This is a genomic window from Rhodococcus sp. AB351 (assembly GCF_049538275.1).
In the GTDB taxonomy this organism is placed as follows: Bacteria; Actinomycetota; Actinomycetes; order Mycobacteriales; family Mycobacteriaceae; genus Rhodococcus.
On sequence record NZ_JBMVFW010000005.1, the window covers coordinates 226,632 to 339,410 of the forward strand.

At 68.3% G+C, this 112,779-nt stretch carries 110 protein-coding genes, 2 pseudogenes and 1 riboswitch; of the genes and pseudogenes, 46 read left to right on the forward strand and 66 right to left on the reverse strand.

Features of this window, described 5'->3' with window-relative positions:
• Positions 1–65: 65 nt before the first annotated feature.
• From ACPCXD_RS13460 to ACPCXD_RS13475, 4 genes are read right to left on the reverse strand one after another with little or no spacing between them, the layout of a single operon-like run.
• Positions 66–1,088 carry a DUF8320 family protein gene (locus ACPCXD_RS13460; protein ID WP_229567334.1) on the reverse strand — a complete coding sequence of 341 codons (1,023 nt, stop codon included), beginning with the start codon at positions 1,086–1,088 and terminating at the stop codon, positions 66–68.
• Positions 1,085–2,308 (reverse strand): sensor histidine kinase, encoded by a 1,224-nt coding sequence (locus tag ACPCXD_RS13465; protein WP_423659909.1) that lies wholly within the window; start codon positions 2,306–2,308, stop codon positions 1,085–1,087. The genes ACPCXD_RS13460 and ACPCXD_RS13465 overlap by 4 nt, the downstream gene beginning before the upstream one ends.
• Positions 2,292–2,969 (reverse strand): response regulator transcription factor, encoded by a 678-nt coding sequence (locus ACPCXD_RS13470; protein ID WP_085469313.1) that lies wholly within the window; start codon positions 2,967–2,969, stop codon positions 2,292–2,294. The genes ACPCXD_RS13465 and ACPCXD_RS13470 overlap by 17 nt, the downstream gene beginning before the upstream one ends.
• Positions 2,970–3,012: 43 nt before the next feature.
• The gene (locus tag ACPCXD_RS13475) at positions 3,013–5,400 is read right to left on the reverse strand and encodes an ATP-dependent DNA ligase (protein WP_423659911.1); all 2,388 of its coding nucleotides are present in this window, start codon (positions 5,398–5,400) and stop codon (positions 3,013–3,015) included.
• 177 nt (positions 5,401–5,577) lie between these two features.
• Here ACPCXD_RS13475 and ACPCXD_RS13480 point away from each other — a divergent pair.
• From ACPCXD_RS13480 to ACPCXD_RS13490, 3 genes and pseudogenes are all read left to right on the forward strand, one after another.
• Positions 5,578–5,733, forward strand: a pseudogene (locus tag ACPCXD_RS13480) (GAF domain-containing protein); the annotation flags it as partial.
• 18 nt (positions 5,734–5,751) lie between these two features.
• Positions 5,752–5,973 carry an ANTAR domain-containing protein gene (locus ACPCXD_RS13485; RefSeq protein WP_261380119.1) on the forward strand — a complete coding sequence of 74 codons (222 nt, stop codon included), beginning with the start codon at positions 5,752–5,754 and terminating at the stop codon, positions 5,971–5,973.
• A gap of 7 nt (positions 5,974–5,980) precedes the next feature.
• On the forward strand, positions 5,981–6,310 hold the full coding sequence (locus tag ACPCXD_RS13490) for a hypothetical protein (protein ID WP_160873827.1): 330 nt from the start codon (positions 5,981–5,983) through the stop codon (positions 6,308–6,310).
• A 318-nt stretch (positions 6,311–6,628) separates the two neighbouring features.
• On the opposite strand, the gene ACPCXD_RS13495 is transcribed toward ACPCXD_RS13490, so the two are convergent.
• From ACPCXD_RS13495 to ACPCXD_RS13505, 3 genes are all read right to left on the reverse strand, one after another.
• A complete protein-coding gene (locus ACPCXD_RS13495) occupies positions 6,629–7,270 on the reverse strand; it encodes a helix-turn-helix domain-containing protein (protein ID WP_160873826.1) in 642 nt (213 codons plus the stop codon).
• Between the two features lie 32 nt (positions 7,271–7,302).
• Positions 7,303–7,503, reverse strand: coding sequence for a cold shock domain-containing protein (locus tag ACPCXD_RS13500; protein WP_160873825.1), 201 nt, complete (start codon positions 7,501–7,503; stop codon positions 7,303–7,305).
• Positions 7,504–7,816: 313 nt separating this feature from the next.
• The gene (locus ACPCXD_RS13505) at positions 7,817–9,619 is read right to left on the reverse strand and encodes a glycoside hydrolase family 15 protein (protein WP_423659914.1); all 1,803 of its coding nucleotides are present in this window, start codon (positions 9,617–9,619) and stop codon (positions 7,817–7,819) included.
• Between the two features lie 208 nt (positions 9,620–9,827).
• On the opposite strand from ACPCXD_RS13505, the gene ACPCXD_RS13510 reads away from it, so the two are divergent.
• A complete protein-coding gene (locus tag ACPCXD_RS13510) occupies positions 9,828–11,192 on the forward strand; it encodes an MFS transporter (protein WP_258259715.1) in 1,365 nt (454 codons plus the stop codon).
• A gap of 395 nt (positions 11,193–11,587) precedes the next feature.
• Here the strand turns inward: ACPCXD_RS13510 and ACPCXD_RS13515 are convergent, their stop codons facing one another.
• A complete protein-coding gene (locus ACPCXD_RS13515; protein ID WP_037217018.1) occupies positions 11,588–11,890 on the reverse strand; it encodes an SHOCT domain-containing protein in 303 nt (100 codons plus the stop codon).
• A gap of 32 nt (positions 11,891–11,922) precedes the next feature.
• Entirely contained in the window at positions 11,923–12,372 is a 450-nt protein-coding gene (locus ACPCXD_RS13520; protein WP_033096760.1) for a DUF6325 family protein, read from the reverse strand.
• 197 nt (positions 12,373–12,569) lie between these two features.
• Here ACPCXD_RS13520 and ACPCXD_RS13525 point away from each other — a divergent pair, with 197 nt between their 5' ends.
• Complete coding sequence (locus ACPCXD_RS13525; RefSeq protein WP_423659917.1) at positions 12,570–13,979, forward strand: hypothetical protein; 1,410 nt, start codon at positions 12,570–12,572, stop codon at positions 13,977–13,979.
• On the opposite strand, the gene ACPCXD_RS13530 is transcribed toward ACPCXD_RS13525, so the two are convergent.
• From ACPCXD_RS13530 to ppk2, 3 genes are read right to left on the reverse strand one after another with little or no spacing between them, the layout of a single operon-like run.
• Positions 13,964–15,679 (reverse strand): SulP family inorganic anion transporter, encoded by a 1,716-nt coding sequence (locus ACPCXD_RS13530; RefSeq protein ID WP_423659919.1) that lies wholly within the window; start codon positions 15,677–15,679, stop codon positions 13,964–13,966. The genes ACPCXD_RS13525 and ACPCXD_RS13530 overlap by 16 nt on opposite strands.
• Positions 15,680–15,688: 9 nt before the next feature.
• Positions 15,689–18,469 (reverse strand): cation-translocating P-type ATPase, encoded by a 2,781-nt coding sequence (locus tag ACPCXD_RS13535; RefSeq protein ID WP_423659921.1) that lies wholly within the window; start codon positions 18,467–18,469, stop codon positions 15,689–15,691.
• 30 nt (positions 18,470–18,499) lie between these two features.
• Positions 18,500–19,399, reverse strand: coding sequence for a polyphosphate kinase 2 (gene ppk2, locus ACPCXD_RS13540; RefSeq protein ID WP_088897774.1), 900 nt, complete (start codon positions 19,397–19,399; stop codon positions 18,500–18,502).
• Positions 19,400–19,588: 189 nt separating this feature from the next.
• Here ppk2 and ACPCXD_RS13545 point away from each other — a divergent pair, with 189 nt between their 5' ends.
• Both ACPCXD_RS13545 and ACPCXD_RS13550 read left to right on the forward strand, forming a co-directional pair.
• A complete protein-coding gene (locus ACPCXD_RS13545) occupies positions 19,589–19,831 on the forward strand; it encodes a three-helix bundle dimerization domain-containing protein (RefSeq protein ID WP_145693435.1) in 243 nt (80 codons plus the stop codon).
• Between the two features lie 3 nt (positions 19,832–19,834).
• Complete coding sequence (locus ACPCXD_RS13550) at positions 19,835–20,359, forward strand: hypothetical protein (RefSeq protein ID WP_423659924.1); 525 nt, start codon at positions 19,835–19,837, stop codon at positions 20,357–20,359.
• A gap of 35 nt (positions 20,360–20,394) precedes the next feature.
• Here the strand turns inward: ACPCXD_RS13550 and ACPCXD_RS13555 are convergent, their stop codons facing one another.
• Positions 20,395–22,452, reverse strand: coding sequence for an alkaline phosphatase family protein (locus ACPCXD_RS13555; protein ID WP_423659926.1), 2,058 nt, complete (start codon positions 22,450–22,452; stop codon positions 20,395–20,397).
• Between the two features lie 35 nt (positions 22,453–22,487).
• Between ACPCXD_RS13555 and ACPCXD_RS13560 the strand changes: the two genes are divergently transcribed.
• Entirely contained in the window at positions 22,488–23,294 is an 807-nt protein-coding gene (locus ACPCXD_RS13560; protein ID WP_423659928.1) for an MBL fold metallo-hydrolase, read from the forward strand.
• Between the two features lie 32 nt (positions 23,295–23,326).
• Here ACPCXD_RS13560 and ACPCXD_RS13565 read toward each other — a convergent pair whose 3' ends face one another.
• The 8 genes from ACPCXD_RS13565 to ACPCXD_RS13600 form a co-directional block, all read right to left on the reverse strand.
• Positions 23,327–24,157, reverse strand: a complete 831-nt coding sequence (locus ACPCXD_RS13565) for a class II glutamine amidotransferase (protein ID WP_120281602.1) — start codon at positions 24,155–24,157, stop codon at positions 23,327–23,329.
• Positions 24,158–24,217: 60 nt separating this feature from the next.
• A complete protein-coding gene (locus ACPCXD_RS13570) occupies positions 24,218–25,540 on the reverse strand; it encodes a diacylglycerol/lipid kinase family protein (RefSeq protein ID WP_423659930.1) in 1,323 nt (440 codons plus the stop codon).
• A 194-nt stretch (positions 25,541–25,734) separates the two neighbouring features.
• Positions 25,735–26,799 carry a YeiH family protein gene (locus tag ACPCXD_RS13575; protein WP_423659932.1) on the reverse strand — a complete coding sequence of 355 codons (1,065 nt, stop codon included), beginning with the start codon at positions 26,797–26,799 and terminating at the stop codon, positions 25,735–25,737.
• Positions 26,789–28,387 (reverse strand): long-chain-fatty-acid--CoA ligase, encoded by a 1,599-nt coding sequence (locus ACPCXD_RS13580; protein WP_423659934.1) that lies wholly within the window; start codon positions 28,385–28,387, stop codon positions 26,789–26,791. Before ACPCXD_RS13580 ends, ACPCXD_RS13575 begins: the two co-directional genes overlap by 11 nt.
• Positions 28,388–28,400: 13 nt before the next feature.
• Entirely contained in the window at positions 28,401–29,012 is a 612-nt protein-coding gene (locus ACPCXD_RS13585) for an RBBP9/YdeN family alpha/beta hydrolase (protein WP_145693442.1), read from the reverse strand.
• Between the two features lie 57 nt (positions 29,013–29,069).
• Positions 29,070–30,122 carry a beta-keto acid cleavage family enzyme gene (locus tag ACPCXD_RS13590; protein WP_039587506.1) on the reverse strand — a complete coding sequence of 351 codons (1,053 nt, stop codon included), beginning with the start codon at positions 30,120–30,122 and terminating at the stop codon, positions 29,070–29,072.
• A gap of 54 nt (positions 30,123–30,176) precedes the next feature.
• Positions 30,177–31,025, reverse strand: a complete 849-nt coding sequence (locus ACPCXD_RS13595) for a TauD/TfdA dioxygenase family protein (RefSeq protein ID WP_423659998.1) — start codon at positions 31,023–31,025, stop codon at positions 30,177–30,179.
• Between the two features lie 94 nt (positions 31,026–31,119).
• Positions 31,120–32,094, reverse strand: coding sequence for a quinone oxidoreductase family protein (locus ACPCXD_RS13600; protein WP_229567312.1), 975 nt, complete (start codon positions 32,092–32,094; stop codon positions 31,120–31,122).
• Positions 32,095–32,261: 167 nt separating this feature from the next.
• On the opposite strand from ACPCXD_RS13600, the gene ACPCXD_RS13605 reads away from it, so the two are divergent.
• Positions 32,262–33,272: an AraC family transcriptional regulator gene (locus tag ACPCXD_RS13605; RefSeq protein ID WP_423659937.1), complete on the forward strand. Its 1,011-nt coding sequence runs from the start codon at positions 32,262–32,264 to the stop codon at positions 33,270–33,272.
• A 184-nt stretch (positions 33,273–33,456) separates the two neighbouring features.
• Entirely contained in the window at positions 33,457–34,854 is a 1,398-nt protein-coding gene (locus tag ACPCXD_RS13610; RefSeq protein WP_229567309.1) for an MFS transporter, read from the forward strand.
• 31 nt (positions 34,855–34,885) lie between these two features.
• Here the strand turns inward: ACPCXD_RS13610 and ACPCXD_RS13615 are convergent, their stop codons facing one another.
• From ACPCXD_RS13615 to ACPCXD_RS13655, 9 genes are all read right to left on the reverse strand, one after another.
• Complete coding sequence (locus tag ACPCXD_RS13615; RefSeq protein WP_016695006.1) at positions 34,886–35,323, reverse strand: type II toxin-antitoxin system Rv0910 family toxin; 438 nt, start codon at positions 35,321–35,323, stop codon at positions 34,886–34,888.
• Positions 35,324–35,420: 97 nt separating this feature from the next.
• Positions 35,421–37,055: a monocarboxylic acid transporter gene (locus tag ACPCXD_RS13620; RefSeq protein WP_088897783.1), complete on the reverse strand. Its 1,635-nt coding sequence runs from the start codon at positions 37,053–37,055 to the stop codon at positions 35,421–35,423.
• Entirely contained in the window at positions 37,052–37,417 is a 366-nt protein-coding gene (locus tag ACPCXD_RS13625) for a DUF485 domain-containing protein (RefSeq protein ID WP_019289889.1), read from the reverse strand. The genes ACPCXD_RS13620 and ACPCXD_RS13625 overlap by 4 nt, the downstream gene beginning before the upstream one ends.
• Before the next feature lie 124 nt (positions 37,418–37,541).
• Positions 37,542–39,338, reverse strand: a complete 1,797-nt coding sequence (locus tag ACPCXD_RS13630) for a sodium/solute symporter (protein WP_423659941.1) — start codon at positions 39,336–39,338, stop codon at positions 37,542–37,544.
• Between the two features lie 7 nt (positions 39,339–39,345).
• Entirely contained in the window at positions 39,346–39,720 is a 375-nt protein-coding gene (locus ACPCXD_RS13635; RefSeq protein WP_037191816.1) for a membrane protein, read from the reverse strand.
• Entirely contained in the window at positions 39,717–40,499 is a 783-nt protein-coding gene (locus tag ACPCXD_RS13640; protein WP_016695001.1) for a LytR/AlgR family response regulator transcription factor, read from the reverse strand. Before ACPCXD_RS13640 ends, ACPCXD_RS13635 begins: the two co-directional genes overlap by 4 nt.
• 31 nt (positions 40,500–40,530) lie before the next feature.
• Positions 40,531–41,745, reverse strand: coding sequence for a sensor histidine kinase (locus ACPCXD_RS13645; protein ID WP_016695000.1), 1,215 nt, complete (start codon positions 41,743–41,745; stop codon positions 40,531–40,533).
• Between the two features lie 75 nt (positions 41,746–41,820).
• Positions 41,821–43,335 carry a SulP family inorganic anion transporter gene (locus ACPCXD_RS13650; RefSeq protein WP_060652032.1) on the reverse strand — a complete coding sequence of 505 codons (1,515 nt, stop codon included), beginning with the start codon at positions 43,333–43,335 and terminating at the stop codon, positions 41,821–41,823.
• 116 nt (positions 43,336–43,451) lie between these two features.
• Positions 43,452–45,095: a Na+/H+ antiporter gene (locus tag ACPCXD_RS13655; protein WP_160873812.1), complete on the reverse strand. Its 1,644-nt coding sequence runs from the start codon at positions 45,093–45,095 to the stop codon at positions 43,452–43,454.
• Between the two features lie 150 nt (positions 45,096–45,245).
• Here ACPCXD_RS13655 and ACPCXD_RS13660 point away from each other — a divergent pair, with 150 nt between their 5' ends.
• A complete protein-coding gene (locus tag ACPCXD_RS13660; RefSeq protein WP_423659945.1) occupies positions 45,246–47,015 on the forward strand; it encodes a glycoside hydrolase family 15 protein in 1,770 nt (589 codons plus the stop codon).
• A 29-nt stretch (positions 47,016–47,044) separates the two neighbouring features.
• Complete coding sequence (locus ACPCXD_RS13665) at positions 47,045–48,001, forward strand: TIGR03885 family FMN-dependent LLM class oxidoreductase (RefSeq protein ID WP_229567301.1); 957 nt, start codon at positions 47,045–47,047, stop codon at positions 47,999–48,001.
• 48 nt (positions 48,002–48,049) lie between these two features.
• Here the strand turns inward: ACPCXD_RS13665 and ACPCXD_RS13670 are convergent, their stop codons facing one another.
• The 5 genes from ACPCXD_RS13670 to ACPCXD_RS13690 all read right to left on the reverse strand — a co-directional run bounded on the left by ACPCXD_RS13670 (position 48,050) and on the right by ACPCXD_RS13690 (position 53,257).
• Complete coding sequence (locus ACPCXD_RS13670) at positions 48,050–48,334, reverse strand: antitoxin (protein WP_016694995.1); 285 nt, start codon at positions 48,332–48,334, stop codon at positions 48,050–48,052.
• 63 nt (positions 48,335–48,397) lie between these two features.
• Positions 48,398–50,875: an HAD-IC family P-type ATPase gene (locus ACPCXD_RS13675; protein ID WP_229567298.1), complete on the reverse strand. Its 2,478-nt coding sequence runs from the start codon at positions 50,873–50,875 to the stop codon at positions 48,398–48,400.
• A gap of 52 nt (positions 50,876–50,927) precedes the next feature.
• The gene (locus tag ACPCXD_RS13680; protein WP_160873809.1) at positions 50,928–52,061 is read right to left on the reverse strand and encodes an MBL fold metallo-hydrolase; all 1,134 of its coding nucleotides are present in this window, start codon (positions 52,059–52,061) and stop codon (positions 50,928–50,930) included.
• Positions 52,058–52,789: an enoyl-CoA hydratase gene (locus tag ACPCXD_RS13685; protein ID WP_160873808.1), complete on the reverse strand. Its 732-nt coding sequence runs from the start codon at positions 52,787–52,789 to the stop codon at positions 52,058–52,060. The genes ACPCXD_RS13680 and ACPCXD_RS13685 overlap by 4 nt, the downstream gene beginning before the upstream one ends.
• 78 nt (positions 52,790–52,867) lie before the next feature.
• A complete protein-coding gene (locus ACPCXD_RS13690; protein WP_160873807.1) occupies positions 52,868–53,257 on the reverse strand; it encodes an SPW repeat domain-containing protein in 390 nt (129 codons plus the stop codon).
• Between the two features lie 76 nt (positions 53,258–53,333).
• Here ACPCXD_RS13690 and ACPCXD_RS13695 point away from each other — a divergent pair, with 76 nt between their 5' ends.
• Together ACPCXD_RS13695 and ACPCXD_RS13700 are read left to right on the forward strand one after the other, a co-directional pair.
• Positions 53,334–53,936, forward strand: coding sequence for a TetR/AcrR family transcriptional regulator (locus tag ACPCXD_RS13695; protein WP_423659949.1), 603 nt, complete (start codon positions 53,334–53,336; stop codon positions 53,934–53,936).
• Positions 53,937–53,950: 14 nt separating this feature from the next.
• The gene (locus tag ACPCXD_RS13700; protein ID WP_229567296.1) at positions 53,951–54,538 is read left to right on the forward strand and encodes a hypothetical protein; all 588 of its coding nucleotides are present in this window, start codon (positions 53,951–53,953) and stop codon (positions 54,536–54,538) included.
• On the opposite strand, the gene ACPCXD_RS13705 is transcribed toward ACPCXD_RS13700, so the two are convergent.
• The 3 genes from ACPCXD_RS13705 to ACPCXD_RS13715 are packed head-to-tail and all read right to left on the reverse strand — an operon-like array spanning position 54,539 to position 56,341.
• Positions 54,539–55,222: a DUF2332 family protein gene (locus tag ACPCXD_RS13705; protein ID WP_229567294.1), complete on the reverse strand. Its 684-nt coding sequence runs from the start codon at positions 55,220–55,222 to the stop codon at positions 54,539–54,541.
• 6 nt (positions 55,223–55,228) lie between these two features.
• The gene (locus ACPCXD_RS13710; RefSeq protein WP_060652022.1) at positions 55,229–55,438 is read right to left on the reverse strand and encodes a type II toxin-antitoxin system antitoxin; all 210 of its coding nucleotides are present in this window, start codon (positions 55,436–55,438) and stop codon (positions 55,229–55,231) included.
• Positions 55,439–55,450: 12 nt separating this feature from the next.
• Positions 55,451–56,341 carry an SPFH domain-containing protein gene (locus tag ACPCXD_RS13715; protein ID WP_160873804.1) on the reverse strand — a complete coding sequence of 297 codons (891 nt, stop codon included), beginning with the start codon at positions 56,339–56,341 and terminating at the stop codon, positions 55,451–55,453.
• A 131-nt stretch (positions 56,342–56,472) separates the two neighbouring features.
• Between ACPCXD_RS13715 and ACPCXD_RS13720 the strand changes: the two genes are divergently transcribed.
• The 10 genes from ACPCXD_RS13720 to ACPCXD_RS13765 all read left to right on the forward strand — a co-directional run bounded on the left by ACPCXD_RS13720 (position 56,473) and on the right by ACPCXD_RS13765 (position 66,798).
• A complete protein-coding gene (locus tag ACPCXD_RS13720; protein ID WP_160873920.1) occupies positions 56,473–57,603 on the forward strand; it encodes an NAD(P)-binding domain-containing protein in 1,131 nt (376 codons plus the stop codon).
• Positions 57,600–58,673 carry a S1C family serine protease gene (locus tag ACPCXD_RS13725; protein WP_145693450.1) on the forward strand — a complete coding sequence of 358 codons (1,074 nt, stop codon included), beginning with the start codon at positions 57,600–57,602 and terminating at the stop codon, positions 58,671–58,673. The genes ACPCXD_RS13720 and ACPCXD_RS13725 overlap by 4 nt, the downstream gene beginning before the upstream one ends.
• A 116-nt stretch (positions 58,674–58,789) precedes the next feature.
• The gene (locus ACPCXD_RS13730; protein WP_229567292.1) at positions 58,790–60,133 is read left to right on the forward strand and encodes an MFS transporter; all 1,344 of its coding nucleotides are present in this window, start codon (positions 58,790–58,792) and stop codon (positions 60,131–60,133) included.
• Positions 60,134–60,201: 68 nt separating this feature from the next.
• On the forward strand, positions 60,202–61,839 hold the full coding sequence (locus ACPCXD_RS13735) for an ABC-F family ATP-binding cassette domain-containing protein (RefSeq protein ID WP_423659953.1): 1,638 nt from the start codon (positions 60,202–60,204) through the stop codon (positions 61,837–61,839).
• Positions 61,840–62,217 carry an Hsp15 family ribosome-associated heat shock protein gene (hslR, locus tag ACPCXD_RS13740; RefSeq protein WP_006551630.1) on the forward strand — a complete coding sequence of 126 codons (378 nt, stop codon included), beginning with the start codon at positions 61,840–61,842 and terminating at the stop codon, positions 62,215–62,217.
• Between the two features lie 69 nt (positions 62,218–62,286).
• The gene (locus ACPCXD_RS13745; protein WP_145693452.1) at positions 62,287–62,559 is read left to right on the forward strand and encodes a helix-turn-helix transcriptional regulator; all 273 of its coding nucleotides are present in this window, start codon (positions 62,287–62,289) and stop codon (positions 62,557–62,559) included.
• A 1-nt stretch (position 62,560) separates the two neighbouring features.
• Entirely contained in the window at positions 62,561–63,097 is a 537-nt protein-coding gene (locus ACPCXD_RS13750; RefSeq protein WP_088897795.1) for a hypothetical protein, read from the forward strand.
• Entirely contained in the window at positions 63,094–63,984 is an 891-nt protein-coding gene (locus ACPCXD_RS13755; protein WP_423659957.1) for an ABC transporter ATP-binding protein, read from the forward strand. The genes ACPCXD_RS13750 and ACPCXD_RS13755 overlap by 4 nt, the downstream gene beginning before the upstream one ends.
• Positions 63,981–65,174 (forward strand): ABC transporter permease, encoded by a 1,194-nt coding sequence (locus tag ACPCXD_RS13760; RefSeq protein ID WP_088897797.1) that lies wholly within the window; start codon positions 63,981–63,983, stop codon positions 65,172–65,174. The genes ACPCXD_RS13755 and ACPCXD_RS13760 overlap by 4 nt, the downstream gene beginning before the upstream one ends.
• 118 nt (positions 65,175–65,292) lie before the next feature.
• Positions 65,293–66,798 carry a carboxyl transferase domain-containing protein gene (locus ACPCXD_RS13765; protein ID WP_145693454.1) on the forward strand — a complete coding sequence of 502 codons (1,506 nt, stop codon included), beginning with the start codon at positions 65,293–65,295 and terminating at the stop codon, positions 66,796–66,798.
• Positions 66,799–66,819: 21 nt separating this feature from the next.
• Here ACPCXD_RS13765 and ACPCXD_RS13770 read toward each other — a convergent pair whose 3' ends face one another.
• A complete protein-coding gene (locus ACPCXD_RS13770; protein ID WP_145693455.1) occupies positions 66,820–67,494 on the reverse strand; it encodes a GOLPH3/VPS74 family protein in 675 nt (224 codons plus the stop codon).
• Between the two features lie 130 nt (positions 67,495–67,624).
• Here ACPCXD_RS13770 and ACPCXD_RS13775 point away from each other — a divergent pair, with 130 nt between their 5' ends.
• Positions 67,625–69,517 (forward strand): propionyl-CoA synthetase, encoded by a 1,893-nt coding sequence (locus tag ACPCXD_RS13775; protein ID WP_229567287.1) that lies wholly within the window; start codon positions 67,625–67,627, stop codon positions 69,515–69,517.
• Positions 69,518–69,586: 69 nt separating this feature from the next.
• Here ACPCXD_RS13775 and ACPCXD_RS13780 read toward each other — a convergent pair whose 3' ends face one another.
• The 3 genes from ACPCXD_RS13780 to ACPCXD_RS13790 are packed head-to-tail and all read right to left on the reverse strand — an operon-like array spanning position 69,587 to position 71,378.
• On the reverse strand, positions 69,587–69,829 hold the full coding sequence (locus ACPCXD_RS13780; RefSeq protein ID WP_120281568.1) for a DUF3618 domain-containing protein: 243 nt from the start codon (positions 69,827–69,829) through the stop codon (positions 69,587–69,589).
• Complete coding sequence (locus ACPCXD_RS13785; RefSeq protein WP_060652009.1) at positions 69,826–70,251, reverse strand: phage holin family protein; 426 nt, start codon at positions 70,249–70,251, stop codon at positions 69,826–69,828. The genes ACPCXD_RS13780 and ACPCXD_RS13785 overlap by 4 nt, the downstream gene beginning before the upstream one ends.
• Positions 70,248–71,378, reverse strand: coding sequence for a YihY/virulence factor BrkB family protein (locus ACPCXD_RS13790; protein ID WP_106200555.1), 1,131 nt, complete (start codon positions 71,376–71,378; stop codon positions 70,248–70,250). Before ACPCXD_RS13790 ends, ACPCXD_RS13785 begins: the two co-directional genes overlap by 4 nt.
• 98 nt (positions 71,379–71,476) lie before the next feature.
• On the opposite strand from ACPCXD_RS13790, the gene ACPCXD_RS13795 reads away from it, so the two are divergent.
• From ACPCXD_RS13795 to ACPCXD_RS13810, 4 genes are read left to right on the forward strand one after another with little or no spacing between them, the layout of a single operon-like run.
• Entirely contained in the window at positions 71,477–71,986 is a 510-nt protein-coding gene (locus tag ACPCXD_RS13795) for a flavin reductase family protein (protein WP_106200556.1), read from the forward strand.
• 37 nt (positions 71,987–72,023) lie between these two features.
• Positions 72,024–72,800 (forward strand): pyrimidine reductase family protein, encoded by a 777-nt coding sequence (locus tag ACPCXD_RS13800; RefSeq protein ID WP_186455327.1) that lies wholly within the window; start codon positions 72,024–72,026, stop codon positions 72,798–72,800.
• On the forward strand, positions 72,790–73,281 hold the full coding sequence (locus ACPCXD_RS13805) for a CinA family protein (RefSeq protein ID WP_106200558.1): 492 nt from the start codon (positions 72,790–72,792) through the stop codon (positions 73,279–73,281). Before ACPCXD_RS13800 ends, ACPCXD_RS13805 begins: the two co-directional genes overlap by 11 nt.
• Before the next feature lie 44 nt (positions 73,282–73,325).
• Entirely contained in the window at positions 73,326–73,838 is a 513-nt protein-coding gene (locus tag ACPCXD_RS13810) for a hypothetical protein (RefSeq protein WP_186455328.1), read from the forward strand.
• Here ACPCXD_RS13810 and ACPCXD_RS13815 read toward each other — a convergent pair.
• On the reverse strand, positions 73,821–75,620 hold the full coding sequence (locus tag ACPCXD_RS13815; protein WP_016694485.1) for an acyl-CoA dehydrogenase: 1,800 nt from the start codon (positions 75,618–75,620) through the stop codon (positions 73,821–73,823). The genes ACPCXD_RS13810 and ACPCXD_RS13815 overlap by 18 nt on opposite strands.
• 139 nt (positions 75,621–75,759) lie before the next feature.
• Between ACPCXD_RS13815 and ACPCXD_RS13820 the strand changes: the two genes are divergently transcribed.
• Positions 75,760–76,392, forward strand: coding sequence for a TetR/AcrR family transcriptional regulator (locus ACPCXD_RS13820; protein WP_390889807.1), 633 nt, complete (start codon positions 75,760–75,762; stop codon positions 76,390–76,392).
• Between the two features lie 86 nt (positions 76,393–76,478).
• Here the strand turns inward: ACPCXD_RS13820 and ACPCXD_RS13825 are convergent, their stop codons facing one another.
• From ACPCXD_RS13825 to bla, 4 genes and pseudogenes are all read right to left on the reverse strand, one after another.
• The gene (locus ACPCXD_RS13825) at positions 76,479–76,844 is read right to left on the reverse strand and encodes an FKBP-type peptidyl-prolyl cis-trans isomerase (protein WP_039958015.1); all 366 of its coding nucleotides are present in this window, start codon (positions 76,842–76,844) and stop codon (positions 76,479–76,481) included.
• A gap of 6 nt (positions 76,845–76,850) precedes the next feature.
• Positions 76,851–77,201, reverse strand: a pseudogene (locus ACPCXD_RS13830) (FKBP-type peptidyl-prolyl cis-trans isomerase); the annotation flags it as partial.
• A gap of 49 nt (positions 77,202–77,250) precedes the next feature.
• A complete protein-coding gene (locus tag ACPCXD_RS13835; RefSeq protein WP_016694482.1) occupies positions 77,251–78,549 on the reverse strand; it encodes a citrate synthase in 1,299 nt (432 codons plus the stop codon).
• A 271-nt stretch (positions 78,550–78,820) separates the two neighbouring features.
• Positions 78,821–79,798 carry a class A beta-lactamase gene (gene bla / locus ACPCXD_RS13840; RefSeq protein ID WP_229567284.1) on the reverse strand — a complete coding sequence of 326 codons (978 nt, stop codon included), beginning with the start codon at positions 79,796–79,798 and terminating at the stop codon, positions 78,821–78,823.
• Positions 79,799–79,965: 167 nt separating this feature from the next.
• Here bla and ACPCXD_RS13845 point away from each other — a divergent pair, with 167 nt between their 5' ends.
• Positions 79,966–80,841, forward strand: coding sequence for a LysR family transcriptional regulator (locus ACPCXD_RS13845; RefSeq protein WP_106200561.1), 876 nt, complete (start codon positions 79,966–79,968; stop codon positions 80,839–80,841).
• The gene (locus ACPCXD_RS13850) at positions 80,838–81,785 is read left to right on the forward strand and encodes a serine hydrolase (protein WP_423659965.1); all 948 of its coding nucleotides are present in this window, start codon (positions 80,838–80,840) and stop codon (positions 81,783–81,785) included. Before ACPCXD_RS13845 ends, ACPCXD_RS13850 begins: the two co-directional genes overlap by 4 nt.
• Here the strand turns inward: ACPCXD_RS13850 and ACPCXD_RS13855 are convergent.
• Positions 81,768–83,036, reverse strand: coding sequence for an MFS transporter (locus tag ACPCXD_RS13855; protein ID WP_088897806.1), 1,269 nt, complete (start codon positions 83,034–83,036; stop codon positions 81,768–81,770). The genes ACPCXD_RS13850 and ACPCXD_RS13855 overlap by 18 nt on opposite strands.
• The gene (pdxH, locus tag ACPCXD_RS13860; protein WP_202399395.1) at positions 83,033–83,719 is read right to left on the reverse strand and encodes a pyridoxamine 5'-phosphate oxidase; all 687 of its coding nucleotides are present in this window, start codon (positions 83,717–83,719) and stop codon (positions 83,033–83,035) included. Before pdxH ends, ACPCXD_RS13855 begins: the two co-directional genes overlap by 4 nt.
• A gap of 184 nt (positions 83,720–83,903) precedes the next feature.
• Here pdxH and ACPCXD_RS13865 point away from each other — a divergent pair, with 184 nt between their 5' ends.
• From ACPCXD_RS13865 to ACPCXD_RS13880, 4 genes are all read left to right on the forward strand, one after another.
• Positions 83,904–85,031 carry a citrate synthase 2 gene (locus ACPCXD_RS13865; RefSeq protein WP_059381794.1) on the forward strand — a complete coding sequence of 376 codons (1,128 nt, stop codon included), beginning with the start codon at positions 83,904–83,906 and terminating at the stop codon, positions 85,029–85,031.
• A 104-nt stretch (positions 85,032–85,135) separates the two neighbouring features.
• Complete coding sequence (gene serC, locus ACPCXD_RS13870) at positions 85,136–86,257, forward strand: phosphoserine transaminase (RefSeq protein ID WP_060651998.1); 1,122 nt, start codon at positions 85,136–85,138, stop codon at positions 86,255–86,257.
• A gap of 220 nt (positions 86,258–86,477) precedes the next feature.
• Positions 86,478–87,347 carry a septation protein SepH gene (sepH, locus tag ACPCXD_RS13875; RefSeq protein WP_186455329.1) on the forward strand — a complete coding sequence of 290 codons (870 nt, stop codon included), beginning with the start codon at positions 86,478–86,480 and terminating at the stop codon, positions 87,345–87,347.
• Positions 87,348–87,361: 14 nt separating this feature from the next.
• Complete coding sequence (locus ACPCXD_RS13880) at positions 87,362–88,063, forward strand: DUF6928 family protein (protein WP_160873797.1); 702 nt, start codon at positions 87,362–87,364, stop codon at positions 88,061–88,063.
• Positions 88,064–88,096: 33 nt separating this feature from the next.
• Here ACPCXD_RS13880 and ACPCXD_RS13885 read toward each other — a convergent pair whose 3' ends face one another.
• The 8 genes from ACPCXD_RS13885 to ACPCXD_RS13920 form a co-directional block, all read right to left on the reverse strand.
• Complete coding sequence (locus ACPCXD_RS13885) at positions 88,097–89,680, reverse strand: alpha/beta hydrolase (RefSeq protein ID WP_160873796.1); 1,584 nt, start codon at positions 89,678–89,680, stop codon at positions 88,097–88,099.
• Between the two features lie 127 nt (positions 89,681–89,807).
• On the reverse strand, positions 89,808–90,233 hold the full coding sequence (locus tag ACPCXD_RS13890; protein ID WP_059381851.1) for a DUF7144 family membrane protein: 426 nt from the start codon (positions 90,231–90,233) through the stop codon (positions 89,808–89,810).
• Between the two features lie 208 nt (positions 90,234–90,441).
• A complete protein-coding gene (locus ACPCXD_RS13895; protein ID WP_059381798.1) occupies positions 90,442–90,858 on the reverse strand; it encodes an SHOCT domain-containing protein in 417 nt (138 codons plus the stop codon).
• Positions 90,859–91,166: 308 nt separating this feature from the next.
• The gene (locus ACPCXD_RS13900) at positions 91,167–91,592 is read right to left on the reverse strand and encodes a DUF7144 family membrane protein (RefSeq protein WP_059381799.1); all 426 of its coding nucleotides are present in this window, start codon (positions 91,590–91,592) and stop codon (positions 91,167–91,169) included.
• Between the two features lie 94 nt (positions 91,593–91,686).
• Positions 91,687–91,959 (reverse strand): DUF2537 domain-containing protein, encoded by a 273-nt coding sequence (locus tag ACPCXD_RS13905; protein WP_059381800.1) that lies wholly within the window; start codon positions 91,957–91,959, stop codon positions 91,687–91,689.
• Positions 91,956–92,762, reverse strand: a complete 807-nt coding sequence (locus ACPCXD_RS13910) for a TrmH family RNA methyltransferase (protein ID WP_160873795.1) — start codon at positions 92,760–92,762, stop codon at positions 91,956–91,958. The genes ACPCXD_RS13905 and ACPCXD_RS13910 overlap by 4 nt, the downstream gene beginning before the upstream one ends.
• Positions 92,763–92,901: 139 nt before the next feature.
• Positions 92,902–93,333, reverse strand: coding sequence for an Rv0880 family HTH-type transcriptional regulator (locus ACPCXD_RS13915; protein WP_085469263.1), 432 nt, complete (start codon positions 93,331–93,333; stop codon positions 92,902–92,904).
• A 44-nt stretch (positions 93,334–93,377) separates the two neighbouring features.
• Complete coding sequence (locus ACPCXD_RS13920) at positions 93,378–94,847, reverse strand: NCS2 family permease (RefSeq protein ID WP_016691320.1); 1,470 nt, start codon at positions 94,845–94,847, stop codon at positions 93,378–93,380.
• Between the two features lie 80 nt (positions 94,848–94,927).
• Here ACPCXD_RS13920 and ACPCXD_RS13925 point away from each other — a divergent pair, with 80 nt between their 5' ends.
• Positions 94,928–95,179 carry a DUF2530 domain-containing protein gene (locus ACPCXD_RS13925; protein ID WP_016691319.1) on the forward strand — a complete coding sequence of 84 codons (252 nt, stop codon included), beginning with the start codon at positions 94,928–94,930 and terminating at the stop codon, positions 95,177–95,179.
• A gap of 39 nt (positions 95,180–95,218) precedes the next feature.
• On the opposite strand, the gene ACPCXD_RS13930 is transcribed toward ACPCXD_RS13925, so the two are convergent.
• From ACPCXD_RS13930 to ACPCXD_RS13940, 3 genes are read right to left on the reverse strand one after another with little or no spacing between them, the layout of a single operon-like run.
• Positions 95,219–95,758 (reverse strand): phosphatase PAP2 family protein, encoded by a 540-nt coding sequence (locus ACPCXD_RS13930; RefSeq protein ID WP_088897811.1) that lies wholly within the window; start codon positions 95,756–95,758, stop codon positions 95,219–95,221.
• A complete protein-coding gene (locus tag ACPCXD_RS13935; RefSeq protein WP_088897812.1) occupies positions 95,755–98,565 on the reverse strand; it encodes a sacsin N-terminal ATP-binding-like domain-containing protein in 2,811 nt (936 codons plus the stop codon). The genes ACPCXD_RS13930 and ACPCXD_RS13935 overlap by 4 nt, the downstream gene beginning before the upstream one ends.
• A gap of 1 nt (position 98,566) precedes the next feature.
• Positions 98,567–99,394, reverse strand: coding sequence for a DUF3027 domain-containing protein (locus ACPCXD_RS13940; RefSeq protein ID WP_088897813.1), 828 nt, complete (start codon positions 99,392–99,394; stop codon positions 98,567–98,569).
• A gap of 135 nt (positions 99,395–99,529) precedes the next feature.
• On the opposite strand from ACPCXD_RS13940, the gene ACPCXD_RS13945 reads away from it, so the two are divergent.
• From ACPCXD_RS13945 to ACPCXD_RS13955, 3 genes are all read left to right on the forward strand, one after another.
• A complete protein-coding gene (locus ACPCXD_RS13945; RefSeq protein ID WP_423659974.1) occupies positions 99,530–100,345 on the forward strand; it encodes a glutaminyl-peptide cyclotransferase in 816 nt (271 codons plus the stop codon).
• Positions 100,346–100,436: 91 nt separating this feature from the next.
• A complete protein-coding gene (locus tag ACPCXD_RS13950; protein WP_423659976.1) occupies positions 100,437–102,113 on the forward strand; it encodes an MFS transporter in 1,677 nt (558 codons plus the stop codon).
• 1 nt (position 102,114) lies between these two features.
• A complete protein-coding gene (locus ACPCXD_RS13955) occupies positions 102,115–102,603 on the forward strand; it encodes a DUF2771 domain-containing protein (protein ID WP_088897816.1) in 489 nt (162 codons plus the stop codon).
• Between the two features lie 79 nt (positions 102,604–102,682).
• Here the strand turns inward: ACPCXD_RS13955 and ACPCXD_RS13960 are convergent, their stop codons facing one another.
• Positions 102,683–103,090: a cold-shock protein gene (locus ACPCXD_RS13960; protein WP_229568255.1), complete on the reverse strand. Its 408-nt coding sequence runs from the start codon at positions 103,088–103,090 to the stop codon at positions 102,683–102,685.
• Between the two features lie 193 nt (positions 103,091–103,283).
• On the opposite strand from ACPCXD_RS13960, the gene ACPCXD_RS13965 reads away from it, so the two are divergent.
• The 3 genes from ACPCXD_RS13965 to ACPCXD_RS13975 all read left to right on the forward strand — a co-directional run bounded on the left by ACPCXD_RS13965 (position 103,284) and on the right by ACPCXD_RS13975 (position 104,978).
• Entirely contained in the window at positions 103,284–103,526 is a 243-nt protein-coding gene (locus tag ACPCXD_RS13965) for a hypothetical protein (protein WP_051032935.1), read from the forward strand.
• Positions 103,523–103,915 carry a YccF domain-containing protein gene (locus ACPCXD_RS13970; protein WP_016691310.1) on the forward strand — a complete coding sequence of 131 codons (393 nt, stop codon included), beginning with the start codon at positions 103,523–103,525 and terminating at the stop codon, positions 103,913–103,915. The genes ACPCXD_RS13965 and ACPCXD_RS13970 overlap by 4 nt, the downstream gene beginning before the upstream one ends.
• A 287-nt stretch (positions 103,916–104,202) precedes the next feature.
• A riboswitch (cyclic di-AMP (ydaO/yuaA leader) is annotated at positions 104,203–104,377 on the forward strand.
• A 10-nt stretch (positions 104,378–104,387) separates the two neighbouring features.
• Positions 104,388–104,978, forward strand: coding sequence for a resuscitation-promoting factor Rpf1 domain-containing protein (locus tag ACPCXD_RS13975; RefSeq protein ID WP_016691309.1), 591 nt, complete (start codon positions 104,388–104,390; stop codon positions 104,976–104,978).
• Between the two features lie 155 nt (positions 104,979–105,133).
• On the opposite strand, the gene ACPCXD_RS13980 is transcribed toward ACPCXD_RS13975, so the two are convergent.
• Positions 105,134–105,322 carry a hypothetical protein gene (locus ACPCXD_RS13980; protein ID WP_006551681.1) on the reverse strand — a complete coding sequence of 63 codons (189 nt, stop codon included), beginning with the start codon at positions 105,320–105,322 and terminating at the stop codon, positions 105,134–105,136.
• Positions 105,323–105,381: 59 nt separating this feature from the next.
• Here ACPCXD_RS13980 and ACPCXD_RS13985 point away from each other — a divergent pair, with 59 nt between their 5' ends.
• A complete protein-coding gene (locus tag ACPCXD_RS13985) occupies positions 105,382–107,661 on the forward strand; it encodes a helicase-associated domain-containing protein (protein WP_088897818.1) in 2,280 nt (759 codons plus the stop codon).
• Between the two features lie 70 nt (positions 107,662–107,731).
• Here ACPCXD_RS13985 and ACPCXD_RS13990 read toward each other — a convergent pair whose 3' ends face one another.
• From ACPCXD_RS13990 to ACPCXD_RS14005, 4 genes are read right to left on the reverse strand one after another with little or no spacing between them, the layout of a single operon-like run.
• Entirely contained in the window at positions 107,732–109,087 is a 1,356-nt protein-coding gene (locus tag ACPCXD_RS13990) for an LLM class flavin-dependent oxidoreductase (protein ID WP_423659980.1), read from the reverse strand.
• Positions 109,088–109,115: 28 nt separating this feature from the next.
• Positions 109,116–109,841: an ABC transporter ATP-binding protein gene (locus ACPCXD_RS13995; RefSeq protein WP_423660002.1), complete on the reverse strand. Its 726-nt coding sequence runs from the start codon at positions 109,839–109,841 to the stop codon at positions 109,116–109,118.
• Positions 109,817–110,680, reverse strand: a complete 864-nt coding sequence (locus tag ACPCXD_RS14000) for an ABC transporter permease (RefSeq protein WP_160873790.1) — start codon at positions 110,678–110,680, stop codon at positions 109,817–109,819. The genes ACPCXD_RS13995 and ACPCXD_RS14000 overlap by 25 nt, the downstream gene beginning before the upstream one ends.
• The gene (locus tag ACPCXD_RS14005) at positions 110,677–111,741 is read right to left on the reverse strand and encodes a PhnD/SsuA/transferrin family substrate-binding protein (protein WP_423659982.1); all 1,065 of its coding nucleotides are present in this window, start codon (positions 111,739–111,741) and stop codon (positions 110,677–110,679) included. Before ACPCXD_RS14005 ends, ACPCXD_RS14000 begins: the two co-directional genes overlap by 4 nt.
• A gap of 626 nt (positions 111,742–112,367) precedes the next feature.
• On the opposite strand from ACPCXD_RS14005, the gene ACPCXD_RS14010 reads away from it, so the two are divergent.
• Positions 112,368–112,535 (forward strand): hypothetical protein, encoded by a 168-nt coding sequence (locus tag ACPCXD_RS14010; RefSeq protein WP_016691300.1) that lies wholly within the window; start codon positions 112,368–112,370, stop codon positions 112,533–112,535.
• Between the two features lie 21 nt (positions 112,536–112,556).
• Positions 112,557–112,715, forward strand: a complete 159-nt coding sequence (locus ACPCXD_RS14015; RefSeq protein ID WP_016691299.1) for a hypothetical protein — start codon at positions 112,557–112,559, stop codon at positions 112,713–112,715.
• Positions 112,716–112,779: the final 64 nt, after the last annotated feature.

A 112,779-nucleotide genomic window follows, 5' to 3' on the forward strand; every position in this document is an offset into this window, starting at 1 on the left:
TGAAACCGACAACTACCCAGACAGATTTTTCTCTGCCCAAGAAAATATGGGCATCGGTGTGTCGACTAATTACCGGTTCGGCAGCCGTCGTGCCCGATCTCGATCCGGCGCACGCCCTCGCCCTTCACGAGCATCGTCACCATCGCCGCGCGGGCCGGCGGCAGCACCCGCACGGTCACCGATCCCTCGCTCACCGAATCGAGCACGTCCACCACCTCCCGGTAGACGGCGCGCCGGACCTCGGGGGACGCCGAGTCCATGGCGTGGTCGTCGAGCATGACGATCTCGACGCCGCGCCGGCGGGCCGCAGCGGCGGCCCGGTCGACCTCGGGCACCTGGAGCACGGGCGCACGCAGACCGTCGCGCAGTCGTGCCTCGACCAGTCCGCACTCGATCCGTTCGTTCTCGTCGAGAGGTTCGCCCGAGACGATCCGCTTGAGCAACGGGCGCGCCGACGCGTCGAGGCTGCTCAGCCGGGCATCACGTTCCTCCAGGGCCGCGGCGGCCGCGGACTCCGCCGCGATCCGCTGCATCGACCGGGCGCGCAGCAGGTAGATCGACCGCGCGAGCGGGCGGATCGTGTAGGCGCAGACGGTGCCCATGAGGACAGGTCCCGCGCTTGTGATCGTCAGCCCCAGTCCGTAGCCGAACCCGGGGCCCGTGAGATACGACCACAGCGCGGCGACGACGAGCATGAGGAGCATCCCGCACCAGGCGAACGCCGTGCGTCCCCGCACGCACATGAACACGAGGATCGTCGTGGACATCCCGAACGGCCACAGCTCGATGGGGTGCGGTGCCGGATCGGCGGGCACCACCCACAGCACCGACGCCGACGCGATCGCGCCCGAGAACGTCATCGCCAGTGCGGGTCGCACCGGTAGTGGATCCCCCTCCACCGCGACGAGCGCGTAGGCGGCGGCCACACACACGATCACGGCGATCGCGAGGGGCCAGCGGACCTCCGCATGGGGCGCGGTGTTCAGGGCGAGCACCACGCAGGTCACCGCATACAGGACGGCAAAGGCCCGCGCGGGCCGGCTGTGCATCCGCAGCAGATCGGAGACGGTCGAGTTCGCCGTGTTCATGCGGCCGGATCCCGCCAGTACAACAACACCCGGGTCCCGGCCCCGGGAGCGGACTGCACGACCGCCCGTCCACCGGACAGTCGGCGCATGCGCCCGCGGATGCTCACTTCGAGACCGAGCCGGTGCGGGTCGACGGCCTCGGGTTCGAAACCTCTGCCGTCGTCGACGACCTGCACGGAGATCCATCTCGGTGCCACATCCACCTCGACCGTGCGGGAGGCGTCCTTACCGGCGTGCCGCACGCTGTTGCGCACCGCCTCGGCGAGGGCGGCGGCGGTCGCGCGCGCGGGTTCGGGCGGGAACGAGACGTCGCCGGATCCCGGGGCGACACGGCCGGTGAAGACGACGTCCTCGTCGGCCTCGGTCGCCGCCGAGCGGAGTCGCGCCACGACTGCGGCGGCGTCGAGCGCCGAGTCCCGATCGGTGCCGCGCCGCAACTCGTCGAGTTCGGCGACGGCGCGTTCGGCCTGCTCGACGAGCGACTCCCGGGGGGCGTTGCGCGACGCCGCCAGCAGGGTGGACATCACCCGGTCGTGGACCAGGGCGTCGAACCGTGCGCGTTCGGCGTTCCGCGCTTCCGCCGCCGCGGCGGCGGCCGCCGTGGCCTGGGTGGCGGCGATGGTTTCGTCGAGGGTGCGGCCGGTGCCGAGTCCCACCACTGCGGCCGCGAGGAAGACCGTGCAGAAGACGAACGCGAACGCCAGGTCGGGCGCCAGGAAGTATCCGAAGGGGGCGTCGCGGACGAGGTGGTTCGCGCCCTGCGCGAGCAGGACCGCGACGAGCATGTGGACGAACGCCCGCCGGGGTCGCCACGCGACCGCCGCCGCGAGCGAGGCGAGGCCGGGGAAGGCGGTGAACCACAACGAGTGGTCCTGCGGGATCTGTGTCCCGTTCCACGCCACGAACCACAACCCGACCATCACGACGTAGGCGAGCGCATTGACGGTTGCGGTCCGCTGCATCCATACCGAGCCGCGGAACGACGCGACGCCGAGCGCGACTCCGGAGCCGAACATGAGGACGGTCGCGGTGGGGGTCCACCACCACGCGACGAGTGCCGACGCCTCGAGGATCTGTGGCACGAGCAACGCGAAGTAGCAGAGGTATCCGATCGCGACGAATCGCGTGAACATCCGGAGAAGCCGGTCGGCGGCTGCGGTGCTGCGATCGTGCGACTTCTCCCCGGCGTCCCCGGCCGGTTCGTCAGCGACGGCGGACATCCGACCGTTCGGGCATCGGCAGCCATCCGTCCTCGACGGCGCGCTTGTACAGATCCGTCTTCGTGGGCGCGGGACGACCTGCCTCCGCGTACTTCTGGCGGATTCGCTGCAGGTAGTCGTTGACGGTCTGCGGAGCGAGGCCTGTCAGCCGGGCGACCCGGTCGAGCTTCTCCCCCGACGCATACAGTTCGAGCACTTCGAGCTGCCGTGGACTCAGACCGACGTCGTCGAGTTCGGGATCACCGTCGATCGCCGCGGCCCATTCGGTGCTGGCGACCTGCCCTCCCGCGGCGGCCACGCGGATCGCCTCGATCACCACGGCCGCGGGCTCGGATTTCCGCACCACCCCGAGCACACCGGCGCGGGCGGCCGAACGCAGCAGATACGGATTCTCGGCGCCGGTGAAGACCAGGGTCTCGAGGCCCGCCGCGCGCAGCTGCTCGACGTTGCTCTTCGGGGAGGATCCGTCGGACAGGCGCAGGTCGAGAACGGCGAGGTCGAGGTCGGTGACCTGCTCGAGCAGACCCGAGACGGTGGGGGCGGTACCCACGAGCTCGAGATCGGGTTGATCGGCGAGCATCGCTGCGAACCCGAGCGCGACCGACTCGTGATCCTCGACCAAACCGATCCGACGGACGACGCCACGCGAGCCCTCGGCCATTGATGCCTCCCCTAATGCCCGATCACCCGACTTCGGACGAACGTTAGCAGTCAGTGCCTGTTTCCTCTTCTCGCACCACGCTCGACGCGTCCATGTCGTCGCGCAGACCACGCCAGCTCGCGTGCCGCACCCGGTCTCCTTCCGTCCATCCCCCGAACCGCACCTCCCCCACGAGTTCGGGCCGCAACCACACCGCATCGCGGCGTTCGGCGGCCGGCACCTCGTTCGCGAACGGGTTCGTGCGGCTCGTGTGCCCTTTCATAGCCTTCGCCACCGACAGGAGTGTCTCGTCGTCGAAACCGGTGCCGACCTTGCCGACGTACACGAACTCACCGTCGTCGTAGACGCCGAGCAGCAGGGAGCCGAAGGTCGAGGCACGGTTGCCCTTGCCGCGGCGGTATCCGCCGAGCACGACGGTCTGGGTGAGCCAGTTCTTCGACTTGATCCATCCGGCTCCGCGCTTGCCCGGCAGATACACGGAGTCCCGGCGCTTCGCGACCACGCCCTCCCAGTTCTTCGCTCTACTGCGTTCGAGGGCCTTCGAACCGTCACCCGGGAGCAGATCCGGGACGATCAGTCCGTCCGTCGCAGCGGCGAGCGCCTCGAGGACGCGTCGGCGATCGTCGTAGGTCTTGCGCAGCAGTGACACCCCGTCGAGATACAGCACGTCGAACACGCGGTACTCGTAGTTCACGCCGCGCTGCAGCATCGAGAAGCTCGTCACTCCGGAGCGGTCGACGGCGACGATCTCCCCGTCGAGCACCGCCGAGTGACCGTCGAGGATCGTCGCGAGTTCGACGAGCTTCCGGTAGTCGCCGGTGACATCGCGTCCGGATCTGCTGCGGAGCCTGACGGTGCCGTCCTCGATCTCCGCGACGGCGCGGTATCCGTCCCACTTGCCTTCGAAGGCCCAGTATTCGGCATCGAGACCCGAGACGTCACCCGGGGTCGCGAGCATGGGCGCGAGATCTCGCGGGAAGGCCTTGGACCCCGACGACCCGACGAGGGAGGCCGGATCGACATCGGACGCCGACTCGGTGCTCGGCGTCGACTGGTCCTTCATGCGGTGCGCCAGCCACTGGTTCTTCTCGGTGCGGATCAGCGCGTACCGTCCCTCGACCCTCTCGCCGTGGAACCGCACGATCACCTCGTCGTCCCGCCACTTCTCGGTGTCGTAGGTGCCGGTGTCCCACACGGTCATGCTGCCGGCGCCGTATTCGCCCTTCGGGATCGTCCCGTGGAAGGTCAGGTACTCGATCGGGTGGTCCTCGGTCCGGACCGCGAGATTGTTGCGCCCGGAGGTGTCCGGCAGGTTCTTCGGTACGGCCCACGAGGCCAGTACACCGTCGCGTTCGAGCCGCAGGTCGTAGTGCAGGCGACGCGCGTGGTGTTCCTGGATGACGAACCTGTTGCCGGGACCGTTCTCGGGGACACGGTCGGGTACCGGCTCCGGGGTGCGCGACGCGTCGCGCTTGCCGCGGTAGGTGTCCAGGGCGTCTCCCGACCCGGCCTTACCGCCGGACACGGCCTTGTCTCCGGACACCGCCTTGTCTCCGGATACGGCCTCGCCGAGGGGCGGGTCGAGACCGGCGAGCAGGTCCCCGAACTCGTCGATGCGGGCGAGGACGTCCCGGAACTGCAGTTGCCCGAGGTCGGGGTCGTCGAGTTCGTCCCAGCTGCGCGGCGCCGCCACCCACGGCTCGTCGCGACCGCGCAGCGAGTACGGCGCGACCGTCGTCTTGGAACTGTTGTTCTGGCTCCAGTCGACGAAGACCTTCCCCTCGCGCGCCGATTTCGCCATCGTCGCGGTCACCAGGTCGGGAAGGGTGGTCTCGAGATTGCGCGCGACCTGCTTCGCGACCTTCGACGCCCCCGACGACGACAGCATCCGATCGAGCGGGACGTACAGGTGGATGCCCTTGCTGCCGCTGGTGACCGGGTAGGCCGACCACCCGAGTTCGGCGACGGTGTCGCGCACGTGGCGGGCGACCTCCGCGCACTCGGCCAGGCCCACGCCGGGCCCCGGGTCGAGGTCGAAGACGATGCGGGTCGCGGGTCCTGCCTTCTCTCCGTCGAAACGCCACTGGTGCACGTGGAGTTCGAGGGCGGCCTGTTGCCCGAGCCAGACGAGCCCGGCGGCGGAATCGAACAGCGGGTAGGTGACCCGCCGGTCCTTGTGGTGCAGGGTGCGACGGTCGAGCCAGGCCGGTGCGTGGTCGGGAAGGTTCTTCTCGAAGAAGGACTGTTCGCCGACACCGTTCGGCCACCGATTACGGGTCGCTGCCCGGCCGACGATGTGGGGAAGCATCGCCTCGGCGACGGCTTCGTAGTACTCGACGACCTCACCCTTCGTCGTCCCGGTACTCGGATACAGCACCTTGTCGAGGTTGGTCAGGGTGATGCGGTGACCGTCGATCGTCCGGGTCGGCATACTCCGGATTCTGCCAATTCGGACGCGTTCGGGTGCGGTGTCGAAGGGTGGCGATCGGGACTGCACGTCCGTGGACGCCGAAGCTTCGGAAAGAGGTAGGTTCGGGAGCATCGGTGGTGCACGACCGCGATGCGGCGGGGAGGTGGGGCATGACGGGGTCACCGCTGGCCGGAGTGGTCCGCTCGCGCGGCGGAGGCGGGGATGTGCGCGTCGCTCAGCATTCCCCTGCAGTACGCGGGACGGACCCTGGGCGCGCTGAAGGTGTATTCCACGCGCCCCCATGTCTATACAGCAGACAGTGAGGACATCCTGGGACGTTTCGCCGACCAGGCGGCGATCCTGCTGGCGAACATGCACACCCTGTCGGAAGCCGAAGCGCTCGAGGAGCGGTTGCTGCAGGCTCTACGCGACCGCGACCTGATCGCCACCGCCAAAGGAATCGTGATGCTGCGCGAGAACCTCGATGCCGATCGTGCCGTGCAGCGACTGCTGGAGTTGTCCTCGCAACGACGCATCGCCGTACGGGAGGTGGCAGCTGAGATAGTCGCGTCGACCCACACCGAGACGGTCTGACGCCGCGATGAACTACCTTCCCGACGGCGAGCATCGCCGGCAACTCCTCGCTGCACTCCGCGCTTCCGAGCTCGGTGTCGAGGAGTTGTGGCTCCGCTACTTCGCCCTCGGCGGCGAGGTGGGGAAGGTGGAGATCGAGGCGTATCTCAACGGTTTGCTTCCCCTCTCCCGTGTGCAGCACGATCTGATCGCCCACGCGATCAACGAACGCCTCGACGAGATCGCGCCACCCCGTGCGCCCTATGCAGCCGAACTCCCCGCGTCCCTCCCCGAAGTGGACGACGGCGACGACGATCCCGGCGAATCACGAGGAACGGGGCCGGATTCCGACCGCTGAAGTGATGACGCCCGCGCGCCGAACGACCTGCGGCGCGCCGAAACCCTGCCACCCGAGCAGGGGAAATGGGCGACAGGGTTCGGCATCGCCCGAGTGGCCTACCTCTGATCCACCCGGCGCCGGCAATCGTCCGTGCAGGGGGGTGACAGGCGATCACCGATGTCCTGAGCATACGCCGAAATGCCTTCACCGGGACCGATTGTGCGTACTCGAGCCACTGCCGACGGGGCAGATCGACATATCCGACCCCCTGCGTCGGAAGTCTCGCGCCCCGCCGGCAGAGTCGACAGCGAACGCATGGTTCGCTTCCGGTGCAGTCTATTCGTTTTCTGCAGGATCGGCAGTAGTTCGATCGGACCACAGCCTGCCCGACCGGGTCACACGAGGCGTCCGGCCGTAGACGGACCGGTACTGCGTCGCGAATCGTCCGGGCGAGGAGAAGCCCCACCGTGCAGCGATCGACGCGACCGTCTCGCGGTTCGGGTCGGCGGCCTGCAGATCCCGGTGAGCTCGCGCGAGCCGTACGGACCGCAGGTATTGCATGGGCGTCGTCCGGTGATGACGCACGAAGTCGTACTGCAGGGCACGGCGACCGATTCCGGCGGCAGCCGCGATGTCCGCCAGTCTGATCGGACGTGCTGCTTCGGACTCGATGAACGCGACGGCCTTCCGCAATGCCGAGGGTGTCGATGCGGTCTCCAGGGCCTCCCTGATGGAAGGTGGTTCACTCGCCCGATCGGACGTGAGCACGTCCTCTGCCAACTGCACCATCGGCACATCGGCGCGACGGGACGCCTGGACCAGTGTCTCCTTCGCCTGTTCGGCATCGAGTCCGTACCGCTCCATCAGCACGCCCGTGGCCCGCTCGATCGCGGCCCGCGAGGCCCACACCTGCTCCTCGGTCGGAACCGCGGCAGGAAGGTGGGCCCCCTCCGCCCATTCGTTCGTCCGCGTGCCCATCACCCGATCACACCATCCGAACGTCCTGCATGTCAGCACACCTGCACGTTGACCGCTTGTCGTCCGAAGATCCCGTAACCGATCTCGAATCGGACCCGTTGACCCCCGGTCAGGAAGCGGTAGCCGCTTCCATCGATCTGTGAGTAGTGCACCAGGATCTCCGTACCGTCGTCGTCACGGATGAACCCGTGCCCCAGACCGGCGTCGAACCACAGCACAACACCGTTTTCCATCTTGTTCCCCTGCCACCGTTCGCGAATGTCCCCGACGGAGCAAGCGACGCGGAAGCGTATCCCCTGCGCTCCCGACAGCCCTCTGCACCTGCCATTGAAACGTGCTCGGCGGGTCCGGGGAAGTGTCCACGCCGAATCGGTGACATTCGTACGATTTCTACCGATTTCGCGGCGTGCCAATGTAGTTCGTTCGATGGACAGACACCGACGATCGCGGGGGCGTATCCGGGCTGCGGGTACCGACAGGATACATACAGCACGCACGCTTGTGTGCGAAGAGCTTACGGACACATGACATTCGGATGACGTCGGGTCATACGGCCGGTGCTCCGTCGACCGGATCCACTGCCTGTGCCCGTTCGGCGACGGTGATCGCACAGGCCGCGCCGACGAGGGTGAGGTGACTGAATGCCTGGGGGAAGTTGCCGACCTGCCGTCCCGCCTGCACGTCGTACTCCTCGGCGAGCAGTCCGAGATCGTTGGTGAGTCCGAGCAACCGCTCGAACAATGCGCGGGCCTCGTCGACCCGGCCGTTGAGCGCCAACGCGCTCACCAACCAGAACGAGCAGGCCAGGAACTGACCTTCGTCTCCCGGAAGCCCGTCGTCGGTGTGCGTCGTGGAATACCTGGATACGAAGCCGTCGCGACCGAGTTCGTTCCGGATCGCGTCGATCGTGGAGGTGACCCGGTCGTCGGTCGGAGGCAGGAAGCCGACGAGCGGGATGAGCAGCACGCTGGCATCGAGTTCCGCGGAACCGTAGTACTGCGTGAACGTGCCGCGGACCGGGTCGTATCCACGTTCGCAGATCTCGTCGTGGATCTCGTCGCGGGTCCGCTTCCACCGTTCGAGAGGAGCGTCGAGCCCGAACCCCTCCGCGAGCCGGACGGCACGATCGAAGACGACCCAGGCCATCACCTTGGATTGTGTGAAATCCCGGCGGGGACCACGTGTTTCCCAGATCCCGTCGTCGGGTTCCCGCCAGATCCTCTCGACGTGCTCGATCACCGCCTGCCATCGGGGCCACATTCGCGCCTCGATCCTGCCGAGCGCCTCGGCCCCCTTGTACGCCACGCTGAGGACTTCGCCGTACACATCGAGTTGGAACTGTTCGGCAGCGGCGTTACCGACCCGCACAGGTGCCGACCCTTCGTAACCGGGCAGATGATCCACCTCGAACTCGGTCAGCCGGCGTTCGCCCCTGATCCCGTACATGATCTGGATATCGGCCGGATCACCCGTTCCCACCCGGAGCAGGAAGTCACGGAAGGCCAGGGCCTCGCCGGTGTATCCGCCGGCGAGCAGCGCCTCGAGTGCCAGCACCGAGTCGCGCAGCCAGCAGTATCTGTAGTCCCAATTGCGTACCCCGCCGAGAGCTTCGGGCAGGGAGGTGGTCGGGGCCGCCACGATCGCGCCGGTCGTCTCGTCGGTCATCCCTTCGAGGACGATCAGAGACCGGATCACCTCGTCGCGATACGCCCCCTTGTAGGTGCACCGACCGGTCCACTCGCGCCACCACTCCACGGTGCGCGCGAGCGCGGATTCGGCATCCTCGACGACGGGGGCCGGTTCGAAGGATGCGTACCGGTCCAGAGCGAATCGGTATCGGCCGCTCTCCACGGCGACGAACTCGGATTCGACGGTCCCGGCACGGATCTCCAACGGCACCGTCGTGCACAGATGGAAGGCATCCGGGCCGGCCGTCGCGACGGCACCGTCGGCCACCGCCTCGACCCATGGAGTGACGGCCGCATAGTCGGGACGCAAGGACAGATGCATCCGCATCGGCACCCGACCGCGCAGACCCTGGACGATGCGGACCAACCGAGGCGGACCCGACCCCCGGCGAGGCATGAAGTCGATCAGGCGGACGGCACCGTCCGCGGTCTCGAAATCGGTCTCGAGCACCAGGGTGCCGTCGACGTAGCGGCGGTTCACCGCCACGGGTTCCGCCTCGGGCGCGACGAGCCAGCGTCCGTGCTCCGGGCCGCCGAGCAGGGCCGCGAAACACGATCCGGAGTCGAAGGCGGGCATGCACAGCCAGTCGATCGAACCGTTCCGGCCGACGAGCGCGGAGGTCTGCAGGTCACCGATGAAGCCGTAGTCCTCGAGAAGCATGGCGGTACCCCCGCGAGAAGAGGAGTCGAGTCCTTCGATCCTCCTCTGGTCTCGGATGCGAGGTCAAGGTCACGGTTTCGACTCGTCGACGCCACTGTGCACCACCGCGGTGGATCATGACGTGCAGAGTTTCGGCGACGTCCTTCGCGACGGGAAGTACGAGATGACCGACAATCCGGTGGCGAGACCGTCCGCCCCCATCCGGCGAATGTTGCTTCCACTCGCCCTCGCTCAGTTCATCTGCAGTTTCGCAGGTTCGAACATGAACGTGATGATCAACGACATCAGCGTCGATCTGGACACCACGGTGCAGGGTGTCCAGACCGCGATCACCGTGTTCCTTCTGGTCATGGCGGCGTTCATGATTCCGGGTGGGAAGCTGACGGATCGATGGGGCCGCAAGCGATGCTTCGTCGCCGGGCTCGTCCTGTACGGCGTGGGAGCCCTCCTGAGTGCGGCAGCACCGGGTCTGGGAATCCTGATCCTGGGCAACTCGATCTTCGAAGGAATCGGCACCGCACTGCTGATCCCACCCGTCTACATCCTCACGACGATGCTCTTCACCGACATGAAGTCCCGGGCACGGGCCTTCGGCGTGATCACCGGTATGGGTGGGATCGGCGCCGCGGCGGGGCCGTTGATCGGTGGATTGATCACCACCGCGATCGACTGGCGGGCTGCCTTCGTCTTCCAGGCACTGATCGTCGCCGCCATCGTCGTTCTGAGCAGAGGACTCGAGGATCCCCTTCCCCCGGATCCGACCACCCCCTTCGACGGGATCGGTGCCGTCCTGTCCGCCGCAGGTCTCGTCTGCGTCGTCATGGGGATTCTCCAGGCGGACAACGCGCTTGCGGTGTCCGTCGGCCTCATCGGCATCGGAGTCCTGCTCATCGTGGGGTTCTTCCTGCACGTACGACGCTTCGAACGGTCCGGCAGAGTGCCACTGCTGTCGACCGGCCTGTTCCGCAATCGCACGTCGAATCTCGCGCTCGTCACCCAGAACATCCAGTGGCTGCTATTGATGGGTGTCGCGTTCGTCGTCTCGGCATTCCTGCAAGTGGTCCGCGGCTACAACGCGATCGAGACGGGCGTCATCTTCACCGCCGCGACCGCCGGTATCCTCGGTTCCTCGCTGCTGGCCGAACGGTTGGCCGCCCGGCATTCACAACGCTCCCTCATCATGAGCGGCTTCGTCGTCACCCTCGCCGGTATCGTGGTTCTGCTCCTGCTGGTGCGTGCATGGACCAGCGCATGGGCGTTCGCCCCGGGTCTGTTGCTCATCGGCGTCGGACTGGGTGCGATGCTCACTCCCTCCGTCAACGTCGTGCAGTCGGCGTTCCCGGAGGAACAGCAGGGTGAGATCTCGGGCCTGTCGCGCTGCGTGTCCAATCTGGGTTCGTCCCTGGGCACCGCCGTGGCAGGTACCGTCCTCGTCGTCGGCCTCGCCACCCCGGACCGTTCGTATGCGGCCGCGATGATCGTGCTGGCGTGTATCGGGCTCGTCGGACTCGTTGCGTCCGCACTCCTTCCCTCGAGCTCGAGTGCAGCGCCTTCCGCATCCGGAGCACGGTGACGACTGCATCGGAAAGGAAAGTCGGAGACGTACCGGACGAAACATGCTCTCCGTCAACCGGTGCAGTGCGTCCTCGGTACGGCATCATGTCGACGGCGGCCGAGTCGACGGTGACCGGGTCGACGGTGACCGTGGGGACGACCAGTTCTCCGGCTCGACCTCCCCGACGTCCACGTCGTGCCCGAAGAGCTCACGGGCGAGCGCACGCGCACGATCCTGTACCTCCGCCGAGGTGAGTTCGTCCGCGAGCACCAACGACAGCCTCGCCAGACGGTCGGCCGGCTCGCCGATCCGGTGTACCGTGCACCTCCAGTCGCCCACGAGCCCGGTCCCATCGCATCGATCGTCGCGCCGGAACGGTCGTAGCCATTCGCACCGGATGCCGCACTCGTATTTCAGGATCCGAGAATTCGCGCCTTCTCCCTCTCGAACTCGGCCTCGGTGAGCACGCCCTGCGCCTTCAGTTCGGCGAGGTCCTTCAGCGCGGCGATGCGATCCGTTCCACCCGGAGGTGGGGCGGCCGGAGGAGGCGTGGGCACGGGTTCGGGTTCGGGCGCGTACTGCGCCGGACGACCGTAGACGGCCTGCCCCTGCGATGCCCATCGCTCTCCCTGTCGACGGGAGACGCGATTGGAGACGGCCGTCGCCGTCCCCGCTACCACTGCGGTGCGAGCCACCCCGCGGAGTAATCCTGGCATGTCGATCTCCTCATGTATCTCGTTCGCTCGAATCACATTTCGACGTCGAGCTTCTCCAGCGAAGCCAGGATGCTCTGGACCGGGATACGCCCGGATGCGACGAGTTCGGCGCCGTTGCGACGCAGTGCCCGCGCCAGCGGAGCAGCCCAGGTGTTCTCGTAGACGAGCACGGCCGCCGAGCAGCCCGGCTCGAGCGCAGCCCCCGCTTCGTCGAAGTCGGTGTCGCCGAGCAGGCCCGAAGACGCCTCCGCGAACAACGTCACGTCGACTTCTCCCTCGAGTCCGACCTCGGAGATGTCGATCCCGGTGACCGAACCGTCGGTGTCCTTGCGGACGAACGCGAGATCGAGCACCCGGATGATGCCTCGCTCGACGAGGTCGAGCAGCAGCGGTAGCGCAGAGCCGTTCGGTGGTCGGTCGGCAGGGAATTCGATGACGAGATAGTCGACCGGGCCCATCTCGTCGATATCCGAATCGGTCACCTGGAGCCTCGTTTCGATGAAAGATCGTTCACGGAAGCCGGGAGCCGACTTCCGTCGGTGTCGTCGAGAACAGATCCCCCTCCCGTCGAGTATGACCGCCCGACGGCCACTTCTGAAGCGAATACGGTTCGAATTCCTGCCGGAGCGATCCGCGGCGGCGCATACTGGATCCGGCCCCGAAAGGGGGCGATGCAGGGATGACCACGAACATCGGCGCGGGCGGTGACGAGCCCCGACCGGGCCGGCTGGACGACGACGAACGCGCCGAACTCGATCGGTTGCGTGCGGAGGTCGCCACGCTTCGGGAGCGAGCCGCCGTCGGGGGCGAGCCCGCTCCCGAGCCGCGGCCCGCGAGACACGGATGGCGCTGGGCTGCGGTTGCGCTGCTCACCGTGCTGGTCGCGGTTCTGGCCGTCCTCTCGGTCACCGCACGGTTCGTGCGCAGCGAGATCCTCGACACCGACCGGTACGTGACCACCGTCGCCCCACTGGGCTCGAATCCCGCCATCCAGACACAGATCGCGAATTCCGTCACCGACGAGATCTTCACGCGCGTCGACGTCGAAGGACTGACGACCGATGCTCTCGTTGCTCTCACCGATGCCGTTCCGGCCACGGAGAACGCGCCGCGCGTCGACCGCGCCGTCGAGGGACTGGCACCGGTGATCACCGGGCAGGCACGGAACTTCGTCAACGAGACGGTGCTGTCGCTCGTGCAGAGCGAGCAGTTCGAGGACCTGTGGATCCAGGCCCACCGCGCCGCCCACAACGCATTGGTCGCGGTCGTGACCGGGAACGTCGGACCGTCATCGGTGACGGTCGACGATTCGGGCACGGTGAGCATCTCGCTCGGCACGGTGATCGACAACGTGAAGGGGCGTCTTCTCGACCGCGGTTTCACGTTCGCCGAGAAGATCCCGAGCGTCGACAAGCAGTTGGTCCTGTTCCGATCACCGGAACTCGTCCGGGCGCAGCGGGCCGTGAACACTCTCGACAACGTTTCGGATGTGCTGCCCTGGATCACCCTCGCCGCTGCTGCCGGCGCAGTTGCCGTCGCGCCGCCCGGCCGTCGCCTACGCGCACTCGCCTTCGTGGGCCTCGCCCTGGTGGTGGGAATGTTCGTTCTGGCGGTCGTGCTCATCATCGCTCGATCGCTGTATCTCGACGATGTCCCGCCCGACGTCCTGTCGCCGGACGCGGCGGCCGCCATCATCGACGCGGTGCTGGTGCCGTTGCGGACCAGCCTTCGGGCGGTCGCGGTGCTCGGACTGGTGATCGCTCTCGGTGCCTACCTCACCGGTGGCTCGTCCTCCGCCCTGACGGTCCGTCGCGGATTCGGCCGCGGTCTCGATGCCGTCCAGCGGCTACGTCGGCCTCGCCCGCCGAATGCGTTCGAAGAAGCGGCCTTCCGTGCCCGCGTCGCAATCCGGACGGTCGTCATCGGAGTGGCTGCACTGCTCGTGATGTTCTGGCGTTACCCCACCGGGCTGGTGGTTGCGTTCATCGTGCTGGGTGCGGTTCTGGCGCTGCTCGTCCTGGAACTGGTGATCAGGCCGGCCCGCACGCCGGAGGACCGGCCGACGACCGAGGATCAACCGACGACCTGATCGTTGCCGCGACCGGTCCTGCCGATGAAGGCGTCCACCGCGTCCTCGAGGGTGGGATGGAACCGGCTCGGGTCGAATCTGTCGCCCACCCCGAATCTGATGAGCCGGTCCTTGATCGGCCCTTTCATCTCGGCGAACACGAGGCGGATGCCGTTGCCTTCCAGATAGGTGTCGAGGTCGACGAGCTCGTCGACGGCGGTCGTGTCCAGTCCCGTGATCGGTTCGGCCGCGATGACCACCCATTCGACAGGCGCTTCGGTTCGGGCCACCACCGACCGCACGTACTGATCGAAGATCTCCCCGTTGGCGAAGAACAGCGGGGCGTCGAACCGGACGATCACCAGACCCGGGATACGACTGCCCTCGGGATGACGTTCTACGTCGTGGAATCCCGGACGATCGGCGGTCCGCACGAGCTCGGTGCGATACGGCTGCCAGGCGCGCGCGACCACCGAGACGAAGGACAGACCGATCGCGACGAGGATGCCCTGCAGCACGCCCACCAGAGCGACCCCGAGGAAGGCCGCGACGGCCAGCCCGAACTCGACCGTGCTCATCTGCCACATCCGGACCATTCCCCGGACGTCCACCAGTGCGGTGGCGGCGACGATCACCACGGCGCCGAGCGTCGCATCGGGTAGATAGGTGGTCAACCCCGGAGCGACGAGAACGAAGACGAGAACGGCGACCGCTCCCACAACGCACGCGAATTGGGTTCGCGCGCCGCTCTGCTCGGCAACCGGTGTCCGGGATCCGCTCGCCGAGATCGGGAACCCTCCGAACAGTCCCCCGGCGATGTTGGCTACGCCCACCGCTTTCATCTCCGTGCTCCCGTTCACGTTCTCGCCTCGTCGCGCGGCGAAGGTGCGGGAGAGCACTCCGGTGTCGGCGAAGGCGATCAGCGCGATGCCGGCTGCCGGTCCGACGAGCCGGGCCACGTCCGACCACTCGACACCGCCGAACGACGGGAGCGGAAGTCCGTCGGGTAGCGCACCGACCATCCCTATGTCGTCGGTGAGATCGAGTGCGGCAGAGGCGATGATGGCTGCGACGACCGCGACCAGGACTCCCGGGATCCGTGGCAACCACAAGCGGAAGCCCACGATGACCGCGAGGGAGGCGAGCCCGATAACCGCTGCGACGGGGTCGATCCCACCGTTCACGACGGTCTCTGCGATCTCCCGGATCTCTCCGAGGAGACCGGGCGCGTCGACCGAGAAGCCCAGCAGTTTCGGAAGCTGTCCGACGATGACGACGAGGGCGATGGCGTTCAGGTAACCCAGCCGGATCGGTTTGGACAGCAGTTCGGTGACGAAGCCGAGGCGCAGGAAACCTCCGACGAGCAGGATCACGCCGACGAGTACGCCGAGTACCCCGGCGAAGACCAGCGCGCTCTCCGGATCGTCCGCAACGGCGAGCGGAAGGACGGCCGCAGCGATGAGCGGAGCGAGCGAGGAATCCGGGCCCAGGACGAGGATCTTCGACGGGCCGACCACCGCATAGGCCAGGAGCGGAACGATGGTCGCATAGAGCCCGGCATAGGCGGGCAATCCGGCCGCTTCGGCGTAACCCATCCCGGCCGGAATGAGCAGCGCGGTGAGCACGAGGCCGGCAGTGATGTCCGGTCTCAACCATTCACGGCGGTAGGCACGAGCCGTGGCGATTCCGGGTAGCGCCCCCGGCCCCTCGATCCGCGGCATGACCCCGCCTCAGTGGGCCCGCGCAGGAGCAACCGCCGCAGGCGCGGGAATCGACAGGTCCGGCGAGCGTCGGCGACGTCGAACCGCCTTCTCCGCTTCCACCACGACCGGAATGATCACCGACCAGCCGATACAGACCAGCCATTGAGCACCCGTCAGCGACGTCGTCATGAGGAGGTCCTGAAGGAATCCCAACTCCACGGCGAACACCGTGACCACCACCGGAATCGCCAGGATCCGGACGGCGCCCACGATCGGCGCGGAGAATCCGGATTCCGGATCGCGTCGCATGGACAGTCCTGCGAGAACGGATCCGAACGACAATACGACGAACGCGGTCGTCATCGCCACGGTCGGCTCCGTCGTGCTCATCCCACCGGGAGCGAGGAGCATCGCCGCGAGTGCGACGGCGAACTGAAGGGTTCCGTAGAACGACCACTGCACGAAGGCTGCCCTGTTGGCGATCGGTGTGTTCGGGTCGCGAGGCGGTTTGCTCATCAGATCCGGCGAGGGCGGGTCGAGCATGATGACGGCCACCGGGAACAACGTGATGAAGAAGTGCTGGAACAGCACCATCAACGGGGTCAGGGCGACGCCGTCGTTGATGTCGAAGATGCTCGCGACGAGGAAGAGCAGGACGAGCGACAACAGCTTCGACATCTGGTACCGGATGTAGGACACGATCTTCTCGTAGATGTTGCGTCCCAGGCGTATCGCAGTGACCAGCGTCCCGAAGTTGTCGTCGGTCAGCACGATTCTTCCGGCCTGCTTCGTCACTTCGCTGCCCGACCCCATCGCAACTCCGATGTCGGCCTTCTTCAGAGCTGCGGCGTCGTTGACGGCGTCCCCGGTCATCGCGACGACCGCACCGCCCTTCTGCATGAGATCGACGAGTCGGAGTTTGTCCTGGGGAGTGACCCGACCGAACACGTGCAGGTTAGGAAGTTCTGCCGCCAGAGCCTCGTCGGGCATCGCACGAAGGTCGGGTCCGCTGACGACGCCCGGTCCGAGACCGAGCTCGGCGCCGATCGCGGAGGCGGTGATCGCATGATCGCCGGTGATCATGCGGACATCGATACCTGCCGCGTGCGCGGTGCGCACCGCCTCGATCGCTTCGGGCCGAAGCGGATCGATGATGCCGACCATCCCGACGAAGGTGAGATCGTCCACGAACGACATCGGATCGATCCGCACCGCTTCCTCCTGCCCGTCGACGAGACGGGCCGCGAACGCCAGGACCCGCAGTCCCTTCTCGGACAGGGCTCGGTTCGCCGCGAGGATGTCGTCACGAACCTCGTCGAGCGGAACCGCTCGTCGTCCAGGGCGAAAGGCGCTGCCGCACTGCGCGAGAACCACGTCCGGGGCGCCTTTGACGAGCTCGACGAACCGTGTGGCACCGTCGACCGGCAGGTGATGGAACGTCGCCATGAACTTGTACGCCGAGTCGAACGGCACTTCGGCGACGCGGGGATACGACCGGCGGGTGAGCGGGGCGTCGATGCCGAGTTTGGCGGCCAGCACGACCAGAGCCGCCTCGGTGGGATCTCCGACAACCACTCCGCTGTCGGACACCGTGGCATCGCTGTCGAGGCACAATCCGTATGCGAGAAGAGTGAAATCGGGCAGCTCGTCGCCGGCGGCACGCGTGATCCGCCCGGTCTTGCTGTATCCCTCACCGTCCACGGTGTACCACCGGGTGTGGAAGTACAACGAGCGCACGGTCATCTGGTTCATCGTGAGCGTACCGGTCTTGTCCGAGTTGACCGCGTTCGTGGCACCGAGGGTCTCGACATCGGAAAGGTTCTTGACGACGGCCTTCGCTTCGGCGAGCTGCCGGGCACCGAAAGCGAGCATCGCCTGCACGAAGGTCGGCAGTCCGGTCGGGATCGCCGACACCCCCATGGCGATGCCCAGCAACAGCACCGTGGTCAGATCCTGCCCACGGATCACGCCGATGACGACGATGACGGCAACCGCGGTCCAGGCGATGACGCCGAGCAGCCGGGTCAGCGAGTCGAGTTCGCGTTGCAACGGTGACTTGCTCGGAGCAACGGCCGAGAGCATCGACGCGATCCGGCCCATTTCGGTGTCCATGCCCGTTTCCGTCACCACCATCCTGGCGGTACCACGAGTGACGGATGTGTTCTGGAACAGCATGTCGGAGCGATCGCCCAGGGGCACGTCACCGACGGGAAGGGTCGCGGGGTCCTTCGGAACGGGTGCACTTTCTCCGGTGAGCGCTGCTTCCTGCGTCTCGAGCGTCGCCGACGTGATCACACGTCCGTCCGCGGGCACGAGGTCGCCGGCTTCGAGTTGCACGATGTCGCCGGGCACCAGGTCGGTGGCCCCGATCTCGCTCAACACTCCGTCGCGGATCGTTCGCGCCTGCGGAGTCTGCATTCTCGCGAGGGCGTCCACGCTCGCACGGGCCTTCACTTCCTGCCGCGTGCCCAGCACCACATTGAGTGCGACCAGGACGACGACGACGAGTGCGGTGGAGATCTCCCCGATCACGATGCTGACCACCGTCACGGCGATCAACATCAGGTTCATCGGATCCCGTACCTGCCGCAGTGCGATCGTCCACGTGGACGGTGCGGGTTCGGACACGATCGTATTGGGTCCGAAGCGTCGGCGACGTTCGTCCGCCTCTGCCGTGGTGAGACCGGATCGTTCGTCGGAGGACAGCGCTGCGATCACGTCGGCGGCGTCGGTGGCATACCAGGACGGTTCTTCCCGATCGGGGACGAAATGCTTCGCTCGGTCCGGTCCGGATCTCGTAGTGGCCATCGCGGTTCGTCCTTCCCTACCGGAAGAGCCTCAGTAGAGCGTGGGTATCCAGTGAAGAGGCTGGGTCGGTGCCGTGTACCCATCGGCGTCCTGCCGCTGCGGCAGAACCAGATCGGGGCGCTCGAGCGGCTCGTAGGGGATCCGGTCGAGCAGATGGGCGATGACGTTGAGACGACCACGTTTCTTGTCGTCGTTGTCGACGACATACCAGGGAGCCCAACCGGTATCGGTGAAGTGGAACATCTCGTCCCGTGCCCGGGAGTAGTCGTACCAGCGTGTGTACGACTCCAGATCCAGATTCGACAGCTTCCAGGTCTTGCGAGGATCGTCGATGCGACTCTGCAAGCGCAGCGTCTGTTGCTCCGGGCTCACTTCCAGCCAGTACTTCAGAAGGATGATGCCGGAGTCCACGATCGCGCGTTCGACCGTCGGGATCATCTGGAGGAAATGCTGTGCCTCCTCCTCCGTGCAGAAGTTCATCACTCGTTCGACGCCGGCGCGGTTGTACCAACTGCGATCGAAGATCACGACCTCACCTCCGGCCGGCAGGTGGGGTACGTAGCGCTGGATGTACATCTGAGACCGTTCACGCTCCGTGGGTGCGGGCAACGCGACGACGCGGAAGACCCTGGGACTCACTCGTTCCGTGATCGCCTTGATGACACCACCCTTACCTGCGGTGTCGCGACCCTCGAACAGGATGCAGATACGAACTCCGGACGATCTCACCCATTCCTGCACGGCGACGAGTTCGGCGTGCAACGGACGGAGCAGGCGACGGTACTCCTTGTTCTTCATGGGTTCGCGGACCGGCGATGCGCCCTGCTGCGGTGGACCGGGGGGACGAAGAGCGCCGGAATCGGAACGCGCGGTGAGCGACTTCTCCGGCGATCTCTTCCGGTGCTTCTCGTGCCCCGTCTTGTGTCCCACGGTTCTCCCTCGAACGTTCACCCATTGTCCGCCTCCGACCCCGCGTTCGTGGGAGAACGATCGGTTCGGAGCGATGAATGCGGACCGGCCACCACGTGCCGCAGGTGTTGCCGAATCGTGCCCGGAAACGGTGCATCCGATGCCGTTTCGAGCCTTGACGTATCTCGGGGCCGACGTCACGCTTGGCCGATGAGCGGTGACGACGAGTTCCGTCAGATCCAGCAGGTGATCGAACGCCTGATCGTTCGATATCCGCTCGTTCCTCCCGACGACATCGCACGTGCGGTGCACGGCGTCTATCGCCGATTCGCCACGAGCAGGGTCCGAGACTTCGTTCCGCTCCTCGTCGAGAAGGCGGTGAAACGTGAACTCTCCGAACCTACGACTCTCGATTCCGTTCTTCCGCCCGCGATTCCGGATATCGGAAGGTAGGACGTGAGCAAGCACGAGCACGACATGCTGCTTGTGAGCGCTGCAGCATACGACCGCGTCGACGATGCCGTGGCCGACTTCGATCGCCTCGAACGCCTCCACCGCGAGGTGCGTCCGTTCCACGACTTCGACGCGTCCGTCATCGTCAAGGACGAGAACGGGAAGGTCCGCGTCGTCGAGAAGCACGAGCACCACACCCGTCACGGCGCGGCGATCGGTCTCGGCTGGGGTCTGGCCGCGGGAGTGGTGGCCGCACTCTTCCCGCCGGTGGGCATCGGCCTCGTCGGCACCACGGCCGGCGGAACGGCGCTCGGTGCACTGCTCGGACATGCCGGTGACCGAATGGGACGCGCCGACGTCGACGAACTCGGCGAGACCCTCGAAGCGGGACAGGCCGGCGTCGTCGCAGTGTACGACGTCGACCTCGCCGACCGGGTCGCCGACGAGATGAGATCGGCCCGCCGGATCGTCTCCAGGACCACCGGGATCGCCATCGCCGACCTTCGCGGCACCGACCGGAATCCCTGACCGTACCGACGGAAATAACCCTGTACGAACGGCTTTCATTCCATCCGAGCCGGGTCGCCCGACCGGGTCGTCGCGTCGTGACCGGTCGCGGCCGTCGACGGTCGCGACGAGAGATCCCGCCACCCGACGAGCACCTCGTGTACGTTCTCGGCACCGTTCAGCGGCTCGGGTGGAGGGGGCAGCGTGGCCGGGTAGAGGAGGAAGGGGGTGCCCTGCGGGCCACCCATGCCGCCGTGCGAGCCGACCTGCTCCTCGAATGCCGCGACCTCGTCGGTCTCCGGCCAGTAGGCACCACCGACCATGATGTCGGCGACGTTGCCGAAGGTGTCGGTGCGCCGGATCTTCGACAGCGCGTCGGGTCCCATCACCTCGAGGGGGTTCCGGCCGGTGACCTCGCCGGTCGTCACGTCCACCCGGCCGTGGGGTCCGAGCACGACGGATCCGCCCGGAGCGGCAACGAGAAGGAAGCCGATTCCGGGATGCTCCCGGAGCCCGGCGAGCAGTCCCGGATGTGCCGCCTCGATGGCGTCGATGTCGGCGCGACCGGGCAGGTGCGGGAAGTAGATCAGGCCGAGATTGCCCGAGCCGAGAACGATCGGCTCACCGGCGGCCGGGCGTGGCTGCTCGTCGGCGGCAGCGTGCATGCTGGCTGCGGCGTAGGCGCGACCCTCCGCTCCGGGTTGAGCGGATCCCTCTCCCCTGTGCTGGTGCCTGTGACCGTCCGCCGCGACCGAACGGGACCGTGTGGCCAGCCGGACCACCAACTCCCCCAGGCTTTCCCCGTAACGCTGCAGGAAGGTCGCACCCTGACTCTGTCCGTGATCCGAGAGCACGACGACGCGATAGGACCGGTCGGACTGTTCCGCCACGGCAAGGAGCATCTCGATGATGTCGTCGACCTTCGTGAGCACGGCCAGCGTTTCGGGTCGAGAGATCCCCGAGTGGTGCGAGACTTCGTCGTAGCCGATCAGATCGAGGTAGACGACGGTACGTCCCTTGATCAGATCACCGACCACGGCAGCAGCGGTGACGTCGGTGGCGAGAACGGTCGCGAAGGCGCGGACGAACGGATAGATTCCGCCTCGCGGTACTCGTGGCCGAATGTCCTTCCGCTTCTGGCGCAGTGACTGACGAAGTTCCCGTTGCAGTTCCGCGATCATCCGGATGAAGGTGCGCAGTGCGCTCGCCGGGTCGGCGAAGTAGGCGCTGTAGCCGGCGCCTCCACCGAGTCGGGCACCACGCATACGACTGACGACCAGCACGTTGTCCTGTGCGCCACCGGTGAACAGGTTGCCCCGGCTCGCACCGTCGTGCGCGAGCAACCCGGGCCGGTCTGCTCGTTCGAGTTCGCGTTGTTCGTTGTCGGCGGGGTTGCTGAACACGGAGATGCGCCCGGTCGTCTTGTCGTACCAGCGGAATGCGGGCACGTTGTGATTGGACCCGTGCAGTACACCCAGCTGTGTCGCACCGGTCTGGCTGCTCCAATCCGTGTACCACGGCACCAGCCGGTGGGTCTCACGCACCAGTTTCGCCAGGCCGGGCGTGACACCGTCGGCGATCGCCCGCCGCAGGACGTCGTATCCGAGTCCGTCGATCTGGATGCACAACAGTCCCGGAGTCGCGTCCACGAGCGTCGCGTTGCGCCGCAGGCGGAACCGGTTCCGTCGCACCTGCATCAACCGATAGGCGGTATCGGAGCGCGAGGCGATCGCGCCCGAGACGACCGAGGTGACCAACGAGACCAGTGCGGCGAGGACGATCGCGTCGAGCGGGCGGTCCACCGTGGCGACCGGTACCAGGTACAACGTCAGCAGCATGATCGCGCCACCGGCCAGGAACACCCCGGCGAACAACAACACCGGGCCGACCCACGACATCAACCGCATCATCACCGGCCACAGGGCCGCGTTCAGCAGACCGAACACCAGCGCGAGTACCAGAGCAGCCGGGAGCGTCGGTATCGGAGCGAAGCCGGACCGATCCAGGGTGATGCCGCCGAGGACGCGGTCGAGCACGACGAGCACGAGCGCCGACGATCCCCACAACACGAGGAACTCGACGAGTATTCGCAACAAGCTGCCCACCGTACGCATCGCGGGCCCCTTCCCACGTCTGGAATCGTAAGGTCATGAGCACGCCACCGCGGGGGAATGCCCCGGCATCCGGTCTGCGCTGGCTCGGACACGCCACCACGCTGATCGAGGACCGCGGGACGGTCGTCCTGACCGATCCGGTGCTCACCGATCGCGTCGCGCACCTGCGCCGACGCCGGGGCCCCACCCCGGCCGGACCGCGCGTGCTCGACCCGGATGCGGTGCTGCTCTCGCACCTGCACACGGACCACACCCACCTGCGGTCGCTGGGAAGGCTCGATCCGGACGTTCCGATCGTGGTCCCACGGGGAGCGGTCGACGGATTACCGGCACTGCGTCGGTTCGACGACCGGTTGGTCCCGCTGCGTCCCGGCGAGGCGACACGGATCGGCACGGTCACCGTGCGTGCCGTGCCCGCCCGACACGACGGTCGCCGTTGGCGGCGCGGCCCGGAGTTCGCCCCGGCGGTCGGATACGTCGTCGAGGGAGACCGGCGCACCTATTTCGCCGGCGACACGGATCTCTATCCCCGTCTTGCCGGGCATGTCGGCCCGGTGGATCTGGCGTTGCTCCCCGTGGGAGGTTGGGGACCCACGCTCGGTGACGGTCATCTCGATCCCGCTCGGGCCGCGGTCGTCGCCCGTCTGGTGGAGGCGAGTCTGGCCGTACCGATCCACTACGGCACGCTGTGGCCGATCGGATTCGACGCCGTTCGGCCCCGGTTGTTCTTCGGTCCGGGCGCCGAGTTCGTCCGCCGGGCCCACAACGCCGGGATCGCTGCCGTGGAGCTGACTCCGGGCGATTCACTCGACACATCGGGTCCCGGCCGGAACGAGCGGTGACATGGACTCCGACAGCAAAGAATTCGTCGTGATCACATCGAGCGCACGGGTGAGATCGGCGCGAACGGCCGGAACTCCTGGTCGCTCCCCCGAACGACACCCGCGCTCGACTCGGGAACCTCCAGCCAGGCCCCTTCGAGATCCCGAAGGGGTTCGGACACCACGAAGCGGGTGTCGTCTCCCAGCTGGTACAGCACTTCCACTTCGGGATGCTGCGCCCGTATCGCCTTGATGTCGGCCGAGTAGAACAACGAGCGTGTCTTCCGCTCCGTCGAATACCGGAACACCCAGACGCTGCTGCCGTCGGTGGTGGCGATCGTTCCCTGCATGGGATTCTCGATGCCCATGCGGGCTCCGATATCCTCCACGAAACCGACGGCCTTCGCCACGCCGGTGAACGGGTCGTCGGCGAGGCCGAAGGTGAGCGCGAGGTAGAACAGCATCTCGGAATCCGTCGACCCCCGGATCGCGTCGTAGAGGCTCGCATCGACGGCCATCGCCAGGTCCCGTTTCATGAGGTGGAATCCGTGCACCGCCCCGTTGTGCATCCACAACCTGTTCTCGTAGCGGAAGGGATGGCAATTGGTGCGCTGCACCGGAGTTCCCGTCGAGGCGCGGACATGCGCGAACATCAACGGCGTACGGATCTGCGTGGCGAGCTCGCGGAGGTTGCTCTCGTTCCAGGCGGGTTCGATGCACTTGAACAATGCGGGCCTCGGGCCCTCTCCGTACCAGCCGATGCCGAAGCCGTCCCCGTTCGTGGTAGTTGCGCCCATCTTGGAATGCAGGCTCTGGTCGATCAGGGAGTGCACCGGCCGGAACAGGAGGTCGTCCATCAGGACGGGATCACCGGTGTACGCCATCCATCTGCACATCCCTCCATTGAAGTCGTAGGATGCGCCGGAATGTGAGATCCGAAGAGTTCAATTCGGCCACAATATCTTCCGCAACCGAACGGAATCGAGGTGCGGGGGCGGCACACGCGCTCCCGGACGGTTGCGGGGAACACGAACTCGTAGCGCTCCGGTGGAGATCGTGCATCGGACGGGTGTCGACAGCATCACCGACTCACCGTCGACTCCGACCGGAATCTCCGGTACGTCCGCATCGACGACCACTTCTGTGGCGGTGCGCTGCAACAGGCCTCGGTTGTGGGTGCGACGGAACAGGCCGACCGCCTGGCGTGCGTTCGAGACCGAGATCGCGACGACACCGAGCCGGCCGCTGTCCAGGCGGGGCCGTCGGCCCATTCCTGCCAGGTCGTCGAAGGCGTACGGACCGTTGCTGACCAACACCGCCTGAGGCCCGTCGACGGTCTCCGTGTCGATGTGTGCCCGCAAGCCCGGCCGGCCCTGCTCCCCGAGCAGATCGGGCAGCATCTGCAGCACCGTCGCCGTCTTGTCGGCACGATACTGCGGACTCCGCACCACCTCCGCGTAGACACCGAAGGACGCATTGTTGACGAACGGCCGCCCGTTGATCCGGCCGAGATCGACGCGCAGTTCGACCCCGTCCCGGAGGGCGTCCAGACCTGCCGCGGGATCCTCCCGGTCGAGCCCGAGGTCGAGGGCGAAATGATTCCGGGTTCCGGCGCTGATCACCACGAACGGAAGCCGGTGTTCCGCTGCGACCGCCGCGACCAGGGCCTGCGTTCCGTCGCCACCCGCGACGCCGAGCAGGTCCGCCCCTCGTTCGACGGCTTCCTCCGCCAGCTCGGTGACGTCGAGTTGCTGCGGACCGCTCAGCAGCACCACTTCGGCCCCGAGTTCCTCGGCCTTGCGCTGCAGGTCGAAACGGACGACCTTGCCGCCGCCCGAGCGTGGATTCATGACGAAGAACGGGTGCTGTACGGGAACGGCCGGGAACTCAGGCTGCGGGCTCACGCGATCGGCCCGCAGGGCACGGCGTCCGCACGCGACCGCCACAGCGACGAGCAGCACCGACACGATCGCAACCCACAGGTGACCCGACGCCGCGAAGACGACGATCACGACCACCGGCGCGAGGACGGTCACGGCCAGAGCCGCCCCGCGGATCACGCCCCGGTGGGTGAGGAACCAGTAAGCCGCGGCAACGGCCAGGGCTGCACCGGCCGCAGCGACCAGCAACAGCGCGACGACACCGCGCAGACCGGCTTCGGCGATCGGAAGCACGATGGCAACGATCAGCACCACCACGGCGGTCCACGCCCACCGGCGGGAATCGGCGGGTACCGGATCCCGATGCGATTCGTGTTCCTCGGCCATCGACTCGACCTCGCAATCGTTCCTGCGCGCCCGGGCAGCCGACCTCGCGGGCCGGACGGACTTCTCGGGTCGAGGACCGACCACTTCTTCCGAGCTTGGCACGATCGTGTGCGGGTGAGGAGTGTTTTGCCGTTGCAGAATTTTCTGCGACACCGCACGTTTCGCCGTGCCGGCAATGCCGGGCACGGACCGGTTCAGCTCAGTACGAGGACACCGACGAGGGTGATCAGCACCACCCACAGGGTGGAGGCCGCAGCGAGCACGAACGGTCGCAGCCCGATCGAGCGCAGCAGTCCGACCCTGACCCCGAGACCCAACCCGAACATGGCCGTGGTCAACAGCGCCGATTGCACGAGCGCGGCGTGCTCGAGCACGACGTCGGGAAGCAGTCCGGAGGACCGCACCGCCACCGCTGCCAGGAATCCGATCACGAACACCGGCACCAGAGGCGGCTGCCGGCCGACCGTGTCCTCGTGGACGCCCGTCTCGCGACTGCGCCGTCGGCGGACCACGCCCAGATATGCCATCACCGGGGCCAGCATCAGGACACGGGCAAGCTTGACCACGGTGGCGACCGCGAGAGCTCCGCCGCCGATCATGCCTCCGGCGGCGACCACCTGCGCGACCTCGTGGATCGATCCACCGGCGAGGATGCCGGACTGCCGGTCGTCCATCCCCAGAACTCCCACCAGCAGCGGAATCCCCGGGATCATCAGTGTGCCGAAGACGACGACCAACGCGATCGAGGTGATCACCTCCTTACGCTTCGCGTCGACGACTCCGTCTGCGGCAGCCACCGCCGCGGCGCCGCAGATCGAGAATCCGCACGAGATGAGGACCCGCTGAGTCCACGAAAGTCCGAGGACCCGCCCCAGGTACATCGTCCCGGTGATCCCGGCCGCGACGATGACCACGACGAGCGCGATGACACCCCACCCGAGGGCGAGGATGTCGTGGAAGACCAGTTGGAGGCCGAGCACGGCGATGCCGAGGCGCAGCAGCCGTTTGGTCGAGAAATCCACACCTGGGCCGATCCACGCCGGGACGGGAATCAGATTGGCCACCAGTGCTCCGAACACGATCGAGATCAGCATCGGGTTCACGGCGGGGAGCAGTCGGCCGAGCACGATCGCGATTGCAGCGCCGGCCGCGCACACCCCGATACCCGCGACGAGGGCAGCCGCGCGGGGACGCGCACCCCTCGGCGTCGACTCCGGCCGCACGACGTCCTGCGGCGCCGACGTAACCTCACTCGACATCCGGCGAACCCTGACTCGTCGACACCGTGCCCGTCGATACCGCGCCTGTCCGTACCGTGGTGACGAGTTCGCGCTTCAGGATCTTTCCCGTCGCGGTCGTCGGAAGCGTCGTGACGATCTCGATCGAGCGCGGATACTTGTATCCCGCCATCCGATCGCGGCACCAGGAGATCAATTCCTCTTCCGTGATCTGATCCCCTGCCTCGAGGACGACGAAGGCGCCGACCTCCTCGCCGTACACCTCGTGGGGAACGCCGACGACCGCTGCGAGCGACACTGCCTCGTGGGTGATCAGTACTTCCTCGATCTCGCGGGGGTAGACGTTGAAGCCTCCGCGCACGATCAGATCCTTCGCGCGATCGACGATGTAGTAGAAACCGTCCGCGTCCCTGCGAGCGAGGTCGCCGGTACGCAGCCAGCCGTCCCGCATCACTTCGGCGGTGGCATCCGGCCGGCCGAGATATCCGGACATGACGTTGTGTCCGCGCAGGGCGAGTTCCCCGATCGTGTCGGTAGCTGTGACGGTGTTCCAGTCGGCGTCGACGAGGCGGGCCTCGACTCCCCACACCGGGACTCCGATCGATCCGGGCCGCGGGTCGCGTTCCGGATCGCTGAACAACGCGAGCGGAGACGTCTCGGACAGCCCGTAGCCCTCGAGGATCCGGACGCCGAAGCGCTCGGAGAACCGGGTGAGGATCTCGACGGGCAGGGCGGCGCCACCGGAGATCGCCCGGCGCATCGTGGCGGCGATCCGTTGCACGTCGACCGCCTCGTCCACCGCATCGAGCAGAGCCCAGTACATCGTCGGGACCCCGGCGAAGACGGTGACGTCCTCCTCGATCATCAGTGTCAGTGCGGTGCGGGCATCGAAACGTGGCAGGAGAACCAGCGTGGCCCCTACCGACAGTCCCGCGTTCATGGTCACGGTCTGGCCGAAGGAGTGGAAGAGCGGCAGGGTCACCAGGTACGTGTCGGGGCACATCGGAGTGCTGTCGAACAGGCGGTTCGCGGTGAGTGCGTTGGTCACCATGTTGGAGTGGGAAAGGCAGGCTCCCTTCGGTTTTCCTGTGGTTCCGCTGGTGTAGAGGATCACCGCCGTGTCCTGCGGATCACGTACCACCGACGAGCGGACATCCGATACTTCCCCCAGCGCAGTATCGAGACTGTCCGCACCATCGAGTCCGCCGACGACGAACATGTCGCGACACTTCGGTGCTGCGGCGAAACCGGCACGACCGTATTCACCGATGGGCAGGTCGGGTCCACCTTCGGAGCAGAAGAACGCCCGGGCGCCGGAATCCTGCAGATGGTAGGTGATTTCAGGTCCCTTGAGCATGATGTTCAACGGCACCACGACGGCGCCGGCCTTGAGGATGCCGTAGTAGACGATCACGAACTCCGGCACGTTGGGGATCGACATCGCCACGGTGTCGCCCGGCGCGATTCCACGCGCGATCAACAGGTTGGCCACCCGGTTCGCTCGGGCGTCGAGTTCGCCGTAGCCGATCCGGGTGTTCCCCAGCACCAAGGCGTCCCGGTCGGGATACCGGCGGGCGGAATCCTCCAGGAGAACGGACAGGTTGAGCATCGTTGGTTCGCTTTCAGGATTCGGACGGGACGGGGGCGGTCTCGTGCGTTGTCGCTCCGGACCGCTGGAGCAGTTCCTGCAGGAACAGATCGGCGGCGGGCCAGTCGCCGAAGCCGGACGCGGGATTCAGATGCCCGACCTCACCGAGGTCGACGAATCGACTCCCCCACGCCTCCGCCAATCCTGCGACCCGGCGCCGGTCCGCGAGTGGATCGTTGCTGCTCGCCGCAAGGATGCTCGGGAAGGGAAGGCGGCGACGCGGTATCGGGAGCCAACCACCTCGATCGAGGTCGGCCGTGGTCGGATACCCTTCGGGGAGCGGCTTTTCGATATCGACCGGTGTTGCGAGCAGCGCACCGAGAACCGGTCTGGTCGATGCGTGGGCCCAGTGCACGGCGATCAGGACGCCGGCGCTGTGCGCGACCAGCACGATCGGACCGTCGACGTCGCTGACGACCGCGTCGAGCGCGGCGATTCGCGCATCCAGGCTCAGCCGGTCGTGGTCGAGCGGAGGTACGGTGCGTACCCGGTCGAGCCGATCTGCGAGCAGTGTCTGCCAGTGGTCGGCGACGTGGTCGCGCAGGCCGGGCACGATGATGACGGTCGGTTCGGTGTCGTCGTTCATCTCTCCGAAACTTCCCTTCGTACGGAGCATTCCCATGCAGGTGCGAGCCGCCGGGTGTCAGCCGTGGTGGGTGAAGCCGACCTGACCCGGGCGGCGGTTGGGGGCGTAGCCGAGCTTCGCGAGCGTCTCGTCGGCGTCACGGTAGGTCTCGCCGATCCGGTAGATCTCGCGGGCTTCCTTGCCGGTGGCGACCTCACGGCCGAGTTCGTCTGCGAGACGGACCAGTTGCCGGATCTGTTCGACCGAGGTCATCTTCTCGCCCTTGCGTCCCCAGAGGGTGTCCTCGTTGCCGCAGCGGGTGTGCAGCCCCATGGCGATGGCCATGGTGTTGACCGGCAGCACCGAACGCATGAGGGTTTCGAGTGTCAGGCAGGCACCGTCCGGGACACGCTGGATGAAGTTCATGATGTTGTACGGGTTCGGTCCGTCGAAACCGCCGCCGATCCCCACCCAGGTCAGGTTCAGCGGACCGGTGTAGATGCCGCGTCGAATCAGGCGTTCGACGGTCTCGAGCTGCGGGATCGACGACAGCTGGAAGTGCGGCTGGATGCCGGCGGCCTGCAGGCGTCGCAGGTGCTCCTCGACCCATTCCGGCCCGGCGGGCACGGTCATCTCCCGGTAGGTCACCGCGAGTTCCGGACGCTCCATCGAGGTGCCGGCGATGTCGTCCGCGGTCATGAGCTCCATGATGTTCATCTGGCTCGTGTTGATGGCGATGGTCACCTGATCCGGCTTGGGATCCAGTTCGGCGAGCATGTGCCGAACATCGTCCGACAGCCATTTGGCTTCGGCTCCTTCACCTTCCGGCGCGAAGGAGATCGAGCCGCCGACCTGCAGGATCATGTCCGGCACCGCTTCGCGCAGGCGGGAGAGCAGTTCGTTGAACTTCGACAGTCGCTTGCTGCCCTTGCCGTCGAGTTCGCGGACGTGGATGTGCAGCACCGTGGCTCCGGCCTCGTAGCAGTCCACCGCCTGCTGGACGTGCTCGTCCATCGTCAGCGGCAGGTCTTCCGGGAAATCCTCCGGTTCCCATTCGGGTCCGTACGGGGCCGCGGTGATGACCAGCTTCTCCTGGCATTCGGGGAACAAGGCATCGTCGTGGAAGTGCATCGTGGTCTCCTGTGGATCGGGTCGTGCGTGATGAGGGAAGGAAGTTCTCGAAGGTCAGAAGGGACGATCGCCGGCGATTCCGGCACGCTCCATCCTCCGGACGGCCGGCCAGTAGTCCTGGACCGCGTAGTGCTGGGTGGACCGGTTGTCCCAGATCGCCACGCTGTTCGGCGTCCATCGCCACCGGACCTGGTACTCGGGGATCGTCGCCCGGCTCTGCAGGTATCGGAGCAGCTCGCCCGCCCCGGGGGCGTAGTCGATACCGCAGCGGACGTTTTGTGCCGTATGGAAATTCGTGAAGTGTGTGGTGAAGCTGTTGACGAAGAGGACCTTCTCCCCCGTTTCGGGATGGGTGCGGACGACAGGGTGCTCCGCGTCCGGGAACCGGTCCTTCAGCGCGAGTCGTTTGTCGATCGGCAGTCGCGCACCGAAAGATGCCTCGATGCTGTGACGCGCGCGCAGCCCGGCGATCTGTTCCTTCACGTGCCCCGGGAGTTGCTCGTAGGCGAGTGCCATGTTCACCCAGATTGTGTCGCCACCGACGGCGGGACCTTCGACGCATCGGAGCACCGATCCCATGGGCGGGTTCTCCCGCCAGGTGGCGTCGCAGTGGTAGGAGTTCTCGAACGCCTCGGGTGGGCTGTCGAGGTCCTTGTAGATACGGACCAGACCGGGATGTTCCGGATCGCTGCCGAGTACCGGATGGTCCTCGAGCGAGCCGAAACGCTCGGCGAGGGCGACGTGCTCGGCCCTGCTCATCTCCTGGTTCCGGAAGAACAACACCTTGTGTTCGAGCAGCAGCGCCTTCAGTTCTGCGAATCGTTCGTCGTCGCGAGTCACCTCGGCGAGGTCTACACCGTGCAGTTCTGCGCCGATACTGCCCGTAAGCGGTCGTGCGTCCATTGGGAATCGGCGACGTGCCTCGTCCCGGACATGAGCGTGGTCGGTGGTGGTCATGACGGTCTCCTGGGCGTGAGGGGGTGGATCGGGCCGAAGGTCAGAGCGAGAACACCGACGAGCCGACGCTGATGCCGGCTTCGAGGTCGCGGTGTGCTCGTTCGGCGTCGGCGAGGGCGTATCTCTGGTTGATCTCGATATCGATGTCTCCGGCCGCGACCTGCGCGAACAGCTCGTTCGCCAGTTCGGCTCGCTCGACCGGATCGGCGATGTAGTCCGCAAGCGCGGGCCGGGTGACGAACAGCGAGCCCTTGACCGCGAGGTCCATGGCGCTGATCGGTGGGATCGGGCCGGAGGCCGTTCCGAACGCGACGAGCAGGCCTCGGCGGGCGAGGGAATCGAGCGAGGAACGATGGGTCGAGGCCCCGACGCTGTCGAACACGACCGGCACACCCGCTCCGTCGGTCAGCTCGCGCACTCGTTCTGCGATGTCCTCACGGGTGTGGACGATGACCTCGGCACAACCGTAGGACCGAGCGACCTCCGCCTTCTCGTCAGTGGACGTGGTTCCGATGACGTTGATTCCCAACCGTTTCGCCCATTGGCAGAAGATCAGGCCGACGCCCCCGGCTGCGGCGTGCAGTAGGACCGTGTCGCCGGCTTCGAGTGGGTGGATGCGGCGCAGGAGGTACGCCGCGGTCAGGCCGCGCATGGTCATCGCGGCCGCGGTGTCGAAGGGAATCGCGTCGGGCAGTGCGATGAGGTGTGCTGCGTCCATCACCCGTTCGGTGCTGTATGCACCGAGCGGGCTTCCCGTGTAGGTGACACGGTCACCCTCGCGGAAGTCGGTGACGCCGGGGCCGACCGCCTCGATCACGCCGGCGGCCTCGACGCCCATTCCCGCCGGCAACGGCGCCGGATACAGCCCGGTACGGAAGTAGGTGTCCGCGAAGTTCAGGCCGACGGCTTCGTGCCGGATCCGCACTTCGCCGGGGCCGGGATCGCCGACCTCGACGGTTTCCCATTCGAGGACGTCGGGGCCGCCCGTCTCGTGGAAGCGGATCGCGTGTGCCATCTGTGTTCTCCTTGGATGTCGGGCGTTCTGCTACCGCAGAGGGGGTGTGACGCCGATAACACGACACTAACGAGCGGACATCCGGAATACTTATCCCTGCGGGACATATTCGTTGTCATTCGGGGACAACCCCTTCATCGGTCGACGGGACATCGAGGAGACGCGCGATGACGCTGCCGAAGCCGTTGGCGCGCTACGCCACACTGACGGGATTCGTCGAACTGGCCCGCTCGCTCTCGGTCGACCCGATCGATCTGCTGCGCAGCGTCGGGCTGGACCCGTCCGGACTCGACCTGCAGGACCGGTGGGTGCCGGCGGCGTCGATCGTCCGTTTGCTGGAACTGTCCGCCGTCGTCACCGCCCGCCAGGATTTCGCACTGAGACTCGCCGAACGGCGACGCCTGTCGACCCTTGGCCCCTTGAGCGTGGCCATCCGCGACGAACCGAACGCCCGCAGCGCCCTGCGCATGCTGATCCGCTTCCAGCACACGTACAACGAGGCGCTGTTCATCGACATCACCGAACGTGACGGGCTGTCGACGATCGTCCTCCGCGTCGAACCGGGCGAACCCATGCCCGTGCGTCAGGCCACGGAACTCGCGGTCGCCGTCATCCACCAACTTCTGCAGTATCTGCTCGGCGACCGCTGGCGGCCGGTGTCGGTGTGTTTCGAACACGGTCGGCCCGACGACGACAGCACACACCGTCGGGTCTTCGACGCGCCCCTCGTCTTCGACGGCAACTATTCCGGAATCGTCGTGTACACCGGCGATCTGGACCTACCCAATCGCCTCTCCGATCCCGTCCTCCGAAGTTATTCGCAGCAGGTCCTCAATGACCTCTCGGCATCCGAAACCCCCGCGCTCGAGCGGCGGGTCCGGGAACTCGTCGAACTACTGTTACCGACCGGGCGCTGTTCGGTCGACCAGGTGGCAGCGAGCCTCGGAGTGGATCGCCGCACCGTCCACCGGCACCTGGCGAGGTCGGGACAGACCTTCACCGGGGTCGTCGACGACACCCGGGCCGAACTCGCCCAACGACTGGTGACGAGTGGGCGTCACACCTTCGCCGAGATCTCGGAAATGTTGTCGTTCTCGGCTCCGAGCGGCTTCTCGCGCTGGTTCACACGCCGTTTCGGCATGACCCCCCGAGAATGGCGCAAGCGGTCCGAAGCCTGAGTGTCCCGAAATGGACAGACCCGTGTCCCCTCGGGATAAGTGAGCGCCGCACACCCCGACTACTGTGATGTGCACCACGGCAATCGCGGATCGGCGTGCACGCCCCGCCGTCCTCCCCTCCTCCGCGTGAGAGTCGTGAAACCGCTCGGGTTCCGACCCACCCCTTTTCTATCGAGGAGCTCCTATGGGAATTCTCCCCACCCCGATCGGCACCCCTGCCGAACTCACCCTCGAATCACCGGACGAGCCAACCGATTCCGGCGGACCGGCACCCGAGAAGAATCGACGCCGACGGGTCGCATACCCCTGGTTGGTCTTCGCGCTGACATTCGCACTGCTGCTCTCGGATTACATGTCGCGCCAGGTGCTCAGCGCGGTCTTCCCGTTCCTGAAAGCGGACTGGGCACTGTCGGATTCACAACTCGCATCGCTGACGAGCATCGTCGCCCTGATGGTGGGCCTGTTGACCTTCCCGTTGTCGCTCCTCGCCGATCGGTGGGGCAGGGTACGGAGCCTCACCCTGATGGCGGTGATCTGGAGTATCGCGACGCTGTTCTGCGCTGTGGCAGCCAATTACGAACAGTTGCTCATTGCCCGCTTCCTGGTCGGGGTCGGCGAGGCCGCCTACGGCAGCGTCGGAATCGCCGTGATCCTGAGCGTCTTCGTCCCGCGGGTCCATTCCGCACTCAGCGGCGCCTTCATGGCCGGCGGCTCGTTCGGTTCGGTCATCGGCGTCGCACTCGGGGGCGTCATCGCGGTGCACCTGAGCTGGCGGTGGTCGTTCGCGGCCATGGCGGTGCTCGGCCTGATCCTCGTCGCTCTGTTCCGCGCCCTGGTCACCGAAGGTAGGTTGGCGGCGCACAGGGTCGGTCAGGACACGACGCCGACCGAACCGTCTCCTCGTCCGGATTCGTCACCCCCGATCCGGGTACCGATCTCCACACTGTTCACCAGCCCTGCCGTGTGGTGCGCCTATCTCGGTGGCGGTCTGCAGATGTTCACTGCCGCGGTGCTGCTGGCATGGACGCCCAGCTTCTTCAATCGTCAGTACGGTCTGGCCCCGGACAAGGCCGGGATGGTCGCATCGATCTTCGTCCTGCTGATCGGCACCGGCATGGTGGTGTGCGGGATGATCACCGATCGGGTGAGCCGCACGAACCCGTCGGCGAAGTGGACCAGCGCCATCGCCTACTGCGCCGTCTCCCTCGTGTCGCTCGCCATCGGATTCCAGCTGGCGCCGGGTCCGGCGCAATTGGGCCTCATCGGAATCGGAGCCTTCTTCGCCGCCGGGTCCTCCGGTCCCACCGCGGCCATGGTGGCACGACTGACCCACGAGTCGGTGCGGGCCTCCGCGCTCGGCACTCTCACCGTCGCCAACAACGTCCTCGGGCTGGCGACCGGGCCGTTCGTCGTCGGGATCCTCGCCGACCGTCTGGGTCTGCTCGCCGCGCTGCAACTGACCCCGCTGGTGTACGCACTCGCGATCGTGGCGCTGGTCTTCGGTAAGCGTTGGTACGCAAGCGGCGTGGAACGACTGCACCGTCGGAGCGCGGCCGCATCGGATCATGTCCCTGCTCGATGAGACCGAGCGTCGTGTCGCGCTGCGCCGGGCGTCAGTTCCCGCCGTAGCGGCGCGCGAAGGTGTCGAGCGACGACTGCAGGTCGCCGTGCAGGGCCCGCGCCACCCCCGAGCCGATCGGGCCGAACAGGGGCGCCCCGCCGAGGTCGATCTTCATCGACAGCGTCGAACCGTCCCCGCGGGCCGCGACGGCGAGTCGCATCGAGAACTTCGTGCCACCCTTGCCGGTGCCCTTCAGCACCACGTGGTGCGGCGCGTCCAGTTCGACGATGGTCCACGTGACGCGGTTGCGCATGCCCTTGACGGACACCACCGACTGCAGGGTGGTGCCCTCGGCGAGGGTGTCCGGCAGGTCGCTGCGCCACCCGTCGTGGATGCTCAGCCACTCCCCGAACGACTCGAGGCGGGAGGCGTGCTCCCACGCTGCGTGCGGGTCGAGCGGAAGGTCGGTGGACACTTCGAGTTTCGCCATGGTCCGCAACAGTAGACGGTCCGTTCCGCCGGCGGGGCACCCCGACACGGCGGTGGCCCGCCCCCGTATCGGGAGCGGGCCACCGCGGTGCAGAGGATCAGTGGGAGACGGCCTTCTCCACACCGACACCGGTGAGCGAGCGGACCTCCATCTCCGCCTGCTTGTACCGGTCCTCCTGCCTGCGGCGTCCGACGTAGGTGCCGATGACACCGAGCGCGAACGCGAGCGGGATGGACACGATGCCCGGGTTCGACAGCGGGAACCAGGAGAAGTCCACGTTCGGGAACATCGCCGAGGGTGCACCGGACACCGCCGGGGAGAACACGATGAGCACGAGGCAGCTGATCAGACCGCCGTAGATGCTGAACAGGGCGCCGGTCGTGTTGAACTTCCGCCAGAACAGCGAGTACAGCAGGGTCGGCAGGTTCGCCGAGGCGGCGACCGCGAAGGCCAGGGCCACCAGGAAGGCGATGTTCTGTCCCATGGCGAGGATGCCGAGGACGATCGCCACCAGACCGATCACGACGACCGTGATCCGCGAGACCCGCACCTGCTCGTCCTCGGTGGCGTTGCCACGCTTGATGACGCTGGCGTAGATGTCGTGGGCGAACGACGCCGAGGCGGTGATGGCCAGGCCGGCGACGACCGCGAGGATCGTCGCGAAGGCGACGGCCGAGATGATCGCGAGGAAGACCGTGCCGCCGAGTTCGAAGGCCAGCAGCGGGGCCGCCGCGTTCTCCTTGCCGGGAGCACCGAGGATCGCGTCGGGGCCGACCATCTTCGCGGCACCGTAACCGAGCACCAGAGTGAACAGGTAGAAGGCGCCGATGAGGGCGATGGCCCAGGTGACCGAGCGACGTGCTTCCTTGGCGGTGGGCACGGTGTAGAAGCGCATCAGCACGTGCGGCAGACCGGCGGTGCCGAGGACCAGCGCGATGCCGAGCGACAGGAAATCGATCTGCGTCATGTTGCTGATGCCGTACTTGGCGCCGGGGGCGAGCACGTCACGCTGGGCGACGGCCTCGTTCGACGAGCTCGACACCATCGCCTGTGCGTCGGCGAGCAGCTGCGAGAAGTTGCCCCGCACCGCGAACAGGACGAGCACGAACATCAGGCCCGCGCCGGCGACGAGCAGCACGGCCTTGACCATCTGCACGTAGGTCGTGCCCTTCATGCCGCCGATCAGCACGTACACGATCATGAGCACACCGACGACCGCGACGACGATGGCCTGGCCGACCTTGCCCTCGATGTCGAGCAGCAGCGCGACGAGTCCGCCGGCACCGGCCATCTGTGCGAGCAGGTAGAACAGCGACACCGCGAGGGTCGAGAGCGCCGCCGCCATGCGGACGGGGCGTTCCTTGAGCCGGAAGCTCAGCACGTCGGCCATCGTGAACCGGCCGGTGTTGCGGAGCAGTTCGGCGACGAGCAGCAGGGCGACGAGCCATGCGACGAGGAAGCCGATCGAGTACAGGAAGCCGTCGTATCCGTAGACGGCGATCGCACCGGCGATACCGAGGAACGACGCGGCCGACAGGTAGTCGCCGGCGATGGCGAAACCGTTCTGCGGGCCGGAGAACTGGCCGCCGCCGGTGTAGAAGTCGGAGGCCTTCTTCGTCGTGCGGCTGGCCTTGATGACCAGGCCCATCGTGATGACGACGAACGCGACGAAGATGGCGATGTTGAGGATCGGGTTGCCGACGTCGGCCCCACTCTGCGCGAGAACGCTCACTGCTGCGGTCCTTCCAGTTCCTCGCGGATCGCGGCGGAACGCGGATCCAGCTCACGCCCGGCGAACTTCACGTAGACGGCGGTGATCACGAAGGTCGTGACGAACTGGCCCAGACCCAGGATCAGCCCGACATTGATGTTGCCGATGACCTTCGTCGCCATGAACTCGTCCGCGTAGGTGGCCAGCAGGACGTACAGGGCGTACCAGGCCAGGAAGAACGCCGTCACCGGGAACACGAAACGGCGCAGACGGCTGCGCAGTTCCTGGAACTCCGGGCTCTCCTGCATCGTGACGAACTCCTGCGGCGTCGGTATCCGTCGCTGCTGGGGTACGCCACTCTCGCTGAGTGGTGCTGTGGTCACTGCCGACTCCTTGATAGTCGTGTGAGGTGAGGATGATCACAACGCTAATGAGACGGCTGTCACACGAACAGAGCAGACAAGAGGCGGAACGACGAGGGGTGCCCTCGTGCGACGAACGGTCGCGTCACCGCGACGAACGGCGCCTCTCGCCGGGACCACGGCCCCGCTCACCGAACGCGCCGAGTTCGCGGTCGCGGCCCATCCCGAGCCGCTCGGGTACGTGCATGCGGGAGAACGTCCTACCCACGTCCCTGGGGATCCGGCGACGCGTCAGAAGACTCACCGTGATCATCGTGAGGAACGCCAGCGGCACGCTCAACGCCGCCGGGTAGGCGGAGAGCACCGTCGGCCACCCGGCGGCCACCGACGGATCGATCGGCAGCAGCACGGTCGCCAGGGCTGCACCGCCCGCGACGAGACCACCGACGACCATCCCCGCCGCGGCACCGATCGCAGTGAGCCCGCGCCACCAGATCCCCAGCACCAGCAGCGGACACAGCGTCGACGCGGCGATGGCGAAGACCTGACCGACCGAACGGGACAGGTCGAGGGAGGTCACCGACAGGGCGAGCACGAGCGGCACCACGCCGGCGAGCACCGCGGCCACCCGGAAGTCGCGCACCCGGCCGCGCAGTACGTCCGTGGACAACACGCCGGCGACACTCACCAGCAGTCCGGACGACGTCGACAGGAAGGCCGCGATCGCACCCGAGGCGACCAGCGCCGCGAGCAACTGTCCGCCCCAGCCCGACAGCACCGATCCCGGTAGCAGCAGCACTGCCGCATCGGAGCGTCCGGTGATGAGCAGCTGCGGGACGTACAGGCGCGCGAACACCCCGAGCAGCGTGGGGAACAGATAGAACAACCCGAGCAGGCCGATGACGGCGAGCGACGTCATGCGCGCCGCCCGCCCGTCGGGATTGGTGTAGAAGCGCACGAGCACATGGGGCAGCCCCATCGTGCCCAGGAAGGTCGCGAGCATCAGCGAATACACCTGGAACAGCGGATGTTCGCTGCTCGCTCCCAGCCCCGCCCCCGGCGACGCCCAGGTGTCGTTGTCGGTCGGCGCACCGGCGACCACCGGCACCGGTGACCCGGCGTCGAGGACCAGTTCGGTCCCGGCCCCGAGGACGTGCTCTCCCGGTTCGAGTTCGAAGACGCCCGTGACCGGCCGGCCGTCGATCTCCCCTGTCGCCACGACGGGGCGCGTTTCGGCGACCTGCACGATCACGTCGATCGTCACGTCGACGGTGGTGGTCTCGGTGACGGTGGGCGGCACGGGTTCGTCGACGCCGCGGTCGTCACCGACGAAGTGCAGTGTGAGGACAAGAGCGGGTAGGGCGACCGCGGTGAGTTTGAGCCAGTACTGGAAGGCCTGCACGAAGGTGATCGAGCGCATCCCGCCACCGACCACGTTGGCGACGACGATCACCCCGACCACCGCGACGCCCACCCAGTCGGGCACTCCCAGAAGGATGTTGAGCGTGAGTCCCGCGCCCTGGAACTGCGGCACCAGGTACAGGATGCAGATGATCGCCACGACCATCATCGACAGCGTGCGCAGCCACTTCTCCCCCAGCCGGAACTCCGCGAAGTCCGGGACGGTGTAGGCACCCGAACGTCGCAGCGGCGCAGCGACGAACAGCAGCAGACCCAGATAACCGGCGGTGAAACCGACAGGATACCACAGGGCGTCGGCACCGAACTTCGCGACGAGCCCGGCCACTCCGAGAAAGGATGCCGCCGAGAGGTATTCACCGGAGATGGCCGCGGCGTTCCAGCGCGGGCCGACGCTGCGGGAGGCGACGAGGAAATCCGAGGTGGTGCGCGCCATCCGCACGCCGTACACCCCGATCGCGACGGTGGCGATCGCCGCGGCGACCAGACCGACGACGGTGACGACGGGAATCGATCCGCTCATGGGGTCGTCAATCGTCGGTGAGGTCGGTGAAATCCTGCTCGTTGCGTTCGGCGAGGCGCAGATACACCCACGCGATACCGAGCAGGATCGGATAACCGACCACACCGAGCAACACCCACGGCAGGCGGATGCCGAGGACCGTCACCGCGGCGAGACCGGGAGCGAGGTGGAACAGCACCGGGATGGCGCCCAGCAGACACACCGTGAACAGCGCGACCCGCAGCGCGAGCCCGAGCTGCGCCCGGACCAGCCCGCGGACCATCGCGTCGCCCACCTCGGTCTGCTGCTGCACCTCGACCCGGGTACGGACCATGCGCGCCCCACGCCGTTCGGCGAGGACGACCTTCTGACGCGGCGGAGGCGGGCCGCCGGTGGTGCTCATCGCGACGTCCACGACTGCATCGGACCTCGGATGAGCCGGTCCTTGAGTTCCCGTGTGTGCCGGCGGCTGACGGGCAGTTCGACGGGCGGTGAGTTGCTGTCGCTGCGCAGGCACACGACGAGACCCGAACCCACACTGCGGATACCGGTGACGAGCGGCAACGCCACGAGATAGGAGCGGTGCACCCGCAGGAAGCCGGCGTCGCCCCAGCGGTTCTCGAGCGTCGATATCGGGATACGTACCAGGTGCGAACCGGTCGCGGTGTGCAGGCGCGCGTAGTCGCCCTCGGCCTCGACCCAGTGGACCGACGAGCGCGGCACGAGGGTGGTGACACCGCCGAGCTCGACCGGGATCACGTCGTCACTCTGGCCGGTCTCGGATGTCGCCTGCGCGGCGGGCCGGTGGCGCTCGGCGATCCGCCGGACCGCTTCGGCGAGTCGTTCCTCCCGCAGCGGCTTGAGGACGTAGTCGACGGCGCCGAGGTCGAACGCCGAGACCGCGCGATCGTCGTGCGCGGTCACGAACACCACGGCCGGGGACACCGCGAAATTGCGCAGGATGCCTGCGAGTTCCAGCCCGTCGAGTCCGGGCATGTTGATGTCGAGGAAGACCGCGTCGATTCCTCCGTCGCGCAGCACGCGCAGAGCGGTCGTCGCGTCTCCTGCGGTGTGCACGACGCCGATCTCCTCCTGCGCGCGCAGCAGGTAGGCCAGCTCGTCGAGGGCGGGCGGTTCGTCGTCGACCGCCAGCACGGTCAGGTTGTCTGTGATCTCGTTCACGGCGAATCCATCGTGCCATGCCGGGTGTTCCTCACGGCCGGATACCCGCCCTGAACTTCGGCACGCGCATGCTCACCCGGGTGCCGGCCCCCGGCGCGGTCTCGACGACGAGGCCGTAGTCGTTGCCGAAGGCCGCACGCAAGCGGTCGTCGACGTTGGCGAGGCCCACGTGCGCGGACTCGCGGACGCCGCTGCCGTGCTCGCTGTCGGCGATCGCGTCGAGCGTGCCGGATCGCAGCAGTTCCGGGTCCATGCCGATGCCGTCGTCCTCGACGCTGATGACGCAGTCGGTGCCCTCGTCGGCCGCGGTGATGGTGATGGTGCCCGTGCGGGTGTCCTTGCCCGCGATCCCGTGCCGCACGGCGTTCTCGACGAGTGGCTGCAGAGCCAGGAAGGGCAGCGTCACGTTGAGTACCTCGGGAGCGATCTGCAGGCGTACCTCGAGGGCGTTGCCGAAGCGGGCGCGTTCGAGTGTCAGGTACCGGTCGATGTTGCGCAGTTCGTCGGCGAGCAGGGTGTACTCGCCGGCCGCGCGGAACGAGTAGCGGGTGAAGTCGGCGAAATCCAGCAGCAGTTCGCGGGCGCGATCGGGGTCGGTCCGGACGAACGACGCCACCGTGTTGAGCGCGTTGTAGATGAAGTGCGGACTGATCTGGGCGCGCAGCGCACGGACCTCGGCGCGGTCGAGCCGGGCGCGGGAGGCGTCCAGTTCGGCCAGCTCGATCTGGCTGCACGCGTACCGCGCCACCTCGGTGATCGCACCGAGCAGCGCCGGGCCGGGTTCGACGGTCGTCACGACGCCGAGCACCCCCGCCACACCCATGTCCTCCACGACGAGCGGCTGGGCGATCAGTGCGCGGGCCGCGAGGTCGCCGTGGGCCCGTCGCAGGTCGTGGTGCCCGACGAGCACGCGGCGCTTGTCGGCGACGGCCCGGCCCGCGGCGGTGATCATCTCGTCCGTCAGTTCCTCGAACGGGCCGTCCCAGGCGAGCAGGGCACCGTTCTCGTCCAGCAGCGCCACCGCGCGTGCTTCGGCCAGCAGCATCCGCAGGTGCGGAGCGGCCTCCTTCGCCGACGACGCGTCGAGCCCGGCGCGCAGGGGGCGCGCCGCGAGGGACGCCGTGTGCAGGGTCGCGTGGACCGCGCGTTCGGCGGGTGTGGTGACCACCCGCCGGGTCCACAGCACCACCGAGACCACGACCAACACCAGGAGCAGTACCACCGCGGCGAGCTCGATCGCGATCATGCGCTCACGTTACGTCGAATCGACCCGACGTCGAGTTGCGCCTCGACAACGGCGGCCTGCTCCCCGCCTGCGCGGTCAGTGCTCCCCACCGAGCCGACCGGACAACCGGCGGAGGCGGTCGAGGCTCGCACCGTCCAGTCCGACGATGGTGACCGTCTTGCCCTTGGCCGCGTACTTCTGCTGGATCGCATCGAAGGTGGCAACGGTGGACGCGTCCCAGATGTCGGCGTCGGTGAGGTCGACGACGACGTTCTCCGGGTCGCCGACGTAGTCGAACTGGAAGACGAGATCGTTGCTCGACGCCCAGAACAGCTCCCCCGTGACCCGGTAGGTGCACGTGTCGTCGCTCGTGAGGGTCCTCTCGACCGTGGTCATGTGCGCGACCCGGCGGGCGAACAGCACCATCGCGGTGAGCACTCCGAGCGACACCCCGATCGCGAGGTTGCCGGTGCTCACCGTGGCCACGACGGTGACGACCATGACGACGGTCTCACTGAGCGGCATCAACCGCAGCGTCCGCGGGTGCACGCTGTGCCAGTCGACCGTCGCGATCGACACCATGATCATCACGGCGACGAGGGCGGCCATCGGAACCAGACCGACGATGTCGCCGAGCGCGACCACGAGGATCAGCAGGAACACGCCGGCCGCCAGGGTGGACAGACGGGTCCGTGCCCCGGAGACCTTCACGTTCATCATGGTCTGGCCGACGACGGCGCAGCCGCCCATGCCGCCGAAGAATCCGGTGACGATGTTGGCGATGCCCTGACCCCAGCCCTCGCGGGTCTTGTCCGACCGGGTGTCGGTGATGTCGTCGACGAGCTTGGCCGTCATCAGCGATTCCATGAGCCCGACGAGGGCCATCGCGAGCGCGTACGGCGCGAGGATCCGGAGGGTCTCGAAGGTCAGCGGCACGTCCGGTAAGAAGAGCGAGGGCAGACTCTCGGGCAGTTCACCCTGGTCCGCGACATCCGGCACGTTCAGCGAGAAGGCCACCGTCACGACGGTGAGGAGCACGATCGTGACGAGCGGAGCCGGCACGGCCTCGGTGATCCTCGGGAGGAGCACCAGCACCAGCAGACCTGCCGCCACCAGCGGATAGACCATCCACGGCACGTCCACGAGATGCGGAATCTGGGCGACGAAGACGAGGATCGCGAGCGAGTTGACGAAGCCGACCATGACGCTGCGCGGCACGAAACGCATGAGCTTGGCGACGCCGAGGAAGCTGAGCAGCACCTGGAAGATGCCGCCGAGGATCACGGTCGCGATGAGATGGTCCACACCGTACTGCTCGGACACCGGAGCGATCACGAGCGCCACCGCCGCCGTCGCTGCCGAGATCATCGCAGGCCGTCCCCCGACGATCGCGATGGTGATCGCCATGGTCACCGAGGCGAACAGGCCCACCCGGGGATCGACACCCGCGATCACGGAGAACGCGATCGCCTCCGGAATCAGGGCGAGCGCCACGACCAGACCGGCCAGGAGTTCGGTCTTCAGCCGAGCAGGCGACCGGAGAGCGAAGCGGACGGAGACGTCGGCGCGGGGATCGTGCGGCACCTGTTCCGGGCCGTGCGGGGTGTTCACTTGCGGAAAGTCTACCGTTGCGCGCTGTCGTCCTGACCGTTGCGCGCTGCCGTCCTACCGTGTGCACTGCCGTCCTACTGTTGTGCACTGCCGTCCTACTGTTGTGCACTGCCGTCCTACTGTTGTGCACTGCCGTCCCGACGGCGGCGGATGCGTTCCTCGACGGCTGCCTCGTCGACATCGAGACTCTCCAGCACGTCGCGGAGAATCTCGTCGTCGAGTTCCCCACGATCACGTGCGTCGATGAGATCCTGTCGTCGCGCCCGCAGGGACGCTCGCCGGATGTCGTCGAACAGCGCGGCAAGTCGCGCGCCCGCGTCTGCAGCCGCGTCCTCGACGGTCTCTGCCTCCTGCCGCGACCGGAGCGACGTGCGTGCTTTGGCCAGCAGCCTGTCGTAAATCTCCGGATCCACACCGTCGGGCGGCTGTGCGGCGAGTTCGGTGAGCACACGGTCGCTGGACTCCGCCGAGATCCTGCGGGCCACCGCCATCTGTTCCTCGGTGCGCAGCCGCTCGTAGGGGTCGGTGACGTCGAGTCGGCGGATGAGCCACGGCATCGTCGCGCCCTGGATGAGGAGTGTGCCGATGGCGACGACCAGCGCGGAGATCTGGATCATCTCGCGGCCGGGGAAGGGAGCACCCGACGCGATCGCCACGGGCACCCCACCGGCCGCGGCGAGGGTGACGACGCCGCGCATGCCCGCCCACGACACCACGACGTGTTCCCGGAAGTTCAGCTGGTCGCGGCCGAGTCGTTCGGATCCGGCGCGTCGCACGAGCGCGCGCCGCCCCCAGTGCAGCAGACCCCACGCGGGTCGCACGATCATGACGACGAGCAGGATCATCACCGCACCGAGCAGCGCGAGGCGCAGATCGGCGCCGCTGTCGCGGACCTCGTCGAGGACGAACCGCAACTGCAGGCCCATGTAGGCGAAGACGAACGTCTCGAGCACCACGTCGACGCTCTTCCACACCGCGCGTTCCTGCAGTCGCGTGCTCACCGAGACCTCGGTGGCCCGGTGCCCGATGAACAGTCCGGCGGCGACGACGGCGAGCACTCCCGAGGCGTGGATCTCCTCGGCAGCGAGATAGGCCGCGAACGGCAACACCAGCCCGAGCACGGTCTCGAGCGGCGAGTCGTACATCCGGGCGCGGATCAGGTGGACGGCGTACGCGAGCACCAGACCCACGGCGATCCCACCCGCCACCTCGTAGAGGAAGAACAGGAACGGCGAGTCGGCGAGGATGTGCGTGCCGGTGACGGCCGAGATCGCCACGGTGAACAGGGTCAGGGCGGTGGCGTCGTTGACCAGACCTTCCCCGGTCAGCACCGCGATGACCCGTTTCGGTAGTCCGAGTCGCTGTCCCACGGCGACAGCACTGACCGCGTCCGTCGGTGCGACGACCGCGCCGAGAGCGAGCGCCGCACCGAAGGTCAGCGTCACCATCATCGCGGATGCGGTCCACGCCACGACGAACGCCGTGACGAGCACGGCGTAGATGCCGAGCCGCAGGATCGACGGCAGGTACTGCCGGAAGGTGGGAACCGAGAACCGCAGGGCCGACGAATACAGCAGCGGCGGCAGGACGACCCCGAGGATGACGTCCGGATCCAGTTCGAGCCGCGGCAGACCCGGCGCGAACGACACCAGTGCGCCGACGGTGACGAGCACGAGTGGGGCCTGCAGGTCGCGGCGCGACGCGACGGCGGTCACCGCGATCCCGGCGATGACGACCAGCAGGATCCACGCGCCGTTCATCGCGACGGCACCGTGCCACGCGTCCGGTTCACGGTGTGATGGTGACACAGCCGGCGGCCGACCGTCGCGAACGTGCAGGTCGTTTGTACGGACCCGGCACGGGTATGCAATCGATCGACCGCCGTGTACCCGGCCCAGCGAGGAGTGCGTGTGATCCCATCCCGCGACGACGACGGCTATGCGGACCTGCGCACCTATGCCGCACTGGGCGACGGCGACACCGTCGCCCTCGTCGCCGAGGACGGGTCGGTGGACTGGTATCCGGTACCGCACCTCGACTCGCATCCGGTCTTCGCACGACTGCTCGACGCATCGACGGGCGGTTCCGTCGAACTGCGTCCGGTCGACGAGTTCACCGTCGAACGCGCATACGTGCCGGGCACGAACGTTCTGAGCACCGTCTTCACCACCGCACAGGGGCGGGCACGGGTGACCGATTCGATCGACACGGGTGTCGCCGGGCGGTTGCCCTGGGGTGAGCTCGCCCGCCGCGTCGAGGGCCTGGACGGCGAGGTCGCGATGCGCTGGACGGTCGCCCCCGGCACCGGACTGGGCCGGTACCAGCCCTGGTGCGACCGGACCGAACACGGCCCCGTCCTGCGGGTGGGGACCGTGAGCATCGGGGTGCGCACGTCCGGCACGGGTGAACCGGTGGTCGAGCACCGCTCGATCGGTGGCCGCTTCACCACCTCGGCCGGATCCCGGCACCTCATCGCCGTGCTGTCGACGGAGAACGAACCCCTGCCGTTGCCCGACGCCGGCGCGATCGACGCCAACATCGACCGCACCGTCGACCGGTGGAAGCAATGGTCGTCGCTCCTGCACTACGACGGGCCGTGGGCCGACGCGGTGATCCGGAGCGCGCTCGCACTGAAACTGTTGCAGAACCGATCGGGCGCAATCGCCGCAGCGGCGACGACGTCGGTTCCGGAAAGCCCGGACGGCGAGAAGAACTGGGACTACCGTTTCGCCTGGGTGCGCGACGCCGCTTACACCCTGCACGCGCTGATCCGTCTCGGCGATCGCGAGGAGGTGCACGCCGCGATGAGCTGGTTGCTCCGCGTGGTGCGCGATCAGGGCGCCGATGCGGAGGTGTTCACCCGGCTCGACGGCGGAACGCCCGACGACGAACGGCGACTGGATGTTCCGGGTTGGCGCGGTATCGGCCCGGTGGTCGAGGGGAACAGGGCCGCAGGGCAATTGCAGCTCGGGATCTACGGCGACCTGTTCGAGATCGTGACCCTCTACAGCAGTGAGGGTTACGTGCTCGACATCGCGACCGCGCGTCTGCTCGCCCGCATCGCCGACCACACCTGCGATGTCTGGCAGCAGGCCGATCACGGCATCTGGGAACTGCTCGAACGCGAGCACTACACGAACTCGAAGATGAGCTGCTGGCACGCACTCGACCGCGCCGTCCACCTCGCCGAGGTCGGGCAGATCCCGGGGACGGCGGATCGCTGGCGCCGCGAACGCGATCTCATCCGCGACTGGATCGAGGAGAACTGCTGGTCGGACGAACTCGGTTGCTACACCGCTTATCCCGGCACCGATCGGCTCGACGCGTCCGTCCTGCTCGGAGCCGTCGGCGGATACGACCGGGGTCCGCGCATGCAGGCCACCTGCGACGCCCTGCGACGGGAACTCGGTCGCGGGCCGCTGCTCTACCGGTTCAGCGGCGCCGACAAGGAGGAAGGGACGTTCGTCGCCTGCGCGTTCTGGATGGTCGCGGCACTGGCCGAGACGGGACGGACCGACGAGGCCACCGAACTGATGGGCGAACTCGTGCCGCTCGCCAACGACGTGGGCCTGTACTCGGAGATGATCGCCGAGGACGGCACCTTCCTCGGCAATCTCCCCCAGGGTCTGAGCCATCTCGCGCTCATGACGGCTGCACTGACACTCATCGAGAAGTACTGATCGCCGATCGACCGAAGGAGCGGACAGGTATGACGCTGATAGGTTTTCACGCCTCACACGAACAGGCGTCCCCATCCCGCCTGCTCGAGGACGTCCGGCTCGCCGAAGCGGCCGGCTTCGGGGCGGCCATGTGCTCGGACCACATCGAACCGTGGTCGCACCGCCAGGGACACTCGGGGTTCGCGTGGTCGTGGCTCGGAGCGGCCCTGGCCACCACCGACCTACGTTTCGGTGTCGTCACCGCGACCGGCTTCCGCTACCACCCCGTCGTCACCGCCCAGGCCACCGCCACTCTGGCATCGATGTTCCCGCACCGCTTCTGGTTCGCACTCGGCAGCGGTGAGCACTGCAACGAACGCATGTCCGGAGTTGCCTGGCAGCCCAAGGAGGAACGGCAGCAACTGCTCGGCGAGAACCTCGACATCGTGCGACGCCTGCACGCAGGCGAAGTCGTCGACCACGACGGCGCGGTGAAGGTCGACCGCGGACAGGTCTGGGACCGGCCGGAGACTCCTCCCGAAATTCTGCTTCCCGCACTGACTCCCGAGACGGCCGGTCGTTTCGCCGACCGGGTCGACGGTCTCGTCACCGTGAACGCCCCGCTCGACGACCTGCGCCGGATCCTCGGCGCCTACCGCGACGGTGGCGGAGGCGGACGGACCGTGCTGCAGGTCCATCTGAGTTGGGCACCCACCCGGGAGCGTGCCCGCGAGATCGCGCGGGAACAGTGGGCGACGAACGCCCTACCGCCGGAACTGATGGCAGAACTGGCCACGCCCGAGGAATTCGAGTCCCACGCCGCCGAACTCGACGACGGCGACCTCGAGGGCGCGGTGATCGTGTCCGACGATCCCGCCGAACACGTCGACCGCCTGTGCGAATTCGCCGAACTCGGTTTCGACGAGATCTATCTGCACCATGTGGGGCCGGATCAGCGCCCGTTCATCGACACCTTCGGCGACACGGTGCTGCCGCACCTCCCGTGAACCGTGCTGCCGCACCTACCGTGAACCGTGCTGCCATACCTGCCGTGATCAGGGCTGACGCGGACCCGGTTGCGCTTCCGGTCCGGGACCGCCCTCGGGACCCGGCTCACCGCCCGGTCCGGGCTGCGCGCCCGGTGCGGGATTGTCGGTGGTACCCAGGTGCTGACGGGCGGCGTCCTGCGCTTTGTCGACGTGCTGGGCGTACTTCCCGCCGGTACGTCCGTCCACCTGGTCGCCGGCCTTCTCGATGAACTGGTCGGCCTTGTCGGGGTTCTTCGAGGCGTAGTCCTTGCCCTTGTTCACAAGGCCCTTCACCGAATCCATGAAACCCATCGTTCGGTCCTTCCCTCGTCGGATCGCCGTGAGGTTCGGGCGCACCCATCCGTGCGCTGCGGGTCAGTGTACGCCCGGCAGCAGATCGTCGGGGGCGGCGAACAGGCGACGGCGCTCCCCGTGCAGACGCCCCGACACCCACCACAGGGCCTCGACCAGGACGACTCCGATCAGCCCGCACGTCACCGCGATCGTCGTGTACCCGACGTTCGACGGATCGAGCGCGAAGAACTCCCGGGTGAACGGCACGGAGAACAGGATCACGTAGCCGAGCACCGAACCGGCGAGCAGCACGATCTTCCACCACTGGTACGGGCGGGCGACCACGGCGAGCACCCACAGCGCGATGATCAGCAGGGTGATCAGGGCCGAGGTCCCGGCCTGGATCTTCTGCTGCTCGGTCTGCTCCGGGCCGCCGTAGACGAGCACGTAACAGACGAAGGTCGCCACACCCACGACGACACCGGACGGAATCGCCAGTCGCATCACACGGGAGACGAAACCCGAGCGTGCCCGCTCGTTGTTCGGTGCCAGCGACAACAGGAAAGCGGGGATGCCGATGGTGAACCACGCCGCGATCGTCACGTGCCGGGGCAGGAACGGATAGGGCAACGGCTCGAAGTCGAACACCTGCGACAGCACACCCGACACGCCCACCAGGAAGGCGAGCAGCACCGAGTACACCGTCTTGGTGAGGAACAGGTTGGAGACGCGTTCGATGTTGCCGATGACCCGGCGACCCTCGGCCACCACGTAGGGCAGCGTCGCGAACTTGTTGTCGAGAAGGACGATCTGTGCGACCGCGCGGGTGGCGGGACTGCCCGACCCCATCGCGACTCCGATGTCGGCGTCCTTGAGGGCGAGCACGTCGTTGACGCCGTCGCCGGTCATCGCGACGGTGTGACCGCGCGACTGCAGCGCGCCGACCATCGCGCGCTTCTGATCGGGACGGACCCGGCCGAAGGTCGTCGAGCCTTCGACGACGTCGGCGAGTTCGTTGTCGCCTTCCGGCAGGGAGCGCGCGTCGATGGGAGACGCGCTGCCCGGCAGGCCGAGGGACGAGGCGACCGCACCGACGGCGATCGCGTTGTCGCCGGAGATGACCTTGACGTCGACCTGCTGGCCGGCGAAGTACTCGAGGGTCGGCTTCGCGTCCGGGCGCACCCGCTGTTCGAGGACGACGAGCGCGGCGGGCGTGACCGTGCCGGGTGCGAGTTCGTCGTCGACCGGGCGGTCGCTGCGCGCGAGGAGCAGCACCCGCAGGCCGCTCGAGCCGAGTTCCTCGGCGCGTCGCGCCGCCTCGGTGCCGGGGTCGAGCAGCACGTCGGGTGCGCCGAGCAGCCAGTTGCCGTGGGTGCCGTACGACTGGCCGCTCCACTTCTTCGCCGACGAGAACGGCGCGACCGCCGTGGGCTCACCCCAGCCGGGGGCGGTGGGGAACGCCTCGGCGATCGCGAGGACGCTGGCGTTCGGACGCGGGTCGTCGGCGGCGAGCGAAGCCAGGGCGGCGCGGGCCTCGTCGAGGTTGCTTCCGTCCAGGGCCTCGAGATCGGACAGGCGCATGCCGTTCTCGGTGAGCGTGCCGGTCTTGTCGGCACACACCACGTCGACGCGCGCGAGGCCTTCGATCGCCGGCAGCTCCTGCACGAGGCACTGGCGGCGTCCGAGGCGGACGACACCGACCGCGAACGCGATGGATGTCATGAGCACGAGGCCCTCGGGCACCATCGGCACGAGGGCGGCGACCATGCCGCTCAGTGCGGGGCCGAGCGACTCGCCGCTGGAGAAGAGCTGGTTGTAGATGATGAGCAGACCCGCGGGGATCATCAGGTAGGTGATGAAGCGCAGGATCTTGTTGATGCCCGCGTTCAGCTCCGACTTCACGAGCGTGAACTTGCTCGCCTCTTCCGCGAGTCGCGCCGCGTAGGCGTCGCGGCCGACCTTCGTCGCACGGTAGGAGCCGGATCCGGAGGCGACGAAGCTGCCCGACATCACCGTCGAACCGGGCACCTTGTGCACGGGATCCGACTCGCCTGTCAGCAGCGACTCGTCCAGTTCGAGACCCTGGGCCTCGACCACCTCGCCGTCGACGACCAGCTGGTCGCCGGGGCCGAGCTCGATGATGTCGTCGAGGACCACCTCGCGCGGAGCGATCGGTGCGGCGACGCCGTCCCGGCGCACGACGGGTTTCGTCTGGCTGACGATGGCCAGCTTGTCGAGGGTGCGCTTGGCACGCACCTCCTGGATGATGCCGATGCCGCTGTTCGCGATGATCAGCAGACCGAACATGCCGTCGATGATCGAGCCGGTGGCCAGCACGATCAGCAGCAGCACCCCGAGGATCGCGTTGATCCGGGTGAACACGTTGGCCCGGACGATGTCCTTGACCGATCGGGACGCGCGGTCGGGGACATCGTTGGCGAGGCCACGTGCCACACGCTCGGCGACCTGCTCGGTGGACAGCCCGGTGGCTGCGTGGTCGGGTGCGAGGACCGGAGCCTCGCCCGTTCCCACCACCGTCGTGGGCTCTTCTACTGCCATGACGAACCAGATTAGGGCACGAAAGCGAACAGCCGGTGTCGTGGCGGGTGGATCAGCTCGACGCGAGCCACCAGGGATCGAGTGCGACGGGCTTCGATGCATCGGACTTCGAGACGTCGATCCGCTGACCCGGCATCGGCACCGCCGTGATCACCTCCGACTCCCGCGCGGCGGGCAACAACCGGGTGATCGGCTCCGACCAGGCGTGGAAGGCCAGGTCGAAGGTTCCCCAGTGCACGGGGACCAGCAGACTGTCACGACGGTCGACGCCACCGAGGTCGAGATGCGTGCGGACCGCCTCCTCGGGGTTCATGTGCACGTCGGGCCATCGCCTGTCGTAGGCGCCGACGGGCAGCAACGTCAGGTCGAACGGGCCGTACGCCTCGCCGACGTCCGCGAAGCGCGGGGTGTACCCGCTGTCGCCGCCGAAGAACACCCGGCGTGTCGGGCCGGTGAACACCCACGACGCCCACAACGTGATGTTGCGCTGCAGGCCACGACCGGAGAAGTGCCGGGCCTCGGTGCACGTGATGCGCAGGCCGTCCACCTCGACGTGCTCGTCCCAGTCGAGTTCGACGATGCGTTCCTCGGCGATCCGCCAGCGGCGCAGGTGCGCGCCCACCCCGAGCGGCACGACGAACCGGACGGCCGGCTGCAGCACGGCGAGGGTCTCGACCGTGAACCGGTCGAGATGGTCGTAGTGGTCGTGCGAGATCACCACCGCGTCGAGGCGCGGCAGGGTCTGCAGTTCGACGGGCACCGGATGCAGACGCGCCGGGCCGACGGTCGGTGACGGCGACACACGCTCGCTCCACACCGGGTCGCACAGCACCCGGTAGCCGTCGACCTCCACGAGGGCGGTCGAGTGACCGAACCACGTCACGGCGAGTTCCGCCGCGTCGACCGGCGCGAGATAGGTCGACAACGGCACGTCGGCGCGAGGTCTGCCCCGCGATCCGCGGGTGATCAGGTCCTTCGCGAAACCGCCCGCTGCCTCGGGTCCGAGCACGGACGCCGGGTCGGTGTTGTGGAAACGACCGTCGCGGTAACGGGGCGACGCGGCGGCGTAGGGACGGATGTCGGAGACCGAGGCGCCGATGGAACCGGGCAGGCCGTTCACGGCGCGCGCCACCCACAGCGTGCCCGCCCCGGCGAGCACGGCCGAGACCGCGGACCGGACGTTCATCGTCCGCGGAAGATCGGGTCGCGGCGCTCGGAACGAGCGAGCCTGGCCTCCTGGGCGTCCTCACTGAGCCACGCTGCGGCGAGTGCGGCGGTCTGCTCGGGTGTGGCCTCGTCGCGGGTGCCGTCGTCGTTGAGGAACAGCTTCATCGCGTTCAGCGACAGCGGCGCGAGCTTCGCGATCTCGTGCGCCCAGGCCTGGGCGTCGGCTAGATCGCCGATGCGGTTGGCGAGCCCACGCGCGAGGGCCTCCTCGGCGTGCACGGGTTCGGCGGCGAGGAAGACCGTGCGTGCCGGACCGCCGCCGATGAGCGAGGCGAGACGGCGGACCGTCCAGCGGTCCACCGAAATACCCAGGCGCGCAGCAGGAACCGAGAAACGCGCGGTGGGCGCCACGACTCGCAGGTCCGACGCGAGCGTCAGCTGGGTGCCGGCACCGATGGCGGGGCCGTTGACGGCCGCGATCACCGGGATGGGGGCCTCGACGATGGTGCGCAACATCTCGGCGAGGCTGTCGGTGAACCCTTCGGCGTAGACGTCGCCGGACAGATCGGCACCGGCGCAGAAGCTCGAGCCCCGCCCGGTGATCACCATTGCGCGCGCGTCGTCGGCCACGGCCTTGTCCACGGCTTCGCGGATCTCCACGCACAACTGCGTGTTGAGCGCGTTCCTGCGTTCCTCGCGTTGCAGTTCCACGGTCACGACGTCGCCGTCGCGGCTGATCCCGATCATGTGTCGCCCCATCCCTTCGTCACCGAACACCCCGCATCATTCCACCTGCCCCGCGCGTGTGGGTGAGGCGCCGGACCGTCAGGCGCGGCCGGTCGGCGCGTAGCTCTCACGTTCCCACCGCTCGACCTCTTCGGTCACGTTGTCGGCCTCGTCCGAGAGATACGCGATGGCACCGAGAATCATGATCGACGCACCGGAGACCCACGCGATCCAGGCGGCGCCGTCGCCTGCGAACCGGCCGACCCACGGTGAGACGAGCATCGCCAGACCCACCACCGACAGAGCCCAGTGATCCTTCGTGGGATCGCGCGCGACCAACGACCACAGCGCGAAGATGCTCGCCAGAGCCCCCAGACCGAGGGTGGCGCCGCGCCCGGGCTCGGTGGTCTCGACCCAGAACGACGACGACACGGTGAGCAGACCGAGAAGCAACGCGATTCGTCCTGCCCAGGACGCGTGAACGGACATTCCGAAACCTCCTGACAGCGAAACGCTACATGTAGTGTAGCTACAGACACTGTATCGACGTTCCGATTCGAATGCCATGCTTCGATGGAGCGGCCGACCCGACACCCGACAGAAGAGGCCGAAGGCGATGGACGCCGCGACGACACCCTCACCCGAACAGCGGATCGCCGACACCGTGCTCCTGCTGCTGCGCACGAAAGGGCCGAAGGCCGTCACGATCGAAGCGGTCGCGAACGTCGCCGGCATGGCCCGGACGACGATCTACCGCAGGTACCGAGATCGCAGCGAGATGCTGAAGGCGGTGATGGAACCCCTCACCCGACCGGCACCCCCGGAACCGGAGGCCACGGCCGAAGAGCTCCTGCGGTGGGTGGTGGAGCAGTCCCGCCTCTCCGTCGACGAGGGCATCGGGCTCGGTGGGCTCGCGGCGCTCGTCACCGAACAGGAACCGTGGTTCACCGAGCTGATGCGATCTCTGTTGATGCGCCATCGGCAGATGCTCGCCGAGGCCATCCGACGCCACTGCGACGACGGAACCGTCTGCGCCGATCTCGATGTGGAGACCTTCCTGGACTGCGTGGTCGGAGCCTACTTCGCCGAGCAGGCGCGCCGCGGCGAGGTGGACGAGGACTGGCCCGCTCGCATCACGCGAACCCTGCTACCGACCTTCGCCGCCTGATGCCGGATCAGGTCGTGCGGGACACTCGCAGCGCAGTCGACGTCACCGCTCGCGTCCTCACGGAGGTCGGGGCGCCCTGGGTGATCAACATCGTCGGGTCGGTGGTCTTCGGCATCGGTGTCGGCGCCCCGGGCTGGGGCGTCTTCGTCGCGATGATCGCCGGGGTGATCCCGATGGGGCTCATCCTCACCGGGATGCGACGCGCCCGGATCGGCGACCATCACGTCACCCGGATCGACGAGCGGCACGCGCTGATCGTCGCCATCCTTGGCGTGGTGGTCGCCGGACTGGTGGTCCAGATCGTCGCCCGGGCTCCGATCGAGACGATCGCGTTCACCTCGGCCGGTGTCGCCGCCCTCGGTGTCGCCGGGATCATCACGAGCCTGGCGCACTGGAAGGTCAGCGTGCACACCGGCGTCGGAGCCGGTGTGAGTGCGGTTCTGGCACTGGCTCTCTCGCCGTGGTGGCTTCTGGGACTGGTGTTCACCGCCGCCGTCGGCTGGTCGCGTGTGCATCTCGGAGACCACACCCGCGGGCAGGTCGTCGTGGGGGCGGTCGCCGGTGCACTCGCCGCCGGACTCACCTACGCCCTGATCGCCTGATCAGTGAAACCAGTCGAGAATCCGGCCCCGCGACCAGCAGCGCGCCACCGCATCCACCCGATGCTCGGCGCCCTCGTACAGCGCGATGCCGACGATGCTGTGGCCGGAGGCCGGACGATCACCGAGCGTCGGGACCGACGGCGCGACACCCACACCCTCGGCCGACACCCATGCGACCGTTCGTCCCGTGGCCGCCTCGCGAAGGCGGTCGACGAACGACGGGCGCCGCGGAATCGCCAGACGCGACAGAGCCCAGGTGGTCGTCACGACCGGCAGGGCATCCTCGGGTACCGCCGCGATCGCCTCGTGCAGCAGCTCCACGACGTCACCGCAGAACCGGACGGGTGGGTCCTCGGCGAGCAGGGCGTCCTCGACGTCGGGGCGGTGGCGCGTCACAGCGACGCGCGCGACCACCGGAGGCATCGCACGGTCGGGAACCGACCCGCCGTGGACGATCGAACAGCTCTCCTGCACAAGAGAATCCGGGTCGCCCAGGAGCACCCCGTCGCTGTAGGTGATACCCACGCGGTCGACGCACAGGTTCAGCGCCGCGGGGCGTCCCACGTCGATCAGACCGATCGCGGTCGCGCCTACGCGATGGGCCGCCTCGACAATCGCGGGATAGAGCACCGCGTAGCGACCCGTCTCGTCGGTGGCGCCTCCCCGTCGTGCCGTGCCGGCCATCTCTGTTCACTCCTCGTCGTCGGCATCGGCTCGCGGACGGCCCGGTCCGCGTATGCGCCCCACCTCGCGCGGCATCCGCCCGGCCTCGGTGAGGGCCCGCCGGAGCAGGAACTCGATCTGGGCGTTGGTGCTGCGCAACTCGTCGGCAGCCCACCGCGCGAGCGCGTCGTGGACTGCCGGGTCGAGGCGCAGCAGCACCTTCTTACGTTCGGCCATGCCGCATGATCCCTACTGGTACAGCGATCCCGTGTTGAGGACGGGCTGAGCACTCTGGTCTCCACACAACACGACGAGGAGATTCGAGACCATCGCGGCCTTGCGTTCCTCGTCGAGTTCGACGGTGTGCTCGGCCTCGAGGCGGGCCAGGGCGGTGCCGACCATCGAGACGGCACCTTTGACGATCTGCTCGCGGGCGGCGATCACGGCGCCGGCCTGCTGACGTCGCAGCATCGCCTGGGCGATCTCGGGTGCGTAGGCGAGCTGGTTGATGCGGGTCTCGATGACGCGGATACCGGCGGACTGCACGCGGTCGTGGACCTCGGCCGAGAGCTTGGTGGTGATCTCGTCGGCGTTCTGACGCAGCGACATCACTTCCGGCGCAGCGTCGTACGGGTACGAACCGGCGATGTGGCGGACCGCGGCCTCGGTCTGGACGGCGACGAACTCCTCGAAGTCGTCGACGTCGAAGACGGCGCGCGCGGTGTCCTCGACCTGCCACACGATGACCGCCGAGATCTCGATGGGGTTGCCGTCGGCATCGTTGACCTTGGCTCTGCCCGTCTCGTGGTTGCGGATGCGGGTGGAGATCTTGCGGCGGGTGTTGAGCGGGTTCATCCAGCGCAGACCGGGTTCGCGCAGGGTGCCGGTGTACGAGCTGCCGAGGAGCTGGAGGACGCGGGCCTCGTTCGGTTCGACGAGGACGAGTCCGGCGAGTGCCACGAGGGCAAGCACGACGATGACGCCACCGGCGACGATCAGCGGGACGGTGACATCCACCGCTCCCCAGCCGATCAGACCGGCGCCGACGGCGATCACGACCAGGGCGGCGATCAGCACCGACCAGCCGTTGGACGAGCCGCCCGGCCGCTCGACGGTCACGGGCGATTGCACGACATCCATGTTCCTACCTCCCAGAGTCAAAGCGATATTAAAGTGATATCACATTTCTACGGCTGCGGACAGCGTTCCTTCCGCGCATCGGCCGCGATCGCGGCATGATGAAGGACAACGATCCGAGAGGGAGGCTCGCGATGCTCGCCGACGAGGCACTCGATGCGGCCGAGATACAGACCGCCGATGCGACGCCGGTCGACATCGTCGTGATCGGAGCCGGGCAGGCCGGTCTGTCGACCGCCTACTTCCTCACCCGCTTCGGAGTCGCACCCGAGACCGGATTCGTCGTCCTCGACCGCTCGTTCGGCCCCGGCGGCGCATGGCAGGACCGCTGGCCGTCATTGACACTGAGCACCGTCAACGGCGTCCACGACCTGCCCGGCCTCGCGTTCGCGGACGTCGTCGACACCTCCGCGGGTGAGGTTCCGGCGGCCTCTGCGGTACCGCAGTACTACGCCGCCTACGAGAAGGAGTTCGACCTTCCCGTCCACCGCCCCACCACCGTGCGGGTCGTGTGCGACCGCGGCGAGCGACTGCGCGTCGAGACCGAATCGGCCGTCTACGCGGCACGCGGCATCATCAACGCGACCGGCACCTGGGAGCGCCCCTTCGTCCCGTGGTATCCCGGCGCTGCACGCTTCACCGGACGCCAACTGCACACCAAGGACTATCGAACGGCCGAGGACTTCACCGGGCAGCACGTACTCGTCGTCGGTGGCGGCATCTCCGCGGTCCAACTCCTGGACGAGATCTCCCGCGTCACCGAGACCACCTGGGTGACGCGACGCGAACCTGCCTGGAGCGAGGAGCCTTTCACTGCCGAGCGCGGTCACGCTGCCGTCGCGCTCGTGGAGGATCGGGTACGACGCGGACTGCCACCCGGATCGGTCGTCTCCGTCACCGGGCTCCCGCTCACCCCGGCGCTGCGGGCAGCGCGCGAACGCGGCGTGCTGGAGCGGTCCCCGATGTTCTCCGAGATCACCGAGACCGGCGTGCGGTGGAGCGACGGCCGGACACTCGACGTCGATGTCATCCTGTGGTGCACCGGATTCCGGAGTTCCCTCGACCACCTGGCGCCGTTGTCGTTGCGCAATGCCGGTGGCGGCATCACGATGGACGGCCGGCTCGCGACCCGCGTCGCGAAGGATCCGCGCATCCATCTCGTCGGCTACGGCCCGTCGGCGTCCACGATCGGGGCGAACCGCGCCGGTCGCGCCGCGGCCCGGGAACTGCTCGACCATCTCACCGGCGAGGTGCCGCAGCAGTGAGCGGGCGGGGCGGATCGGTGCTGCTGGTCGCGCTCGCGACCACCGCCAGCCTCGTCGCATCGGCACCGGCCCTGGTCGACGTCATGCTCCCTCCCCCACCGCCGGCGCCGGTCGCTCCTCCCCCGACGCCGTTGACCGCCGACGAACTCACCGCGCGCACCCTGCCGGTCGTCGTGACGATCGACGCGAGCGCGGGATGGACGGGCATGACGGGCACCGGGATCGTGATCACCCCCGACGGCACGGTCGTCACGAACCATCATGTGGTGAGCGGAGCCACCGACATCAGCGCGGTCAGCGGTGCGGACGGCCTGATCTACGACGCGGAGGTCCTCGGCTACGACCGCGAACGCGATCTCGCCGTCCTGCGCCTCGGCACCGCGAGCGACCTCCCGGCCGCCACGATCGCCGAGGACCTGCCGCCGGTGGGGAGCCGGGTCACGGCCTTCGGCAACTCCCAGGGCGGTGGGGTCGTCGTGGCGACCCCCGGCACCATCGTCGAGTTCGACCGCAACGTGGTGGTGCGCGACGCCACGGACGGTTCACGTCACCGCCTCACCGGGATGATCCGCACCGATGCCCCGATCCGGCCGGGTGATTCCGGCGGGCCGCTCGTCGACGAGTACGGAACGGTCGTGGGGATCAACACCGCGGGCGCGGTGCAGCGGAACACCGACACCTCGCCCGACACGACCCCCGAGGCGTACGCCGTGCCCATCACCGAGGCGATCACCGTCGTCGAACAGGTGCGGACGGGAGTGAGCGAAGGGTCGGTGCACGTGGGCCCGACGCCCCGGCTGGGCGCGAGCGTCACCACCGCCCGCAAGGACGGGCAGGATCTCGGGGCCGAGGTGCTGTGGGTGTCCTACGACAGTCCCGCCTATCACGCCGGTCTCGACGCCGGCGACGTCGTGGTGTCCTTCGACGGGGAGCGCGTCTCGTCGACCGGGGAACTCGAGGAACGTCTGCTCCGTCACCGTCCCGGCGACGTCGTGTCGATCGAGTGGACCACCGAGAACGGTGAAAGGCGTTCCGCCGACATCGTTCTCGAATCCGGACCCGCACGCTGACGGCGACGCCCACGGAAAATCGGTTGATCGGTCACCCGAGGGGCGAAGACACTTGACCTCGAGTCGCCTCGAGGTCGCAAGATCTCATCGGACCGTCCGACGACCGGGGGAACGCGATGAGCAACCACACCGCATCACCGACGCACCGGCGTCCGCGCCTGGCGCGCGGACCCGTGCGGCCGTTCGCTCATCCGCAGTACCGCCTGCTGATCCTGGCGCTCGCCGCGGGACTGCTGTCCGTGGGCACCTGGCTCATCGCGGTGGTGTGGCAGGTCGTCGAGATGGGTGGCGGTCCGGCCGAACTGTCCTCGGTCGCAGTGGGGCCTGCCGTGGGCATGCTCCTCGTCGCACTTCTCGGGGGTGTGCTCGCCGATCGGATCCCGCAGCGCACCCTGCTCCTCGCGACGTACATCGTCCGGGCGGTGCTGGTCGCGGTGACGGCTGCGCTCGCCGTGAACGGATCGATCGCCTTCTGGCATCTCACCGTCGTGGGTTTCGCACTCGGGCTCGCCAACGGTGTCCAGTTCCCGGCCTATTCGGCACTGTTGCCGTCCATCGTCCCGCCGCAGGACCTGCTCGCCGCCAACGGTGTCGAGGGTGTGCTCCGGCCGACGCTCGTGCAGGCGGCTGGTCCGGCGGCGGCGAGCGCCGTCGTGGCGGCCTCGTCCCCCGCCGTCGCCATGTGCACCGTCGCGCTCCTCGAGGTGGTCGGGGCATTGTGCATCCTCGCGATGCACCCGACCGTGGTCCGCTGCGACGACACGCGGACCGGAGGGTCGAGCAGATTCCGTTCCGTGCTCGACGATCTCGCGGAGGGTGTGCGGTTCACCGTGCGCACGCGGTGGTTGCTCGGAACGCTCCTGTTCGGGTCCGTCGCGGTCTTCTGCGTGCTGGGACCGATCGAGGTGCTGATCCCGTTCGCGATCCGCGAGGCGACCGGGGGCGGGCCGTTGCAGCACGCGATGGTGATGGCCGGTTTCGGTGTCGGTGGGGCAGTCGGGTCGATGCTCGTGGCGTCGCTGCGGCTGCCGAGGCGCTATCTCACCGTCCCGCTTCTGATGTGGGGGCTGGGCTGCGTCCCCCTCGCCGTCATCGGGGTCTCCGGGTCGGTACCGATCATGATCGCCGCGGTGTTCGTCGTCGGCGCGCTGTTCAACGCCGGATCCGTCGTGTGGGGAACGCTGCTGCAACGGCGGGTGCCCGCGCACCTGCTCGGTCGGGTCTCGAGTCTCGACTTCTTCGTCTCGATCGTGTTCATGCCGCTGTCCATGGCCGTGGCCGGGCCGCTGGCCCTCACGGTCGGGCTCGCGCCGACCTTCGCGATCGCCGGGTTGGTGCCGGCCGTCGCCGCGGTGATCGTGATCGTCGCGGCCCGGACGCGGCGCGACGAGATCGACAATCCACTCGACGCCGTCCCGGTGGGCGACGATGGGATCGTGCCCGCGGAGTGCGGCGGCTGAGGGGCCGCTCGTGGCCGGTACCGACCCGCGCCGGACCTCGGATTCGTCGCACCCGGGATACTCGGAGCGTGAGCGCAACACTTCGTATCAACGGCCTGTCGGCCTCCCGCGGGGAACGTGTCCTGTTCGACGGACTCGATCTCACCGTCGCACCGGGCGACGTGATCGGCCTCGTGGGCGCCAACGGCGCCGGGAAATCGACGCTGCTCACGACCCTCGCGGGGGTGGGCGACGCCGATGTCACCGGCTCGGTGATCCTCAGCCCGCCCGACGCCACGATCGGCTATCTCGCGCAGGAACCCGAGCGGGTGCCGGGCGAGACGATCCTCGGCTTCCTCTCCCGGCGCACCGGTGTCGCCGAGGCCGAACGCGTCATGAACGACGCCGCCGAGCGACTCGGCGACTCCGACGAGGACGAGTACACCCCGGCGCTCGAACGGTGGCTGGCGCTCGGCGGGGCCGACCTCGCCGAGCGCGCCGAGAAGGTGATCGACGACCTCGGCCTGGAAGCGGGCCTCGACGCTCCGATGACGGCGCTCTCCGGTGGCCAGGCCGCCCGCGCCGGGCTGGCGGCACTGCTGCTGTCGCGCTACGACGTGCTCCTGCTCGACGAACCGACGAACGACCTGGATCTGGCCGGCCTCGAACGACTCGAACGCTTCGTGGACGAGACACGCACGGCATTGGTGGTCGTCAGCCACGACCGCGAATTCCTCGCGCGCACGGTGACGGGCATCGTCGAACTCGATCCCGTGCAGCAGCAGATCTCGGTCTACGAGGGTGGGTACGAGGCGTATCTCGTCGAGCGCGAGGTGGCGCGCCGACACGCGCGTGAGCAGTACGAGGAGTTCGCCGACACCAAAGCGCAGCTCGAGGAACGCGCCCGGATGCAACGCAACTGGCTCGAACACGGCGTCCGCAACGCGCGCCGCAAGTCCAAGGACAACGACAAGATCGGACGCAAGCATCGCGCGGAGGCCACCGAGAAGCAGGCGGCGAAGGCGCGTCAAACGCAGCGGCGCATCGAGCGGCTCGACGTCGTCGAGGAGCCGCGCAAGGAATGGGAACTGCGCATGTCCATCGCCGCCGCCCCGCGCAGCGGCACGGTGGTCGTAACCCTCGACGAGGTCGTCGTCCGGCGGGGCGACTTCGTCCTCGGGCCGATCACCACGCAGGTCGAGTGGGGCGACCGCATCGTCGTCACCGGCCCGAACGGCGCCGGGAAGTCTACGCTGCTTCGGTTGCTGCTCGGCACGATCGAACCGGATACCGGTCGCGCGTCGCTGGGGTCGGGTGTTCTCGTCGGCGAGATCGATCAGGCCCGCAGCCTGTTCGAGGGGGACGAACCGCTGGTCGAGGCGTTCGGACGCAACGTGCCCGACTGGCCGGACGCCGACGTGCGGACCCTGCTGGCGAAGTTCGCCCTCAAAGGGCACCACGTCCTGCGGACGGCGTCGTCGCTGTCGCCGGGCGAACGCACCCGCGCGGGACTCGCACTGCTGCAGGCACGCGGCGTCAATCTGCTGGTGCTCGACGAACCCACCAACCACCTGGATCTGCCGGCGATCGAGCAACTCGAGCAGGCCGTCGACAGTTTCGAGGGAACCCTACTGCTGATCACGCACGATCGCCGCATGCTGGAGACCACACGGACGACACGTCGATGGATGCTCGACGACGGGAAGCTGAGCGAGGAGTTGATGTAGATGGGTGGAAGCGTGCGCGTGGACAGCTGGACGTGGTCGGTCCGGCTGTTCAAGACCCGGTCCGCCGCGGCGAGCGCGTGCCGCGCCGGGCACGTCCGCGTCGACGGTGTGACGGCCAAGCCGTCGACGCCGGTGACGATCGGAGCCGAGGTCCGCGTACGCGCGCACGGAACGGAGAAGATCGTCGAAGTCACCCAGCTCGTGAACAAGCGCGTGGGTGCACCGATCGCCGCGACCGCCTACATCGATCACAGTCCCCCGCCTCCACCGAAGGAGATCCTCGCGGCGCTCCCCCGCCGCGACCGCGGGGCGGGCCGTCCGACGAAGAAGGAACGCCGCGAACTCGACCGTCTCCGCGGTTTCGCCGACGACGACTGACAACACTACGACATATCGATCCATCCTCTCCCATTGACAAAGCGTTGGGTTTTCACAACACTTTGTTCCATGAGTCCGGTACGTCGTGGGGAAGCTCTCCCCATCTACAACCGCATCCGCGTCCTGCGCGCGGAACGCGGACTGAGCCGCGCGCAACTGGCCGAACTCGTCGAGGTGAACCCGCAGACCGTCGGCGCCCTGGAACGAGGCGACCACTACCCGAGCCTCGATCTGGCCTTCCGTATCTGCGATGTCTTCGGACTGCCGGTCGAAGCCGTCTTCTCCCGTACCGAGTTCACGCCGTTGTCGACCGAGCTGTACAAGCCTCGAAAGGAGGCCTGACGTGTCCACCGCCTCACTGATCGACCGTTACGAGCACTACCGCACCCGCCGGTTCCTCGAGAACGAGAAGCTCACCTCCGGGTGGCTGCCGAACTGGCGCACGCAACATCGCCGTCGCATCCTCGCCGGCACAGTGGTCGCACTCATCGGCGCTATGTTCGTCACCGCCGTCGCGTCGTACTTCACGATCATGGTCTCCCTGGTGTGGCTGCCGGTCGTTCTCGCGTTCCTTCCCGCGTGGACCTGCCTGCAGATCGTGTCGGGGAGACAGTCCGACGCGCCCCGCCACGCCCTCGACGAACGCGAGATCACCGAACGCAACAGCGCTCGTTCGATCGGATTGTCGGTGGCACAGGCGCTTCTGCTGGTCCCCATCTTCGTCCTGCTCTTCGGCGCCTCGATCGACTCCCTCGACCACCAGGCCCTCGCGTACTCGATGGGTGGGTTCGCACTCGCCTCGATCCTGTTCAGCGGTTGCCTGCCCGCCGTTCTGCTCGCCTGGACCCGCCCCGACGACGATCCGGAGGACCTGCTGTGACACTGACGATCGACAATCTCTCGAAGCGCTACGGCGACACGGTCGCTCTCGACGGCGTGAGTTTCGAAGTCCGCCCCGGCGAATTGTTCGGTTTCGTCGGCAGCAACGGCGCCGGCAAGACCACCACTATGCGGATCACCCTCGGCGTCCTGGCCGCCGACTCCGGCGAGGTCCGCATCGACGGGAAGCCGGTCGACCTCGAGATGCGCCGCAACATCGGGTACATGCCCGAGGAACGCGGCCTGTATCCGAAGATGAAGGTCGGCAAGCAACTGTCCTATCTCGCTCGGCTGCACGGCCTTTCGAAGTCGGAGGCGTCGGAGGCGGTGCAGCGGTGGACCGAGCGGCTCGGCATCGCCGAACGTCTCGGCGACACCGTCGACGCCCTGTCGCTCGGCAACCAGCAGCGCGTACAGCTCGCCGCGGCCCTCGTGCACGACCCGACGGTCCTCGTCCTCGACGAGCCGTTCTCCGGCCTCGACCCGGTGGCGGTCGACGTCATGAGCGACGTCCTGCTCGAGAAGGCGAAAGAAGGTGTGCCGGTGGTGTTCTCGAGCCACCAGCTCGACCTGGTCCAGCGCCTGTGCGACCGCGTGGGCATCATCGGCGCCGGCCGGATGCGCGCCGTGGGCACCGTCGACGACCTGCGGTCCAAGGGCGACGCGCTCCTCGTCGTCCACGCGCCGCAGGCACCCCGAGGCTGGGCGCACGGTCTGCCGGGCGTCACGCACGCCGAGTACGGGGACGAGCGCACCGTGCTCACCATCACCCCCGGCGCCGACGACCAGCTGATCCTCAAGGCGGCCCTGGCCACCGGCCCGGTCCACGAGTTCTCGCTCCGACGCCCATCCCTGACCGAGCTGTTCCGAGAGGTGGTTTCCGCATGAGCGCCCCGTTGAGCAACGCCCGCGCGGTCGGTCTCGTCGCGTCTCGCGAGTTCGTCACGCAGGTCCGGAAGAAGAGCTTCCTGATCAGCAACGCGATCATCCTCGTCGCGATCGTCGTCGGCATCGTCGCCACCTCGGTCCTGTCCGGCGGCGACGACGACCGGCCCACCGTCGGAGTGGTGGGCGCACCCGCGCTGCAGACGACGATCGAATCGCTCGGCGAGACCGTCGGCACTCCGCTCGAGGTCTCCGGCGTTCCCGACGCCGCCACCGCCCGCGAGCAGGTGTCCTCCGGTGATCTCGACGTCGCGCTCGTCCCCGGCGACGGAGCGTCCGTCACGGCGATCACCGAATCGGAACTCGACACCGACGTCCGCGCGGTCGTCGAGGCCGCTGTCGTGCAGCAGGCCCAGGTCGCCGCGCTGACCGACCGTGGCGTCGATCCCGCCGCGGTCGCGGCCGACGTGTCCGCGGCGACCGTGACCGTCGAGGCCCTCGACCCGCCGGATCCCGAACAGGGACAACGCATCATCCTCTCGATCATCGCCGTGGTCCTGCTGTACATGCAGATCCTGATGTTCGGCATGTACGTCGCGATGGGTGTCGTCGAGGAGAAGTCCTCGCGGGTCGTCGAACTGCTGCTGTCCACGCTGCGTCCGCTGCAGTTGTTGTGGGGCAAGATCGTCGGCATCGGCGCGGTCGGGCTCCTGCAGCTCACCGCCTACGGTGTGGTCGGTGTCGGCACGGCGCTCGCCACCGACACCCTCACGATCACCGGTACCGCCCTCGGCGTGCTCGCCGGCACCCTCGGCTGGTTCGTGCTCGGCTTCGCGTTCTTCGCCGTCCTCTACGCGGCGGCGGGGTCGATGGTGTCGCGGCAGGAGGACGTCAACTCCACCTCGGGTCCGCTGGTGATGCTGATCCTCGCGATGTTCTTCGCGGCGTTCTCGTCGGTCGACGATCCCGAGGCGGGATGGAGCACCACGCTGAGCTGGATCCCGCCGTTCTCGGCGATCCTCATGCCGCTGCGCATCGCGGCAGGGGTGGCCACGCCGGTGCAGATCGTCGGCACCATCGCGCTGATGGTCGCTGCCATCGCGGTGCTCAGCGTGATCGCCGCGCGCATCTACCAGCGGTCGATCCTGCGCATCGGCCGGACGGTCACGTGGAAGGAAGCGCTCGGCCGATAGCCGATCCCGCAACGAGGGGGAGGATATGTGCGGTGTGTCGCAAGAACACGCACATGTCCTCCCCCTCGTTCGCGCCGTTATAGGTTGACCTCGACGGACGAGGACAGGTGGAGGCGACGTGGCCGGTGGCAGGATCTCGGCGCAGGAGTTCATCGACAAGGTGCTCGACCCGGGAAGCTTCGTCTCCTGGGACGTTCCGCCGATCGATGTCGGGGCGGGCGAGAAGTACCTCGCCGATCTGGAGCGGGCCGCCGAGAAGTCCGGGGTCGACGAATCCGTGCTCACCGGTTCGGGCACCGTCCACGGCCGCCGGGTCGCTCTGATCGTGTGCGAATTCTCCTTCCTCGCAGGCTCGATCGGTGTCGCCGCCGCCGAGCGCATCGTCACTGCCGTCGAGCGTGCGACCGCCGAGGGACTACCTCTGCTCGCGTCGCCCACCTCGGGTGGCACCCGCATGCAGGAGGGCACCCTCGCCTTCGTGCAGATGGTGAAGATCGCCGCCGCCGTCGCCGCACACAAGGCCGCCCACCTCGGCTATCTCGTGTACCTGCGCAACCCGACGACCGGTGGGGTGTTCGCGTCGTGGGGGTCGCTCGGGCACGTCACCGCCGCCGAACCCGGCGCGCTCGTCGGGTTCCTCGGCCCGCGCGTCTACAAGGCGCTCTACCAGGAGAACTTCCCCGAGGACGTCCAGACCGCGGAGAACCTGTACCGCAAAGGCGTGATCGACGGGGTCGTGCCCCTCGGCGGTGTGCGGCAGGTCGTGCACCGGTTGCTGCGCGTACTCGTCGAGGGCAACCGGCCCGAGGTGACGTCGAGTCCGGCGATCACCACCGTCGACGACGTGCCCGACATCCCGGCCTGGCAGTCGGTGATGCTCAGCCGACGGCCCGAACGGCCCGGTATCCGGCAGTTGCTGCGTCACGCCGCCTCCGCGCAGGTCCCCTTGTCCGGGACCGGTGAGGGCGAATCCGATCGCACCGTCCTGCTCTCCCTCGCCCGGTTCCGGGGCGTGTCGTGCGTGATGTTCGGCCAGGACCGCGCGGGACAGTCACCCGAACGCACGATGGGGCCGGGAGCACTGCGCGAGGCCCGCCGCGCGATGCGTCTCGCCGACGAACTGCGCCTGCCGCTCGTGCTCGTCATCGACACCCTCGGTGCCTCGTTGTCGAAGGAGGCCGAGGAGCGCGGGCTCGCACCCGAGATCGCCCGCTGCCTCGCCGATCTCGTCACCCTGCCCACCCCGACGGTGTCGGTGCTGCTCGGTCAGGGAACCGGCGGCGGCGCGCTCGCCCTTCTGCCCGCCGACCGGGTGCTGTGCGCACAGCACGGCTGGCTCGCCCCGCTCCCGCCCGAAGGTGCCAGCGCGATCGTGCACCGCGACACCACCCACGCACCGGCCATGGCGCACGATCAGGGGATCCGCTCCCGCGACCTGCTGCGCAACGGTGTCGTCGACGCGGTCGTCCCCGAGCATCCGGACGCCACCGAGGAACCGGTCTCGTTCGTCAAGCGGATCGGTGCCGCGGTGGCCCGCGAACTCGCGATCCTCACCGACGAGCCCGCGGAGGACCGCTGCCGGCGACGGATCGAGCGGTACCGGAATCTCGGCCTGCCCTCCTGACCGTCGCCGGCGCGATCCGGATCAACTCGAACCCGCCACCGCTCCGCCGGCCGCGACGGCGGCCATCATGGCCGCGTTGACGGACGCGACGGCGTCACGCACCGCCTTGGCCGCCCACTCGCCCTGCGCGATCTCCTTCGCCCGTTTCTTCACTGCCCGCTTGTCGGCGTCCGGGAACACCTTCGGCGCCGCATCCGCGGCCGACAGCAGCGCGATCAGCGCCGCGGTGCGTGGCTCCGGGGTCAGGCCGTCGATCAACGCCGCGCGGATCAGGTCGCGGACGCGCTGCTCGTGGGTGGAATCGATCGCGGGCCACTTCTTCGTCGGGAACACCCCGAGGATCTTCCCGCGCTCCTCCGAGACCCAGCCCTGCTCGACGACCCGAGCGAGAAGCTTCTCCTGCAGGCCCTTCTGCAATTTCTCGATGGCCGCCGTCGGTTTCAGCGGCCTGCCCGAGCCGAGCCGCTCGACCGCCTCGGCGAGGATCGGATCGGCGGGTCGTGCCTCGGTGCGTATCGCGATCCGCCCCTTCTTCACCTGCTTGCCCTCCGCGTCGACCGCCACCACGTCGTCGAGGGCGAGTTGGAGGAGCACCGCACCCGCGAGGACGCGGGGCAACTTCACTCCGTCGACGACAGGCTTTCCCGATTCGTCGTCGAGAAGCAGGAGCAGCAGGTCTTCCGCGATCGAGGTCATGCGGCTCAGGGTAGGCACTTCGTCCGTTCGTCGCGTGGTTGTGTCCGTCCGACGCAGACCTGCAGCCACCCCCTTGCAGGTCACATAGAGTGGTTCGGGCCACAACCGCCGTCGAGGAAGGACACGAACGATGGGCTCGTACGAGGAGGCGTTCCGCCGGAGCACCGAGGATCCGGAGGGATTCTGGCTCGAGGCCGCCCGCGCGGTCGAGTGGGAGAGCGCGCCGACGCGAGCCCTCGACGACTCGGCGGCACCGTCGTACAAGTGGTTCCCGGACGGCACCCTGAACACCAGCGTCAACGCCCTCGACCGGCACGTGGACGCCGGGAACGGCGACCGCCCGGCCCTGATCTGGGATTCGGCGATGGTCCCGGCCAAGCGCACCTACACCTACGCCGAACTGCTCGACGAGGTCGCGAAGTTCGCCGGTGTGCTGCGCGACCAGGGTGTCGCGGCCGGCGACCGCGTGATCGTCTACATGCCGATGATCCCCGAGGCCGCCATCGCGATGCTCGCCTGCGCCCGCATCGGGGCGGTGCACTCGGTGGTGTTCGGCGGGTTCGCCGCGAAGGAACTCGCGACCCGCATCGACGACGCCACGCCGGTCGTGCTCGTCACTGCTTCCGGTGGTCTCGAACCCGGCCGCACCATCGAGTACCTGCCGATCGTCGAGCAGGCGATCGGTCTGTCGCCGACCCCGCCGCACACCGTGATCGTGAAGAACCGCGAGCAGATCCCCGGCTCCGCGGCCGATTACCAGACGTCCTCGGCGGCGTGGTTCGACTGGGACGAACTGTGCGCCGACGCCGCCCCTGCCGAGCCCGTGACGGTCGCGGCGACCGACCCGCTCTACATCCTCTACACCTCCGGCACCACCGGGAAGCCGAAGGGCGTGGTCCGCGACAACGGTGGGCACGCCGTGGCCCTGACGTGGTCGATGCGCAACATCTACGACATCGACCCGGGCGACGTGTGGTGGACCGCCTCCGATGTGGGCTGGGTGGTCGGCCACTCCTACATCGTCTACGGTCCGCTGCTGGTCGGTGCGACGACGGTGATGTACGAGGGCAAGCCCGTCGGCACCCCCGATGCGGGTGCGTTCTGGCGGATCATCGCCGAGAACGGCGTCAAGGCCCTGTTCACCGCCCCCACTGCGATTCGCGCTGTGCGCAAGGCGGATCCGAACGCCGAGGAATTGAAGAAGTACCCCATCGACTCGCTGCAGACGCTCTTCGCCGCCGGTGAGCGCCTCGACCCCGACACCTACCACTGGGCGACGAAGGTGCTCGACCGCCCGGTCGTCGACCACTGGTGGCAGACCGAGACGGGCTGGGCGATCGCCGCCAACTTGCGCGGCCTCGAGGCGATGCCGCTCAAGGCCGGCTCCCCCACCGTCCCCGTCCCGGGATACCGGGTCGAGATCGTCGACGGAGAAGGCAAGCCCGTCGATCCGAACACCGAGGGCAACATCGTCATCCGCCTGCCGTTGCCGCCGGGCACGCTCGCCGGCCTGTGGCAGGACGACGACCGGTATCGCCGCTCGTACCTCGACACCTTCCCCGGCTACTACCTCACCGGCGACTCGGGCTACGTCGACGAGGACGGCTACGTCTTCGTCCTCGGCCGGTCCGACGACGTGATCAACGTGGCCGGGCACCGGCTCTCGACCGGCAGCATGGAGGCCGTGGTGGCGTCGCATCCCGCCGTCGCCGAATGCGCCGTGGTGGGCATCCGCGACGAACTGAAGGGCCAGCGTCCGTCGGGCTACGTGGTGCTCAAGGCCGGTGTGGAGATCGATCCCGAGACCCTGCGTCAGGAACTCGTCACGATGGTCCGCGACCAGATCGGTGCGGTCGCGACCTTCCGCGACGTGACGGTGGTCCAGGCCCTGCCGAAGACGCGCTCCGGCAAGATCCTCCGCAAGACCATGCGGCAGATCGCCGACCACGAGGAGTACACCGTGCCGTCGACGATCGAGGACCCCGCCGTGCTCGACGCGCTGAAGGAACAGCTCGGCGGCTGACCGACCCCGACCCGCACGGATCGGCGGACGGAGACCTCGTCTCCGTCCGCCGAGTGCATTGCATTCAGGTCACTTCCGTCGTCGGCGCCTCACGAGCACCAACACGAGCACGGCCGCGACGACTCCTCCGGCCACCGCGATCAGATCGGGCCGGTTGCGGACCTCCTCGGCGCGTTCGGCCGCGGACTGCTTGACCCGGGTGGGCACGTCGAGCCTGTCGGTGAGTTCGCCGACGGTCGCGGCGAGTTCGGCCCGTTGACGTTCGATGTCGGCCACCTCGTCCGGACGACCACCGTTGTCGGATGCGGTCACTTCGTTGCTCCCTTCGCGGCGTCGATGTCGGCGCGGACACTGGCGACCGTGCGTTCCGGCACGGGCGGTGCGGCGTTCTTCGCCTTCGAGGCCCCGACCGCGGCGAGGATGCCACCGACGGCGAGCACCACGAGCGCGACGATCAGAGCCGCGAGCCACGGTTCGACGGCCGTGGCGAGGCCGAGCACCGCCGTCGCGATCAGCGTCGCCAGACCGAGGAACAACAGGATCGCTCCCGCACCCGAGATCCCCACGCCCACACCGATGCGGGTGCCCTTGGACTTGACCTCCTCGAGCGCGTGCGAGACCTCGGTCCGAACCAGGGTCGAGACCTGTTCGGTGAGTCGCTCGGTGAGCTCTACCGTGGACAGGTTCTTCGGTTGTTCGGCCACGGGGCGTGCATTACCGGTGGGTGTCGTCATCGCGGATTCCTTTCCGTCGTGGGCACGGTAGGGCCCACGGGGTCGGCCGCCTCTCCGGGGGAGCCGTCGGGGTTGTCGGTGCTGTGGGCTTCACGCAGCCTGCGCCCGTGCTCGACGAGTTCTTCCAGCTTGGCGGCGTTCTTCTCGCTCGCGCGCGAATCACGTTCGGGCAGTTGCAGTGTCTTCTCGGCAGGCATACCGGCCTGCAGCTGACGGCCACGCTCCATCTCGGCGTCGAACTCGGCGCCGAACAACAGGGCCAGATTGGTGATCCACAACCACAGCAGGAAGATCACCGCGCCGGCGAGTGAGCCGTAGGTCTTGTTGTAGCTACCGAAATTCGAGACGTAGAAGGCGAATGCCACCGAGGCCACGATCCACACGACGATCGCGATGAGCGACCCCAGGCTGACCCAACGGAACTTCGGCTGCGACACGTTGGGCGTCGCGTAGTACAGCACCGCGACGATCATGACCACCAGTGCAAGCATCACGGGCCACTTGACGATGTTCCACACCGTCACGGCGGTGTCGCCGAGGCCGATGACGTCGCCGATCGTGCGTGCGACCGGGCCGCTGATCACGAGCATCAGGGCGGTCGCCCCGGCGGCCACCAGGGCCACAGCGGTGATCAGCAGCATCAGCGGGCGCAGCTTCCAGACGGGCCGGCCCTCTTCGATCTCGTAGATCCGGTTCATGGCGCGGCCGAAGGCGCCGACATATCCCGAGGCCGACCACAGCGCGCCGAGAATACCGACGACCAGGGCGAATCCGGCTGTCGGTGCGGACACGAGCTGTTCGATCGGGCCCCGGAGGGTGTCGACGGCGGAGGACGGGCCGAGGTCCTCGACCATGCCGAGCACGGTGTCGACCGTCGTCTGTCCCTGGCCGAACACGCCGAGCAACGAGACCACGACGAGCAGCGCGGGGAACAGCGACAGGACGGCGTAGTACGTCAGCGCGGCGGCGAGATCGGTGCACTGATCCCGGCTGAACTCCCGAATCGTCCTGCGCAGCACGTACTTCCACGACGGCTTGGACAGATCGGTCGGTGAGTCGGGTTTGCGCGGGTCGTCGGGGGCGAGGGTGGCACCCGACGATCCGTCACCTCTGTGCTCGGCGTCCATACTGCGGCGGGTACCCCACCTCACTCGTAGACCAAACTCACAGGCGCACGTGTACCGAACTCCCGCCGGGGCGGGGGCACGGCCGTACGATTCGGCTCATGGCCGACACCCCACTCGAAGGTTCCGCCGACGGTTTCGCGGACATCGCCTCGCAGCTCGACTACCCGATGTTCATCGTCACCGCATTCGACGGTGAGGAACGCAGCGGTTGCCTAATCGGCTTCGCGACCCAGTCCGCGATCGATCCGGCCCGCTTCCTGGTGGCGCTGTCGAACAAGAACCGGACCTACCGGGTGGCGTCGAAGACGAAACACCTCGCCGTGCACGTCCTGACCCCGGACGACCGCGAACTGGCAGCGCTGTTCGGTGAGCACACCGGCGACGACATCGACAAGTTCGACCGCTGCGCGTGGCGCGAGGGACCCCACGGCCTGCCAGTGCTGGACGGTCCGCGCGCGTGGTTCGTCGGCCGGATCCTCGAGACGTTCACGACCGGTGACCACGGCGGTTTCCTCCTCGAACCCGAACGCGGTGAGCTCCGCGGCGACCTGGACCGCCTCATGACCTTCAAGTCCGTGGGCGATCTCGACGCCGGGCACGGCGCGTGACGTGCATCCGGCGGGCGGGAGTGGTCTGATCGGCGACATGCGACGACTCGACGGCACCGATGCGGCGCAGCACGTGGACGACACGGCGCTGCGCGCTCTCTACGCCTACCCCGACGACCTGTCCCGGCCGTGGATGCGGATCAACTTCGTGTCCTCCCTCGACGGAGCCGTGGCGGTCGAGGGACGATCCGGCGCCCTCGGCTCGCCCGCCGACAAGAAGGTCTTCGGGCTGCTGCGCGAACTCGCCGACGTGATCCTCGTGGGCGCGGGCACCGTGCGGGCCGAGAACTACGGCGGCGCCCGGACCGGCGAGGCCCTGCGTGCGCGCCGCGAGGAGGCCGGACTCGCTCCGATACCGCCGATCGCAGTGGTGACGGCCTCGTGCGACCTGCCGACCGACCTGCGGCTGTTCACGGACACGACGATCCCGCCCGTGGTCTTGACGACCGCACGGGCCCCCGAGGCCGCCCGGCGCGCGGTCGAGGCCGCCGGAGGCGACGTCCGCGTCATCGCCGACGCGGTGATCGACGGGCCCTCTCTGCTCGCGGCGATCGGCGAGGCCGGATGGTTCCGGGTGCTGTGCGAGGGCGGACCGAATCTGTTCGGCCGCATGATCGAGGACGGCGTCGTCGACGAACTGTGCCTGACCTGGGCTCCGGTCCTGGCCGCCGGCAACGCCGCGCGTATCGCGCACTCGCCGACGGCCGCTCTGACACCCCTGCGACGTGCGCACCTCGTGTGCGACGACGACGGCACCCTGCTCACCCGCTGGGTGCGACCCGATGCTCTGGAAGGAGACACGCATGGCCGATGACGACGTGGTGGAGGGGACGGACACCTCCGACGAGTTGATCGAGCAGCTGGCTCAGCTCGCCTCCGACAAGGAGCTGACGCTCGGCTGCGCGGAGTCGCTCACCGCGGGCACGCTCGCAGCCCGCCTGGGTGCCGCGAAGGGCAGCTCCGACTGGTTCCGCGGTGGCATCGTCGCGTACTCGCGCGAGGTCAAGTACGGCCTGCTCGAGGTTCCTGAAGGTCCGGTCGTATCCGAGAGCGCGGCCCGCACGATGGCGGAGAGCACCTCTCGTCTCCTGGGCGCGGACATCGTCGTCGCCGTGAGCGGCGCCGGTGGACCGGACCCGCAGGACGGCCGCCCGCCGGGCACGGTCTGCTTCGCGACGACCGGTCCGGACGGCACCCACAGCGAGGAGCAGCGCTTCGACGGTGACCCCCAGGATGTGCTCGCGAAGACGGTGCGTCACGCCCTGTCGTTGCTCGTCGAGCGCGCGTCCGCCTGAAAATCGGATGCGATCCTCTGCCCGCGGGGCCTAACGTGACGAGCATGCGCGTCGTCTTCACGAAGGGTCCCGGCATCGGGTACGAGATCGCGGTGCACCGCGACACCGGTCCGGAGCTTGCTCCGCGCAACGGCCCGGGCGGTCACCCCTATCTCCCCCACGACCTCGTACATCTGCTGGTCGAGAAGGAGGCGGGGATCGAACTCGGCGTCTTCGGGCAGCTGGCCGCGGGCGACAACGGCCTGTTCTGGCCCGCCGACAACGCGGAACGCACCCGCGCGGGCCGACGCCGCAAGGCGAAGAAGCATGCAATGCCGCCGCGCGCGGAGGCCGACATGATCAGGTCGGAGGAATTGGCGCGCATCGCCGTTCCCGTCTGGGAGGTGCGACGCGGTCTGGCGCAGAGCCTTCCGGCATATGTGTCCGCACACGATGTCACCCCGGTGGTCGACCGGATCGTCGACACCTTCGACGACCACGCCGACCGGTGGCATGCGCTACCGGTCGGCGGGTCGTTGACGGTCACCTGGAATGTGTCGCTACAGAACCGACGGTGACACGTCGAGGGTCGTGCGGTCGAGGCTTGCGAGCAGATCGAACTGCGGTCCGGTCCTGGGCAATTCGAAACGGAAGAAATAGCGTGCGGCGGCGCGCTTCCCGTCGAAGAAGTCGCCCTCGCGGTCGCCCACGGCGAGGAGCTGTTCGAGCCACATCCACGCCACCACGACGTGCCCGACGGCTTCGAGGTAGACCGACGAGTTGGCGAGGGCCACAGCGGGATCGCCGGTGGACCACAGTGTCGCGGTGGTCTCCGCGACGCGAGCGACGGCCGCACCCAGCTGCTGGGCGTAGGCGGCGGCGTCGCCCCCGGCCTGAGTCGCCCGCGCGATCGTCTCGCCCACCGCTTCGCCGAGCAGCGCGAGAGCGGCACCGCCCTGCATGATCACCTTGCGGCCGAGCAGGTCGAGACCCTGGATACCGTGCGTGCCTTCGTGAATGGGATTGAGGCGGTTGTCGCGGTAGAACTGCTCGACGTCGAACTCGCGGGTGTAGCCGTAGCCGCCGAGCACCTGGATGGCGAGGCTGTTGGCCTCGAGGCACCACTGCGACGGCCAGGACTTCGCGATGGGGGTGAGCAGGTCCAGCAGCAGACCGGCGCGGGTCCGTTCGTCGTCGCTCTCGGCGGTGCGCTGCACGTCGACGAGCTTCGAGCAGTACAGTCCCAGCGCGAGCGCGCCTTCGACATAGGACTTCTGCGCCAACAGCATTCGGCGCACATCGGCGTGTTCGACGAGCGGCACCTGCGGCGAGGCCGGATCCTTCGCGCCGAGCGGCCGGCCCTGCGCGCGGGTACGGGCGTAGTCGAGCGACTGCAGGTACCCGGCGTAGCCGAGGGAGGTGGCGAGGAAGCCGACGCCGATCCGGGCCTCGTTCATCATGTGGAACATGTACGACAGGCCCTTGTGCGGCTCACCGAGCAGGTAGCCGACCGCCCCGGCCTCGCCGCCGGGGGTGTGGACGCCCTCGCCGAAGTTGAGCAGGGTGTTGGTGGTGCCGCGGTTGCCCATCTTGTGGTTGAGGCCGACGAGGGCGACGTCGTTGCGTTCGCCGAGCGTGCCGTCGGCCTCGACGAGGAACTTCGGGACGATGAACAGCGAGATGCCCTTCACCCCGTCCGGCCCGCCGGGGATCTTGGCGAGGACGAGGTGGACGATGTTCTCGGTGAGTTCGTGGTCGCCGCCGGAGATCCACATCTTGGTGCCGGTCAGCCGGTAGGTGCCGTCCGCGGCGGGCACGGCCCTCGTGGTGATGTCGGCGAGCGACGAACCGGCCTGCGGTTCGGACAGGCACATGGTGCCGAAGAAGCGGCCCTCGAGCATCGGCGGCACGAACGTCTCGATCTGCTCGTCGCTGCCGTGGGTGACCAGCAGGCTCGCGTTGGCGGCGGTGAGGAAGGGATAGGCCGAGGTGCCGGCGTTCGCGGCCTGGAACCATGCCATCGATGCGCGCTGCACGGTGACCGGCAGTTGCATGCCGCCGTGCTCCTCGTCGAACCCGCCGGCGAGGAGTCCCGCCTTGCAGAACAGGTCGAGCGCGTCCTTGACCTCGGGGATGATCTCGACGCGACCGTCCTCGCCGATGCGGGGTTCCTGGGCGTCGCCCTTCTTGTTGTGGGTCGCGAAGTGCTTCGTGGCGATGTCGGCGCTCAGGTCGAGCACGGCGTCGAAGGTCTCCCGGGAGTGCTCGGCGAACCGACTCCGCGCGGTGAGGGACTCGATGTCGAGCCAGTCGTACAGGAGGAAGTCCAGGTCGCGGCGGGACAGTACGGGAGAGGGCATCGAGGATCCTTTCGGGCGACTCGGATATCGGCCGCAGCAGGAACGAACTCAGCAGGAACGAACTAAGCGCTCACTCAGTAGACCAACGACGGTGCATGATGTCAACGACGCCTTCTCCGCGACCCGCAGGACGGACCCCGTGACCGACACACCCGAGCAGACCCCCGACGCCTCTCTCGCCGCAGCGCTCCCAGGCGGTGGATCCGAGGTCGCACGTCGGCTGGTCGCGTCCGCGGTGGAGTCCTTCGCACGCCGCGGCTACCACGCGACCACGACCCGCGACATCTCCGTCGGCGCAGGATTGAGTCCCGCGGCGCTCTACGTGCACTTCCCGTCCAAGGAGGCCGTGCTCTTCGAGGCCGGCCGCAACGGGCACCTCCACGTCCTCGAGGAGGTCGAGAGCGCCGCTTCGAGTTCCACCGACCCGATCGAGCGGATCCGCGCCATCGTCGATCGCTTCGTGCGGATCCACGCCGTGCACCACACCACCTGCCGGGTGGCGCAGTACGAACTGCATGCGCTCTCGGAGGAGCACTACCGCGAGATCGCGGAGATCCGCAGACGCACCGACGCCGTGGTCCGGGAGGTCATCTCCTCGGGCGTCGACAGCGGCGCGTTCCGGGTCGGCGACGTACCCACCGCAGCCCTGGCGATCCTGTCGCTGGGGATCGACGTCGCCCGCTGGTACCGGCCCGGCCGTGTGGGCGTCGACGATCTGGCCCGCAACTACGTCGACCTCGCGTTGTCGATGCTCGGGGCGTCCCGCAACTGAGCCGGCCGGGCACCGAACGACGACGAGGCCCGCAACCCCGGCGGTCTCACCGGTGTTGCGGGCCTCGAATGTCGTTGCGGGTCGGGTTATCCGACGCCGAGCAGATCGATCACGAAGACCAGCGTCTTGCCTCCGAGCGGATGCCCGGAACCGGCCGGTCCGTACGCGAGCTGCGGGGGCACCGTGAGCTTGCGACGTCCACCGACGCGCATGCCCGGAATGCCTTCCTGCCAGCCCGGGATCAGGCGTCCGAGCGGGAAGCGGACGGAGTCGCCACGAGCGAACGACGAGTCGAACACGTCGTTGGTGTCGTACTCGACCCCGTGGTAGTGCACGTCGACCACGCCGCCGGGCTGCGCTTCGTCGCCGTCACCGATGGTGATGTCCTCGATGACGAGATCGGCGGGCGCCGGGCCGGTTGCCGGCTCGACCGTCGGAACCTCCGGCGGCACCTGCACGGCGAGCAGGTCGATGATGAACACCAGCGTCTTGCCCGACAGGCGGTGGCCCGATCCGGCGGGACCGTAGGCGAGCTCCGGCGGGATGGTCAGCTGGCGACGGCCGCCGACCTTCATGCCCGGGATGCCCTCCTGCCAACCGGCGATCAGACCGGACAGCGGGAAGGTGATGGACTCACCACGGCTCCACGACGAGTCGAACTCTTCACCGGTATCGAACTCGACCCCGACGTAGTGGACTTCGACCTTCGATCCGGGCTCCGCTTCGGCACCTTCGCCGACCACCAGGTCCTTGATGACCAACTGGGTGGGGGCGGGGCCCTCCTGGAACTCGATTTCGGGCTTTGTCATGCGTGTCTCCTCGTCGGGATTCGGTCGATCTTTCCGGTCGCTACGAGGTTCAGCGCTCCTCGAGGGACGTGTACGGGCGCTCGGTGTAACCGGTGTAGATCTGACGCGGACGGCCGATCTTCAGGGTCGGGTCCGAGTGCATCTCACGCCAGTGCGCGATCCAGCCGGGCAGGCGACCCAGGGCGAACAGCACGGTGAACATGCGGTCCGGGAAGCCCATCGCACGGTAGATCAGGCCCGTGTAGAAGTCGACGTTCGGGTACAGCTTGCGCTCGATGAAGTAGTCGTCCGTGAGGGCGGCCTCTTCGAGCTTCATGGCGATCTCGAGCAGTTCGTCGCCCGCACCGAGCTTCTTGAGGATGCGGTCGGCGGTCTTCTTGACGATCGCGGCCCGCGGGTCGTAGTTGCGGTAGACGCGGTGCCCGAAGCCCATGAGCTTCACGCCGTCTTCCTTGTTCTTGACCTTGCGGACGAAGTCCTTGACGTCGCCGTCGGACTTCTGGATGCCGTCGAGCATCTCGAGCACGGCCTGGTTGGCGCCGCCGTGCAGCGGGCCCCACAGTGCGTTGATGCCGCCCGAGATGGACGTGAAGAGGTTGGCGTCGGAGGAACCGACGAGGCGCACCGTCGACGTCGAGCAGTTCTGCTCGTGATCGGCGTGCAGGATGAGCAGCATGTCGAGCGCCTGAGCGATTTCGGGATCGATCTCGTAGGGCTCGGCCGGGAAGCCGAAGGTCATGCGCAGGAAGTTCTCGACCAGCGACAGCGAGTTGTCGGGGTAGAGGAAGGGCTGGCCGACCGACTTCTTGTAGGCGTAGGCCGCGATGGTCGGCAGCTTGGCGAGCAGACGGATCGTCGACAGCTCGACCTGCTCGGAGTCGTCCGGATCGAGGGAGTCGGGGTAGTACGCCGACAGGGCGTTGACCGCGCTCGACACGACCGGCATCGGGTGCGCGTTGCGCGGGAAGCCGTCGAAGAACCGCTTGAGATCCTCGTGCAGGAGGGTGTGGCGGCGGATCTTGTCGGTGAAGACCTCGAGCTGCTCCGCGGTCGGCAGCTCACCGTAGATCAGCAGGTAGCTGACCTCGATGAACGTCGACTTCTCGGCGAGCTGCTCGATCGGGTATCCGCGGTACCGCAGAATGCCCTTCTCGCCGTCGATGTACGTGATCGCCGACTTCGTGGAGGCGGTGTTGACGAAACCCGGGTCGAGGGTGGTGTACCCGGTCGCCGCGAGGAGCTTGCCCAGCTCGATACCGTCATTGCCTTCCGTCGCCTTGGCGATCGACATCGTGTGTTCGCCACCGGGGTAGCTGAGGGTGGGGTTGGTGTCATTCTCAGCGGGCACGAAGGATCCCTCTCAAGCTCAGACCTACGAGAAACTTCCGGACATTCACGTAGAACCTAGCCGTAGCGCGGGGTATGCGCTGCGGCAGGGTCCGCCGAAAGTCCCCGATCGGTATGTCGTCCATGTGGGTTCCGAACGCTCGCCCGCACCCTCCGCGACTGCGCCGCAAGGCCGGCACACGCCGATAACCTGCGGCAATACTACCCGGGTCTCACCAAGGTCGTTACGCGGGGATCTGCGCGTATCCGGCGCCCCACGCCGGCCACTGTACTCACGGCACGGCGAAGAGCGCATCGACCAGCGCGGCGGTGGTCTCCGCGACGGGCCCGCCCTCGAGGGGAGCGTCGGGGTCACCGGTGGTCGAGTCCGACAGGATCACCAGCAACAGCGGCTGCCCGTCCGGCGACCACACCACCCCGGCGTCGTTCACCGTCCCGTGATTGCCCCCGCCCGTCTTGTCCGCCGACGTCCATCCCGACGGCAATCCCCCGCGGATCCGGGTGTCCGAAGTGGTGGTCGCCCGCATCCAGCCGAGCAGTGTCCGCTGTTGCGGAGCGGGCAGCCCCGAACCGAGCAGCACCTCGCCGAAGCCACGGGACAGTCCGGCAGCGGTGGTGGTGTCACGCTGGTCGCCCCGTGCCGCCTCGTTGAGTTCGGGTTCCCAGCGGTCGAGCCGGGTGGTCCCGTCCCCGACGGAACGGGCGAAGGCGGTGACAGCGTCGGGCCCACCGATCCGTTGCAGCATCAGGTTTCCGGCGGTGTTGTCACTGCGGGTGAGCGCGGCCTCGCACAGCCGGTCGAGCGGCAGCACGCGCCCCTGATGTTCCGAGGTCACCGGCGAATTGACGACGATGTCGTCCGGGTCGATCGGAAGGGTCTCGTCGAGCCGGAGGGTTCCCTCGGCCTCGAGGCGCAGGATCGCGGCGGCGGCGTAGACCTTGAACGGAGAACAGATCGCGAACCGCTCGTCGGCCCGGTGGGTGTGGACGCGCCCGGTCACCGGCGACTGCGCGACCACACCGAGCCTCACGGCATAGCGGTCCTCGATCTCCTTCAGGCGCTCGTCGACACCGGCGGCGAGCAGCCGGGTATCGGTGGCCGACTCGGCCGTCGTCGACGGGATCGTGTCGACCGGACCGTCCTGCGACCCACAGGCCGCCGCGGCGGTGACGGACGACAGGGCGAGAGCGGAGTGGAGAAAACCCCTGCGCGACAATCCGTTCCGGACAATGGATTCGGTGGGTGTCATGCCGACAGGACACCACCGACGGGAATCGGCCCGCCAATACCCACCTGCCGTCCGCACGAGTCGGAAAAACTATCGCCGCTGTTGGCGGCCGGGACGACGAGCGGGATCCGGCCGCGCGACACGGCGGGTCGACGAATCGTCCGCCGGTGCTGATTGAATCCCCTGCCATGGACCTGATCCGCCATCTCCGGTTCTTCGTCACCGTCGCGGAGGAAGGACACTTCGGGCGGGCCGCGGCGGCGCTCGACATGACGCAACCTCCTCTGTCACAAGGACTTCGGAAACTCGAGCAGCATCTCGGTTCCGAACTCGTGCATCGCACCAGGCAGGGAGCGGTCCTCACTCCTGCCGGAGCCGAACTGCTCCCCCGCGCTCGTCTCCTCGTCGACGACGCCGACCGTTTCCTCGCCGAGGCCGGACGCGTCGCTCGCGCCCGGGGTCTCCTGCACTGGGGCGCCACCCGCGCACTGCCCGACCGCCTGGTCACCCTGTGCGTCACCGCATTGAGCAGACGCGGTGAAGCGACCGTCTCGACACGATCCGCGAGCACCGTCGAACTCGTCGACGCCGTGCGCTCGGGCATGTGCGATCTCGCCGTCGTCGAACATCCGGCCCTGACCGAAGGACTCGACGCCGGCCCGGTGGTCAAACTCCGGCGATGGCTCGTCGTGCCGGCCGACCACCGCAGCGCCCGTTCCGACCGGCCCCGTCTGCCGATGCTCTCCGACCTGACGTTCGCCGCGGCGCCGCGGACGGGGAACCCGGCGGCCTTCGACGCGGTGCAGGATCTGTTGCGCGAACGCGGACTCGATGTCGACACCACCCCGGCGGTGGACGACCGTGCGGTACTCGCCGCCGTGGCCGCCGGTACCCACTTCGGGGTGTCGACCTCACCGCCCGGCTCGGTGCCCGGCGTGGCCTGGCTGGACTGGGCTCCGTCCGCGCTGGCGCTGCGGGTGCGCATCGTGCGACGCGCCGACGCCGACGTCGGTGCGCACGTCGACGCCCTCGACCGCGTCCTGTTCAAGGAACGGGTCCGATGACCGGCGGGGGTCGGCGAGACACGGCGGTCGACCGGATCCGGGCGGTCTTCGCGGATGCGGGGTGCACGGGATGGCTGCACGCCCGCCGATGTTCGGATCCGCGTGCGGCGATGCTGTCGGTGCGCGGGGACGAACGCGTGGTGCTCGCGTCGGTGTACAAGCTTCCGCTGTTCCTCGCGTTCTGTGCAGAGGTGGACGCCGGCCGGCTCGACGCATCCGGGCAGCTGCGGATCGTGCCGTCGGACTGCACCCCCGGACCGACGGGGATCGCGAGCTTCCGGGATCCGGTGACGATGAGCCGACGCGACGTGGCCGCGTCGATGATGACGGTGTCCGACAACGCGGCAGCCGACGTGCTGCTCGGCGAGATCGGCACGACCGCCGTCGAGGAACTCCTCGCGCGCCTCGGACTCACACGGACCCGGATCATCGGTGGCACGGCGGACGTCTATCAACGCCTCGTCGAAGAGACGGACACCCGCACCACCGTCGAGGCGTTCCGGGCGCTCACCGACATCGACGCGGCCTGGACCGTCTCGGCGTACGACCCGGCCTATACGAGCGCGACCACCCCGCAGGAGATGACCCGACTGCTCGAAGCCGTGTGGTCGGGCTCGGTGCTCTCGCCCGAGAGCACCGACTTCGCGCAGCAGGTGATGCGCGCGCAGGTCTGGCCGCATCGCATCGCGTCGGGCTTCCCGCATCGCGGGGTCGCGATCGCGGGCAAGACCGGCACGATCGGCATCATCCGCAACGAGGTGGCGGTCGTCGAGTTCCCCGGCGAGTATCCGATCGCCGTCGCGGTGTTCACCCGCGCCGCCCGCGCGGATCCCGTACTGCCCGTCGTCGACGCGGCGATCGGTGAGGCCGCGCGCATCGCCGTCACGGAGTTGCGGGCTCCCCTGCCGGACGACCCCGCAGGCCCGTCACCCGAGTGTGCGTGAGACCCGGTAGCGCACGAAGGCCGGGAAGGCGACGACGCACACGAGCGTGCCGACGATCACGAGGACGCCTCCCCCGGCAGCCGCGACGGCCGTGCCCGCAGCCGCTGCAGCGGCACCGTGGAGCACGTCGCCGATACGCGGCCCGCCCGCGACGACGACGATGAACACGCCCTGCAACCGGCCGCGCATCTCGTCGGTGGCGACGGTCTGCAGCATCGTCGAGCGGAAGGCCGCGGACACCATGTCGACCGCCCCGCCGAACGCCAGGAAGAACAGGGCGACCCACAGCAGCAGACCGCTGCCCTCGGGTTCGGCCCACCACACCGCGGCGCCGAAACCGACCATCGCCACGCCCCACAGGACGATGCACACGATCACGGCGAGACCCTGGCGCTGCACCCGCGGCAGCCATCCGGAGAAGACACCGCCGACCACCGCGCCGACCGACATCGCCGCGAACAGCAGACCGAGGGCGAAGCCGCCCTGGGCCGGATCGCCGAACGACTCGTGGGCGATCTGCGGGAACAGGGCGCGCGGCATCCCGAACACCATGGCGACGATGTCGACGACGAACGACGCCAGCAGGATCTTCTGGCCCGACAGATATCGGAAACCGTCGAAGACCGCGCGCAGTCCGGCCTTGGTGACCTCACCGAGCGGCGGGATCGCCGGGAGCCGGACCACCGCCCACAGCGTGGCGAGCAGGAAGATCGCATCGAGCAGATAGAGAGTGGACAGTCCCACGACGGGAATGAGAGCGCCGGCGAACAACGGACCGGCGATCGCCCCGAACTGCACGACCGTCATGTTCAGCGAGGTGGCCGCCGCGATCTGCCCGACCGGCAACAGCCGCGGGATCACCGCCGCACGGGTGGGCTGGTTGACGGCGAAGAACGCCTGCTGCACCGAGAAGAGACAGAGCAGCACCCACACGTTGTTCAATCCGATCGCGGCCTGCGCCCACAACAACAGCGACGTGAGACCGAGACCGGTGGAGGTGACGATCAGCAGTTTCCGGCGGTCCATCGCATCGGCCAGGGCTCCACCCCACAGGCCGAACACCACGAGCGGCACGAGCCCGAACACGCCGGTCAGCCCCACATAGGCGGAGTTGCGGGTGATCTCGTAGATCTGCTGGGGTACGGCGACGACCGCCATCTGCGCACCGATGACGGTGACGATCCCGGCCCACCACAGCCGGGCGTAGTCCTTGTTGCGCAGCGGTGTGGTGTCGGCGAGCAGACGCCTCACGGTTGCAGACGCTCGGTGATCCAGCGACCGTCCACCAGCCGGGTCCGGATCCGGTTGTGCAACCGGTTGGGCCGGCCCTGCCAGAACTCGACCGACTCGGGCACGATGCGGAATCCGCCCCAGAACGGCGGTACCGGGATGTCGTCGTCGACCTCGTAGCGCTCGGCGGCCTCGACGAGGGCGTGCTCGAGATCGGCGCGCTCCGCCACCGGACGCGACTGCTGCGACGCCCACGCGCCCAGGCGGGATCCGCGCGGCCGAGTCCGCCAGTACGCCAGGGTCTCCTCGTCGGGCACGCGCACGACCGGCCCGCGGACGGTCACCTGCCGGTAGACCGGCAGCCACAGGAAGGTCGCCGACGCGTAGGGGTGCCCGGCCAGATGACGGCCCTTGTCGGACTCGAAGTTGGTGAAGAAGGTCAGGCCGTCGGCGTCGATCTTCTTGCACAGCACGGTGCGGGTCGCGGGGTGGCCGTGCTCGTCGACGGTCGCGAGCACCATCGCATTCGGCTCGGGCACCGTGGTGGCGACCGCGTTCGCAAACCACGTGCGCACCAGCGGAAGCCAGCCCTCGGCGACATCGCCGGGGGTGAGATCGCGGTCGGCCGGGGACTCGTCGGTCGGCCCGGCCGGGCTGTAGTCGACACGCATACGCGCGAGGTCGTCACCCTCGGGGCGCGGCAACGGGAAATCGGACGGCACGAACGACGACGGTACTCCCGGCATCCGGGCGTCGACGCTCGGACCACGGGAGCTACAGTTTTGACGACGACCCGAGTGGGGCGCCGATCACACCCGACGGTGACCTCATTCCACCGGCAGCGCGGCTCGGACCGGGCCGTGCTCGAACGAGGAGAGCCCAACCGTCATGGCAGCGAGCGCGTCAGTTCCCGAGGATTTCGTCGCAGGACTCGAAGGCGTGGTCGCCTTCACGAGCGACATCGCCGAGCCCGACAAGGACGGTGGCGCACTGCGCTATCGCGGAGTCGACATCGAAGAGCTCGTCGAGAAGGGCGTCACCTTCGGCGACGTGTGGGCACTGCTCGTCGACGGCGAGTTCGGTCGCGGCCTGCACCCGGCCGAGCCGTTCCCCCTCCCGATCCACACCGGCGACGTGCGCGTCGACGTCCAAGCCGGTCTCGCGATGCTCGCACCCATCTGGGGCTTCCGTCCGCTGCTCGACATCGACGACGCGACCGCCCGCGACAATCTCGCCCGCGCCGCGGTGATGGCCCTGTCCTATGTCGCCCAGTCCGCCCGCGGCATCTACCAGCCCGCCGTGCCGCAGCAGCGCATCGACGAGGCGAGCACCGTCACCGAGCGCTTCATGGTCCGCTGGAAGGGCGACCCGGATCCCAAGCACGTCGAGGCGATCGACGCCTACTGGGTGTCGGCGGCCGAGCACGGCATGAACGCCTCGACGTTCACCGCCCGGGTCATCGCCTCGACCGGCGCGGACGCGGCCGCCTCGCTCTCCGGCGCGGTCGGCGCGATGTCCGGCCCGCTGCACGGCGGTGCCCCGGCCCGCGTGCTGCCGATGATCGAGGAGACCGAACGCACCGGCGATCCGCGCGGGCTGGTCAAGGGCATCCTCGACCGCAAGGAGAAGCTCATGGGCTTCGGTCACCGCGTCTACCGCGCCGAGGACCCCCGCGCCCGGGTGCTGCGCAGCACCGCCCAGCGGCTCGACGCTCCCCGTTTCGAGGCGGCGGCCGCGCTCGAACAGGCCGCCCTGGCCGAGCTGCGCGAGCGTCGTCCCGACCGGGCGATCGAGACCAACGTCGAGTTCTGGGCCGCGGTGATCCTCGATTTCGCGGAAGTCCCCGCGGCGATGATGCCCGCGATGTTCACCTGCGGACGGACCGCAGGCTGGTGCGCCCACATCCTCGAACAGAAGCGCCTGGGCAAGCTCGTGCGTCCCGCAGCGATCTACACCGGCCCCGATCCGCGCCCTGCCTCCGAGGTCACGGGCTGGGATTCGATCACGCATCGCTGATGCCTCTTCCCCTGCCGGGCCGACCAGCGCCCGGCGGGGGCTCCGAGGGGGCGGTCTAGACTACCTGTGCACCATGTCCCTCGACTCTTAGGACACGCATTCCGATGGCAGACGCGTCACCGATCATTCCCGCCGACCTCAAGCCCGCAGACGGCCGCTTCGGCTGCGGCCCGTCCAAGGTTCGTCCCGAGCAGCTGCAGTCGCTGGTCGACGTCGGCGCTTCGGTGTTCGGCACCAGCCACCGGCAGAAGCCGGTCAAGGACGTCGTCGCCCGTGTCCGCTCGGGTCTGCGCGACCTGTTCTCCCTGCCCGAGGGCTACGAGGTCGTCCTCGGCAACGGTGGCACCACCGCCTTCTGGGACGCCGCGGCCTTCGGTCTGATCCGGGAGCGTTCGCAGCACTTCACCTACGGCGAGTTCTCGTCGAAGTTCGCGACGGTCGCGAAGAAGAACCCGTTCATCGGCGACCCGATCGTCGTGGGTTCGGAGCCGGGCTCGGCTCCGGAGATCGTCGCCGACGCGTCGGCCGACCTCATCGGCTGGGCGCACAACGAGACCTCGACGGGTGTCGCGGTTCCCGTCCAGCGTCCTGCCGGTTCCGACAACGCTCTGATCGCGATCGACGCGACCTCGGGCGCCGGCGGCCTGCCGGTGAACATCTCCGACGTCGACGTGTACTACTTCGCCCCGCAGAAGAGCTTCGCCGCCGACGGTGGCCTGTGGATCGCGCTGATGAGCCCGGCCGCGCTCGAGCGTGTCGCCGAGATCAAGGAGTCGGGTCGCTTCACCCCCGAGTTCCTGTCGCTGCCGATCGCCGTCGACAACAGCAGCAAGGACCAGACCTACAACACCCCGGCGCTGGCCACCCTGCTGATGTTCGCCAATCAGATCGAGTGGCTCAATGGCAACGGCGGTCTCGACTGGGCCGTCGCGCGCACGAAGGATTCGTCCTCGCGCCTGTACGAGTGGGCCGAGGCCTCCGAGTACGCGACGCCGTTCGTCGCCGATCCGTCGCTGCGTTCGCAGGTCGTCGGCACCGTCGACTTCGCCGACTCCGTCGATGCGGCGCAGGTCGCGAAGATCCTGCGGGCCAACGGCATCGTCGACACCGAGCCGTACCGCAAGCTCGGCCGCAACCAGCTGCGTATCGGCATGTTCCCGGCCATCGATCCCGAGGACGTCACGCAGCTGACCAAGAGCATCGACTGGGTCGTCTCCCAGCTCTGAGCACGCCGCACAGCGGGGCCGGGTCCGATGTCGGATCCGGCCCCGCTGTCGTCATAGTCTCGACCTCGCATCGAGACATTTCGGCGAACCCTGGACGATAACGCGCCGCGTCGGATTTCTTGCGATGTCGCTCGGCGTGGCGCGGCGTGTCCGGCCACGAAAAATATCCAGGTCGGTTACAGTCGGGCGGGTCAATCGCGATCGGCGCGAGGAGGTCAAGGTGCGAGAGCTTCGAGTGGTCGGTCTCGAGCCCGATGCTAAGCATGTGGTGCTCGCCGATCCCACGACGGGGGACAAGTTCCGCATTCCCGTCGACGACACCCTGCGCGCGGCCGCTCGCGGCGATCTGGCCCGTCTCGGCCAGATCCAGATCGAGACGACCAGCCAGCTCCGTCCTCGCGAGATCCAGGCCCGCATCCGCGGCGGCGCCTCGGTCGAACAGGTGGCCGACGAGGCCGGCATCCCGGTCGCCAAGGTCGAACGGTTCGCCTATCCCGTCCTGCTCGAGCGGTCCCGGGCGGCCGACATGGCCAAGAAGGGCCATCCCGTCCGCCCCGACGGTCCCGCCGTCGAGACCCTCCACGAGATCGTCACGCAGGCCTTCCGCGCTCGCGGGCACAGCCTCGACGAGGCCGAGTGGGACGCCTGGCGCGACGACGAGGGCTTCTGGGTCGCACAGCTGCGGTGGCACGCGGGTCGTTCCACGAACCGCGCCCACTGGCGGTACCAGCCCGACGCTCACGGCGGCACGATCACCGCGCTCGACGACATCGCCGCCGATCTCGTCGATCCCGACTGCGGTCGCCCCCTGCGCTACCTGACCCCGGTCTACTCCGCGCGCGACGTCGACGATTCCACCGAGGCGGAGAACGCCGAGCGGCACGCCCCGATCGCGCTGGAGGCCCCCGCCGCCGACGAACCGGCCCCCGAGCCGGTCGCCGACGAGGAGACCGCCGTCGCCGTCACGGTGCCCGACGACACCGACGCATCGCGCACGTCGCAGGCTCCCGCGAAGGACAAGCGCGGCAAGCCGGCACTCCCCTCGTGGGACGACGTGCTGCTCGGTGTGCGCAGTAACGGACGCGTCTGAGGAAGTCGTCGACGATGTCGGCGACGATGTCGACGCTCTGGTACGTCGACGCACCCGATCCCGCAGCGGTCCTGCGCGAGTTCTCCCCGGATCGCGATGCGGCCCAGGCACTTCTGTCGCGCCTGTTCCCGGATCTCCAGGTCGATCCCGGCGGCCGGGTTCCGCTGGCCGAGGCCGGGGATGCCTGCGAGGACGACGGCGTCGAACAATTCCGGATCGGCAGTTATCCCGGTGTGACGGTGGTGTCGAGCCCCCGGTTCGCGCTGCGCCACCCCTCGGAGCTACCCGCGATGTGGTTGCGCACGCCCGCCGCCGAACGCACGTGCCTGCTGGCCTCCGATCCGGCCGGCGCGTGGGGATCGTTCGCCGTGTGGGAGTGCGGCACGCTGCGCCGCAGCTTCGGGGCGAACACCGTCGAGTTCTTCGAGGATCAGGGACTCCCGTTCGTGTGGGAGCGCCCGTTCTGGGCGGGTGAGCATCCGCTCCGCTGGCCGCCGAACGTGCCCCCTCCCCCGGAGTCCCTGCCCTTCCACCCACGCAAGCTCGTCGAGGAGGCCCACGGGGCGTGGCTCGGATTCCGCTACGTCGGCCGTCGCGACGACGAGCTCGACCCGCGGAACATCGAGACGTGGAGTTTCACGCTGCGCACCCCCGTCCCACAGATCTCCGTCCCCGCACCGAAGACCTCCTGGTGGCGGCGACTCGCCGCGCACTGACGTGCCGTCGAGCGACGCTCCCGGTCGGACTCGTCACTCCTCTGCTCCGACAATGGATTTCAGTTCTTCGATGTCGTCGGGCGTGATCTCCGGGGACTGCAGGACGACGGCCCAGGCGTCGACGTACTCGGTGCTGTACTTGTGGCCGTGCCCGGCAGGGACGCCCGTGGAGAAGGGCAGATCGGCCGTGACCTGCCAGAAGGTCACGAACGGGATCCACACCATGTCCTCGAGCACGTCATGGCCGGGGGCTTCGCCGATCCAGTCCGGCTCGCTCGTGATCAGGCGCGGACTCCACCAGACGATCGGATCCGACGGGTGCATCAGATACAGCACCCGGCTGCCCTCCCACGGCTCGTCCGCCGGCGGGATCTCCGCCTGCGGGTCGTTCGTGAACCGCACCGTGCGGCCGTCCCGGAAGACCGGTTCGATCTCGGGGCTGCCGGCCTCCCTGCGATCGCTGAACTCCCGGAAGAGGACGTTGAAATTCGGAGGTCCGGCGAAGACCGTACCCGACGTGCGATTGCGCAGGTCGTACTCGCCGCTGAAGGCGGTCTCCCCGCCGAACGAACCGAGGCTCTCCCCAGCCACGAGCAGTCGGGGGCGGGCGTCCTGGGGAAGCTTCGACCAGACGTCGTAGACCGCGTCGAACAGGTCGCGTCCGGCCTCCCGCGCCTTCGACTGATCGACGAGATACGAGATCCACGAGGGCAGATAGGAGTACTGGATCGCGACCGTCGCGACGTCGCCACCGGTGAGGTACTCGACGGAGTCCACCAGGGCCGGGTCCACCCAGCCGCTCCCCGTCGTCGTCACCACCACCAGGTTGCTCCGCTCGAATCCTCCTGCCCGGGTGAGGTCCTCGACCGCGAGGGACGCGCGATCCTCGGTGTCGTCCGCCGATGCCAGGCCGGCGTAGATCCGGATCGGTTCCAGAGCAGGACCTTCCGCGAACTCGCCGAGTTGCTCGGTGGTCGGGCCCTGCCCGACGAAGATCCGACCCTGCCACCCGAGAGAATCCCACGGAACGACCGAATCCGGTCCACCGGAGCGGAGTGCAGTCGTCGGTTGCTGCACACCTTCCTCGGTTCTCGTGTCCCGCGCCGAGAACGCCGCGTTGGCGGCGTCGATGAAGCCGGCGAGGAGCACTCCGGAGACGATCGCGTACACGAGTCCCGCGACGAGAACCCACCCCACGACGTTCGCGGCCCGCTGCCCGATCCACCGGTCGAGTGTCCGTGCCGCCCAGTGGTACAGAGCGCGGATACCGTGTCCGATCGCCAGCAGCACAGCGAACATCACGACCGCGACGAGCGGGGAGAGGACCGCAAGCGCCAGGTTGTACTCGGAAACCCCCATCAGAGTACGGATCTCGTGCTGCCAGTACTGACCGAGACCGAAGAAGACCGCGAAGAGGACCACCGCGCAGACACCGAAGGTCCACCACGACGTCGCCTTCGGAGGTCGAGGAGGACGGTCGGCGAACGCACGCCACACGAACGCGACGAGCACACCGAGACCGTATCCGATCGCAGCGGTGATCCCGCAGATCATCCCCTGCAGGAGACCGCCGCGCGGGAGCAGCGACGGCGTGAAGGACAGGCACGCGAAAAGCACTGCACCCCAACACCCGGGAAGTGTGAGGTGCAGCGCTTTCCGTCGTGTCCGCGATCGGGGGTCATCGGCCGCGACGTTCGCGACCGGATCGCCCCGGACGCTGCGGCCGTCTTCCTGCACGGTCGCGTCAGTAGTAGTCGGGGCGCGGGTTCCAGGTCGAGATCGCCCAGATCACGACCGCGTCCAGCGCGATGATCAGGATCGACCACCACGGGTAGTACGGCAACCACAGGAAGTTCGCGATGATCGACAACGCCGCGAGGACGATCGCCGTGACACGGGCCCAGGTGGCACCGCTCATCAACGCGAGACCGGCGACCAGCATCACGACACCGAGGACGATGTGGATCCATCCCCACGTGGTGAAGTCGAACTTGAACGTGTATTCCACGCCCCGGACGAACACTTCGTCCTCGGCCACCGCAGCGATGCCCTGGAAGAGCTGGACGACGCCGACCGTTGCCAGGATGATCGCGGCCCCGATCGAGGTGCCTGCGGCGATGCCCTGTTTCACACTCATCCCGTCTCTGTCGGGACGTACGTCATGCGACATGACGATCCTCTCGTGTACGAAGGAGACATCGATCGTGCACCGACCCTCGCGAGGAGCGGTCACGATCCGATTCGGAGGAACAAGGGTGCTGCGGGTTACGCTGTCACCCTTACATTTTCAACCGCCGGCTGCCCCGACGCGACACGACGATCGCACGAGCCGACCATGGGAGGGCACCGTTCTTCGATGCCCTCCCCGCACCGATGGTTCACGCGATGGGCACGCCGTCGCGTCCGGTCGTGACGTTGCCGAGCGCCTGCGCCTTGAGGTGTTCGTACTCCGTGGGTGTGATCGCACCCGAATCGAGCAGGGCCTTGGCGTCGGCGATCTGCTGGGCCGGGGATTTCCCGACCGCCACGGTCCGGATGTACTCGTCGGTGGCCTGCTTCGCCTCCGCTTGGGCCTGCTGCGCCCGCAGTGCCATCCCGCGGCCCCGAGCGATCAGATAGACCAGTGCCGTGAGGTACGGGAGGATCACCAGTCCGATGACCCACACCGCTTTGACCCAGCCGGACACGGAGTGATCACGGAAGAGGTCGACGATGATTTGGAACAGGACGATCAGGTATGCCACGAATGCGAATACGACGACTGTGTACCACACGTAGTCCCAGAATGAATCCATAGCCGAACCTCCTCGGCCGGACCGGGGGACGGAACGATGCCCGCGAAACCGCCCGGAAATTGAAGATCTCGAATCCTGTTTCCCCCTGCGGCGTGCCGCTGCCGGCACCACCACCAGTCACGGCTCATCCGCTCGTCGACACCGGATCGAATCGTGGCATCTGTCCGACTCCGGCGTCGGCGGGTGTCTCTACAAGCCATGACGACCTCCGTCCCTCCCGTCCGGAAGGAACGCATAAACCATACGCCCATCACGAGTGAAGGACACCTGTTTTCGCTGATCGTGCGCCCGGCGCACGACCGGGTCGTTCAGGAGTAGATCGCTCGGGGGTTCCACGCCGAGATCGCCCAGATCACCATCACGTCGAGCGCGATGATCAGGATCGCCCAGCCCGGATAGTTCGGTAGCCACAGGAAATTCGCCACGATCGACAGTGCGGCGATGACGATCGCCACCACGCGCGCCCAGGTCGCACCGGCGATCAATGCGATTCCCACCACCGCCATCGCGACCCCGATGACGATGTGGATCCATCCCCACGTCGTGAGGTCGAACGCGAACGTGTATTCCGGCCCGGCGACGAGCAACTCGTCGCCGGCGACCGCAGCGATCCCCTGGAGGATCTGCAGCGCGCCGATCAAGGTCAGGATGATGGCGGCTCCCACCGACATCCCGGCTGCCAGACCCTGACCGATCGTCATGTGCTCTTGTTCGGCATGCGCACCGTGGGACATGATGCTCCTTTCGGCCCACCCGACATTTCCGAGTGTGCGCTTCGGAGACGTTCTGCGGAATGCCTGCCGCGGGAGGAATGCTCCGCAGGGACGGTCAGGACACGATCAGCGCGAGCCAGCCGAACGGCACACCGGCCACGAAACCGGCGGCAAGCCAGCGCAGTACCTGCACCCGGAGCCACGACCACACGGTCGGCGCAACTCCCGCGACCGTCACGACATTGACGACGACGGCGAGGGCCGGATGGATCCGTCCGAGCGCCTGCCCGCAGGCGACGACGGTGATGACGGTGGCGACGAAGGAGAATGCCGTCAGTGTGAGCCCCGTCGCCCAGGGGGTGGGCGCGGGGCCGCGAGCCTGGCTCATCGCGGGAGCCGCACCCGCTCGTAGAACGCCATCGCAGCAGCGGTGGCCACGTTCAGCGAATCGGTGCCGGGAGCCATGGGAATGCGGGCGCGCACGTCGGTCGCCCGCATCGCATGCTCGGTCAGGCCCGGGCCCTCGGCACCGAGGAGCAGCGCGACCTTCTCCCCCGTCATCGCTTCGGCGAGCGGGATCGCCTGCGGGTCCGGGGTCAGCGAGATCAGCTGGAAGCCACTGCTGCGCAACAGATCCAGGTCGGACGGCCACCGGTCGACGTGCGCGAAGGGGACACGGAGGACGTGCCCCATCGACACACGCACCGCACGCCGGTACAGAGGGTCGGCGCATCCCTTCCCGAAGAGCACACCGTCGACACCGAGCCCGGCGGCGTTGCGGAACATCGAGCCGATGTTCTCGTGGTCGTTGACCCCTTCGAGCACTGCGACCGTGCTCGCCTTGTCGAGGACGTCGTCGAGCGACAGCGGTTCGGGCCGGTGCGCGACGGCGAGCACCCCGCGGTTGAGGTGGAAGCCGACGACCTCCGCCATGGTCGCCGCATCGGTGCGGTAGAACGGCACGTCGACGTCGCGCAGGTCGTCGGCGAGTTCGTCCAGCCGCCGACCCACTCCGAGCAGGCTCGTCGGCGCGAACCGGGAGTCGAGCATGCGTTGGACCACCAGCACACCCTCCGCGATCACCAACCCCTTGCCGCCGGGAAGGTCGGGCCGACGGTCCGCGGAGTTGAGATCGCGGAAGTCGTCCACCCGGGGGTCGGAAGGATCGTCGATGTCGATGACGTGAACCACCGGGTCATTCTCCCAGCGCCCCCACGTCCTCCCGCACCGGGTCGGTCGTCATCGACCGCAGTGCGGTCGGGCGTCACCACCGCGGTGCGGTCGGTCGTCACCACCGCGGTGCGGTCGGTCGTGATCGACCGCGGGGCGGTCAGTCGTCTTCAGCGACGAGCGCCGTGAGGATTCCGACGGCGTCGCGCAGCGTGGCGAGCGAGTCGGGATCGAGCTTCTCGAGCCGTTCGGTCAGCCACGCTTCGCGTGCCTGCGCCTCGTCGGCGAGCAGCTCGCTCCCGGCGTCGGACAGCGTCACGATGATCTGTCGTCCGTCGGTCGGGTGCGGTGTCCGTTCGACGAGACCGAGTTCGTGCAGAGACGCGATGACCCTGGTCATCGAGGGTGGTTGGACGCGTTCGCGCGCTGCCAGTGCCCCCGGGGTCATCGCACCCTCCTGCGCGAGGGTGGCCATCGCCGAGATCTGGGTCAGGGAAACTCGGGAATCGCTGCGTCTCCCCCGCAAATGACGCGTCAGACGCACTACGGCGAGTGAGAGGTCACCGGCGAGTGCGCGTGTATCCGAGATCATGGCGTGCAGAATACGTCACATCGCCCGAAACACGCGTCGGCCGTCTAGGTGAGCAGTTCCGTGAGGGGATCGACCGAGAAGTACAGGGCGAACAGCACTGCGACGATCCACATCAGCGGGTGGATGGTGCGGATCTTGCCGCTGGCGGCGTGCAGGATCACCCAGGTGATGAAGCCGACGCCGATGCCGTTGGCGATCGAGTAGGTGAACGGCATGACCATGATGGTCAGGAAGGCCGGCAGGGCGATCTCGAACTTGGTGAAGTCGATGTCGCGGACCTGACCGATCATCAGGGCGCCGACGACCACGAGTGCCGGGGAGGCCGCCTCGATGGGGACCACCTCGTACAGCGGGGTCAGGAACATCGCGAGCAGGAACAGCACGCCGGTGACCACGTTGGCCAGGCCGGTGCGGGCTCCTTCCGCGATACCCGAGGCCGATTCGACGAACACCGTGTTCGACGAGGCGGAGGCGCCGCCACCGACGATGGCGCCGGTGCCCTCGACGACGAGGGCCTTGCCGATACCGGGCAGGGTGCCGTTCTTGTCGGCCAGGCCGGCTTCCTTGCCGAGGCCGGTCATGGTGCCCATGGCGTCGAAGAAGTTCGCAAGGACGAGGGTGAACACGAGCAGGGTCGCGGCGATCACGCCGATGCGGGTGAACGCGCCGAACAGGTCGACGTTGCCGACGAGGCTCAGGTTCGGGATGCCGAAGAAGGAGTCGGGGGCCTCGGGGGTGCTGAGGTTCCAGCCCTTGGGGTTGGTGCCCAGCGAGGGGCCGACGTCGGCGATGGCCTCGATGATCATCGACAGGATCGTGGTGGCGACGATGCCGATCAGCAGTCCGCCGCGCACCTTGCGGGCGACGAGCACACCCATCAGCAGCACGCCGATGACGAAGACGAAGGTCGGCCACGACGCGATCGATCCGTCGATGCCCAGGCCGACGGGCACGGTGGTGCCGGCGGCGTCGGGGATGCGGCGGACGAAGCCGGCGTCGACGAGGCCGATCATGGCGATGAAGGCGCCGATACCGGCGGCGATGGCGGCCTTGAGTTCTGCCGGGATCGCGTTGAAGACCGCGGTGCGGAAACCGGTCAGGGCCAGCACGACGATGATGATGCCGTCGATGACGACCAGGCCCATCGCTTCGGGCCAGGTGACCTGCGGCGCGATGGTCACCGCGAGCAGGCTGTTGATGCCGAGGCCGGCGGCGATGGCGAACGGATAGTTGGCGACCACACCGAAGACGATGCTCATGAAGCCGGCGACCAGCGCGGTGACGGCGGCGACCTGGTTGATGGGCAGGATGTTGCCCATCACGTCGACCTTCGCGCTCGCGTCGTCGGCGGAGAAGCTACCGAGGATCAGCGGGTTGAGGACCACGATGTACGACATCGCGAAGAACGTGACGATGCCGCCACGCACCTCCCGGGACACGGTGGAACCGCGTTCCGTGATCTTGAAATAGGTGTCCAGAAAGGACGTTCGCTTGGAGTCGGTGCCTACGGCCATGTCCACAAATCCGCTCGTCGAGTACGGGGCGTCGCAACGGGAACCGATTATTGCAGCGCGAAGGAACTAATCTGCAAACCGTGGAACCCGCCCAGCTCGTCGCAGCCCGCATCCGACGCCTCGCCGACCCTCGCCCCGCGCTCGCCGTGGGAACCGGTCTGTGGGTGGTGGCGACCGTCGTCGTGGCGGTGGTGGGCGGCGAGCTCCGGGACGATGTGCTCCCGGTCTGCGTGGCGGGAATCGTGGTGGGGCTGCTGGGAACTGCGCTCTTCCTGCTGCAGCGCCGGGCCGCCCGGCGCGGCGACCGGGGTGCCCAGGTGGGGCTGGACTGACCCTCGCCCACAGCCGTCCGCGACACGCCCGCAGCGGTGTCAGCGACGGATCCGCACCCGAGTGATCAACCACACCCACAGCAGTGCCCATGTGATCCCGAAGATCCAGCCCGCGACGACATCGGTGAACCAGTGCGCCGCGAGGTAGACGCGGGAGAGCCCGATCACGACGGTGTAGGCGGCGAGCGCGATCGTCGCGGCGGTCCGGCGGCGATCGCCCCGCGGCCATGTGCGCACGACGACCGCGATGAGCACCGTGGCCAGAACGGCGCTGGTCATCGCATGTCCGGACGGGAACGATTCGGTGTGCAGGGCCAGCAGCCGTTCGGGTTCCGGTGGCCGGACGCGGCCGAACAGATTCTTGAGCAGGACCATCACCGGCCAGCCCGTGAGGACCGCTCCGGCGACGAGGACGGCGTCGGACAGACGATCGGCCCGCACCAGCAGCAGCGTCGTCACCGCGGCGATCAGGGTCGTGGCGACTCCCCCGCCCGTGTGGGTGAGTGCGGTCACGGCGGTGGTCAGCCCCGGCTCACGGATCGACACCATCCAGTCGAGCACCGCGGCATCGAGCGTCACGGTTCGGTTCTCACGTCCGGAGCCGCGAACGCGGTGAGTGCCGCCGCCAGACCGGCCGGTGTGCTGTGGACGGTGCCGGCCGCGTCGACCCACCACGGGACCTCGACCTCACCGGTCAGCGCTCCGGAGCAGCGGACGACGAGTCGGTCGTGCAGCGCGAGCACCCCGCGCGGAAGCGGCACACCCGCGACGATCCCGGCCAGGACCGCGGCCGGTTCGCGCTCCCACGTCGAACTCCGGCCCTGCTCGACAGGTTCGGCGTCGATCACCGCGGATGCCACGGCGATGTCGAGCACGTCCGCGAGCGCGTGGGCGGTTCCCCGGCCCCCGGTGACGAGCCGGTCGTGCGGGATCGCGGCCGCGAACCACGGACGGTCGGGCACGAGAGCGTCGGCTGCATCGACGACGACACCCACCAGGCTGCGCACCCCGTCGGGCAGGGTCACCGACTCCGGGTCGAGACCACCCGACGAGAAGGCCGCTGCGAGCGCGTCGTGGGCGGCGACGATCGCGGCCGGTCCCGGCGACCTGCTGTCGTCCGCGAGCCGGTCGAGCAGTGTTTGTGCCAGATCGGTGTCGTCGATCCGCGTACCGGCGAGGGCGCTGCGGAAGGCCGATGCGTCGGGGTGGGTGCAGGGGTCGAGCAGACCCTCGAAGAGGGTGTCGTCGGCGAATCGGTAGTGCCCCAGAGGCCGGCCGTCGAGCGACGCGCGGGTGCGCAGGTACCACGCCGTGTATCCGGCGGGGTCGGTGATCGCCTCGGCCGTCGCAGGTTCGGCGGCCAGCAGGGTCAATGCCCGCGACCAGCGGCGATCGTCGACGAGATCGAGGTCGCGCACGGCGACGAGCACCTCGGGATCGTCGTCGAGCCGCTCCCACCACAGGTGCTCGTCGGGCAGGTCGTGGTCGGGTCCGGTCGGCAGTTCCGCGCGCAGGACCGTGAAACCCCAGCCCACACCGATCGCGCGCAGGGCGTCGGCGCCGTACCGGTCGGGGACGGACGGGTCGACGGTGCCGAAGGGCGCGTCCGCGACCAGCACTTCTGCGAGCGGTGCACCGGGAAGCAGCAGTTCGTCGGCGGGGACGAGGTCGCCGTGGGCGTCGGGCAACAGCAGCGCCCCGAGTTCGCGGGGCACGGCCGTGGGCGACACGAGCGGCACCAGCCGCAGCACGACGTCGGCGAGCTCACCGGCCGGGAAGTCGCCGTCCGGGTCGATGTCGTCGGGATCGGTGTCCTCGACGGCCGCGACGAGCGCCGGGTCGGCGAGCAGGTCCTCGACCGTCACGGTGCCGGCTCCGAGCCGGGCGAGCAGCGGATGCGCGGCGTCGGGATGGACGAGACGCACCCACGGCATCGACACCGGGCCGAGATCCTGCAGTTGCGTCGCGAGCACGGCCGTGCGCGGGCCGGTCACGGTCCGGCCGTCCGACAGCGGAACGGGAAGGGACGCGAGTTCCTCGGCTGCGACCGCGTCGACAACGAGCGGAGTGAGCGCCTCGTACAGGCGGTTCCACCACTTCGGATCGCGTTCGTGCCCGGAGAGCAGTTCGGCCAGTCGCGCGAGACCGAGCCGATGCACGCCGACGGCGGTCAGCGCGGAGGCATGTCGCGGCCCGCACAACTCGGGGATCACGAGTCCCGGGACGACCTCGCCGAGGACGTCGGCGAGCTCGTCGGTGAGACCGGGGAGTGCGACGGCCCGGTCGGGCACCAGATCGGCGCTGCCGTCGGCGGCGGGAAGCCACGCGCCGGCAGCCAGCTCGTCGAGGATCGCCTCGCGGATCCGTCCGTCGACCTCGCTGCGCGCGAAACCCGGCAGGGGCACCAGGTCGAGTCGCTGCTCGGCGGGCAGAGCCGCGACGAACCGCGCGTATCCGCGGGCGACGTTCTCGACATGGGCGCCGGGAAGCACACGCCGCCGGTCGGGTTGCATGGCGACGTCGGCGACGACGATCGCAGGGAGCGACAGCTCCTCGTCGGAGCGGGTGGGGGCCCGCAGGACGTCGTTGCGGACCGGGTCGATCCGCCCGTCGACGACGGGCACCAGCCATCGCGCCGACGCTCCGGTGAACTCCCACCAGGTGCGATCGCCGATCCGCACCTCCCATAGGCCGCTGTCGAGTTCGCGCCGGTGACGGGTGAATTCGTCGTCTGCGACGACGAGGGTGTGCAGGCCCGGGAGTTCGAGCAGGATGTCGTGGGCCTCGGAACGGAAGGCGTCGAGCAACGCGACCGCGTCGACTCCCGGGCGTAGGACGAGCACGACTTCGGTGTCGCTGCCGGTCGCCGGCGGTGTCTCCGTCGGCCACACGAGGCGCAGCGCCGGGACACCGGATTCCGGCTCGGGCAGGTTCCGCTCGGCGAGCACCGCGCGGGTGCGGTCGGCCGAGAAGTGGAGCGAACCGGTGCGCGAACGCACCTCGATGTCGTCGGAGACCGACAGCACCGCCGTGAAGCCGACACCGAACCGCCCCACGGTGGATCCCGCGCCGGTCTTGTTCGACGAGCGCAGCGCGGTCAGCGCGTGGACACCGCCCTCGTCGAGCGGCTCACCGATGTTCGCGACGTGGAGACGGCCTTCGGCGAACCACACCCGCAACTCACCCGGCACACCGGCACGTGCCGCGGCGTCGGCGGCGTTCTGGGCGAGCTCGGTCAGGACGCGGTCGCGGTACCCCGCACGGACGTGATCGGCCTCGGTGGCCGCGTCCTCGCGCAGACGGGTGGGCGACGACGACCAGGCCGCGATGATCCCTTCGCGTAACGCCGCGGTCCCGAACGGATCCGCGGGGTCCGGCCGGGTCACGTCAGTCGGTCTGTTCCGACTCGGGCGGGGACGGCTCGGACGACTCGGCGGTGGAATCGGTCGGCGCGGAATCGGTCGGCGCGGACTCGGTGGCCGGCCCGAGCTCGACGACCTCCACTGCCGAATCGTCGAACGCCTCGTAGATCGGCGAACCGGCGCCGGTGGGCAGGGTCGTGTCGGAATGCGCGCCGCACCCGTACTCGGCATGCACGACGTGACCGTCGGCGGCGAACTCGTTCCCGCAGACGCCGAAGGCCGCGCGCAGCGATCCGGCGAGCGGAAGGTAGAAACCGCACAGGCGGCACGAGGACGGAGCGGCCTTCGCCATCTCCGAGCCGGGGCCGTACTCTCCGTCGAACCAGCGCTGCGCTGCCTCGAGGCGACCCTCCAGGCTCATGACCTGCTTGCGGCCCAGCCCGATCTCGAGAGCGGTCTCGTCGACCTCGGGGTCGCCGGACTGCATGTAACCGGGGACCAGGCGCACGTCGTCGGGAGCGGGAGCCAGCAGGTCGCCGGGGCCCAGATCGCCGGGACGGATCCGCTCGCTCCACGGCACCCACTCGGGCGCGACGAGCGCGTCGGGACCGGGCAGGAGCACGAGTTCGCTCACCGTCACCCGATCCGAGTCCGGGGCGGCGGCCACGACGACGGCCCACTGCCACCCGCGGTAGCCCGGCAACTCCGAGGCGAAACGATGGGTGGCCGAGCACTCGTCCTCGCGCGTCACGCCCAGATAGGCGCCGACTCCACCGTCCCCGAGTTCGTCGAGTGCGGCCCGGGCGAGGTCGACGGCGTCGGCGAGCACGGAACGCACCGCCGGATCGACCACGGGGTTCGTTCCTCGGGAAGTGGAAGCAGAGGCAACACTCACGGCCCCCATTCTGCCTGACCTGTCTGCTCCGGCGCCTGCGGGTCGCGGAAGGTCGTACAGGCACCGCTCACGCGCGAGGTGCAGGATGGGCGCGTGCCCCGTCTTCTCCTCTCGGCCGCGGTCGCGACGGTCGTCTGCGTCACCACCGCCGGATGTGGCGACGATCTCGTCGCCGAACCCGGTCCACCCGCCACCGAACTCGGTGTGGAGGTCGTCGCCACGCACCCCCACGATCCGGAAGCGTTCACCCAGGGCCTCGAGATCGACGAAGGCGAACTGCTCGAAGGCACCGGCCGGGCCGGGCGCTCGTGGGTGTCGGCCCGGGAGGTCGACCTCGACAGCGGGACCGTCACCCTCGCCGAGACCGAGCGCACCCGCGAACCCGTCCTCGACGATCTTTTCGGTGAGGGCATCACCGTGGTCGGCGACGAGCTGTGGCAACTGACCTGGAAGGACGGCACGGCCGTCGTCCGCGATCGCGACACCCTCCTCGAGAAGCGCCGGGTCGACTACGACGGCGAGGGCTGGGGGCTGTGCGCGCAACCCGACCGCCTGGTGATGAGCGACGGCTCGGCCGAGCTGATCTTCCGCGACCCGGCCACCTTCGACGAACTCGGGCGCGTCACCGTGCACCGGGACGGGCGTGCCGTGTCGGAGCTCAACGAACTCGAGTGCACCGAGGACGGCAGGGTCTGGGCGAACGTGTGGCAGACGGACGAGATCGTGCTGATCGATCCGGCGTCGGGCCGCGTGGAGGCCCGGGTCGATGCGGCTCCGCTGCGCGATCGGCTGCCCGAGGACGCCGATGTGGACGTCCTCAACGGCATCGCGCAGATCCCCGGGACCGATCGGTTCCTGGTGACGGGCAAGTACTGGCCGACGCTGTTCGAAGTGCGTTTCGTGGAGTGATCCGGGTGGCATACCGATCGCGACACGCGTCACTCGGGCCACGTGCCGCCCTTGTGTTACAGCCGCTATCGCGTGGGGAAGAATCGAAGACGTGACCGAACCGGACGAGCGACCCGCCCCCGAGGGAGCGGACGGCCGTGCCCCGGGTTCGCAGCATCCGGGGTACAGCAACTATCCGCCTCCGCGCCGCGTCTCGGGCCGTCGCACTCCCCTACCGCCCCTGCATCCCGTCGACCATCCGCGCCGACCGCCGGGTGCGTCGGCCGCCGGTCGGGCGGAGTCCTCGTCCGAGACCGACTCGCCGCGCGCCCCGCGCATGCCGCGGAAGTTGACGGTGACGCGGGTCGCGGCCCTGCGCAGCCGCGAACTCACCTCGAAGGGCATCGCGACCTTCCGTCGAGCGGCCACGGCCGACGGCGCCGACAAGTCGGGCCTGACCGCGCTCACCTACGCGACGATGGCGAACTTCGCCTCCGACGCGGCCATCGCCGTCGCGCTCGCGAACACCCTGTTCTTCTCGGCGGCCACCGGTGAGGACAGGACGAAGGTCGCGCTGTATCTGCTCATCACGATCGCGCCGTTCGCGATCATCGCCCCGCTCATCGGGCCGTTGCTCGACAGGTTGCAACACGGTCGTCGCGTCGCTCTGGCGACGTCGTTCGCGCTGCGCACGGTGCTCGCAGTGGTGCTGGTGTTCAACTTCGACAGCTGGCTGTTGTATCCGGCGGCCCTCGGCATGATGGTGCTGAGCAAATCGTTCGCGGTGCTCAAATCCGCGGTGACACCCAGAGTCCTGCCACCGGAGATCGACCTGGTGCGGGTGAACTCCCGGTTGACAGTCTTCGGCCTGGTCGGCGGCACGATCGGCGCCGGCGCGATCGCGGCGGCCGCAGCGTGGGCGTTCGGTTCGTCGGGCGCGCTGTGGCTGTGCGCCGGGATCACCGCATTCGGCGCCTACCTGAGCATGCGTATCCCTGCCTGGGTCGAGGTCACCGAGGGCGAGGTGCCGGCGACGCTGTCGTACCACCGCTCCGACGCGCGCACCGAGGTGCTGAACGCCGACACCGTGACCGAGGTGATCGTCACCAAGTCCGGCAAACGCAAGCAACCGCTGGGACGGGCGGTGGTGACCGGGCTGTGGGGCAACGGCACGATCCGCATCCTCACCGGCTTCCTGACCTTGTTCATGGCGTTCGTCGCGAAGAACACCACCGGGCAGGATCCGCTCATGCAGGCCGCGATGCTCGGTGGTGTCGGTGCCGCCGCTGCGGTCGGCAACTTCGCGGGCAACGCCACCGGGGCGCGACTCGCGCTCGGACGGCCCGCTCTGATCGTCGTGCGATGCACCGCCGCGGTCGTCGTCGTGGCCGCCGTCGTCGCCGCGACCGGCAACGTCCTGGCCGCTGCGCTCGCGGCGCTCGTCGCGGCGTGCGCCAGCGCGCTGGCCAAGGTCTCGCTCGACGCATCGCTCCAGCAGGACCTTCCCGAGGAGTCGATCGCGTCCGGTTTCGGCAGGTCCGAGACGGTCCTCCAGCTCAGTTGGGTGTTCGGTGGGGCGATGGGTGTGCTGCTGCCGACCGAGCTGTGGCTCGGATTCGCTGTGGTCTCGGTCGTGCTGGTTCTCGGATTCGCGCAGACGGTGCTGACATACCGTGGGGGGACATTGCTGCCGGGATTCGGCGGCCGTCGACCCGAACGCGTCTCCACCGAGACGGCTGCCGGGCGAAGGCGCGCCGGTGGATCCCCCACCGAAGATTGGAACAGTTGAGTTGCAGGCCCGGACGAAGAAGACTCTCGCGCTGCTGCTGGTAGCCCTGGTGGTCGTGGTAGCGGGAGTCGCCGCCACGGTGTGGAAACTGGTCGATTCGGCCGAGCCCACGCTCCCCACGATCACCGCGTACGCACGGGGAGAGACCGTGACGGTCGACCCCGCGCAGCACTGCAATCTCTATCTCGAGGACTGCGTGGAGAACCCGATCGGTCAGCTCGACGTGCCGGCCGGTTACCCGCTGCAGCTGTCTCTTCCGTCGGAGATCGCCGACGCGCCGTGGCGCATCCTCACCGTCTACGGCGACACGCAGACCGGGCAGACCTACATCGACGGCGCGATGTTCGAGGCCGGTGCGCGCCGCACCCTCACCGTGGAGAGCTCTCCGGAGCTGCAGCTGCTCGGAGTGGAGATCCAGCTGCCGTCGGCCGTGGTCGACGAGGCCGGTGAACCGATCGCGCACGCCGTGTGGGCCGTCAAGACGTTCTGAGCTTCGGCCCCGCGTACGACGACGGGCCGTCCTCGCACATGGCGAGGGCGGCCCGTCGTGGTTCGTCCCAGGATTACATCTAGTGGTCGAGCTCGCGCGCGATCGCCCGCATGACCTCGGAGATGCGCTGCCCGGTCTTGCGGTCGGGGTAACGCCCGCGCCGCAGATCGGGCTGGACCGCTGCTTCGAGCAGCTTGATCATGTCCTCGACCATGCCGTGCAGCTCGTCCGGCGCGCGGCGCTTCTGCTGGGCGGGAGCCTCGCGGCGACCCTGCCGCAGCGTGGGCTGCTCGAGGAGCTCGACCTTCAGCGCCTGCGGACCCCGGCGGCCCACCGCCATACCGAACTCGACGCGCTGGCCGGGCTTGAGCGCTCCCACTCCCTCCGGGAGCGCCGAGGCACGGACGTAGACGTCCTCACCCTCGTCCTGGGACAGGAAGCCGAAGCCCTTCTCGACGTCGTACCACTTCACCTTGCCGGTCGGCACCGCGCTCACCTGCTCCTCGACAGCTGTGCCCCACAGTGGGGCAACCGTTCAACATGCAAAACAACGCGCCCCGACTCGGTCGAGCGGGACGCGTGGACACCTGTCAGTGTACCCGCAGAGGTGGGTCCGCCCCCGAATCGTCTTCCCGCTCCCGGACGTCACCGTCCGTCCTTGCGGCGACTACCGTGGTCACGTGGGTACTTCATCTTCGGATTCGTCTGCCGCCCCGCGTAACGGCCTCCTGAAGGCCGCGATCGCCTGCTTCGTCGTCGGTGTGGTGGCGGTCGTCGCCATCTTCCTCATTCCGGCGCTCACCGACGGCAAGCCCGGGCTCGTGCTGTACCTGTTGACCCTCGCATGGCCGTTGGGCTTCGCCCTCGCCATCGCCTTCGCGCTGCGCTCGGGCCGGCGCGCTCGGAATGGAGACCGGACATGAGGATCCTGCTCAACATCATCTGGCTGATCTTCGGCGGGCTGTGGCTCGCGCTCGGCTACTTCGCGGCAGGTCTGATCTGCTGCATCCTCATCATCACCATCCCGTTCGGCATCGCGTCGTTCCGGATCGGCATCTATGCGCTGTGGCCCTTCGGCAAGACGACGGTCGACAAGCCGACGGCCGGCGCCATGTCGCTGATCGGCAACGTCATCTGGATCCTGGTGGCCGGCATCTGGTTGGCCCTCGGCCACATCGCCACCGCGATCGCCATGGCCGTCACGATCATCGGTATCCCGCTCGCCGTCGCGAACCTGAAGATGATCCCGATCTCCCTGATGCCCTTGGGGCGGGAGATCGTTCCTGTGGATGCCCGCCCGAGTTACATGTGATCTTTCTCACATAACGAGCGGATAACGGGCGGGACTCGAAACGGATTTTCGGGTACCCGAACCCCACTACCTGGGACTTTATTCCCTGGTCTGCGCCACGCACGTCTGTCGCCACGCGAATCGGCGCGTTATCAATTGGTGACACTTCGCCCTCGGAACCGTTACCGTCATGTCCGGTCGAACCGCCTGGCTCGACCGGTCCGGAACCGCCGCGCCAAATTCCTGTCCCGTGGTTCCGGAAGTCCCGACGAACGATCCACAGGGGACAGGAAACGGGGGACCCACCGGTCTCCCAGGAACCGATCGGCCCACAGCCGGACGGTGTCCAGGAGGCCCGGGCCGACGCAACCGCGACGGTCCTCGGGGTGAAGCCGAAGGCGCTCCCAACGGAGCGACACGGCCGGGCAACCTCTTCAGCCCGAACCCGACAGCTGACCTCGTAGGTGCGTACGGAGAGGAACACGGAACCGACATGAGCGGACGCCATCGCAAGCCCACCAATACCGGTCGTACCGTCGCCAAGTTCGCGCTGACGGGTGCAGTCCTCGGCGTCACGGGTGTCGCGTTCAGCGGCACCGCCGCTGCCGCTCCCGACTCCGACTGGGACCGCCTCGCACAGTGCGAGTCCGGTGGCAACTGGGCGATCAACACCGGCAACGGTTTCCAGGGCGGCCTGCAGTTCTCGCCGAGCACCTGGAACGCCTACGGTGGCCAGGAATACGCTGCCACGGCCCACCAGGCCAGCCGCGAACAGCAGATCGCCGTCGCCGAGCGTGTCCTCGCCGGCCAGGGCTGGGGCGCATGGCCCTCCTGCTCGTCGAGCCTCGGACTGTCGAGCGCGCCCACGCAGCGCTCCGTCGACGCAGCCCCCAGCGCTCCCGCCGAGACCCCTGCGCCCGCCATCCAGAACGCTGTCCCGCAGCTTCCGGAGACCCCCGCTCTCCCCGCCGAGGTCCAGGGCATCCTGGCCGGCTTCGAGCAGGGCGTCACCGCACTCCAGGACGCCGGTGTCGAGCTCGACCCGAACATCCTGGACGCCGTTCGCGCGGTGCTCCCGCAGTAACACCCCGAACATCCCGGAAGGGCCCCGCACCGATCACGGTGCGGGGCCCTTCCGCATATGCGGACGAGCTCGTTCCTCCCTCACACGACGACGCCCGGCCCCACGAAGGGACCGGGCGTCGTACGGAAGAGCCTGTTCGGTGATCCGCGATCGGATCAGCGGTTGATCACCGTCTTCGGATGCGTGTAGGGCAGGTCCTCGACCGGCAACGGGAACACGGTGTCCTCACCGTACGGGGAGAGCGGACCGGAACGCGTGGACGACAGTTCGGTGACAGCGTGCTCACCGTCGGCCAGCTCGGGCCATCCGTGGTCGACGTAATGCTTTTTCGAAGAGGTAGCCATGCGCTCATTTTGGCAGGTGAGTTCGGGGCCTGCTACCGCAGGTCTCTAATCTGGAGGGGATGTCCCCGACCACGCCCGCTCCCGACACCGCCTCGGACTCCCTCGCCCGCTGGCTGGCAGGTCGACGCGACACGGATCTGGCCGCCACGCTGCGTGCCCGTCCCGATCTCGTGGTGCCGCCACCGGCGAGCATGAACGTGCTCGCGAGCCGAGCGCAGCAACGCGCCTCGGTCTTCCGTGCGGCCGACGAACTCGACACCGCCGCCTTCGGGATCGTCGAGGTCCTGGCCCGTCTCGGAGCGGTGGACACCCCCGTCTCCCGCGCCGCCGTGCTCGACGAGGTCTCCGGCCGCATCAGCGCGAGGAATCTCGACCGGATCCTGTCCACCCTGCGCTCGCTGCTGCTCGTGTGGGGGTCCACCGACGAGCTGCGTCTCGTTGCCGCCGCCGTGGACGCCGTTCCGTGGCGCGTCGGACGCACCGGCGACGTCACCGGACCGTCCCGGCAGGAACTCGACGACCTCCTCGCGGCTCTCCCGCCCGAGCAGCGCAGCATCCTCGACACCCTGTCGCGCACGTCCCCGATCGGCCGGACCCGCGACGCCGCGCCGGACACTCCCGCCGACCGGCCCGTGCAGAAGCTGCTCGCTGCCGGGCTGCTCTTCCGTATCGACGACGAGACCGTCGAACTCCCCCACCGGGTGGGCCAAGCGCTGCGCGACGACGCCCCCTTCGATCCGGCGGCGCTCGCTCCCCCGCGCGCACCGAAACCCACCCGCTCGACCGCCGACGTCAACGCGACCGCTGCCGGTGCCGCCCTCGAACTGTTGCGGCACTGCGAGGACGTTCTCGACATTCTCGGGGCGCAACCCGCTCCCGTCCTCAAGGCCGGAGGGCTCGGCGTCCGCGAACTGCATCGCGTCGGGAAGGCGGTCGGACTCGACGACGAGGAGACGGCGCTCGTCGTCGAGGTCCTTGCCGGTGCCGGTCTGATCGCGCGCGGCCTCCCCGACCCGCCGACACCCGGGGACGACGATCACTGGGCCCCGACCACCGCCACCGACGCGTGGCTCACGTCCTCCCCCGCCTACCGCTGGGCCGTGCTCGCCGGTGCCTGGCTCGACCTGCCGCGCCGGCCCTGGCTGATCGGCCGCCGCGACCAGAACGACAAGCCGGTCGCCGCACTGTCCGACGAGGTGAAGTCCCCCACCGCCGCCCGTGACCGGCGGCTGCTGCTCGACGTCCTCTCCGACGTGCCGGCGGCGGGCACGGACGTCGCCGACCTGCGTGCCGCTGCGGCGTGGCGTCGTCCGCGCTGGGCGGGTCGTTTCGACACGACGAGTGTCGTGGAGACCGTGCGGGAGGCGACGACACTCGGTCTCGTCGCGCACGGCATGCTCGCGTCGCCGGGCAAGGCGCTGCTGCACGGCGGCGACGCCGAGGCCGAGATGGCGGCGGTGCTGCCCGAACCCGTCGATTACGTGCTCGTCCAGGCCGACCTCACGGTCGTCGCTCCCGGCCCGCTCGTCCCCGAACTCGGCGAGCGGATCGCGCTCGTCGCCGATGTCGAATCGGCCGGTGCCGCGACCGTCTACCGGATCGGCGACAGCAGTATCCGGCGCGCGCTCGACGCCGGTCTCGGCGCGAGCGACCTGCACGGACTGTTCGCGACGCATTCGCGCACACCGGTGCCGCAGTCGCTCACCTACCTGATCGACGACGTCGCGCGTCGCCACGGACGCCTGCGGGCCGGTGTGGCGACGTCCTTCGTCCGCGCCGACGATCCGGCCCTGCTCACCGAGGTGCTGTCCGCCCCGGTCGCCGCCACGCTCGCCCTGCGCGCGGTCGCCCCGACCGTCGCGATCTCGCAGGCGCCTCTCGCCGAGGTGCTCACCGAGCTGCGCGCCGCGGGCTTCGCGCCCGCCGGGGAGGACGCCTCGGGAGCGATCGTGGATCTACGGCCCCGGGGCGCCCGTGTTGCGATGCCGCGTGCCCGGGCCCGCTATGCCGGACCCACCGCGCCGAGCGACGAGCAACTCGACACCCTCGTGCGCACGCTGCGCGCCGGCGACCGTGCGGAGGCCGCGACACCGACGGCCTCGGCACGTGGTGACGGCAGCCGATCCGGCGGTGCGGCGACACTCGCGCTGCTGCAACTGGCTGTGCACGGCAAGCGCAGCGTCACCCTCGGCTACGTCGACGCGCAGGGGGTGGCGACGCGCCGCATCGTCGACCCGGTGTCGGTGGGCGGCGGGCAGGTGCAGGCCTTCGACCCGGCGACCGGCTCGGTGCGCAGTTTCGTGCTGCACCGTGTCACGTCGGTGGCGCTGGTCGACTGACGACGGACCCGGGTGCGGTCGATCAGGCATCGCGCGGAACCGCCCACCACCGGCCCGTGGGCGGAGAGGCTCAGCGCTGCGTCGCGAACCGCGCGAACGCCCTGCCGACGGTGAACTGGTTCTCCGGCCGCGGGAGCCCGTAGTGCCCACGCAGGGTGGATTCGGTGTACTCGGCGCGGAACAGACCGCGCTCCTGCAGGATCGGCACCACACCGTCGACGAACTTCTCGAGCCCCGACGGCAGCACCGCGGGCATGATGTTGAAACCGTCGGCCGCGCCGCTGTGGAACCAGTGCTCGATCGTGTCGGCCACCTGCTCGGCCGTGCCCGCGAAAGTGCGGTGGCCGCGACCGCCGCCGAGGCGTTCGATGAGCTGCCGCACCGTGAGGTTCTCCCGTCGCGCGAGCTGCACGATGAGTGTGTACCGGCTCTTGGCTCCCTCGATCTCGTCCTCGGACGGCAGGTTCTCCGGCAGCGGCTCGTCGAGCGGAAGCTGCTCCGGCCGCAACCCGAACCGTTCGGCGAGCTGGTGGCGCGCGTACTCGGGCGAGATCAGCCGGGCCAGTTCGGCGTCGAGTTCGCGTGCCTCCTTCTCCGTATCGCCGATGACGGGCACGATGCCCGGGAGGATCAGCACCTGCCGCGGGTCGCGGCCGACCTTGCCCACGCGATCCTTCACGTCGTCGTAGAACGCCTTGCCCTCCTCGAAGGTGGGCTGGGCGGTGAAGATCGCCTCGGCGTACAGGGCGGCGAAGTCCTTGCCGTTCTCCGACGAGCCCGCCTGCACGAGCAGCGGGTAGCCCTGCGGCGACCGCGGCACGTTGAGCGGCCCGGCCACCGAGAAGAACTCTCCCTCGTGGTCGAAGGTGTGGACCTTCGCGGAGTCGGCGTGGATCGCCGCCTCCTTGTCGGCGACGATCGCGTCGTCCTCCCAGCTGTCCCACAGCTTGGTCGACACCTCGACGAACTCGGCGGCCCGCGCGTAGCGGCTCTTGTGCGCCGGCACCCCGTCGAGACCGAAGTTGCGGGCGGCATCGTCACCGGCGGTGGTGACGATGTTCCAGCCGGCACGTCCACCGCTGACGAAGTCCAGCGACGCGAATCTCCGCGCGAGGTTGTAGGGCTCGTTGTAGGTCGTCGACGCGGTCCCGATGAGACCGATTCGCTCGGTGGCCGTCGCGATCGCGGTGAGGATGATCGTGGGTTCGAGCTTGCCGCTCGGACGCCGTTCGGGATTCGCGAACAGTACGGGGCTGTCGGCGAGGAACACCGAGTCGAACCTGCCGCGCTCGGCGGTGCGGGCGAGCGAGATGTAGTGCTGGATCTCGAGGTTCGCGTTCGGGTCGCTCTCCGGCAGACGCCACGCCGCTTCGTGGTGGCCGATGGGCATGAGGAAGGCGTTGAGGTGCAATCGACGGTCGGTCATGTCTTCTCCTGTCGTGAAAGGTCTTTCGTCACGGTTGTGTGATGACACCGAGGGCGGTGAGGAGGTCCTCCCGGATGCCCCGGAAACCGGGGTCGGTGATGGAACGGGGTTTGTCGAGATCCACGTGGCGGTCGACGGCGATGCGTCCTTCGTCCAGCACGACGATCCGGTCGGCGAGGACGATCGCCTCGTCGACGTCGTGGGTCACGAGCAGCACGGTGGGACGGTGCGCGCGGACGAGGTCGTCGAGCAGTCCGTGCATCCTGATGCGGGTCAGGGCGTCGAGCGCGCCGAACGGCTCGTCGGCGAGCAGCAACTGCGGCTCCCGTACCAGGGCTCGGGCCAGCGCGACACGCTGTTGCTCCCCACCCGAGAGTTCGAGCGGCCAGGCGTCCTCGCGCCCGGCCAGGCCGACCTCGGCCAGCATCTCGGATCCGCTGCTCCTGCCCTGCCTGTCGAGACCGAGCGTGACGTTGTCGAGCACGCGCAGCCAGGGCAGCAGACGGGAGTCCTGGAAGGCGACGGAGACCTTCTCCGGTACCGCGAGTGCGCCGCCGCGGATCTCCACGTCGTAGTCGAGGCCGGCAAGAGCACGCAGCAGAGTGGACTTCCCGGATCCGCTCCTGCCGAGCAGGGCGACGAACTGCCCGTCGGGGATCTCGAGGTCGAGTCCGTCGAGCACGTTCCGGTCGCCGAAGCCGCGGATCAGGCCGCGGATGCGTACGGCGCTCATCCGCCCAGCGTCTTCCGCCAGGCGAGCGCCCGACGCTCGAGCAACCGGAGACCGGCGTCGGATGCCAGACCGAAGACGCCGTAGACGAGCAATCCGACGAGGATGACGTCCGGCTGACCGTAGTTCTGGGCGTTGAACATCATCTTGCCCAGGCCGCTCACAGCGTTGATGCTCTCGACCACGATCAGGGTGAGCCACGCACCGGTCACCGCCAGGCGCAGACCGAGGAAGAATCCGGGCAGCGCTCCTCGCAGCACCACCTTCCACACGAACTGTGCGCGCGTGAGACCGAGGACCTCGGCGAGTTCGACGTAGCGCTGCTCGAGCGCCGTGAGGGCGTTGTGCGTCTGGATGTAGATAGTCACGACCGTCCCGAGTGCGATCACCGTGATCTTGAAGGTCTCGCCGATGCCGAGCCACAGGATCAGCAGCGGGATGAGACCCAGCGTCGGGATCGCACGCTTGAACTGCACAGGGCCGTCGATCAGGGCTTCGCCGGTGCGGGTCAGACCGGATGCGAGCGCGAGCGCGGTACCGATGACGCATCCGATCACGAAGCCCAGCACGGCACGGCTCAGCGATGCCAGGATATGTTGTTGCAGAGTTCCTTCCGCGACGAGCTCGACCGCGCTGGTCACCACGGTCCAGGGAGCGGAGAGCTTGCGGTCGTCGATCCATCCGGCACCCGACCCGATCGCCCACACGGCGAGCAGCAGAACCACGCCGGTCATGCGCGAGAACGGGACGGCCTTGCGGAGACCGAGCCGCCGAAGCGGCCTGATCCCGTCCGTCGGTGGCGGATCGACGGGGTCCGGCGGGCGGGCGCCGACCTCCACCGGTTGTGTCAGTGTGCTGGTCACGAATCCGACCCCTTCCGGTACTCCTGCGGAACCGACTCCGCGGCAATCGTTTCGAATCTGCGATCGAAGATCTGCTCGACGTCGAACTCGTCGAACCATCCGGCCTCGTCGAGCAGTTCCGAGGTCTCCTGCGTCCATTCGATCGCGGAGTCCCAGTCGGTGGGATATGCCGGTTTCTGGCCGACGGTGTCGACGATCCGCCTGCCGTCCTCGTACGAGACCCCCTCGCTCTCGACGTAGTACTTCCGGATCCACTCGTCCCGGTTCTCCCATGCCCAGACGTCGCCCTGCGCCCACAGCGGGATGAACTCCTTGATCGCTGCGACCTTCGCGGAGTCCTCGAGCACGGACACCGGAGCCCACAGAACACTCAGCGCGTCGACCTCGGGCGTGAACACCCCTCGCGCACCCTCGGTTTCGTACTGGTTCAGGTACTTCGTGAGGGTCGGTTCCGCCAGCGGTGCGACGTCGACCTGTTTCGCCTGGAGCGCCGTGAGGAACTGAGTGCTCGGCAGTTCGACGAATTCCACCTCGTCGAGGCCGATTCCGGCCGACTTCAGCGTCCGGAGCACGACGACACCCTGAGCCTGCCCCGGCGACAACGCGATTCTCCTGCCGCGCAGGTCGTCCAGCGAATCGATGTCGGTACCGGGTGCCGTCGCGAGCGAGTACTGCGGCGAATCCTTCTCGCGTACGGCGACGATCCTGGCGTCGAGCCCGGTGGTATGGGCCTGGATGGGAGGAATCGCGGCATTGGCCGCGAGATCGACGGCGTCGCCGCGGAACGCCTGGATGACGTCGGGACCGGCCGAGACATCGGGCCAGTCCGACACCATGAACGGCAACTCGTCGATACGGCCGGTCGCCTCGAGCTGGATACGAGTGGGCTTGACCGCGATGCTCAACGACGTCCCCGGTGGAATCTCCTCGGGGAGTTCGGCGTCGGCGGACAATCCCCCGGTCGAACCGCCGGCGCACCCTGTGAGCACGACGCTCAGTGCGGCCGCGACGACGATCGGAGCGCGCGATCTTCGAGAGCGCACGAGTGAGGACACGGTCATGAGAACTCCTTGCGAAGGTGAACGGCGCGACGTCGCGCGGAATGCGCCGACGCGCGCTACCGGAAGACGAACGGGAACCCGAGCGCAGGCCCGGCCCCGAGAGGAACGATCCCGAAATCATCGGTCGCGGTTCGGAGAACAGCGACAGTGCGGACAGCCGCGGAACCGCGATCGGTGGACGACGCGACACGCACGGTGCTCGCGACGCGAGACGCTGCGGCCTGCGATCACGCTCCGGCCCATCGCTCTCCCCCGTCTGCCCGGCTGTGGACGTCCTCTGTCCGCACAGCATCGCCGGTGACGGTATCGGCCGCGTGGAACGTCCCGACAGGGATCGACGCACGGTGAAATCAACTCGGGAAACCGGAGTACGGAATATTTCGACGCCGTGTTCGGATGGCGCACAGAATAATTCGAGCGACTGGCTTTTCCTGGGAAATGACGTATGGTGTGGTCCTGTCGAGTGGTTGTTCATCGAAGATGGAGTGACAATGGCCGACAAGGGCAAGAATCCGAAGAAGCCTGCGAAGTCCCTGAAGGAACGTCGCCAGGAGAAGCGGCAGAAGGCCGCCGAAGCCGGCGAGTTCATTCGTAAGCGGAAGCGGAGCTGAATCCGGTTGCAGGCCATGGATCTCGAGATCGCAGCGCTCGAAGCGCTGTACGAGAAGATAAGTGGATTGTCCGGTCGGGAAACGGGCACCGACGCACAGCGGCACGGATATCGTGCCGCATTGGCGCGTGCACGGGTGTTCGTTCTCGACGAGCGAGCCGGCGCGATGAAACAGCCGGCCTGAGAAAGAGAAATCGGTACTGGAATGAAGCGGACGCTGCATGCCCTGGACAAGATCCAGGAACGACTCGAATCGGAACTGGATTCGAGGCCTCCCGCCTCCGAGAAGGACGCCGGCTACCGGTCCGGTATCTCCGAGGCACTGGTGTGCGTGATGGAGGTGCGGCAGTCGCTCGCACGGTGAGTACGCCGTGAAACCGGTCGGCCGTGCGTTCCCGCCACGGGGGAACGCACGGCCGTACACCGTC

Bases quoted from the DNA above. Each gene is read 5' to 3' on its own strand.
- ACPCXD_RS13545 (WP_145693435.1), top strand. From the start codon at position 19,589: ATGAGCGGTGACGACGAGTTCCGTCAGATCCAGCAGGTGATCGAACGC.
- ACPCXD_RS13600 (WP_229567312.1), bottom strand. From the start codon at position 32,094: ATGGCACACGCGATCCGCTTCCACGAGACGGGCGGCCCCGACGTCCTC.
- ACPCXD_RS13630 (WP_423659941.1), bottom strand. From the start codon at position 39,338: ATGAGCGGATCGATTCCCGTCGTCACCGTCGTCGGTCTGGTCGCCGCG.
- ACPCXD_RS13470 (WP_085469313.1), bottom strand. From the start codon at position 2,969: ATGGCCGAGGGCTCGCGTGGCGTCGTCCGTCGGATCGGTTTGGTCGAG.
- ACPCXD_RS13695 (WP_423659949.1), top strand. From the start codon at position 53,334: ATGCTTCGATGGAGCGGCCGACCCGACACCCGACAGAAGAGGCCGAAG.
- ACPCXD_RS13850 (WP_423659965.1), top strand. From the start codon at position 80,838: ATGACCGGCGGGGGTCGGCGAGACACGGCGGTCGACCGGATCCGGGCG.
- ACPCXD_RS13485 (WP_261380119.1), top strand. From the start codon at position 5,752: ATGCACACCCTGTCGGAAGCCGAAGCGCTCGAGGAGCGGTTGCTGCAG.
- ACPCXD_RS13790 (WP_106200555.1), bottom strand. From the start codon at position 71,378: ATGGACGCCGAGCACAGAGGTGACGGATCGTCGGGTGCCACCCTCGCC.
- ACPCXD_RS13980 (WP_006551681.1), bottom strand. From the start codon at position 105,322: ATGGCTACCTCTTCGAAAAAGCATTACGTCGACCACGGATGGCCCGAG.
- ACPCXD_RS13505 (WP_423659914.1), bottom strand. From the start codon at position 9,619: ATGCTTCTCGAGGACTACGGCTTCATCGGTGACCTGCAGACCTCCGCG.
- ACPCXD_RS13890 (WP_059381851.1), bottom strand. From the start codon at position 90,233: ATGTCGCATGACGTACGTCCCGACAGAGACGGGATGAGTGTGAAACAG.
- ACPCXD_RS13670 (WP_016694995.1), bottom strand. From the start codon at position 48,334: ATGGGTTTCATGGATTCGGTGAAGGGCCTTGTGAACAAGGGCAAGGAC.
- ACPCXD_RS13535 (WP_423659921.1), bottom strand. From the start codon at position 18,469: ATGGCCACTACGAGATCCGGACCGGACCGAGCGAAGCATTTCGTCCCC.
- ACPCXD_RS13685 (WP_160873808.1), bottom strand. From the start codon at position 52,789: ATGATCGGGATCAGCCGCGACGGCGACGTCGTGACCGTGGAACTGCAA.
- ACPCXD_RS13675 (WP_229567298.1), bottom strand. From the start codon at position 50,875: ATGGCAGTAGAAGAGCCCACGACGGTGGTGGGAACGGGCGAGGCTCCG.
- ACPCXD_RS13705 (WP_229567294.1), bottom strand. From the start codon at position 55,222: ATGGCCGGCACGGCACGACGGGGAGGCGCCACCGACGAGACGGGTCGC.
- ACPCXD_RS13915 (WP_085469263.1), bottom strand. From the start codon at position 93,333: ATGATCTCGGATACACGCGCACTCGCCGGTGACCTCTCACTCGCCGTA.
- ACPCXD_RS13760 (WP_088897797.1), top strand. From the start codon at position 63,981: ATGAGCGCCCCGTTGAGCAACGCCCGCGCGGTCGGTCTCGTCGCGTCT.
- ACPCXD_RS13595 (WP_423659998.1), bottom strand. From the start codon at position 31,025: ATGGACGCACGACCGCTTACGGGCAGTATCGGCGCAGAACTGCACGGT.
- ACPCXD_RS14010 (WP_016691300.1), top strand. From the start codon at position 112,368: ATGGATCTCGAGATCGCAGCGCTCGAAGCGCTGTACGAGAAGATAAGT.
- ACPCXD_RS13680 (WP_160873809.1), bottom strand. From the start codon at position 52,061: ATGAACGTCCGGTCCGCGGTCTCGGCCGTGCTCGCCGGGGCGGGCACG.
- ACPCXD_RS13590 (WP_039587506.1), bottom strand. From the start codon at position 30,122: ATGCACTTCCACGACGATGCCTTGTTCCCCGAATGCCAGGAGAAGCTG.
- ACPCXD_RS13655 (WP_160873812.1), bottom strand. From the start codon at position 45,095: ATGAACGGCGCGTGGATCCTGCTGGTCGTCATCGCCGGGATCGCGGTG.
- ACPCXD_RS13555 (WP_423659926.1), bottom strand. From the start codon at position 22,452: ATGCGTACGGTGGGCAGCTTGTTGCGAATACTCGTCGAGTTCCTCGTG.
- ACPCXD_RS13970 (WP_016691310.1), top strand. From the start codon at position 103,523: ATGAGGATCCTGCTCAACATCATCTGGCTGATCTTCGGCGGGCTGTGG.
- ACPCXD_RS13465 (WP_423659909.1), bottom strand. From the start codon at position 2,308: ATGTCCGCCGTCGCTGACGAACCGGCCGGGGACGCCGGGGAGAAGTCG.
- ACPCXD_RS13805 (WP_106200558.1), top strand. From the start codon at position 72,790: ATGGCCGATGACGACGTGGTGGAGGGGACGGACACCTCCGACGAGTTG.
- ACPCXD_RS13775 (WP_229567287.1), top strand. From the start codon at position 67,625: ATGGGCTCGTACGAGGAGGCGTTCCGCCGGAGCACCGAGGATCCGGAG.
- ACPCXD_RS13800 (WP_186455327.1), top strand. From the start codon at position 72,024: ATGCGACGACTCGACGGCACCGATGCGGCGCAGCACGTGGACGACACG.
- ACPCXD_RS13990 (WP_423659980.1), bottom strand. From the start codon at position 109,087: ATGACCGACCGTCGATTGCACCTCAACGCCTTCCTCATGCCCATCGGC.
- ACPCXD_RS13605 (WP_423659937.1), top strand. From the start codon at position 32,262: ATGACGCTGCCGAAGCCGTTGGCGCGCTACGCCACACTGACGGGATTC.
- ACPCXD_RS13770 (WP_145693455.1), bottom strand. From the start codon at position 67,494: ATGACCTCGATCGCGGAAGACCTGCTGCTCCTGCTTCTCGACGACGAA.
- ACPCXD_RS13515 (WP_037217018.1), bottom strand. From the start codon at position 11,890: ATGCCAGGATTACTCCGCGGGGTGGCTCGCACCGCAGTGGTAGCGGGG.
- ACPCXD_RS13580 (WP_423659934.1), bottom strand. From the start codon at position 28,387: ATGCTCAACCTGTCCGTTCTCCTGGAGGATTCCGCCCGCCGGTATCCC.
- ACPCXD_RS13565 (WP_120281602.1), bottom strand. From the start codon at position 24,157: ATGGCGTACACCGGTGATCCCGTCCTGATGGACGACCTCCTGTTCCGG.
- ACPCXD_RS13500 (WP_160873825.1), bottom strand. From the start codon at position 7,503: ATGGAAAACGGTGTTGTGCTGTGGTTCGACGCCGGTCTGGGGCACGGG.
- ACPCXD_RS13575 (WP_423659932.1), bottom strand. From the start codon at position 26,799: ATGTCGAGTGAGGTTACGTCGGCGCCGCAGGACGTCGTGCGGCCGGAG.
- ACPCXD_RS13720 (WP_160873920.1), top strand. From the start codon at position 56,473: ATGCTCGCCGACGAGGCACTCGATGCGGCCGAGATACAGACCGCCGAT.
- ACPCXD_RS13710 (WP_060652022.1), bottom strand. From the start codon at position 55,438: ATGGCCGAACGTAAGAAGGTGCTGCTGCGCCTCGACCCGGCAGTCCAC.
- ACPCXD_RS13880 (WP_160873797.1), top strand. From the start codon at position 87,362: ATGTCGGCGACGATGTCGACGCTCTGGTACGTCGACGCACCCGATCCC.
- ACPCXD_RS13845 (WP_106200561.1), top strand. From the start codon at position 79,966: ATGGACCTGATCCGCCATCTCCGGTTCTTCGTCACCGTCGCGGAGGAA.
- ACPCXD_RS13975 (WP_016691309.1), top strand. From the start codon at position 104,388: ATGAGCGGACGCCATCGCAAGCCCACCAATACCGGTCGTACCGTCGCC.
- ACPCXD_RS13795 (WP_106200556.1), top strand. From the start codon at position 71,477: ATGGCCGACACCCCACTCGAAGGTTCCGCCGACGGTTTCGCGGACATC.
- hslR (WP_006551630.1), top strand. From the start codon at position 61,840: ATGGGTGGAAGCGTGCGCGTGGACAGCTGGACGTGGTCGGTCCGGCTG.
- ACPCXD_RS13610 (WP_229567309.1), top strand. From the start codon at position 33,457: ATGGGAATTCTCCCCACCCCGATCGGCACCCCTGCCGAACTCACCCTC.
- ACPCXD_RS13900 (WP_059381799.1), bottom strand. From the start codon at position 91,592: ATGTCCCACGGTGCGCATGCCGAACAAGAGCACATGACGATCGGTCAG.
- ACPCXD_RS13895 (WP_059381798.1), bottom strand. From the start codon at position 90,858: ATGGATTCATTCTGGGACTACGTGTGGTACACAGTCGTCGTATTCGCA.
- ACPCXD_RS13525 (WP_423659917.1), top strand. From the start codon at position 12,570: ATGACCACGAACATCGGCGCGGGCGGTGACGAGCCCCGACCGGGCCGG.
- ACPCXD_RS13865 (WP_059381794.1), top strand. From the start codon at position 83,904: ATGGCAGCGAGCGCGTCAGTTCCCGAGGATTTCGTCGCAGGACTCGAA.
- ACPCXD_RS13460 (WP_229567334.1), bottom strand. From the start codon at position 1,088: ATGAACACGGCGAACTCGACCGTCTCCGATCTGCTGCGGATGCACAGC.
- ACPCXD_RS14015 (WP_016691299.1), top strand. From the start codon at position 112,557: ATGAAGCGGACGCTGCATGCCCTGGACAAGATCCAGGAACGACTCGAA.
- ACPCXD_RS13810 (WP_186455328.1), top strand. From the start codon at position 73,326: ATGCGCGTCGTCTTCACGAAGGGTCCCGGCATCGGGTACGAGATCGCG.
- ACPCXD_RS13510 (WP_258259715.1), top strand. From the start codon at position 9,828: ATGTTGCTTCCACTCGCCCTCGCTCAGTTCATCTGCAGTTTCGCAGGT.
- ACPCXD_RS13585 (WP_145693442.1), bottom strand. From the start codon at position 29,012: ATGAACGACGACACCGAACCGACCGTCATCATCGTGCCCGGCCTGCGC.
- ACPCXD_RS13490 (WP_160873827.1), top strand. From the start codon at position 5,981: ATGAACTACCTTCCCGACGGCGAGCATCGCCGGCAACTCCTCGCTGCA.
- ACPCXD_RS13495 (WP_160873826.1), bottom strand. From the start codon at position 7,270: ATGGGCACGCGGACGAACGAATGGGCGGAGGGGGCCCACCTTCCTGCC.
- ACPCXD_RS13730 (WP_229567292.1), top strand. From the start codon at position 58,790: ATGAGCAACCACACCGCATCACCGACGCACCGGCGTCCGCGCCTGGCG.
- ACPCXD_RS13560 (WP_423659928.1), top strand. From the start codon at position 22,488: ATGAGCACGCCACCGCGGGGGAATGCCCCGGCATCCGGTCTGCGCTGG.
- serC (WP_060651998.1), top strand. From the start codon at position 85,136: ATGGCAGACGCGTCACCGATCATTCCCGCCGACCTCAAGCCCGCAGAC.
- ACPCXD_RS13920 (WP_016691320.1), bottom strand. From the start codon at position 94,847: ATGGCCGTAGGCACCGACTCCAAGCGAACGTCCTTTCTGGACACCTAT.
- ACPCXD_RS13615 (WP_016695006.1), bottom strand. From the start codon at position 35,323: ATGGCGAAACTCGAAGTGTCCACCGACCTTCCGCTCGACCCGCACGCA.
- ACPCXD_RS13815 (WP_016694485.1), bottom strand. From the start codon at position 75,620: ATGCCCTCTCCCGTACTGTCCCGCCGCGACCTGGACTTCCTCCTGTAC.
- bla (WP_229567284.1), bottom strand. From the start codon at position 79,798: ATGACACCCACCGAATCCATTGTCCGGAACGGATTGTCGCGCAGGGGT.
- ACPCXD_RS14005 (WP_423659982.1), bottom strand. From the start codon at position 111,741: ATGACCGTGTCCTCACTCGTGCGCTCTCGAAGATCGCGCGCTCCGATC.
- ACPCXD_RS13530 (WP_423659919.1), bottom strand. From the start codon at position 15,679: ATGCCGCGGATCGAGGGGCCGGGGGCGCTACCCGGAATCGCCACGGCT.
- ACPCXD_RS13985 (WP_088897818.1), top strand. From the start codon at position 105,382: ATGTCCCCGACCACGCCCGCTCCCGACACCGCCTCGGACTCCCTCGCC.
- ACPCXD_RS13475 (WP_423659911.1), bottom strand. From the start codon at position 5,400: ATGCCGACCCGGACGATCGACGGTCACCGCATCACCCTGACCAACCTC.
- ACPCXD_RS13645 (WP_016695000.1), bottom strand. From the start codon at position 41,745: ATGATCGCGATCGAGCTCGCCGCGGTGGTACTGCTCCTGGTGTTGGTC.
- ACPCXD_RS13905 (WP_059381800.1), bottom strand. From the start codon at position 91,959: ATGAGCCAGGCTCGCGGCCCCGCGCCCACCCCCTGGGCGACGGGGCTC.
- ACPCXD_RS13745 (WP_145693452.1), top strand. From the start codon at position 62,287: ATGAGTCCGGTACGTCGTGGGGAAGCTCTCCCCATCTACAACCGCATC.
- ACPCXD_RS13785 (WP_060652009.1), bottom strand. From the start codon at position 70,251: ATGACGACACCCACCGGTAATGCACGCCCCGTGGCCGAACAACCGAAG.
- ACPCXD_RS13665 (WP_229567301.1), top strand. From the start codon at position 47,045: ATGACGCTGATAGGTTTTCACGCCTCACACGAACAGGCGTCCCCATCC.
- ACPCXD_RS13570 (WP_423659930.1), bottom strand. From the start codon at position 25,540: ATGGCCGAGGAACACGAATCGCATCGGGATCCGGTACCCGCCGATTCC.
- ACPCXD_RS13635 (WP_037191816.1), bottom strand. From the start codon at position 39,720: ATGAGCACCACCGGCGGCCCGCCTCCGCCGCGTCAGAAGGTCGTCCTC.
- ACPCXD_RS13690 (WP_160873807.1), bottom strand. From the start codon at position 53,257: ATGTCCGTTCACGCGTCCTGGGCAGGACGAATCGCGTTGCTTCTCGGT.
- ACPCXD_RS13715 (WP_160873804.1), bottom strand. From the start codon at position 56,341: ATGGATGTCGTGCAATCGCCCGTGACCGTCGAGCGGCCGGGCGGCTCG.